Raw genomic sequence first — 113,531 nt, 5'->3', positions numbered from 1 at the left:
TCTCCTAGAGGTTTCCGCCGCCGGTGGCGTCGAGGGTGGTGCCGGTGATGAAGCTCGCTCCGGGCGAGGCGGCGAACGCGACCACGTCCGCGATCTCGCCGGGCTCGCCGATGCGGTTGAGCGCGTGCCTGCTCGCCGCGTACGCGCGGGCCTCGGGGTCGCTCAGCCAGCCCGCGTTGACGTCGGTGTCGATGATGCCGGGCGCGACGTTGTTGACCGTGATGCCGCGCGGCCCCAGCTCCTTGGCCAGGGCCAGCGTGAACACCTGCACCGCGCCCTTGGTCATCGCGTACGCGATGCCCTCGGGGAAGGCGATGCGGGTCGCGCCGGAGGTGATGTTCACGATGCGGCCGCCGTCGGGGATCAGCGGCAGCACCCGCCGGGTGAGGAAGAACAGGCCCTTGACGTTGACCGCGAACATCCGGTCGTAGCTCTCCTCCGTCTCCTGCGCGAGGGGCTTGGACAGGCCGATGCCGGCGTTGTTGACCAGCACGTCGAGCACGTCGGTCTCCTCGGCCACCCGGCGGGCGAGCCGCTCCACCTCCTCGGGCACGCCCAGGTCGGCCCGCACGGCCACGGCGTTCGCGCCGATCAGCCCGACGACCTCCTCGGCCGCGGCGGCGTCTCCGGCGTAGTTCACGATCACGCGGAACCCGTCCTTAGCCAGGCGCAGCGCGATGGCCCGGCCGATGCCTCTCCCGCCGCCGGTCACCAGGGCAGTCCTCATCGCTCGAATCCTTTCTGTAGCGATCGATACAGAAACCATAACATAGCGATCGCTATAGAATGGGCGCATGGCAAGGCAGCGGGCATTCGACAGGGACGCGGCGCTGGAGAGCGCGCTGCGCGCGTTCTGGGAGCACGGCTACGAGGCGACCTCGATCGCGGCGCTGACCGCCGCGATGGGCATCAGGCCCCCCAGCCTGTACGCGGCCTTCGGCGACAAACGGCGGCTGTTCGAGGAGGCGGTGCGCCGCTACCAGCTCACCCACGGCGCGTTCACCACCAGGGCGCTCGCCGAGGAGCCCACCGGCCGGCGGGCCGTCGAACGCGTGCTGCGCGAGTCGGCCGCCGAGTACACGAACGCGGACCACCCGCCCGGCTGCCTGATCATCACCGCCGCGGTCAACTGCGGGCCGGAGTCCGCCGACGTGGAGGAGTTGTTGCGCGGGTTCAGGGAGGCGGCGAAGGCGGCGATCAGGAAGCGCGTGGACGACGACGTGGCGGCCGGCCGACTGGCCCCCGGCACCGACACGGAAGCCCTGGCCACCTTCTTCGCGTCGGTGATCCAGGGCATGTCCACGCAGTCACGCGACGGCGCCTCCTACGCCGGCCTGCTGAGCGTCGCCGAACTCGCCATGGCGGCCTACCCGCCCCCGCCCTGACGACCGCGCGAAAGCCGCGCGGCCGTCCGGCTCGCGAAAGCCTCGGCCCGCGGCTCATGGAGGCTTCGGCCGCGCGGCCGTCCGGCCTCATTGCGACATGACGCCCGCGTCCTCCGGGGGCAGTTCGGGGGCGAGGCGCGCAGCCAGCGGCAGCCGTGCGGTCCCAGCGCGAGTTTGGCCGTGCCGTCGGCCGACACCTTGATCGTGCCGTCCACCAGCAGGTCCGTGAGGTCGCAGTTCTCCAGGCCGTCCAGCCGCAGGTCGACGTCCTTGGCCGTGTCGCACAGGTTGTGGGCGACCACGACCGTCGCGCCGTCGGCGTCGCAGCGGTGCGAGAAGATCGCGTCGTCGCCGGTGTCCAGCACCGTGTACTGCCCCCACGCCAGCTCAGGACACTCGCGGTACCGCTCGATGAGGAGCTGGAACCAGCGCAGCAGCGAGTCGGTGTCGCGTTTCTGGTCGGCCACGTTGACCCGGTCGGGCGCGAAGGAGCCCTCGGGGATCTCGCGGACCGTCTTCTCCTGCTGGCTGAAGCCGCCGTCCTCGGACCACTGCATGGGGATGCGGACGGCCATCCGCCCTTCCTCGTCCAGGTTCTCCCCCATGCCGATCTCCTCGCCGTAGAAGATCACGGGGGTCCCCGGAAGGGAGAACAGCAGGCTGTAGGCCATCTTGATGCGCCGCAGGTCGCCGCCGAACATCGTGGGCAGCCGCCGGCGCAGCCCGCGGCCGAAGATCTGCATGTCCTTCTCGGGGCCGAACGCCTCGAAGATCTCCTGGCGTTCCTCGTCGGTGAGCTTGTCGAGGGTCAGTTCGTCATGGTTGCGGAGGAACATCGCCCATTGACAGTCCTTGGGGGCCCGGGGGCGTTCCTGCAGGGCGTCCATCAGGGGGCGGGCGTTGTTACGGGCGAAGGAGAGCCAGCTGTTCTGCATGCCGATGAAGTCGAAGCACATGGTGATCTGGTCACCGAGCCCTTCACCGAAGTACCGCAGTAACTCCTTGTAGGGCAGGTTGACCTCGCCCAGCAGGATCGAGCCGCCCTTGCGCCTGGTCATGAAGGCCCGCAGATCGGCCAGGAACTCGTGCGGGTCGGCCAGCTTGGGGTTGACGTTCTCGATGAGGAACGGCACCGCGTCCACGCGGAAGCCCGACAGCCCGAGCTCCATCCAGAAGCCGAGGATGCGGGTGATCTCGTCCCTGACCTCGGGGTTGCCGACGTTCAGATCAGGCTGGTGACGGTAGAAGCTGTGCAGGTAGTACTGGCCGCTGCCCTTGTCGTACTGCCAGATGGAGTCCTCCTTGTCGGGGAAGACCACCTGTTTCGGATCGTCGGGTTCGGGGGTGTCGGACCAGACGTACCAGTCGCGCATCGGCGAGTCCTTGCTCTTGCGCGACTCCTTGAACCAGGGGTGCTGGTCCGAGGTGTGGTTGACGACCAGGTCCGCGATCACCCGCAGGCCCCGGTCGTTGGCGGTCCGCATGAACTCCACGAAGTCGCCCAAGGTCCCCAGCCGGGGATCGATGCTGTAGAAGTCGGTGATGTCGTAACCGTCGTCCCGGTTGGGGGTGGGGAAGAACGGCATCAACCAGAGGCAGGTCACGCCGAGACCCGCAAGGTAGTCGATCTGCTGGGTCAAGCCGCGGAAGTCGCCCACACCGTCGCCGTTACCGTCCTTGAACGTCTCCACGTCCAGGCAGTACACGACGGCGTTCTTCCACCAGACGTCGGAGGTGTACGTCAGTCGCATGGCGGCCCTGCTACCCACCCGCGCAGAAGAAATGTCCTTTTGGGGGTTTGCGTCCGGTTCTAATCCCGTGACCTCGGGCTACGAGGGCATCGCCGAACCCGAGCAGCCGTCCGCGGCCATTAGTTCGGTAGCCGAACTGATGTTAGGCTGATCTCATGGCCAAGCCCGAGGAGCAGCTGGGAGTCGTCTCCGCGCTGGTGCGCTCGACCTTCCTGGTCAACGCCGTCTACGCCGAGTCCGCCCGCGCGTACGGGCTGACCTCCCAGCAGGGTCAGCTCCTGTGCGTGCTGATGGCCCAGCCGTACGGGATGAGCGAGCTGGGCGCGATGTTGCGCCTGGCCAAGTCCAGCCTCACCGAGCTGGTCGACCGCACCGCGCAGCGCGGCATGGTCCGCCGCGAGCCCAACCCCGCCGACCGGCGCGCCGTCCAGGTCACGCTGACCGACGAGGGCGCCAAGCTCGCCGACGAGTTCTACACCGAGGCGTGCCGGCGCATCGACGACCTTCCGTCCGGGCTCGACGAGGCCGAGCGCGCCACGCTCGCCGACCTGCTCTCCCGCCTGGTGCGGGACAACAACGCCCCGACGGTCTTCATCGAGCGCGCCGACACCCCCTGACCGCCGCCCGCGATCACACCCCGGCCGGCGCCGGCTCGGCGGCGAGCCCGAACAGCTCCGCGAACCGTCCGGTGAACAGGTCCCTGCCCTTGTAGTCGGCCACCGACTCGGCCGGCAGCACGATCGGCCCGTCGGGCGAGGGCAGCTGGCCGACGCCTCCTCCGGCCCCCAGCGGCAGCAGCACGAACGGCAGCGGCGAGGGCCGGTACACCGACGAGGGCCGCTCGCCACGCAGTTGGGCGATGATGTTCGCCGCCACGACCTCGGCGTGCTGCATCGCGTTCCCGGCCATCTTGGCCTCCGCCAGGTCGGTGATGTCGCCGATCGCGTAGACGCGCTCGTGCCCCTCGACGTTGAGCCGTTCGGTCACCCGTACGTGGCCGCGGGGCGTGCGCGCGTCGCCGAGGTCACCGCCGAGGTAGCCGGTCTCGACGCGCACGCCGTACGCGCGGAACCAGATGTCGGCCGACAGCTCCCCGGCCGTGGACCCGACGGTGAACGGCCCGGCCCGCCCCGGCTCGGCGGGCGGCTCGGCGTCCAGAGCGGTGCCGAGCAGCAGCTCCACCCCCAGCTCGGCGAGCTGCCTGCGCAGATCGGCGCGCACCTGCGGCTCGAACCCCGGCAGCAGCTCCGTGCCGTGATCGACGATCGTGACCCGCTTGTCCGGCCACACCGCCTTGATCTCCCCGGCCAGCTCCAGCCCGACCGGCCCGGCCCCGGCGATCAGCACCCGCCCGGCCCCCGCCAGCTCCCCGTGGACGGCGTGGATGCGCTCGCGCGCCTGCCCGGCCAGGTCGTCCTCGAACTTGAACGGGAAGGGGTACCCCGACCCGGTGGCCAGCACGAGGTAGTCGGCCTCCACCCGTTCCCCGGACGCCAGCAGCACACCCCGCGAATCCACTGAGACCGCCCGCTCCCGGACGATCCGGCCACGCTGCATCAACCTGTCATAGGGGAAGAACATCTTCCCGGCCCATTCCGGCTGGGCGAGGGCCCGCATGGAGGCGGCGTTCTGGACGAAGGCGTCCTTGGGCTCGATGAGCACGACGTCCGCGTGCTCGTCCAGCGCCTTGGCGGCCGCCGCGCCGCCGTAACCACCACCGATGATCGCCACAGTACGGCTCATGGTGCACATCTCCTGTCGGGACAACAGCTTGTTCGTATTACGAACCATAATAGTTCGTAACCCGAACCGCAACTGCTCGAAAGTTCTCCGCCCCGGCGCGATGAGTTCCGGCGGCCCCGCCGGTACGTATCCGTGAACCTGTCACCAGCGATGAGGAGACAACAGCCATGACCGAGACCCGAGAGCACGACGTGGCCGCCATCAAGAGCGTGCTTGAGCGCCTCTACCAGGCATGGGCCGACGGCGACGCCGACGCCTTCGTCACCGACTACACCGAGGACGCCACCGCGATCATGCCCGGCAGCGTGCGCCGGTCGAAGGAGGAGGTGCGCAGGAAGATGGCCGAGGGCTTCGCGTCCTACCTGAAGGGCAGCACGACGGCCGACAAGCTGGAGAGCATCCGTTTCCTGGGCGAGAGCGCCGCGATCGCGGTGAGCGAGACCGGTGTCAGGTTCCCCGGCGAGACCGAGGTGCCCGCCGAGCGTATGGTGTACGCGACCTGGGTGCTGGAGAAGCGGGACGGCGCCTGGCTGCTCGCGGCCTACCACAACAGTCCGGCCGTCGTGGCAGGCTGACGTACCCGTAGGCCGGCGGAAGGCAGGAAAAGGGCGTGGACGCGGTGACGCCGGGAGAAGAGGGCTTCGATCGCCGGATCGAGCCGTTCCGCAAGGAGCTGCTGGCGTACTGCTACCGGATGCTCGGCTCGCCCCACGACGCCGAGGACCTGGTCCAGGACACGTACCTGCGGGCGTGGCGGGCGCGGGAGCAGTACGACGGGACACGCAGTTCCCTGCGCACCTGGCTCTACCGGATCGCGACCAACGCCTGCCTGACGGCCTTGGAGGTCCGGGGGCGCCGGCCGCTGCCGTCGGGGCTGGTGGCCGCGTCCGACCCGCTGGCGCCGCTCGTCCAGGGGGAGAACCTGGCCTGGCTCCAGCCCCTGCCGGACTCGATGCTGGACGCCGGCGACCCGGCCGGCACCGTGGTCGAGCGCAGCGGCCTGCGCCTGGCGTTCGCCGCCGCCCTGCAACACCTGTCGGCGCGCCAGCGCGGCGCGCTGATCCTGCGGGACGTGCTGAGCTTCTCCGCGTCGGAGTCGGCGGAGATCCTCGGCACCACCGTCGTGTCGGTGAACAGCTCCCTGCAGCGGGCGCGCGCCCGGGTGAAGGAGGCCAGCGTCCGGCGGGAACCGCTCGGCGAGCCGCCGCCGGCCGAACAGCGCGCCTGGGTCGACCGCTACATGCGGGCCTTCGAGCACGCCGACGTCGAGGAGCTCAAACGGCTGCTCACCGAGGACGTCGTCATGGAGATGCCGCCGATGCTCAACTGGTTCGCCGGTCGCGGCAACTACGGCCTGTTCATGGACTGGGTCTTCGAGGCGGCCGGCACCGACTGGCGGCTGGAGGCGGTCACGGCCAACGGCCAGCCGGGGTTCGGCGCCTTCCGGCGCGCCGGCGACCGGTACGAGCCCCACACGCTCCAGATCTTCACCGTCACCGCCGAGGGCATCAGCCGGAACTCGGTGTTCCAGGGGCCGGAGGTCTTCGCGTCCTTCGGCCTGGCGGCCGGATTCGACGCGACCCGGTGACCCCACCGGGCCTGCAAGTTTCTTCAAGACCGGGCAGGGGCGGACGGCCGATGCTGAGCGGGTGATTTCTCCCGTTTCTCCCCTGGTGACGGGCGTGCGCCGTGGCCCGATGCTCGCCGTGCTGCTCACCGGTCAGGTCATGGCCTCCATGGACGGCTCGATCGTGTCGGTCGCCGCGCAGACCATCCGCCAGGACCTCGACGCCGGCGGCACGGCGATCCAGCTCGTCGTGTCGGGCTACCTCCTGACCGTCGGCGTGCTCCTGGTCACCTGCGCGCGGATCGGCGACCTCGTCGGGCAGCGGCGCGCGTTCCTGCTCGGGCTCGGCTGGTTCACCGGCGCCTCGCTGCTGTGCGGGCTGGCCCCCGACGTCGGCGTGCTGGTGCTCGCGCGGATCGCGCAGGCCGTCGGGGCGGCGCTGCTCACCCCGCAGATCTTCGCGCTCATCCAGACGCACTGGGCGGGCGACGCCCGCCGCCGGGCGATCGGCCTGTACAGCATGGTGCTCGCCCTGGGCGTCGCGCTGGGGCAGGTCGTCGGCGGGCTGGTCGTCAGCGCCGACCTCCTGGGCCTGTCCTGGCGGCCGGTGTTCCTGATCAACATCCCGATCGGCGTGATCTCGCTGGCCCTGGGGCCGCGCCTGCTGCCGCCCTCGCCCGTGACCGCGCGGACGCGCCTGGACCCGGGCGGCGTGGCGATCCTGACCGCGGCCATGGCCGCGATCACCGTCCCGCTGATCTTCGGCCGCGACCTCGGCCGGCCGCTCTGGGTGTGGATCTCGCTGGCCTGCGGCGCCGCGCTGTCGGTGGTGTTCGTCCGGCACGAGACCAGGGCCCGGCACCCGCTGCTGGACCTGGCGTCGGTACGGCCGCGCGGGGTGAAACCGGGGCTGGCGGCGTGCTGGATCGTCATGGGCTGCTACACCGTCTTCCTGCTCACCCTCACGCTGCACCTCCAGACCGCGCTGGGGTACTCGCCGCTGTGGGCGGGGCTGGCCTTCGTCCCGTACGCGCTGGGATTCGGCGCGCTCAGCCTGAGCTGGACCCGGTATCCGCCGGGACTGCAGCGGGTTCTGCCGGTCGCGGGGCCGGTCGCCTTCGCGGCCGGCGCCGGCCTGTTGGTGCTGCTGTGCCGGGACGAGTGGCGGCCGGACGTGGCCGTCCCGCTGCTGCTCCTGGCCGGGGCCGGGCACGCCGCCGGGTACAGCCCGCTGATCGCGCGCGTCACCACGCTGGTCGAGCCGCGGCTGGCGTCGGCGATCTCGGCGCTGAACGCCACCGGGCCGGTGCTGGCCGGGGTGACCGCCGTCGCCGGGCTCGGCAGCGTCTACTTCGCCGCGCCGTCCTCGGCCGACGGGCTCCTGCGGGTCGTCGCCGCGGTCGCCGTCCTGCTCGTGGGCGCGGCCCTGTGCGCCACCCGGGCGACGCTGTTGGGCGGCGGCCCGGCGCTCACAGGAGGGTCCCGCCGGACACGTCGAACCTGACCAGCGCCTCGTGGATCCTGTGCAGGGTGTCCGGGTGCAGGGTGAGGTCGGCGGCGGCCAGGTTCTCCTCGATGTGGGCGGGGGTGCGGCTGCCCGGGATCGCCACCACGTGCTCGTCCTGGTGCAGCAGCCAGGACAGGGCCAGCTGGGCGGGGGTGATGCCGAGGTTGGTGGCCAGGGTGCGGATGGGGGCGTACCTGTCGTTGTTGCCGGCCAGGTTCTCCGCCGAGAACCGGGGCGCGTTGTGGCGGAAGTCGCCTTCCTCCAGCCGCTGGACCGTGCCGGTCAGGAAGCCGTTGCCCAGCGGGCTCCAGGCCACCAGGCCGACGCCGAGCTCGCGGGCCGTGGCCAGCAGGTCCGGCTCCACCGGCCGCCACATCGACCACTCGTTCTGCACGGCCGTCACCGGATGGACGGCGTGCGCGGCCCTGAGCTGGGCCGCCGTCACGTTCGACAGGCCGATGTGCCTGATCAGGCCGTCGCGCACCAGGTCCGCCATCGCGCCGACCGTCTCCTCCACCGGGACGCCGGGGTCCGGGTAGTGCAGGTAGTACAGGTCGATCGTGTCGGTGTCCAGGTTGCGCAGGCTGCGCTCGGCGTAGCGGCGGACCAGGCGCGGGTCGGCGTTCACGCGCAGTTCGTTGAACGCGTACCCGACCGGGTACGGGCGGCTGGGCTCGCCGTCCGGGATCGCCAGGCCGAACTTGGTGGCCACCACGACCTCGTCCCGGGGGCGCCCCTTGAGCGCGCGGCCGACCAGGCGCTCGTTGTGGCCGTCCACCCCGTAGGCGTCGCTGGTGTCGATGTGGCCGGCGCCGCCGTCCAGGGCCGCCCGCAACGCCTTCTCGGCACGGGCGTCGTCGATGTCGCCGTACACACCGGGCGAGAGCACCATCGCGCCGAAACCGAGCGCGGGGACCTGCAGTGTTCCGAGTTCGCGTGTCTTCATGACGATGATCGTGCCGCCGGGGGCGCCCGGCGTCCAAGACCCTTTGCTATAACCATCGGTTATGGACGTGCACCTGCGGGAGCTCCGCTACTTCGTCGCGGTGGCCGAGGAGCTGAACGTGACGCGCGCCGCCGAGCGGCTCTTCGTCTCGCAGCCGGCCCTGTCCAAGCAGCTCAGGGTGCTGGAGCGGCACCTCGGGTTCGCGCTGCTGGAACGGGTGCACGGCGGCGTGACGCTGACCCGGCAGGGCGCGGCGCTGCTGCCGGTGGCCCGCGAACTGCTCGGACGCTGGGCCGCCGGGGTGGAGACGGCACGCGCCGCCGCCCCCGCCGGGACGCTGGTCATCGGGATGCAGACGGCCGTCGGCCGGGGGTTGCAGCAGGAGGCGCTGCGGCTGTTCCGGCAGGCCCGGCCGGGGTGGGAGGTGTCGCTCCGGCTCGTGGGCTGGGACGACCCGAGCGGCGGCCTCGCCGACGGCTCCTCCGACGTGGCGTTCATCTGGCTGCCGGTGCCGCCGGGGCTGGAGACGTACGTGCTGGTCACCGAGGAGCGGGGGGTGGCGATGCCGGCCGGTCACCGGCTGGCCGGCATGGCCGAGGTCCCGTTCGCCGAGCTGCGGGACGAGCCGTTCATCGCGCTGCCCGCCGCGGCCGGCCCGCTGCGCGACTTCTGGCTCGCCCGCGACGCCCGGGACGACGACCCGGTCGTCGGCGTCACGGCGAACACGCCGGAGGAGGTGTTCGAGGCCGTGATCAGCGGTCTGGGCGTCGTCCTGGTGGCCGAGGGGAACGCGGCGCTCTACAAGCGTCCTGGCATGGTCTACCGCCCGGTGACGGGTCTCCAGCCGGGCCGGCTCGCCATCGCCTGGCGCCGCGCGGACGCCCGCCCCCACGTCACCGCCTTCGTCGAGGCCCTGAAACAGGCCGCCGCCACGGTCTGACACGGCGGCGGAGGCGGTCAATCCGGGAAAGGCCGCATTTCCGGCGAGCCGCCCGAATTCATCGGCACGTTTCGGGAAGTCGCCACTAAGGTCTGACCCGACGCACCGGTAACACAGGAAAGGCACCCCCTATGAGCGACCACGCCATCACCTTCGACCTCATCGACGTCGACAAGGACGGCCGCATCTCCGCCGTCGAACTCGTCCGCCTGATGGAGATCCTCGGCCAGCCCATCACGCTGGACGCCGCCCAGGAAGGCGTGCGGAAACTGGACAAGGACGGCGACGGCCTGATTGACGTGGACGAGTTCGGCGCATTCCTGCAGAAATGACAGAAACAAGCTCTTGCTAGGCAAACTCTTGTCGCCTGAGCCACAATGGCGACAGGAGGGACGATGGCCATCAAGAGTGACATCAGCGAAACCCGGCTCCCCGCGGACATCGTGAGAACGCTCAAGGCGGGCATCGGAAGGGTCTCCGCCGAGGTGATCGAGGAGATCCAGACCCGGATCCCCGAGTACGCCAGACCGGCCGACGAGATCTACATCAAAGTCGTGAAGATGGCGGTCGAGGAGGCCATCGACGGCTTCCTCGACCGCATCGAGAACCCGGGCGCCCCCTTCGACCCCGAGCCGTTCCGCATGATCGGCAAGGGCGAGGCGGCCGAGGGCCGCAACCTGGAGCCGCTGCAGACGGCCATGCGGCTCGGCGCCCGCGTCTGCTGGCGGCGGCTGACGGAGATCGCCGACCCGCTCGGCCTGACCTCGCAGACCCTGTACGACCTGGGCGAGGCCATCTTCGTCTGCCTCGACCAGCTCGCCGACGCCGCCGCCGCGGGCTACGACGAGGCCAGGGCACACGCCGCCGGCGAGCTCGAACGCCGCCGCAACCGCCTGCTCGACCTGCTGCTCAGCCGGCCGCCCGCCGCCCCCGAGGCCATCGCCGACCTGGCCAGGGCCGCCGGGTGGCGGCTGCCGAGGACCGTGGCGGGCGTGGCGCTCGACGACCGGCACGGGACGTACCGGGCGCCCGCGCTGCCGCCCGACGTGCTCGGCGGGCTGGAGCGGCCCGCGCCGTGCCTGCTGGTGCCCGATCCGGACGGGCCGGGGCAGGCGCAGCTGCTCGACCACGCGCTGCGCGGCCACCGTGCCGCGATCGGCCCGGCGGTGCCGCTGGCCGCGGCGGCGACGTCCCTGAGGTGGGCGCGCGAGGCGCTGGAGCTGTCCCGGCGCGGCGTGCTGCCGCGCGGCCTCCTGCGCTGCGCCGACCACATGGCCACGCTCGTGGTCTTCAAGGACGAGGAGCTGGTCGGCGCCATGGCGCAGGCCCGCCTCGCGCCGCTGGCCCACCTGCGGCCCGCCCAGCAGGACCGGCTGGCCGAGACGCTGCTCGCCTGGTTGCGGCACGGCCGGGGCGCCGGCGAGGTGGCCGCCCGGCTGCACGTGCATCCGCAGACCGTGCGCTACCGGTTGCGGCAGCTCGAAGAGCTCTACGGCGACCAGCTCGCCGACCCCGACATCCGGTTCGAGCTGGAGATCGCGCTCAGGGCCCGCCAGGCCCTCATCGCCGCCCGGTCGTGACCGGCCCGCCGCACCCGGCGGGGACCGGCCGGGACCGGGCGGCTCCCGTCAGGCGGTGTGCAGGTAGACCTGGCCGAAGACCTCGGACAGGTTCTTGATGTCCGTGGCGACGTCGGCCTCGGGGCTGCTGTAGTCGTAGACGGTGGCCAGCCTCGGGCGCACGGTGCCGAGCTTCTTGAGCTGGTCCCAGGTGGCGTTGGCCGCCCACTTCTCGCCGTACACCCGGTTGACCTGGCCCTGCGCGTCCTGCCAGCGGCTCCACAGGACGACGGTCTCGGCGGCGTCGGCCTGGAGCGGGGCGGCGATGCGGTCGGTGATGGCCTGGGTGGCCTGCTCGGCGGTGAGCTTGGAGGTGCCGGCGGCGGTGAACCCGGCGTCCTCGGCGGCGATCTGGGCGTAGGCGTCCCAGGCGCGGGCGCGGACCTGGATCCACTGGTTGCGCTGGGCCTCGGCGGCGTCGATCTTCCAGGTGGCGTACTCGGTGGCCAGGTGGCCGGTGTCCAGGGTCAGCTGGTCGATCTGGCCGCCGGAGAGCCAGGCGCCGATGCGGGCGGGGTCGAGCAGCGGGTACTTCTTGGTCATCTCGGCCTTGCAGGCGTCGTTGGCGCCGCAGCCGAACAGCGGGACCACCGTGTGCGCCGCCAGCTTCTTGCCCGGCACGAGGTTGCGCAGCGCGGTCGTGGCCTCGGTGACGAACTTGTCCAGTTCCTCGGCCGTGGCGAAGGTCTGGTTGTAGCCGAGCTGCGAGGTGAACCTGATCCCGGCGACCCCCGGCTGCGCGGCCAGGGCGGCGACCTTCTTGGCGGCCTCGGCCAGCTTGCCCGCCTTGTAGTCGTCGGCCAGCTCGGTCTCGATCCAGGTCCGCAGGCCGGCCTCGACCGCGCTCTTCACGGCCTGGCCCGCCGGGCTCTCGGCGGCGGCCGTCTTGGCGGCGGCGGAGATCTCGTCGGGGTCGACGTGGCACTTCTGGCCGTCCGGGCACTGGTCGGGGGTGCCGCCGTCCTCGGCGCCGTCGACGTCCGGGGAGTCGACGTCGTGCATCTCGCCGTCGCCCTCGGAGTCGGTCGCGCACTCGTTGCCCGGCTCGGAGCAGTCGACCACGATCTCGCGCATCGGGCCGGAGTCGATCATGTTCTTGCCGTCGTTGTCCAGCCAGAACCGGGCGATGTCGGCGGCCTCCTCGGGAGTGGCCAGCCAGCGGCAGACGACGTACGCCGGGGTGTCGGCGGACATCAGGTCGTTGCAGCCCCGTGGATCGTCCTGCGACCAGGCGGGAACTCCGACGCCGAGCAACGACAGGGTCAGTCCGATGACGAAGATCTTCCGCAGTCGCATGACGCCTTTACTCCCATGGGGGGCGATCGTGGGCAAATAGCACAATATCTGGACGATCAACAACCTTCAATGAGATCCACGGCGGTCCTCACGCGGTTCTCGACGGGCAGTAGGCATCACAGTCGAGCCCTGGCGAGGCAGCGGCGGGGTGATCATCCGTCTTCTTCCGCCCAGTGCCACCCCGAGCCGTCCGGGTTCTCCCGCACCACCCTCGTACGTCCCCGCACCACCCTGACCCACCCGGTGCGCGCCGCTTCCTCCCGCGCCCCCTCGGGCCCGCCCTCGGCCCGCCGGGGCGTGCGATCGACCTGCGCGTCAGGCATGCCTGGAAACTACGCGAGAACCGGGCGCGGTTCTTGCCTGACGCCCGCACTTTTCGCGGCCGGCCCTGTCACCTCCGTGACAAATATTGGGACGACAACGCGCCGACAGAAACGGCAGACTGGGACGGATTTGACCGTTTTCGAGGGGACCGGCCCAGTGCACAGCTACCTCCGCGACCTCGGGCTGCTCCGCGACCGCAAGTTCGCCCTGTTGTTGTCCGCGCGAACCATCTCCATGCTCGGCAGCGCCTTCGCGCCCGTGGCGCTCGCCTTCGGCATCCTCGACCTGCCGGGCGCCGACGCCACGACGTTGTCGGTGGTGCTCACCGCCGAGTCGCTGCCCATGATCGTGTTCATGCTGATCGGCGGGGTGATCGCGGACCGGTTGCCGCGGCAGCGGGTGATGATGGCCGGCGAGCTGCTCATGGCGCTGGGCTACTTCGCGCTGGCGGCGATGATGCTGACCGGCTGGGCGCCGCTGCCCGTGATGAGCGTCGCGGCGGCGGCCTGCGGCGTGGGCATGGCGATCATGTTCCCGGCGCTGACCGGTATCATCCCCGAGGTCGTGCCCGCCGACCGGCTGCAGGCCGGCAACGCGCTGCTCGGCCTCGGCGCGAACGCCTCGCGCGTGGCCGGGGTGGTGCTGAGCGGCGGCACGGTGCTGTTGTTCGGCGGCGGCTGGGCCCTGCTGGTCAGCGGCGCGATGTTCGCGCTGGCCGGCGTGCTGATCGCGCTGCTGCGCCCGACCCTCGCCGAGCGCGCGGCGGCCGAGCGGCACTCGGTGCTGGCCGACCTGCGCCACGGGTGGCGCGAGTTCAGCTCGCGGCAGTGGATCTGGGTGGTGGTCGCCCAGTTCTCGGTGCTGGTGATGGCGATCCAGGCCGGGCACGGCGTGCTCGGGCCGCTGCTGGCCAAGGAGACGCTGGGCGGGCCGGCGGCCTGGTCGGCGTTCCTGGCGGGCGAGGCCGTCGGGACGATCGCCGGGGTGCTGGTGTCGTTGCGGCTGCGCCCGCGCCGGCCGATCCTGCTCGGCACGCTGCTGTGCCTGCCGACCGCGCTGCCGTACGTGCTGCTCGGGCTGGACGCGCCGCTGTGGGCGATCGTGGCGGGGGCGTTCGTGCTGGGCGTGTGCTTCGACGTCTTCGGCGTGTTGTGGCAGACGACGATGCAGCGCGAGATCCCGGCGGAGTCGTTGTCGCGGGTCAGCTCGTACGACGCGCTCGGGTCACTGATGTTCGGGCCGATCGGGCTGATGCTGGCCGCGCCGGCGGCGGTGGCCTTCGGCACCGAGGGGGCGCTGCTCGGCTGCGCCGCCCTCGTCGTGCTGTCCACGCTGGCCGCGCTGGCCGCGCCGGGGGTGCGCAACCTGCGCGCCCCCGAGCCGGAGCCCGAGCCGGTCTCACTCTGAGCGGAACCAGGCGTTGGCCCTCGGCTGGAACATCAGCGTGACGGCCCCGAGCACGGCCGTCACGTGCAGTACCCGGCTGATCGTGAAGAGCCAGGTCACCATGTCGGCCCCGGCGGCCGCCTCGGCGATCGAGCCACCGTGCAGCAGCCACTGGATCGGCCCCACGACCAGCGACAACGTGCCGAACACGCCGAGCCCGACGGCCAGCGTGAGCCTGGCCCAGTTCTGCCCCGCGCGCATCCGCAGCGCCAGGAAGACCGCCGCGGCGAAGACGGCCACCCGCAGACCGGCGCCGGGCAGCAGGTCCAGGACGCCCGAGGTGCCCTCGTAGAGCTCCCTGCCGACGGCCAGGACGGTCTCGAACGCCCCCGCCGCGACGGCGGACATCCACAGCAGCGCGGCGGCGTGCACGACGGGCGGCGGCTGGGGGGTACGGGGCTCGGCGGTCTGCGAGGCGAGGGCGGTGGTCATGGCGGGCTCCCTGTCGTGTCGGTTACAGGGAAAGTCTGATCCGCACGCCCGCGCCGATCATGCCCGTCGTCCCCCGAGTTCCGGTGAGGCGGGCCCTACCCCGAGGTCTCCGCTCGTGCGCAGGCCGCGGGCGACCGCGCGCTCGTGGCCGAGCCCGAAGCGCGGCTCGGGGACGCGCTCGCCGTCCAGGATCGCGGCCACGTACGCGGCCAGGGCCGGTGCGTGCTTGAACCCGTGGCCCGAGTCGCCGCCGAGCAGCCACACGCCGGGCGCGTCCTCGGCGATGATCCACTCGGCGTCGGGGGTGAGCGCGTACTGGCAGACCTGGCTGAACAGCACCGGCGCGGCGGCCAGCGAGGGGAACCTGCGCCGCAGGTAGTCGCGGGCCTGCCCGACCGCGGACGGATCCACCACCCGGCTGCCCTCCTCCGGCTCGTACGGCTCCCCTTCGGCGTCGGAGGTGGCCTTCATGCCGACCCCGTCCACGTCGCCGTGCCCGTAGGCCGAGGAGCCGTAGTCCACCCAGGCGGGCGTCTCGGGGGACGACCACGCGGCGGGCGCGGCGAAGTGCACCGTGTCCTGCCTGGTCACCGTGACCGGCACGGCGAACAGGCCGGGCAGCCAGGCGCCGCACGCCCACACGACGCGGTCGGCCCGCCGCACCTCGCCGTCCACCTCGACCGCGCTCAGCCCCGGCACGGGCGCCGCCCGTCCCCTGACCAGCCGGACGCCGGCCGCCAGGGCCAGCCCGGCGGTCACCTGCGTCGCCCGCCGCGCCCTGAGCACGCCCGCGTGCGGCTCCCGGAGCAGGAAGCTCAGGTCGTCGCCGCGGTAGTCGGGGAAGAACCGCCGCCCGTCCGCCGGGTCGAGCACCTCAACCGGGATATCCAGATTTTTCAGTACTTGGGCGCTGGCGTGCTCCCACCCGTCCGGCCGGGCCGCGAACCACACCATGCCCGACTCCAGGAACAGTTCCTCGCCGGCCCGCTCACCCAGCCGCCGCCAGCCCTCCCGCGCCTCCCAGGCCAGCCGCGCGTACCAGTCGTCGGCGCCGTGCGCGCAGCGCAGGAGCCGCGTCTCCCCCGCGCTGGCCTGCCGGACGTGTCCGGGCTTGTGCTGTTCGACCAGGGTCACCAGCCAGCCGGTTTCGGCCAGCCGCAACGCCAGTGACGACCCCCATATACCGGCTCCGACCACAATGACCGATTTCATGGAACCACCGTGACCGCAGGACCCGCACCCGCGCAAGGGCTCAGACGATGATCAACCGGACCACGACGCCCGCGCAGTTGCCCGCCACGCAGACGCGCACCGGGACCTCGGAGATGCCGGCCGCCTGGGGCACCCCGCCCACGTGCCCGTCGGGGCCGATCGTCACGCCCGCGGGCAGCTTGGCGTGGTCGGTCACGCTGAAGGTGGGGATGACGCCCTGGGGGCCGCCGTTGATGCCGATCTCGCCGGCGAGCGGGACGCCGGCCCGGCCGGGGAAGGTCAGCTCGCGCGGCTCCCATGGAACGTTCCCGAGCACGACGAGGGTGATGAGCTGCTCCTCGCACGAGTCCCCCGTGCAGAGCCGGACCGGGGCGATGAACGTGCCCACGCGCGAGGGCGTGCCGGACAACCGCCCGCCCGCGTCGACGTTGACCCCCACGGCGACGTAGCCGGCGCGGAAGGTCACGCCCTTGGCGACCGGCAGCAGCCACTGGCTCACCGTGATGCCCTGGGTGAGGTAGAAGGTGTTCTCGACCAGCCGGTCGCCCCCGGGCGCGGCGGCGGGTCGATCAGGGTCTCCCTCGCCATGTACGCGATCGGCGTCGTGAGCGACGGCACGGCCGGCGGCAGGGCGCAGAGAGCCAGCCCGGCGACCAGGAACAGCCACCTCTGCCGCATCTCCACCCCCCGACGCCTTCTCGTCCCTACGTACCCCTTCACCGTGCTCTTTCACTGGTCGGCCGCCACTCCATAATCGAAGTCATGGCCGCCGAATCCGCCCAGACGCTCGAACGCGGGCTGCGCCTGCTGCGACTTCTCGCCGACGGGAAGGGCGGGCGCACCCCGACCGAGCTGAGCACCGAGCTGTCGCTGAGCCGGCCGGTGGTCTACCGGCTGCTCACGACGCTGCTGAACGAGGGGTTCGTCCGCCGCGACGCCGAAGGGCGGGTGCATCTCGGGTTCGGGGTGCTGGTGCTGGCCCAGGCCGTGCAGCCGCTGCTGCGGGCGGCGGCGGTGCCGACGCTGCGGCGGCTGGCCGAGCAGGTGGGCGCGACCGCCCACCTGACCGTGGCCGAGGGCGACGACGGGCTGGCGGTGGCGGTGGTGGAGCCGTCCTGGACCGACCTGCACGTGGCCTACCGGGAGGGGTCGCGCCATCCGCTGGCGAAAGGCGCGGCGGGCCGGGCGATCCTGGCCCTGCGCGAGGGGCGCGACGAATACCTCGTGACGGAGGGGCAGTTGCAGGTGGGGGCGCGGGGCATCGCCGCGCCCGTGACCGGACTGCCGTGGCTGGAGGCTTCGGTGGGGGTGGTGACGTTCGGCCCGCTGGAGGAGGAGACGGGGCCGCGCGTGGTGGCGGCGGCCGCCGAGCTGGCCGCCGCGCTGGGTTGACATCTCCACACCGATGGCGGACGGTAGTCACACATAGAGGACACATGCGTCCGGTAAGCGGACAACATGGAGGGCGGATGCCGTACTACCGCGTCGTTGGGGAAGTGCCGCGCAAGCGGCACACGCAGTTCAGGCGGCCGGACGGCGGCCTCTACGCCGAGGAGCTGATGGGCGAGGAGGGCTTCTCGTCCGACTCCTCGCTGCTCTACCACCGCCACCTGCCCACCGCGATCATCAAGGCCGAGGCGGTCACGCCCACGTCCGCGACGACGCGGCTGGAGCCCAACCTGCCGCTCTCCCCGCGCCATTTCCGCACCCAGGAGCTGTCGAGCGCGGGTGACCTGGTCAACGGCCGCATCCTGCTCGCCGGCAACGCCGACGTCCGGTTGTCGTACGCCACCAGCGACCGCCCCAGCGAGCTGTACCGCAACTCCATGGGCGACGAGTGTGTCTACGTGCAGCGCGGCTCGGTCCGCTTCGAGTCCACGTACGGCGTCATTGAGGCCGGCGAGGGCGACTACGTCGTCATCCCGACCGGCACGATCCACCGCTGGGTGCCCGACGGGCAGGTCAACGTGCTGGCCATCGAGGCGTCCGGGCACATCAGGCCGCCCAAGCGCTACCTGTCGCAGTACGGGCAGTTCCTGGAGCACGCGCCGTACTGCGAGCGCGACCTGCGCGCCCCTTCGCAGACCCTGCTCGTCGAGGGCGAGGAGGTGCCCGTCCTGGTCCGCACGCGAGGCGGCCTGACCAGGCTCGTCTACCGCAACCACCCCTTCGACGTGGTCGGCTGGGACGGCTACCTCTATCCGTACGCCTTCAACATCGACGACTTCGAGCCGATCGTGAAGAAGACGCACGCGCCGCCGCCGGTGCACCAGACCTTCGAGGGGCCCGGGTTCGTGGTCTGCTCGTTCTGCCCGCGGCCGCTCGACTACCACCCCGAGGCCATCCCGATCCCGTACAACCACCACAACGTGGACTCCGACGAGTTCATGTTCTACGTGGGCGGCGACTACACCGCGCGCAAGGGCTCGGGCATCGACGTCGGCTCGGTCTCGCTGCACCCGGCCGGGTTCACGCACGGCCCGCAGCCCGGCGCGGTCGAGGCGGTGATCGACGCGGTCGCCCGCGGCGTCACCACCACGAGCGAGATGGCCGTGATGGTCGACACCTTCCGCCCGCTCGACCTCGGGCCGGGCGCGCTGTCCTGTGAGGATCCCGGCTACGCATGGACCTGGGCACGATGACTCTCTTCGCCGAACTGGTCGACGACGCGGGCCTGTTCCCGCCGACGTCGCTGCACATGGACGAGGCGCTGGCCCGCAACCAGCGCGACCTGGAGCACGGCAACGGCGTGCTCACCCACCGCTTCCTCTGCCCGGCCAGCCGGCTCGACCGGCTGCGCGGGCACGCCTACCGGCCGCGGCGCATCGGGCTGATCGTGGACACGCCCGAGCTGCCCGAGTTCGGCGACCTGCCGGTGGACTTCGTCGAGATCCGGCTCGGCGCCGACGAGTCCGTCGCCGAGCTGGCCCGGCGCCTCGGCCTGCCCGCGCACGTGCGGCTGTTCGTCGAGGTCCCGCCGGACAGGAAGGTCGCCGGCGTGCCCGACGGGGTGGGCCTGAAGGTGCGCTGCGGCGGGCTCAAGGCCGAGGCGTTCCCCTCGGTGGAGCACCTCGCGGCGTTCGTCCGGGCCTGCGTCGAGGCCGACGTCCCGTTCAAGGCCACGGCCGGGCTGCACCACGCGGTGCGGCACTTCGACCCGAGCCTCGGCGTCGACCGGCACGGCTTCCTCAACCTGCTGCTGTCGGTCTGCGAGGCCGTGGAAGGCCGCGACCCCGCGCCCGTGCTGCGCACCACCGACGTCGGACATCTCGTACGGCTGGCCGGAGCCGTGACGGAGGAGACCGCGAAGCGGGCGCGGCGGCTGCTGGTCAGCTACGGCTCCTGCAGCACCGGCACGCCCATCGAGGACCTGCAGACGCTAGGAGTGATTCAGTGAGCTGGGGAGTGGACAACCTGCCCTACGGCGTGTTCTCCCGTCAGGGCGAATCGCCCAGAGTGGGCGTCAGGTACGGCGACAAGGTGCTCGACCTGGCCGCCGCGCTGCACGACGAGGTGTTCGCCGCCCCCTCGCTCAACCCGTTCATGGCGAGGGGCCGATCGGCCTGGCACGACACCAGGACCCTCATCCAGAACAAGCTGACCGGCGACTCCTCGGTCACCGAGAGCCACCTGATCCCGCTCGACCAGGTGCGGCTGCACATGCCGTTCGAGGTGGCCGACTACGTCGACTTCTACTGCTCGCTCGACCACGCGAGCAACATCGGCCGCATCTTCCGTCCCGACGCCGAGCCGCTGCTGCCCAACTGGCGTCACCTGCCCGTCGGCTACCACGGCAGGTCGGGCACGGTCGTCGTGTCCGGCACGCCGGTCCGGCGCCCGCACGGCCAGCTCAGGGCCGGGGTCTACGGGCCGTGCGCCAAGCTCGACATCGAGGCCGAGCTGGGGTTCGTGGTCGGCGTGCCGTCGGAGCTGGGCTCGCCGGCCGGGGCGTTCGAGGACCACGTGTTCGGGGTGACGCTGGTCAACGACTGGAGCGCGCGCGACATCCAGGCGTGGGAGTACGTGCCGCTCGGGCCGTTCCTGGGCAAGTCGTTCGCGACCTCGGTCTCGCCGTGGGTCACGCCGCTGGAGGCGCTGCCCAGGGTCCCGGGCCGCCCGCAGGACCCCGAGCCGCTCGACTACCTGCGCAGGCAGGGCGACTGGGGCCTGGACATCGCCGTCGAGGTCGTGCTCAACGGCGACGTGATCTCGCGCCCGCCGTACCCGAGCATGTACTGGACGCCCGACCAGATGCTCGCCCACATGACCGTGAACGGCGCCTCCCTGCGTACCGGAGACCTGTTCGCCAGCGGCACGATCTCCGGCCCCGAACGCGACGAGCGCGGCTCGCTCATCGAGCTGACCTGGAACGGCGCCGAACCGATCAAGCTGTCCGGCGGCGACACCCGCACCTTCCTCCAGGACGGCGACACGGTGACGATCCGGGCCACCGCGGGTGGCCTGACATTGGGCGAGGTGTCCGGAACCATCGGATAAGTAACTCAAGGTGCTTCGACCGTCACTCGCCGCTAACCTGGGAACTCCCCTTCCCTCGGAAAGCCCTCGGAGAGTGACGTGCGGCGTGCCGCGATCCTGTGTGTCGCCTTCCTCCTGGCCTGCTGCGGCTGCGGTCCCGTCGGCGACTCCCCGGCCGCACCCGCGGTCGTGCACGTCTTCCCCGCCTTCGACGCCAAGCGGGCCCGTCCCGACAAGGGGCTGGTCATCACCGCTCAGGGCGGCCGGCTGACCCAGGTCCTGGTCTACGAGGGAGGCGAGCACGTCCCGGGCCGGCTCGACGCCTCGCACACCAGGTGGCGCTCCGACTGGACGCTCAAACCCGCGACCGAGTACACCGTGACCGCCACGGCCGCGGGCGAGAACGGCCCGTCCACGGTCTCCATGGGCCGCTTCCGCACCCGCGCCGCCGAGCACACGTTCGGGGTGGCCGCCACCGCGCCGCTGCCCGGCGAGACCGTCGGCGTGGGCATGCCGGTCGTCATCGACTTCGACACCCCGATCCAGGACAAGGCGGCCGTCGAGCGGTCGCTGGAGGTCACCACGAAGACCCCGGCCGAGGGCGCCTGGCGCTGGACCAGCGACACGCAGGTGGTCTACCGCACCCACCGGTTCTGGGCCTCGGGGCAGCAGGTGATGGTCAGCGCCCACCTGGCCGGGGTGCGCCCCGCCCCGGGCGTCTACGGCACCCTCGACTCCACCTTCGCCTTCACCGTGGGCCGCAGGCAGACCAGCACGGTCGACGCCCGCACCCACCAGATGGTCGTGCGCCGCGACGGCAGGGTGGCGCAGCAGATGGCCATCAGCGCCGGCATGGCCACCACGCGCGAATACACCACCACCAGCGGCATGCACCTGACCATGGACAAGGGAAACCCGGTCCGCATGATCTCCCCAGGCCGCGCCAAGGGCGACCCCGGCTACTACGACCTGCTGATCGAGCACGCCGTGCGCATCTCCAACAGCGGCGAGTACGTGCACGCGAAGGACAACGTCTGGGCCCAGGGAAGGGAAAACGTCAGCCACGGCTGCATCAACGCCCGCCCCGACCAGGCGGCCTGGTTCTACGCCGGGTCGCTGCGCGGCGACCCCGTGCTGATCACGGGCACCGCCCGCCAGCTGGAATGGGACAACGGGTGGGGTTTCTGGCAACTTCCGTGGGAGAAGTGGGTCCTGGGAAGCGCCCTGGCCGCCCCGCCGGCCGGCCGGTGACGGGTGCCCTGCGGACGAATGGGGGATTACGGTGGTAAGGGGGAACCAGTCACACACACAGGCCCGTTATAGGTTCAGGAGGGCCGGAGCATGGATGAATGGGTCATCTGGATAATCCTCGCAGTCGTCCTCGGTGTGGCCGAACTGTTCACTCTCACGGCGGCCCTCGGCCTCCTGGGCGTGGCCGCTCTCCTGACCGCCGTGACGGCCGCCGTAGGGCTGCCCGTCCCCTTGCAGATCCTCGTGTTCGCCCTGTCGTCCGCGGCGGGGATGGTGGTCATCCGGCCGCTCGCCGTCCGCCATCTGCAGCAGCCGCCGTTGCAGCGTTTCGGCGTGGAGGCGCTGGTCGGCAAGCCCGCGTACGTGGTCTCCGAGGTCACGGGCCGCGACGGGCGGGTCCGCATCGGGGGTGAGGAGTGGTCCGCACGCGCTTATGACGAGACCCTGGTGATCCCCACCGGGGCAACCGTCGACATCATCGAGATCGAGGGCGCCACGGCCCTCGTGTATCCACGGGAGTGACCACATGGACCCGTTGCTGATAGCCGGACTGCTGATCATCCTTTTCGCCGCGTTCACCGTGCTCAAGGCCGTGCGGATCGTGCCCCAGGCGCGGGCCCGCAACGTGGAGCGGCTCGGCCGCTACCACCGCACGCTCAAGCCGGGTCTCAATTTCGTCATCCCCTACGTCGACCGCGTCTATCCGATGATCGACCTGCGCGAGCAGGTGGTGACCTTCCGCCCCCAGCCGGTCATCACCGAGGACAACCTGGTCGTCGAGATCGACAACGTCCTGTACTTCCAGGTCACCGACCCCCGGGCGGCGGCGTACGAGATCGCCAACTACATCCAGGCGATAGAGCAACTCACCGTCACGACCATGCGTAACGTGATCGGCTCGATGGACCTGGAGAAGACGCTCACCTCGCGCGACACCATCAACAGCCAGCTGCGCGGCGTGCTCGACGAGGCCACCGGCAAGTGGGGCATCCGGGTCAACCGCGTCGAGGTCAAGGCCATCGACCCGCCCAAGACCATCAAGGACGCGATGGAGAAGCAGATGCGGGCCGAGCGCGACAAGCGGGCCGCGATCCTCAACGCCGAGGGCCAGCGCCAGTCGCAGATCCTCACGGCCGAGGGTGACAAGCAGAGCCGCATCCTGCGGGCCGAGGGCCAGCGCTCGGCCGCCATCCTGGAGGCCGAGGGCCAGTCGCGCGCCATCGACCAGGTCTTCCAGGCCGTCCACCGCAACGACCCCGACCCCAAGCTGCTGGCCTACCAGTACCTTCAGGTGCTGCCGCAGCTCGCCCAGGGCAGCGGCAACACGTTCTGGGTCATCCCGAGCGAGGTCACCTCGGCGTTGCAGGGCGTCTCGAAGGCGTTCACCGAGGCGCTGCCGAAGTCGGCCGCCACCCGCGAGGAGGAGCCCCGGCCGTCGGAGGAGCTGGACAGGGAGATCGCGGCGGCCTCGGAGGCCGCGGCCGAGGCGGTCGCCGACGCGCAGGAGGCCGAGAGCCCCAAGGGCCCCCGCCAGATCACCCAGGCCGTCAACGAGCCGTCCCCGTTCCCCGACCTGGAGCGCGAGCGCGACCCCAAGGACGCCGGCCGCTGACGTCCGCCGGGGCCGCGCGGGTCCCCCGCCCGGCCCCGGCGCCGCTCAGCGCTGGCCGTTGTCGAAGTACGCGGCCAGCTCCGGGTCCAGCGACGGCACGTCGTACGGCATGCCGCCGTCGCGCAGCGACATCGTGGCCATGTACCCGGCGGCGACGCTCATCCTGGCCGCCACGGGTGAGGTGTCGGTCGCCCCGCCCTCCCTGACGAACCGGCAGAACTCGGCCATGATCTGCGTGTCGGCCCCGCCGTGCGAGCCCTGCGCGGCCGGCACCTGGTAGGCGATGTCGCAGTCGTCCCGGTAGGAGGTGGGGCCGGTGTTCCACACCTTGACCGTGTCCCCCGGGCCGTCGCCGAAGTTCTCCAGCCGGCCCTCGGTCCCGATGACCGTGTAGTTGCGCACGTAGTCGGGGCTGAAGTGGCACTGCTGGTAGGCGGCGATGACGCCGTTGTCCAGGCGCATGTTCATGACCGAGACGTCCTCGACGTCGATCACGTGGTGCAGGTCGCGTCGCTGCGTGGGCGGCCACTCGAACTCCCGCAGCCAGCCCTCCGGCCGGGGCGTCCCGGGCTCGCGGCGCGGCAGGTCGCCGTAGACCATCAGGTCGCCGAGGGCGTTCACGCGGGTGGTGTAGCCGCCGGCCAGCCAGTGGATCACGTCGAGGTCGTGCGCCGCCTTCTGCAGCAGCAGGCCCGTCGTACGGGTGCGGTCGGCGTGCCAGTCCTTGAAGTAGTAGTCGCCGCCGTAGGACACGAAGTGGCGTACCCACACGGTCTTGGGCTCACCGATCACACCCTTGCGGATGATGTCGCGCATCAGGCGGACCACGCCCATGTGGCGCATGTTGTGCCCCACGTACAGGCGGCTGCCCGTCTCGCGGGCGGCCCGCAGGATGTTGTCGCAGCCTTCGACGGTGATGGCCATCGGCTTCTCCAGGTAGACGGCCTTGCCGGCCTGGAGAGCGTCGATGGCGATGCGCTCGTGCGTGTCGTCGGGGGTGTTGACGACGATCGCGTCGAGATCCGGCCGGTCGAGCAGCTCGCGGTACTCCCCGGTCAGGAACTCCGCCTCGAACCGCTCCGACTGCTTCTTGAGCGCTGCCGGGTCGGAGTCGCACAGCGCGGCCACGACCGAGCCCTCGCCCGGCCGGTGGGCGGCCAGGGCGAGACTCGTCCGCAGGCCGAGCCCGATGACTCCGATGCGCAGGTCTTCCACAAGTGTCCTTTCAAACGGTAGAACGATCAGCCCTTGGCGATGGAGGCCTCGTACTCGGCACGCATCGCCTCGCCGCCCCTGCCCAGCCACTTCTTGACGAAGGCCGGCCAGTCCGACATCGACTTACGCCCGGTCACGATGTCCACGACCATGTCCGAGGCCATGGTGCTCAGCTCACCGTTCTTCTGGGTGTAGGTGTCGGAGAAGTGGCCGGTGGTGACGCGCTCCTGAAGCATAGAAGCGATCTTGGTCTCGAAGTCGTGGATGAGCTTGGTGCGCTCGGGCTGGCCGGGCAGGAACAGCGCGGACGGCGACCCGATCACGAACGAGAGCGGCTGCTGCGTGGTGGGCACCTCGGCCGTGCCCTTGTCGGTGAAGGCGAGGTCGCCGTCCTTCTTGGTGAAGTGGGTGCCCTCGACGCCGAAGTTGACGCGCTCGTACTCCTCCGTGCCGAACGGGGCGGCCAGGTAGTTGAGCACCCCGAGCAGGGTCTCGATGCGCTTGGCGTCCACCTTCTTGCTGATCGAGGTGAAGCCCACCGAGCCGAGCCCGGCGTTGTAGACCGGCTTGGACGACGGCGTGGCCGCGAACGGCACGATCGCGCCCAGGTTGTACTTCTGGGTCTTGGCGTCGTTGAGGAAGCCGGGGAACGACTCGACGTACGCGCCGATCTGGCCGTTGGCGACCTTGTCCTTGATGGTGGCCAGGGCGGGGTCGGGCCAGAACAGGTTGGCCTTGAAGCACTTGACCGCGAGCTCCAGCGCCGCCTGGTACTCGGGCGTCTCGAACTGGTGGGTCAGCTTGCCGCCGGCCAGCTTCCAGGTGTTGGGGGCGCCGTACCAGTGGCTGAACATGTGCACGTGGTTGTAGTAGCTCGGCTCGAGCGGGTACTTGTTCTTCTTCACGTCGAGCAGCTGCTTGGCCTTGGCCAGGAAGTCGTCGGCGCTGGTGAACTCGGTGCCGCCGACCGGCTGCCAGTAGTCCTGGTTGACCAGGAACACCTGGCCGAAGCGGCTGTAGGCCACCGCGACGCCGTACAGCTTCCCGTCGGTGACCGCGGACTTCCAGGTCACGTCGCCCAGGTTGGCCAGGTTCGGGTACTTCTTGATCGCGTCGCCGCTCAGGTACGACGTCAGGTCGTGGAACTTGGCCGCCAGCAGCTCGGGCACCCGCTGCAGGCCCTGGTTCGGCGGGAACCAGACCAGGTCGGGCAGGTCGTCGCTGGCGATGATGGCGTTGAACTTGTCGGGGTAGCCGTCGCCCACGACGATGTTCATGCTCCACTCGGAGCCCAGGGCCTTGCTCAGCTCCTGCAGGTAGGTGTTCTGGCCGGGGGCGGGCGGCGCGACGTCCCACGTCTGGGTGAGCGAGGTGATCTTCTTGCCGTCGCCCGGCGCGGTGGCGACCGACTTGACCAGCTCGCTCGGGTACTTCAGGTACGCGGGGTCCTGGCCGGCGTCGATCGGCAGGTCGGGTGTGGGGATCTTGGCGGCGGTGTACGTCGGCAGCGTCAGCTTCTTGGACAGATCCGCGCCGCCCTTCTTCACGCCTGCGGGGCCGCTCTCGCCGCCGCAGGCCGCGAGCCCGGCGACCGTGGCGCCGGCGAGCGCGAGTCCGAGGAATCCACGACGGGACATGATGGATGACATGGTTGCTCCCGGGTTCTCAGCCCTTGATGGCGCCGGTGAGGACGCCCTTGGTGAAGTACTTCTGGAGGAAGGGGTAGGCGAGCAGGATCGGCACGAGCGCGATGATGAGCACCGCCATCTGCACCGACGAGGCGGGCAGGTCACGCACGATGGCGACGTCGGAGCCCGTGGCCGAGGTGCCGCGGAAGATGAACTGCCGCAGCACGACCTGGATGGGGTGCTTGGTCTGGTCGTTGATGTAGAGGATGGCGTTGAAGAACGTGTTCCAGTACGAGACCGCGTAGAACAGGCCGACGACGGCGATCACCGCCTTGGACAGCGGGATCGCGATCCGCCACATCATCCGGAACTCGCCGCACCCGTCCATGCGGGCCGCCTCGAACAGCTCCTCGGGCAGGTTCTGGAAGAACGACCTGACCACGACCACGTTGAACGCGTTGACCAGCACCGGCACGATGAGCGACTGGTAGGTGTCGATCATGCCGAGTTCCTTGACCATGAGGTAGCTCGGGATCATGCCGGGCGTGAACAGGAACGTGGCCAGCACCATGAGCAGGATCGGCTTGCCGCCGAGCATGCCGCGCCGCGACAGCGCGTAGCCGAGGAAGACCGTGCAGATCAGGCTGAGCGCGGTGCCGGTGAGCGTGATGCCGATGCTGATCAGTACCGACCGGGTGACCGCGCCGCCGGACAGGATCAGCGAGTACGCCTCGAAGGTCGGGTGCGAGGGCCAGAGCACGTAGCTGCCGCCGTTGGCGATGCTCTCGGCGCGGCCCATCAGGCTCGTGCCGACGGCCAGCCCGAACGGGTACAGCACGGCCACGGTGATCGCGGTCAGCACGACGAACTTGAGCGTGCGCCCGGCGATGGTCGGGCGTTCCATCCACGGCGGCCTCATCGATAGATCCCCTGCTCTCCGAAGCGGTGCGCGAGCTTGTTGGCCGCGTAGATGAGCGCCGCGCCGATGAGGCCCTTCATGAGGCCGGCGGCGGTGCTCATGCCCCAGTCGCCGTCACGGATGCCGTGGTAGTAGACGTAGGTGTCGATGACCTCGGCCGCTCCGGCGCCCACGGCCTCCCGTTGCAGGACCATCTGCTCGAAGCCGACGGACAGGATGTCGCCCAGGCGCAGGATGAGCATCATGAGGATGACCGAGCGGATGCCGGGCAGCGTGACGTGCCACAGGCGGCGCTTCCAGTCGGCGCCGTCGATGGCGGCGGCCTCGTACTGGCTCATGTCGATCGCGGTGATCGCGGCCAGGAAGATGATCGTGCCCCAGCCGCAGTCCTTCCAGATGACCTGGGCCGTCACGAGCAGCTTGAACGTGTCCGCGTTCGACATCAGGTTGCCGATGGTGATGCCGTGCGAGTTCAGGAACGAGCTCACCGTGCCGGCGCCACCGATGACCTGCTGGAACATCGCCACCACGACCACCCACGACAGGAAGTGCGGCAGGTAGACGACGGTCTGGATGAACCGCTTGACGCGGTGGCCGATCAGGGAGTTCAGCAGGAGCGCGAGCGCGATCGGGGCCGGGAAGTAGAGGACGAGCTGGAGCGCCGTGATCTGCAGGGTGTTGCCGACCGCGCTCCAGAACTCCGGCTCCTCCAGCAGCATCACGAAGTTGTCCAGGCCCACCCAGGGGCTGCCCGCGATGCCGAGGAACGGCGCGTAGTCCTTGAAGGCGATGACGTTGCCGAGCAGCGGCACGTAGAAGAAGGCCACGAAGTACAGGACGCCGGGCAGGCACAGGGCCAGCAGCGTCCAGTCGCGCTTCAGCCGCTCAAGCAGGGTGACAGCGGCCACACGCTCACCTCCAGTCGGGTCGGGATGGCTGGAGGCTAGTACCGATTTATGCAAATAACTAGGTTAAAGCGATCAGATCTGAGCATGCTTGCTGGATCGATGTCGCTCAGCGACATGTCCGTGACAGAACGGTTATCTAATTAACCAAGATGGCTACGTAAAGAGCAGGCGATCCGCCTGATCGAGGGCGAACCGGACGGCGCCCACCGTGATGCACTCGCTGCCCAGCCCCGACGCCACCACCTCCGGCGGGTAGAGGCAGTACTCCTCGAACAGCTCGCGTACCGGCTCGACCAGCAGGTCTCCGGCCGAGGACAGGCTGCCGCCGATGACCACCATGTCCGGGTCGAGCGGGTTGACCACCGTGACGAGCCCGGCGGCCAGGCCGCGCGCGAACTCCCTGACCGCCTGGCCCGCCCGCTCGTCGCCGGCGCGGGCCCTGGCGATCGCGAACTCGGCGCACTGCCGGCTGGAGCGCAGCTCGCCCGGCTCGACGGCCATCGCGTAGTCGAGGACGTACCGGAAGGCGGTCCAGTTGTTGTTCGGCTGGGCCCCGATCTCGCCCCCCGCCGCGTGCGCCCCCGGTACGGCCGGCCGCCGATGAGCAGGCCCATGCCGATGCGGTCGCCGGTGAACAGGTAGACGACGTCGTCGCGCCCCTGGGCGGCGCCCCGCCAGTGCTCGGCCAGGACGGCCAGGCGCATGTCGTTCTCGACGAGCACCGGCGCGGGGATCCGGGCCGACAGCTCGCCCTGCAGGTCGAGGCCGGTCCAGTCGGACAGGGCGACGCTCTTCACGACACGCCCGGAGCCGTCGACCGTGCCGGTGGTGCCCACGCCGACGACGGTGACGTCCGCCAGCGCCAGCCCGGCCTGGGCGGCGGTCTCCGTGGCGAGCCCGACGATCTGGTCGAGCCGCTCGGCCGCGGGCATGTCGCGGTGGTTGGGCGCGCGGCGGGTGACGGTGATCGTGCCGTTCAGGTCGGCCAGCATGGCGCGCAGGCTGGAGCCGCCGATGCCGACGCCCAGCACGTGCCCCGCCGAGGCGCGGAACCTGAAGCGTTTGGCCGGTCGCCCACGCTGGCGGTCGCCGGCCTCCTCCTCGCACTCCTCCGCCCAGCCCTCGGTGACCAGGTCGTCGACGATGACCTCGGCCGTCGGCCTGGACACCCGGGCGGACCTGGCCAGCTCCGACAGCGTGGCCACGTCGGCCTCGCGCAACCCGCGCAGGATGGCCGCCGAGTTGAGCTTGCGCAGAAGCGAGGCGTCGCCGCTCTGCTGTCGCACCGATACCTCCGAGTCGCCGGGCAGGTCATCTTCAAGCTTATTTCGTAATTGTGCCTGGTCCCACGGCCGCGTGAAGCTGAGCTGTGGGGGCACTTAAGAATCCCTCGATGGACATGTTCCGAGGGGAGCGGGCACAGTGCGTTAGGTTCGGAACAGGGGGAAGTGAAGCGATGAAAGCGCTGGTCAAGCAGAAGGCCGAGCCCGGCCTTTGGCTGGTGGACGTGCCGGAGCCCGAGGTCAGGCCGGGCGAGGTGAAGATCCGGGTGCTGCGTACCGGCATCTGTGGCACCGACCTGCACATCCGCAAATATGACGACTGGGCGCGGCACACGCTGAAGCTCCCGCTCGTCGTCGGGCACGAGTTCTCCGGCCACGTGGTCGAGGTCGCGCCCGGCGTGGAGGACATCGCCGTCGGCGACCTGGTGAGCGGCGAGGGCCACATCGTCTGCGGCAAGTGCCGCAACTGCATGGCCGGACGCCGTCACCTGTGCCGCAACACGGTCGGCCTCGGCGTCAACAGGGACGGCGCGTTCGCCGAATTCGTCACGCTGCCCGCCTCGAACGTATGGGTGCACCGGGTTCCCGTTCATCCCGACGTGGCGGCCATCTTCGACCCGTTCGGCAACGCCGTGCACACCGCGCTGTCCTTCCCCCTGGTCGGTGAGGACGTGCTGATCACCGGCGCCGGCCCGATCGGGCTGATGGCGGCGGCCGTGGCCACGCACGTCGGCGCGCGCAACGTGATGATCACCGACGTCAGCGACGAGCGCCTCGACCTGGCCGGCAAGCTCGGCGTCACGCTCGCGCTCAACGTCTCCAGGGCCACGATCGACGAAGGCATGCGCCAGCTCCACATGCGGGAGGGCTTCGACGTCGGGCTTGAGATGTCCGGTAACCCTGGGGCCATGCGTGACATGATCGCGAACATGACGCACGGAGGGAAGATCGCGATGCTCGGTCTTCCCGCCGAGGAGTTCGCCGTCGACTGGGCCACCGTGGTGACCTCGATGCTCACCATCAAGGGCGTTTACGGCCGGGAGATGTTCGAGACCTGGTACAACATGTCAGTCCTGCTGGAAAAGGGTCTCGACCTCTCCCCCGTGATCACTGATCGGTTCCCGTACCACGACTTCGACGCCGCCTTCGACACGGCCGCGAGCGGCCGTACGGGCAAGGTCATCCTCGATTGGAGCGCTTGATGTTCACGAACGTGCGCGAGCAGCTGCGTGCGACGCTCGACGAGATCACCGAGGCCGGGCTGCTCAAGCCCGAGCGGGTGATCACCACCCCGCAGAGCTCCCAGGTCGGTGTGGCCGGGCGCGAGGTGCTGAACTTCTGCGCCAACAACTACCTGGGCCTGGCCGACCACCCCGAGGTGGTCGAGGCGGCCAAGCAGGCGCTCGACCGCTGGGGCTTCGGCATGGCCTCCGTACGGTTCATCTGCGGCACCCAGGAGGTGCACAAGGAGCTCGAATCCCGCCTGTCGGACTTCCTGGGCATGGAGGACACCGTCCTCTACAGCTCGTGCTTCGACGCCAACGGCGGCGTGTTCGAGACCCTGCTCGACGCCCAGGACGCGGTCATCTCCGACGCCCTCAACCACGCGAGCATCATCGACGGCATCCGCCTGTCCAAGGCCCAGCGCTTCCGCTACGCCAACCGCGACATGGCCGAGCTGGAGGCCAGGCTCAAGGAGGCGTCCGACGCCCGGCGGCGGCTGATCGTCACCGACGGCGTCTTCTCCATGGACGGCTACCTCGCCCCGCTGCGCGAGATCTGCGACCTGGCCGACCGGTACGACGCCATGGTCATGGTGGACGACTCCCACGCCGTCGGCTTCGTCGGCCCCACCGGCCGCGGCACGCCCGAGCTGCACGGCGTCACCGACCGGGTCGACATCATCACCGGCACCCTGGGCAAGGCGCTCGGCGGGGCCAGCGGCGGCTACGTCTCGGCCCGCAAGGAGGTCTGCGAGCTGCTGCGCCAGCGGTCGCGGCCGTACCTGTTCTCCAACTCCCTGGCCCCCGTCATCGCCTCGGCCTCGCTGCGCATCCTCGACCTGCTGGAGACCTCCGGCGAGGCCCGCGAGCAGCTGCGTTCGAACACCGCGCGCTTCCGCAGCGAGATGACCAGGGCCGGGTTCGACATCCTGCCGGGCGAGCACCCCATCGTGCCCGTGATGATCGGCGACGCCGCCGAGGCAGGCGCCATGGCCGAACGCCTCCTCGACCTGGGCGTCTACGTGATCGGCTTCTCCTACCCGGTCGTGCCGCACGGCCAGGCCAGGATCCGGGTGCAGCTCTCGGCCGCCCACTCCACCGAGGACGTCGACCGGGCCGTGGCGGCTTTCGTCCAAGCACGCCAGGGTTGAGTATCCTCGCTGCGTGATTGACACGCGGCGGCTGCGCACACTGCGGGCGGTGGCCGACCACGGCACGGTCACCGCCGCCGCGGCGGCGCTCCACCTGACCCCGTCGGCGGTCTCCCAGCAGCTCGTGGCGCTGGAGCACGAGGTGGGCCACCGGCTGTTCACGCGTGACGGCCGGGGCGTGCACCTCACCGCCGTGGGCAAGATCATGCTGGGGCACGCCAACGAGGTCCTGGCCCAGCTCGAACGCGCCGAGGCCGAGGTGGCCGCGTACACCACGGGCGAGGCCGGCGAGGTGACCGTGGCCTGCTTCGCCACCGCGATCAGCGCCGTGCTCTCCCCCGCCATCGCCGCCCTGCGCACCACCGCGCCCGGCCTGCAGGTCCGGGTGCTCGACGCCGAGGGCGACCACAGCCTGGCCATGCTGCTCGACGGCGGGGCCGACCTGGCGGTGACGGTCGAGTACCGGGGCGGCCCCGACGCCGCCGACCGCCGGCTGTCGCGCATCCCCCTGTACGCCGAGCCGTTCGACCTGGTCCTGCCCGAGGGGCATCCGGAGGCGGGGTCGGCCACGCTGGTGTCGCTCGCCGCCGACACGTGGATCGGTCCTTATCCGGGCAATCCCGTGCACGACGTCATCACGTTCGCGTGCCAGCAGGTGGGGTTCACGCCCAACGTCGTCCACTGCTCCGACGACTTCCGGGCCGTGGTGGCGCTGGTGGGGGCGGGCGCGGGGGTGGCGCTCGTGCCGCGGCTCGCGCTGCGGGACATGGCGCTGTCCGGGGTCGTGGTGCGCCAGACGCCGGGGCCCGATCGCCGCGTCTTCGCCGCGATCCGCCGCGGGGCCGACGCGCATCCCCTGCTCCGGCCGCTGTTGTCGACCCTGCGCACGGTCGCCGCCTCCCTCACCTCCGACTGACCGCCCCTTCCGGACCCGGCGGAGGGCCGTGGCTTTCCGACCCACCCCATGGCGATGGGGGGCACCGCTGTCACCTCGCCGGAGGGCGGGATTCGGCGATCTTGCGGGTTAGCGTGGGCGTATGGGAAGGGGCATGCCGTATCGGGACCTGCTGGGGCTGCCCGGCGTGGGGGCTCAGGCCGTGTGCGGTTTCCTCTCCCAGCTCACCCAGCAGGTCGCGCCCGTGGGGATGGTGCTGGTCGTGCAGGACGCGACCGGGTCACTGGCGCTCGCGGGCACGTGCGCGGCGGCGTTCTCGGTGGGCGCGGGCATGGGCAGGCCCGTCCAGGGGCGGCTCATGGACCGGCGCGGGCCTCGGGTGGTGCTCGCGGCGACGGCGGGTGTCCGACGGCGCTCGCACGGCCGTCTACAGCCTGGTCTACCTGGTGCAGGAGCTGGCCATGCTGATCGGGCCGCTGCTGTTCGGGCTGGTGATCGCGGTGGCCTCGTCCTCGCTGGCGCTGGGGGTGGTGGCGGTGGCGGCGGGGGCGGGCACGCTGGCGTTCTCGCGGGCGTTGCGGGCGGGTGGGGCGGCGTCCGTACGGGAGGGCGGGCGGGTCTTCGAGGACCGCCGGATGCTGGTGCTGCTGGCCGTGGTGCTGCTGCTCGGCGGCACCATGGGGGCGTTGCAGGTGGGGGTGCCCGCGCTGTCGGCCGCCCGTGGCGTGCCCGCCGCCACCGGGGTGCTGGTGGCGGCGCTCTCGCTGGGCGGCATCGCGGGGGCGGCCGGGTACGGGGCCCGTACGTGGGCGTCCTCGCCGGCGGCGCGGCTGGTGGGGGCGATGCTGGCGCTCGGGGTCGTACTGGCGCCGCTGGCGGTGGTGGGGGCGTTGCCGGTGTTCTGGGTGGTGCTGTTCGCCGGGGGGATGGTGCTGAATCCGGCGTTGACGACGTCGTCGCTGCTGGTGGACCGGTTCGCGCCGGGGGCCCAGGGGGAGGCGTTCGGGTGGTTGTCCACGGCCTTGGGGATGGGGGCCGCGGCCGGGTCGGGGGTGGCGGGGGTGGCCGGGCAGTGGTTCGGGGCGCCGGCGCCGTTCCTGGTGGGCGCGGCGTCCACCCTGCTGGGCGCACTCCTCGCGGTCCCTCTGCTCGGACGGAGGCGCGGGTGACGGCGGTCCTGCTCACGGGGACCCGGGTGACGCGGGTGACGGCGGTCAGGAGCGGGCCACGGTGACGGCCTCGGTGAAGCGGGTGTAGCGGTCGAGCTCGGCCGTCACGGGCTCCAGCACGTAGTCCTCGGCGACCTCGCCGATGGCGGCGCGCAGGGCGCGTGCCGTACGTCGGGCCCGGCGCCGCCCGCCCGCCCACGCGGCCAGCCTGGACAACACCGCGATCACCACCCCGGCCAGCGCGCCGCCCGCCAGCAGCACGGTCGGCCACGGCACCGCGCCCACGGTCGGGAGCGGCGGCTGCGGCAGGCGCAGGTAGTCCATCCCGAACAGCACCCCCAGCCACAGCGCGCCCGCCACCATCACGGCGAAGACCAGCCACTGCAGCACGTTCACCATCCGCCACCACCGCGGCCTGCGGGTCGTGCCGGCGGTGGTGCGGCCCACGGCCCGGTCCACCGCGTCGGCCAGCTCCGGGGAGCGCGAGCGCGCGGCCTGCCGCACCGCCGCCGCCCACGGGCCGGGCAGGTCCGCGGCGGCCCCCTCGCCGACGTCCCTGATCGCCGTCTCGACCTGCGCCCGCTGTACGGCCGACGCCGCCGGCACCGACGTACGCCCGACGATCTCCTTGCCGGGCTTCCCCACCCCGATCCTGAGCCTGCGCAACGGGTCGGGCCGGAACCTGCGCAACCAGCGGGTGACCGGCCAGCCGGTGGCGACCACGGCCCGGTGCCGGTGCCCCTTGGCCACGGCCTCCAGGACCAGCGGCACCCCGGCCGCCTGGGAGAGCGCGCCCGTGAGCCGCCGGTCCAGCCCGGCCGCCCGCCGGCCGCCGGGGTCCGGCCGCGCGCCGTCCGCGGCCAGGTGACCGGCGGCGGCGGTGACGTCGGCGGCCAGGCGGGCGGCCCACGACTCGCGCTCGGCGACCCGGTCGGCGAGGATCGAGCGCAGTTCCGGCAGGCCCGTCCCGGTCCTGGCGGAGACCGGCAGCACCGGCACGCCCGCCAGCCCGTCCTCCTCCAGGAGGCGGCTCAGGTCGGCCACGCAGCGGTCCACAGCCTGTGGAGGCAGGCGGTCCACCTGGTTGAGCACCACCAGCATCACGTCGCGGTGGCCGGCCAGCGGGCGCAGGTAACGTTCGTGCAGCGCGGCGTCGGCGTACTTCTGCGGGTCCACGACCCAGACGAGCAGGTCCACCAGCGCCACCAGGCGGTCCACCTCAAGGCGGTGGGAGAGCCGGATGGAGTCGTGGTCCGGAAGGTCGAGGAGCACGAGACCCGACATCCCGGGCGCCTCGGCGGCGGAGTGGCGGCGCGGGACGTCCAGCCAGTCCAGCAGCGGGCCGGCCCCCTCGCCGTCCCACAGGGCGGCCTGGGCGGTGGACGTCGTCGGCCTGGTGACGCCCACGGCGGCCAGGTCCTCGCCGGTCAGGGCGTTGTAGAGCGAGGACTTGCCGCTGCCGGTCGCGCCGGCGAGCGCGGCCACCGTGTGGTCCACGGAGAGGCTGCGGCGGGCGCCGGCCCGTTCGGCGACGGACCGCGCGGCGGACACGTCCTGCTCGGGGAGGCGCCCCTCGGCGAGCTCGGCGGCCTCCAGCAGGGCGGCCAGCCGGGAGTCGAGCGAGGGCCCCTCCTTGCGGCGCAGCAGCTTCACGGCCCCTCCGTGCGGTCGCCAGCGGGCGGCCGGGGCACGCCGGGAGCGGGAAGCTCGACCGTGGGAGCGGGAAGCTCGGCTGTGGGGGCGGCGGCGGTGGGGAGTTCGGCGCGGTGGTCGTGGACCGCGCGGGCCGCCGCGCGCAGGGCGTCGGCCGTGCCCCTGGGCGGTTCGACGGTCTCCAGCCGGGCGGTGAAGCGGGCGGCCTCCTCCGCCAGCAGCACCCGCACCCGTTCCCGCAGGTCCTCGCGGGCCCGCGTGGTCAGCGAGCGCACGGCCTGGTCGCCGAAGACGGCCTCCAGCAGCTTCTGCGACAACACGCTCGTGCCGCCCGCGATGCCGACCTCGATCCCGGTGAGCCCGCCGGTCGAGGCGAACACGGCCAGCATGAGCAGCAGCCCCGCCCCGTTGACCCCGAACGAGGCCAGCCGGGCGGTGGTGCGTTTCTCCGCCCCCTCCTCGCGTACGAGGTCGAGGACGAACTCCTGCCAGCCGCGCACCGCCGCCTCGGCGCGTGCGGCCAGGTCGGGAGAGGCCCGGCCGAGCCGCGCGGACTCCATGGCGCCGAGCCGGTCGAGCAGCCCGCCCCCGCCCGGCGCGGCCGACCACCCTTCGAGCGCGCGTTCTGCGGCGCCGTCGGCCGCGCCTCTGATCAGCGACTCGACGCCGCTCTCCAGGGCGTCCTTGAGCTCGACGGCGGGGGCGCGGCCGGTGAAGAAGCCGACGATCCGGTCACGCAGCCACCCCACCCGGCTCTCCAGGGAACGCATGAGGTCGCCGGTGCCGATGAAGTCCTGCCAGCGGGCCAGCACCTCGCCGCGCAGCAGGGACCCGTCGCGCATGCCCTCGTCGAAGTCGGCCATGCCGCCCGCGTACGCGCCGGTCACGATCGTCCGCAGCCCGTCGAAGGCGGCCTGCTGGCGTTCGACGGCCGTGGCCAGCGCGGGGACCCGGGTGTCCAGGCTGTCCAGGGCGCCCGACAACGTCTGGCGGACGACCCGGGACCGCTCGGCGGCGTCGGCGGCCAGCCCCGTGAGCCAGGAGACGATGGGCCGCACCGACTCCTCCGGCAGCCGCGCCTTCTCGTCGGGCAGCGCGGCCTCGGGCACGGTGAACAGCCGGGTGCCCGACAGGCCGTTCTCCGCCAGGAGCCGGTCGAGGTCGCGCGAGACGGGCTCGACGGCCTCGGGCGCGATCCGGTCGAGGACGACGGCGAGGGCCGTGCTGCGTTCGCGGGCCGAGCGCAGGAAGCTCCAGGGCACCTCGTCGGCGTACCGGGCGGCGGTGGTGACGAACAGCCACAGGTCGGCGGCGGCGAGGAGCTGCGCGGCCAGCTCCCGGTTGGAGGTGACCACGGAGTCGATGTCGGGGGCGTCGAGCAGCGCCAGCCCGGCGCCGAGCGCGTCGGAGGCGACCACGCGCAGCGCGCCCGCGCCGCCGCCGCCGGAGTCACCGGTGGCGCGGGACAGGCCGGGCAGCACGTTCTGGCCCGTGAACCAGTCGCGGTCGGCCGGGTTGACGACGAGCGTGGGCACCAGCGTGGTGGGCCGCAGCACGCCGGGCTCGGCCACGTCGGCCCCCACCAGCGAGTTGACCAGCGTGGACTTGCCCGCCCCGGTGGACCCGCCGACGACGGCGAGCAGCGGCGCGTCGATCGCCCGCAGCCGCGGCAGCAGGTAGTCGTCGAGCTGCCCGGCCAGCTCGCGCAGGGCACGCCGGTCCGCCGCGGCCTCGCCGATCGCCAGCGGGAACAGCTCGCGATCGAGCGGGCGGCGCAACGACTCCAACGCCCCCAGCAGATCCATAGGTGCCAACCCCGCTTCCCGCGGTACGCCGCTCGACACCTCACGCCCGCAGGTCCACGCTACGGTGAGCGCCCGGGACGGTCCACCGGGCGGGGCCGCGCGGTGGGATCAACCGGCGGGCGGCGGCTCCCTGAGCACGTACCCGACGCTGCGCAGCGTGTGGATCAGGCGGGGCTCGACGTCGTCCACCTTGCGCCGCAGGTAGGAGACGTACGACTCGACGACGCCGGCGTCGCCGCCGAAGTCGTAGTTCCACACGTGGTCGAGGATCTGCGCCTTCGACAACACGCGGCCGGCGTTGACCATGAAGTAGTGCAGCAGCTTGAACTCCGTCGGGGACAGCCGTACCTGGCGGCCGGCCCGCCAGACCTCGCGGGCGTCCTCGTCCAGCTCCAGGTCGGCCACCTTCAGCCGGCTGGCCGGCGCCCCCTCCGTCCTGGTACGGCGCAGCACCGCCCGGATCCTGGCCTGCACCTCCTCCAGGCTGAACGGCTTGGTGACGTAGTCGTCGCCCACCCGGAGGCCGGCGATCTTGTCCTCGGTGGCGTCCCTGGCGGTGAGGAACAACACGGGCGCGTCGATCCGCCTGGCCACCTCGAACCCGTCCAGGTCGGGCAGCATGACGTCGAGCACCACCAGGTCGGGCGCGGCGCGTTCGGCGACCTCGACGGCCTCCTGCCCGTCGGCGGCGGTCAGCACCTCGAACCCGGAGAAGCGCAGGCTGGCGGAGAGGAGGTCCCTGATGCTGGGCTCGTCGTCCACCACCATGATCAACGCCTCGCGGACCTCGCGGAGCTCGGGTTTTGTCACGATTCCAGGGTGACCCAGGCACCTGAGGGTTAGCTGAAGGCTCACTCCAAGGCGAGTGGGAGTTCGACCCGGAAGGTGGAGCCCTCCGCGGGCGAGCTGGTCAGCGTCACGGTCCCGCCATGGGCCTGGACGAGCGCCTGCACGATGGCCAGGCCGAGCCCGCTGCCGCGGTCCTCGGAGGAACGGCGGCGGCTGCGCGCGGAGTCGGCGCGGTAGAAGCGTTCGAAGACCCGCTCGACCTGCTCGGGCGGCAGGCCGGGGCCGCTGTCGGCGACCTCGGTGAAGACCGTGTCGTCGGTCGCCCCGGCCCGGACGACGATGGGGGTGCCCGGCTCGGTGTGCACGATGGCGTTGGTCATGAGGTTGCTGATGACCTGCCGCAGGCGCACCTCGTCGCCGGAGACGATGAGCGCCGCGCCGCCGACCACGTCCAGCTTCACCGTACGGTCGGGGGCGAGGATCCTGGCGTCGTGCACGGCGTCGGCGACCAGGGCCAGCATGTCCACCGGGCGCATCTGGAGCGGGCGCTGCTGGTCCACCCTGGCCAGCAGCAGCAGGTCGTCCACCAGCAGGCTCATGCGCCCGGCGGCCTTCTCCACGCGCTGCATCAGCTCGGCGGGGTCGGCGCCGGGGTTCTGGCGGGCGTACTCGGCGAAGCCGCGGATGGAGGTGAGCGGGGTGCGCAGCTCGTGGGAGGCGTCGCCGACGAACTGGCGCATGCGGTCCTCGGAGCGGCGGGCCGCCGCCTCGGACGCCGAGCGCGCGGCGAAGGCGGTCTCGATCTGCGCGAGCATGCCGTTGAGCGACCTGGCCAGGCGGCCCACCTCGGTACGGGGGTCGGCGTCCGGCACCCGGCGGCCGAGCTCGCCGCCCGCGATGGCCTCGGCCGTGCGCTCGATCTGGCCGAGCGGACGCATGCTGCGGCGCACGATCGTGACGCCCGCGACCGCCAGGATGAGCAGGATGCCGCCGCCGCCGAGCAGCTCGATCAGCACGAGCCGCCGGGTGATGGCGTCCACCTCCTCCAGGTCCACCGCGACGACCAGCGTGCGCCGCTGGATCACGCTCTGCAGCACCCGCCACTCGCCGTCGCCGCCGGCGGCGGGCGCGGTGTAGGCGTCGTCGCCGGGCGACTCGCGCAGGACGGGCTTGGGCTTGGCGTCCACGTCGCGGTCGCGCAGCATCGGGACGAACGCCTCGCCCGGCTCCTTGACCAGCGCGATCGCGTCGGACTCGATGAGGATCGGGCGGTCGGGGGTCTCCCTGTCCCGGCGCCAGTCGCTGACGACCTTCTTGTGCATGCGCACGCTGAGCAGGTTGAGCTGGCTGTCCACCCGGTCCATGAGGTAACCGTGCAGGACCGAGACGCTGACCAGGCCGACGAAGGTCATGCCGCAGCCGAGCAGGGCCAGCATCGCAGCGATCAGCTTGACCCTCAGCGGCAGGGCTCTCATCAGGGGCTCGGCGGCAGGCGCAGCACGTATCCGACGCCCCGCAGGGTGTGGATGAGCCGGGGGCTACGGTTGTCGATCTTCCTGCGCAGGACGGACACGTACGACTCCACGATGCCCACCTCGCCCCTGAAGTCGTAGTCCCAGACGTGGTCGAGGATCTGGGGCTTGGACAGCACGCGGCCGGCGTTGGTCATGAAGTAGCGCAGCAGCTTGAACTCGGTCGGCGAGAGCGAGACGGCGTTGCCGCCGCGCCAGACCTCGTGGCTCTCCTCGTCCAGCTCGATGTCGGCGAAGGTCAGCCTGGGCGGTGCGGCCTGCGCGTCCCCGCTGGTACGTCGGAGCACCGCGTGGATCCTGGCCACGACCTCCTCCAGGCTGAACGGCTTGGTGACGTAGTCGTCGCCGCCGATCGTGAGCCCGCGGATCTTGTCCTCGGTCTCGTCGCGGGCGGTCAGGAACACCACGGGCGTGTGCAGCCCGCCGCTCCGCATCCGCCGGACGATCTCGAACCCGTCCAGGTCGGGCAGCATGACGTCGAGCACGACGAGGTCGGGCCGGTGCCGTTGCACGGCGTTGACGGCGTCGAGGCCGCTCTTGGCCGTGGTCACGTCGAAGCCCGCGAACCTCAGGCTCGCGGCGAGGAGTTCGAGGATGTTGGGGTCGTCCTCGACTATCAGCAGGCGTGATTCCATCACATCCAAGGATGCCCTCATCGGGAGAGTGCTGGAACAATTCCGGCGATATGCCGGGCAATTGCCAGGCTTGACGTCGCCGCCGGCGAGGGCGCGTTGCGGACCAGGACCACGCTCCCGTGGACGTCGACCACGAAGTCGTCCACCAGCCGGCCGTCCCTGGCGACGGCCTGGGCGCGTACGCCGCCGCCGGTCCTGACGAGGTCGGCGGCGGTGAGCTCGGGCACGTACCGCCGGGCGGCCCGGACGAAGGCGCTCTTGACGAGCGAGCCGTAGACCTCCTTGATCCCGGTACGCCAGTGGGTGCGAGCCATGCGAAGTGTCCCCGGCCAACGCATAATTTGACCGAAATTTCGTACATCTCGCCATCTGTAGCCTTCGTAGGCCAGGGCCAGCACCGCGTTCGGCCCCACCAGGACCTCGTCGTCGATGTGCCTGGTCAGATGCACGCCCAGGAACGGGTACCGCGGGTCGGGCACCGGGTAGATCAGCCCGCGCACCAGCTCCCTGGCCGCCCCGGCCAGCGCGTAGTACTCGCCCCGGAACGGCACGATCCGCACGTCCCCCGGCGCCCCGGCCATCCTGGCGACCGCGTCCGTGCCGAGGCCGCCGCAGACCACCAGCCGGTCGAAGGTGAACCGCCGCCCCCGGCCAGCACCTCGACGCCCCTCGACGTCTCGCGGATCGCCCGGACGGGGTGGGACAGGCGTACCGAGCCGCCCGTCCTGGCCACGTCGAGGGCGAGCGAGCGGGCGACGGCGGGGAAGTCGGCGATGGCGGTGTGCGGCGAGTGGATCGCGGCGACCCCGACCGCGTGCGGCTCGATCTCGCGCAGGCCGAGGCCGTCCAGCTCGGCGACGCCCGGCACGCCGTTGGCCCGCGCCCGCTCGGCCAGCGCGCGCAGCGGCGCGCGCTCGGCCCGCGTGCTCGCCACGACCAGCTTGCCGACCTCCCGGTAGGGCAGCCGGTGCTCGGCGCAGTACGCCTTGAGCAGCGCCACGCCCTCCCGGCACAGCCTGGCCTTGAGCGAACCCGGCGGGTAGTAGATCCCGGCGTGCACGACGCCGCTGTTGTGCCCGGTCTGGTGGGCGCCGACGCGCGGCTCCTTGTCCAGCACGGTCACCTCGGCGCCGCGGGTAGCGGCCAGCTCGCGCGCCACGGCCAGTCCGACGATCCCGGCGCCGACGACACCGATCTTTTCCGTCACACACCTGATTTTCCTGGTAAAGGCCGCCCTGCCGCCATACCTGGGCGAATCGAACATGAGTACGATGGCCTTCATGTACGTCCCGCCAGAGTGGCCCGCCGAGGTCCGCCCGCCCAGCGTCCCCGACTGGGAGACCTCGGCGGTGGCCTGGCTGCTCGACGCGGTGCCGCCCGACTACCGGGCCTACGAAGTGCTGAGGCGGCACCCGGTGGCCCTGGCCAGCATGGCCAGGCATCACGTCCGGTCGGCGGTCGAGGCCGCCCGCGCGGGCTATCGCGGCGCGGCCGTCGATCTCAAGGGCCACCTGCCGCCGCACGCCATCGAGGCCGTGCTCGACACCTACCGCGAGGAGGGGCCGCGGCTGGTGCGCCTGTCGCGCTCGATCGAGGTGGTCGAGCGCGCGCTGCGCGGCGACATGTTCACCGCGACCATGCGCAACCCCTGACGGCTCACCGGGTGCGGCGCGCGATGAAGGTGATCACCCCGGTCGCGCCCGCGGCCGCGGCCAGCCAGATCAGCACGTCTTTGGCGGTCAGGCCGCTCGGCTCGGTGGTGTCGGACGGCCGCGCGCTCTCCTGGGCGGCGACGGGCTTCGGTGTGGGGGTGCGCGTGGCCTGGGCACGCTCGGGCAGCGGCACCCGGTAGACCGGGCTGTTCGGGCCCTCCGAGCCGACCAGCAGGGCCTTGCCGTCGGCGGTGTAGGCGATCGACTCGGCCTGCCGCAGCTCCGGCATGGTGACCCTGGCCAGGGTCTCGCCCGAGGGGCGGTAGAGGGTCGCCGAGAAGTACGTGCGGATGACGTAGGAGGAGCCGTCGGGGGCGTAGGCGGCGTCCGTGGCCATGATCGGGGCCGCGGCTACCCTGCGCAGCACGTTGACCTTGTCGGAGCGCAGCCGCTTCGGCGCGGCGTAGACGGACCCGGAGAACTCCTTGGACACGACGTAGAGGCGGCCGGTGCGCGGGTTGATCATGATGCCTTCGGCGTTGCGGCCGCCGCCGGCGTAGCGGAAGCGGTAGCGGGTGGCCGGCAGCGTGGCGTCCCGGAGCGTGCGCGGCTCGGCGACCTTGTAGATCGACACGTCGGGCCAGGCGCCGTCGAGGTTGTCGCCGATGTCGGCGAACCAGAGCGTGCCCTGCCCGGTGGCCGGGTCTCTGGTCGCGGCCATGGCCTCCCAGTCCCTGGCCTGGGCGCCGCGCAGGTGGAAGGTGGCCTTCGTCCGCCCGTCGGCGCCGACCGCGTAGAAGACGGGGGCGGCGGAGCTGTCGTTGTGGGTGTAGAAGACGTTGTCGTGCGTGGGCGACACGGCCAGGCCGCTCGACTCGGTGATGGTGCGGTCCTTGAACGTGAACAGCTTCTCCGGCCCGTCGTCGTCGGCCCACGCCGGAGCCGCCGACAGCGCGAACGTCGCCGCCACGGCGGCCAGGACCCGGAACACGACATCCCCCACCTCGCCATCATGCCCCACGGCTGCGCCCGGGACGCTCAGGCCACCGCCTCGGCCGCGCCCACGCGGGCGCTGTGCCGGCGGAACCCGGCCCCCTGGAGCACCAGGAGCAGGACGTTGGCCGCCGCCATGGCCACCCAGAGCCCGGTGATGCCCCACGTCCGCGCCACCGGCACCGCGGCCGCCAGGAGCGCGCCGTAGCCGAGGACGAAGTAGGCCAGGCTGGCGCCGGACCTCTTGAGCGCGGTCAGCCCCATGCCGTGCACGGCCTGCGCGGCGTCGGCCAGCGACGACACCAACATCAGCGGCAGCAGCGCGAGGGCCCGCTCGCGTACGGCCGCGTCACCGGTGAACAGCCCGAGCACCCGCTCGCCGAGCAGGAGCAGCGCCAGGGCCGCGGCCAGCGTCCCGGCGACGGCGAGCAGCGCGGCGGCGCGGTTGGCCCGCCGCGCCGCGGCCGGGTCTCCGGCGCGGGCCACCTCGGGCACCGACGCCTGGGCGACGGAGAGCGAGGCCAGCATGAGGAGACCGGTGAGCGTGGTCAGCACCGCGTGCGCCGCGGTGTCGCGGGCGCCGGTCGTGCCCGCGGCGAACGTGACCACGCCGAGCACCCCGAACTTGATCAGCACGGTCGCCGCCAGCGGCACGCTGACCCTGGCCAGCCGGACTATCTCCGTCATCCTGGGCCGCCCCTGCCCGATCGGCCGCCCGAGCGCCCGGCGCAGCAGGAGGCTCGCCACGACCGCGGCCACCACCCCGGCGACCAGCCAGGCCACGCCCACGCCGTCGAGACCGATCCGCGGCGCCAGCACCACGGTCAGCACGCTCAGCACCAGACCGAAGGTCAGGCTGGGCCACAACACGTCGCGGCTGCGCCCGAGCGCCACCAGGATCGTGCTCGCGCCGCCGGTCGAGGCGAAGACCAGCAGGTAGCCGGCCAGATACCAGGGCAGCAGACCCAACTCGCCGACCACCTCGGCGGGCACCCCGCTCACCCGCGCGAGCACGGGCACGCAGATCACGGCGAGCGCCCCCAGCGTGCCCGTGGCCAGGCTGAGCCAGCGCGCGTCCCGTACGACGGGCACCGCCGCGCCCGGATCGTCCCGGTACGGCGCCACGAACGGCCCGAGCCCCCGCAGCGCGCCCTGCACGGCGGCGGTGGCGGGCGTGAGCACCGCGGTCATCACCGCGAAGGCGGCCAGCGCGACCGTCTCGTGGTTGCCGAGCACGGACGTGATCACCAGCGTGCCCACCATGCCGGTGACCATCGCCAGGAAGATCGGCAACGCGGCGCGGAGCAGGACGATCACGACGACCCCGCGCAGATCATGAACTCACCCTATGGCCTGGAGCGCACTCCAGGTATTTAGTGTGGACCCCATGGACTATGTCAACCTCGGACGCAGCGGCCTCCAGGTGAGCCCGCTCTGCCTCGGCACGATGAACTTCGGCCCGCTGACCTCGGAGGAAGACTCCTTCGCGATCATGGACAAGGCCCACGACCTGGGCATCAACTTCTTCGACACCGCGAACGTCTACGGCTGGAAGAAGGGCGAGGGCATCACGGAGAACATCCTGGGCCGCTGGTTCGCCCAGGGCGGCGGCCGTCGCGAGCGCACGGTCATCGCGACCAAGCTCTACGGCGACATGGGCGACTGGCCCAACGAGCGCCGCCTGTCGGCGCTGAACATCCGCCGGGCCTGCGACGCCTCGCTGAAGCGCATGCAGACCGACTACATCGACATCTACCAGGCCCACCACGTCGACCGGAACACGCCTTTCGAGGAGTTCTGGGAGGCCATGGAGGTCCTGCGGCAGCAGGGCAAGGTCATCTACGTGGGCTCGTCCAACTTCGCGGGCTGGCACATCGCCAAGGCCCAGGAGACGGCGGCGCGGCGCGGCACGTTCGGGCTGACCAGCGAGCAGAGCCACTACAACCTGCTCACCCGGACGGTGGAGCTGGAGGTGCTGCCCGCCTGCGAGGACTACGGCATCGGCGTGATCCCGTGGAGCCCGCTGGCCGGCGGGCTGCTCGGCGGCGTCCTGCGCAAGATCGACAAGGGCCGGTCCGCCTCCGACACCATGGTCCGGGAGCTGGACAAGCACCGGGACAAGATCGAGGCGTACGAGAAGCTCTGCGACGAGCTGGGCGAGGACCCGGCGTACGTGGCGCTGGCCTGGCTGCTGCGGCAGCGCGCGGTCACCGCCCCGATCATCGGCCCGCGCACGCTGGAGCAGCTCGAAGGCAGCATGCGCACGCTGGAGATTGAGCTGGACGAGGCCACCCTGGCCCGCCTCGACGAGATCTTCCCCGGTCACCGCACCGCCCCGGAGGACTACGCCTGGTGACGGCGTGACCGCCGGGCCCGGCACGACCACGGGCCCGGCCGCTCGGGACGGCTCAGGTCAGCAGGGCGCCGAGAAGAACGATCAGGAACAGCAGGCCGAGCACGAGGGGCAGCAGCCAGGGGCGAGGACGGTCCACGCCCTGGAGCCTAGCCCCGCTTCACCGGTGCGAGCGCCCAATCGCCGAGTGACTCGTACCTCACCGCAGGCCCGGTGTGGCTGCGGAACAGGTGCAGGCGCTCGGCCCGCCACGGCGTCCCGGCGAACCCGGCCAGCGACTCCACCAGCTCTCTGAGGTCGGTGTCCGTCCGGGCCCTGGCCAGGGTGAGGTGCGCGTGGAACCGTTTCTCGTCGGTCTGCACGGCCCCCGCGCGGCGACCGGCCGCGCGGGCCGAGTCGGCCAGCCGGGTCATGGAGTCGCCCGCGATCCCGGCCCAGAGCACCCTGGCCCGCCGCGCCGAGGAGAACGCCCCGGCCCCGGCGAGGGCCAGGTCGAGCACCGTGTGCCGATGGGCGGCCCGCTCCAGGCGTACCCGCAGGTCGGGCAGCGCCCGTTCGGGCACCTCGCCGTAGAAGGCCAGCGTGACGTGCCATGTGGGGCGGCCGGCCCAGCGCAGCCCCGGCACCTGCCCGACGTACGGCGCCACGGCCCGCTCGACCTCGTCGAGCGCCTCCTCAGGCGGAACCACGGCCGCGAAGAGCCTCATGTCATGCGATTGTCCCCGGACGGGGACGGATCACGCCATCGTCATGCCATCGCCAGCGCGGGCCTGGCCATCCGGTTGCCGATCAGCTTGGTCACCAGCACCGCGAGCCCGGTGCCCACCAGGACGAGCACGCCCGACAGCAGCACACCCGTACGCGGCCCGCCCAGCTCCGACAGCCACCCGATCAGCGGCGCCCCGACGGGCGCTCCCCCGGTGAAGACCAGCATGTAGATGCCCATGACCCGGCCCCGCATCTCGGGGGACGTGGCGATCTGCACACTCGCGTTCGCGGCCGTGTTGATGGTGATCAACGCGATGCCGGTCGGGACGAGTAGCAGCAGATAGACGGGGTAGAAGGGGGCCAGCCCGGTCAGCACCTGGAACAACCCGAACCCGATCGCCCCGGAGAAGAGCACCTTGCGCGAGAGTCTGGCCCGCCGCGCCGCCAGCAGCGCGCCGCCCAGCGCGCCCACCGCGAACATGCTGGAGGCCAGCCCGAACGACGACGCCCCGGCGCCGAACACCTCGCGGGCCATCAGCGCGATCGACATCGAGAACGACTGCGAGAACATCGACACGAAGGCGATCAGCAGTATCGGCATGAGGAGCTCCTCGCGCCGCAGCACGTACCGCAGGCCCTCCCTTAGCTGGCCCTTGGCCCTGGGCACCGGCTCGGACAGGTTGAGCTCGGACTTCCGCATGAAGACCAGGCTGGAGATCACCGCGCCGAAGGTGAGCGCGTTGATCAGGAAGATCGGTCCGGTGCCGCCCAGCACGGAGATCAGGATGCCGGCCAGCGCGGGGCCCACCACGCGGGCGAGGTTGAAGATGGAGCTGTTCAGGGCGATGGCGTTGGGCAGGTCCTGCCGTCCGACCATCTCGACCACGAACGCCTGCCTGGTCGGCACCTCGACGCAGGAGATCAGGCCGAGCAGGAACGCCATCACGAACACGTGCCAGACCTGCGCGGTGCCGGTCATGGTCAGCACGCCGATGGTGAGCGCGAGCACCGCCATCATCGACTGGGCGGCGATGAGGATGGGCCGCTTGGGGTATCGGTCGGCGAGCACGCCGCCGAAGAGCCCGAACAGCAACATCGGCAGGAACTGCAGGGCGGTCGCCAGGCCGAGGGCCGCCGCGCTGCCTCCCACGCCGTGCGGGCCCTTGGTCAGGTCGAGCACCAGCCAGTCCTGGGCGGTGCGCTGCAGCCAGGTGCCGACGTTGGAGACGGCGCCACCTGCCGCGAACATGCGATAGTTGCGAACCTTGAGCGACCGGAACATCCCGGTCTTGGGTTGCTCAGGCTCTATATCTTGCTGAGCTTCTCCAGGATCGGCGCCGCCTGCCGCAGGATCGACCGCTCCTCCGGCGAGAGCTCCTTCAGCCGCTGTGTCAGCCACGCCTCCTTGCGGCGGCGTTCCTCCTTCAGCAGCGTCTGGGCGGCCTCGGTCACGGTCACGGTCACCTGACGCCGGTCGGTCGGGTGCGGGGTGCGTGCGACCAGGCCGCGTTCCTCTAGCGCGGCGATCACGCGCGTCATCGAGGGCGGTTGCACCTTCTCTAGCTCGGCCAATTCGCCGGGGGTTATCCCGGAATGCCGTTCCACGGCGGCGAGCGTCGCGAACTGGGTGGGCGTCAGCGAGTGCGCCGCCGCCTGACGCCGGAGTCGCCTGGTCAGCCTTGCCATCGACACGCGCAGGGCTGAGGCCAGGCCCGCGTCGCTGCGCAGGTCCATCTTGGGCTGGTTGTTCATTAGCACGTCTCATTACCTTTGCTAACTATATGCGAAGGCAAGATATTTCCCTAGGTCAGGTTCGTCTCACTCCTTGATACCCCGAAGCCGCCCCACATGTGCGGGGCGGCTCCTGGACATCGAGGTCAGAGACCGATCGCGGCCCGGATCGGGCCGATCGCGAAGTAGAGGACGAACAGCGCGGTGACGCCCCACATCAGCGGGTGGATCTCGCGCGCCTTGCCCCGTACGACCTTGACCAGCACGTAGCTGATGAAGCCGGCGCCGATGCCGTTCGAGATGGAGTAGGTGAACGGCATGACGACGATGGTGAGGAAGGCCGGGATGGCGATCTCGTAGTCGTCCCAGTCGATGTCGCGGATGGCGGTCATCATGAGGAAGCCGACGACGACCAGCGCGGGCGTGGCGGCCTCGTAGGGCACGACGGCGACCAACGGCGCGAAGAAGATGGCGACCAGGAACAGCACACCGGTGACCACGCTGGCCAGACCGGTCCGCGCGCCCTCCCCGACGCCGGCGGCCGACTCGATGTAGGTGGTGTTCGACGAGACCGAGCCGGCGCCGCCCGCCGCCGCCGCGATCGAGTCGACGAGCAGGATCTCCTTGGTCCGCGGCAGCGTGCCGTCGGCCTGGACCAGGCCCGCCTGGCGGCCGACGCCGACGATCGTGCCCATCGTGTCGAAGAAGTCGGTGATGAGCAGGGTGAACACGAACAGCACGGCCAGCAGCACGGAGATCCGGCTGAAGGCGCCGATCGGGTCGAACTCCGTGAACAGCGTCAGCGGGTTGTGGAAGCCGAAGATCTTGTCGGCGGCGGGGATGGCGGGGACGTTGAGCTGCCAGCCGCCGGCGTTCTTGGGCGAGGCCGCGCCCACCTTGGTGACCGCCTGGACGACCATCGCCAGGACGGTCGAGCCGACGATGCCGATCAGGATCGCGCCCTTGACCTTCCGCGCCACCATGGCGGCGGTGGCCAGCAGGCCCACGATGAACACGAACACCGGCCAGGAGGTGAGCTGGCCGCCGATGCCCAGCTCCAGCGGCGTGCCCGCGGCCTTGCGCACGAAACCGGCGTCCACGAAGCCGATCAGCGCGATGAACAGGCCGATGCCGACGCTGATGGCGGTCTTGAGCTGGGCCGGGATGGCGTGGAACACCGCCGTCCGCAGGCCGGTCAGCACCAGGATCGCGATGATGACGCCTTCGAGGAAGACCAGGCCCATGGCCTCCTCCCAGGTCATCACCGTGGCGATGTTGAAGGTCACGAAGGCGTTGAGCCCGAGCCCGGCGGCCATCGCGAACGGCACCCGGCCGACCACGCCCATGATGATCGTCAGGATGCCCGCCACGAACGCCGTGCCCGCGGCGACCAGCGCCACCTGCGGGGTCGTGCCATCGCCGATGACCTGGCCGTCGATGTCCTTGCCGTAGGCGAGGATGATCGGGTTCAGCACCACGATGTAGGCCATCGTGAAGAACGTGGCCAGGCCGCCACGTACCTCACGGGAGATCGTGGAGTCTCGTGCAGAGATTGCGAAGAAACGGTCTATTGCATTACGCATGTCACTCACGGGGCGAAGAGTGACAGTAGTGGTGAGCTGGGAAAAGTGTCCGCAATCGGATCGAGACCCGATTGGAAGCTAGGCTGGACACGTGAAGCAGCAGTGGCACCCTGATCCCGAGCCGATCAAGACCAACGACACGGCCGCCGTCGGTGCCGGCACCGCCCTGTGGGCCGTCGCCCTGATCGTCCTGCTGATCTTCCGCCCGGCCCCCGAGAACACGTGGTGGATCTGGACCTGCGTCACCGGGGTCGGCTTCGGCCTCTTCGGCATGTGGTTCGTCCGCCGTCCGCGCCGGGGTTGACATTCATCATCTTCCGGACATCTCCGAAGTCATCAGGAAGCCATGTCTTCCTCCACTACCTGGGCGGACACCGTCCCGGCAGGCTGGTCAGCATGAAGAAGGCGATGTTGACGATCCTGCTGGGCGCCGCCGTCCTCGCCGGTTGCGGCACCACAGGTGAGCCCGCGAAGCAGGCCGGGCCCGGCAAGGGCACCGTCGCCTGGAGCCCGTGCACCGGGCTGACCGGGCCCGACGGCAAGCCGCTGCCCAAGGACGAGGCCGTCCAGTGCGGGGCCGTCCAGGTGCCGCTCGACTACGGCGACCCCGGCGGCCAGAAGATCGACCTGGCGCTGATCCGGATCAAGGCCACCGGCGACCCCCTCGGCTCGCTGGTCCTCAACTTCGGCGGGCCCGGCGGGTCCGGCGTCGACACGCTGGCCCAGGCCGCGAAGGCGTTCGGCAGCCTGGGCACCCGCTACGACCTCGTCAGCTTCGACCCCCGCGGCGTCGACCGCAGCGCGGGCGTCAAATGCGGCGGCGAGCTCGACGCCCTCCTCGCCGCGCCCGCCGGGGCCGACGGCGAGGCGATGTCGAAGAAGTTCGCCGCCGCCTGCGAGAAGGACTCGGGCAAGATCCTGCCCCACGTGGGCACCGTGAACGCCGCCCAGGACCTCGACCGCATCAGGGCCGCGCTCGGCGACCGGCGGCTCAACTACTTCGGCTTCTCCTACGGCACCCACCTCGGCGCCGTCTACGCCACCCGCTTCCCCGCGAACGTCGGCCGCTTCGTCCTCGACGGCGCCTTCGACCCCACGGTCACCTTCGAGCAGCGCGCCGTCACCCAGGCCACCGGCTTCGCCCACGCCTTCGAGGCGTTCGCCGAAGACTGCGTGGCCCAGACCTGCGACCTCGGCCAGGACCCGGCCGCCGTGCGGAGCGCCGTCGAGAAGCTGCTCGACGGGCTCAGGAGCAAGCCGCTCAAGGTCGGCGACCGGCAGCTCACCTACGGCCTGGCCCAGCTCGCCGTCATCACCCCGCTGTACGCCAAGTCCGCCTGGCCGGTGCTGGAGCAGGCCGCCGCGGCCGGCATCAAGGGCGACGGCGCCACCCTGCTCGCCCTGGCCGACGCCTACACCGGACGGCGGCCCGACGGCACCTACTCCACCATGATGACCAGCCTTCAGGCCATCACCTGCGCCGACACCACCGAACGCCCGACCGCCGCCGACATGGCCCGGGTGGACGACAGGATCAAGAAGATCTTCCCCATCCTGTCGGCGGACGGCACCGCCACCGCCTGCGGCCACTGGCCCACCCCCGGCGACGACGCGGCCAAGCGCATCGACGCCACCGGCTCGGCGCCCATCGTGGTCATCGGCGGCAAGGGCGACCCGGCCACGCCGTACGAGTGGGCCACCGCGCTCAACGCCAAGCTGAGGACCGGCGTGCTCATGACGTACGAGGGCGAGGGCCACGGCGCCTACCTGAGCGGCGACGGGTGCGTGACGCGCGCGGTGGACGCGTACCTGCTGAACGGGAAGGTGCCGGCGGCGGGCACCACCTGCGCGGCCTGACCGCGGCGGGCCGCCCCCGAACGGGGAGGCGGCCCGCCGGTCTCAGGACAGGTCGGCCTCGGCCAGCAGCAGCGGCACCGCCTCCGGGTCGCGCAGCAGCGCGGCCACGGCCAGCCGGTCGTTCCACTGGCCCGTGGCCCAGGCCAGCCCGCGGGCCAGCCCGTCGACGCCGGTGCAGTGGACCGCGCCCTCGAAGAAGCGCCACGTGCAGGCGACGCCGTCGACCAGCAGCTTCTCGTGCTCGACGTACGTCTCGGGCGCCGTCGGCAGCAGCGAGCGCACCTGCGGCGGCACCGCGCGCACCTCGCCCTGCGAGGTCACCTCGCCGGTGGCCAGCTCGCCGGCCAGCGGCAGGTCGAGCAGCTCCGACAGCGCCTCGGCCAGGTCGTAGGAGGCCAGCACCAGCGGCCGGTCGGTGACGAGCTGCAGCAGGTCGGGGGCCTCGACCACCACGGCGTCCTCGGCGGCGGCCACCACGATGTCGCCGCCGAGCACCGCGCGCACCCGCGAGGGCGGCTCGACCCGGGACGGATCGACGGCGGCCAGCGCGATCCACAACGCCCGCAGCTGCGCCCGATCGACCTCGATCGCCGGGTCGGCCATCAGCTCCAGCAGCTCCTCGGGGCCGCCGTGGGCGGCCAGCAGCTCGGCGAGCGTGGTGCGCACGCCGAGCATCGACAGCGCCGCCTCGTCGAGCCCGGCCGGCGCGTCGGCGTAGAGGCCCTGCAGGAGCGGGTCGGCGCCGGGCAGCCGCAGCTCAAGCGGCTTGCGACCGCCGAGCACCGGATGGTTGGCCAGCCACCACGCCGTGTAGGAGGGCACCTCCACGCCCTCGACGCGCAGCGGGTGCAGCGCGGCCCGCAGCGGCGGGCGGGTCAGCAGCGGCAGCGCGGCCGCCCAGTCGGCCACCAGCTCAAGGTCGCGCACCGCCGCGAACTCGGCCACCACCGGCGGCACCGCGAGGTCGGGCAGCAGGTCGAGCACGTGGTCGAGCCATTCGTCCTCGCCGTCGAGGTCGTGGTCGCAGTCGTCGTGGTCGAGCAGCACGTCGGAGTCGTGGGCGACGGCGAACCCGTCGAGCACGCCCGCCGCCGCCAGCACCCGCGCCCCGTAGGTCTCCTCCAGCTCGGGTGCGGCCACGCCGAGGTGGCTGTCGGCGGCCAGCAGCCCGGCCAGGGCCCCGTCGGCGAGCATCAGCTCACCGGCCGCGTAGAGCTCGCCGTCGGCGCCGCGCAGCGCCAGCTCGGCCAGCCACGGCGCCTCGCCCGGAACCAGCCCGGACGCCGCCACCAGCGACAACACGGCCCGCGCGACCGGCTCGGGGTCGGCGCTGTCGAGCGACTGCGCGACGGCGGCCTTGGTCAGCGGGTCTTCGAGCACCGTGCGCGGGGTGGCCTCGGCGGCGCCCAGCCGCAGCAGCGCCGGATGGGCCGCCTCCGGATGCACGATGCGCAGCCCGAGCGGGGTGAGGTCGAGGTCGGCGCCGCCGTCGGTCAGGATCAGCGTGCCGCGCGGGCCGCGCACCACACGGCCGTCGGTCAGCGGCACCGGCAGCGCGCCCAGCGACTCGGGATCGTCGGCGGGCAGCACCGCGTACAGGGAGCGCCACCAGGACGGCTCACGCGCCTCCACGGCCTCCCCGGACAGCAGGTCGACCACGTCGGCCAGCTCCACCCGGCGCACGCCCAGGGCGACCATGGCCGGATGCCTGGCCGGCCACCCGGCGGGCAGCAGCCCCGGCACGAAGGCGGCCACGGTGTCGAGCAGCTCGGCGGTGGCCCCGGCCACGACGGCCGCCTCCCGGCCCGCGACCACCCAGCCGTCGCCCTCGGGCTCTCGCGCCGGATGCTCGACCCGCCACTCGGCGTCGGGCTCGTAGACCTCGGCCTCGGCGAAGGAGGGGGTCTGGACCGCGGGCGCGGGCGCCGACAACGCGGGCAGCAGCGGCGCGGACGGCAGGCGTTCGAGCACGGCCCGCCGGACACGCGCGTCGAGCTCGCCCTTGCCCATGAGGGACGGCACCAGGTCGAGCAGCCTGGACGTGCGAGGCAGCTCGCCCAGCAGCCGGACGTAGGCGTCGGCCACCCGCTCGACCAGGAAGTCGGTGAGCGGCCCCTTGGCGACGTGCCGCCGGTCGGTGGCCATCGGGAAGGACGCGATCAGCAGCGCGGGCAGGTCGACGGGCTCGTCGCTCGGCGTCGGGGCGTGCACGACGGGCGGCACGGCGGCGGGCAGCGGGCCGGGCTCGCCGGTGCCGGTGACGGGCACCGCCCAGCGCAGCGACCAGAAGGGCCGCGCCCGCTCCTCGGTGGGCCGGTCGGCGAACAGTCTGGCGACCTCGTCGGGGGTGAACTCGCCGGAGTCCGACACGACGTGCCAGCCGTCGGCCACGACCGTGCGGGTGGCGCCGTCGAGGTCGATCTCGATGGCCTCCAGCGCGGGCAGGCCGAGCAGCAGCGCCGGGCTGGTCTCGGCCAGCATGACCCGGACGGCGTCGACCGCCGCGGCGTCGCGCAGCGGCAGCCGGACGAGCGTGTCGAACCCGTCGGGCACCTCCAGCGGCGGCGCGTCGAACGGCAGCCTGAGCAGCGGCACGTGGCCCGCCCGGTCGGCCAGCTCACCCGCCAGCACGGGAATGCCCGCGACCAGCTCGGACGTGCCGGCCCGCGACCAGCGCACCGAGCCGCCGCCGCGCGAGCCGATGGCCGGCTCGTCGCAGACGGAGACGACGGCCGCGAAGCCCACGCCGAACCTGCCGGCCGCGCCGATCTCGTCGCGCTTGCCCGACACGCGCAACGTGGACAAACCCTCCACGCCGGTCGCGTCGAGCGGGGCGCCGGTGTTGGCGGCCGTCAGCACGTCGCCGCGCAACGTCAGCCGCAACACCCCTGGCACCCCCGCGCGCAGCGCCGCGTCGGCGGCGTTCTGGGCGAGCTCGACGATCAGCCGGTCGCGGTAGCCGCCGAGCGCGAAGTCCTCCTCGGCGTTGGCGTCCTCGCGGAACCGGGCGGGCGAGGCCGTCCAGGCGGAGAGGACGGCGGCTCGCATCCGGTCAGTGCCAAAGGTGTCGGTCATCGATCACGATCCTGGTCGAGTGAAGAGGGGCCAGGGTAGGTTAGCCCCCTGACCGACGAAACCGCCGTGCTCGTGCTCCGGTCAGGAGTGGCCGAGCTCCTCGGTGGCGGATCCGTCCACCGAGCCCTCTTCCTCCTCGATCAGGTCGTAACCCAGGTCGTCGAGGATGGGGATGGCCTGCTCGACCGGCGGGGGCAGCACGGCCGCCTCCGAGTGGGCGCCGCAGCCGTGGTCGGCGGCGACGACCTTGCCGTCGTCGGGGGCGTACTCGTTGGTGCAGACGCCGAACGACAGCCGCAGCTCACCGGAGAGCAGCCAGTAGAACCCGCAGGTGGAACACTGCGCGGGCGCGGCGTGTGCGATCGGAGTGTGTGGCCCGTGCTCGCCCGCGTGCCAGCGTCTGGCAGCCCGGTCTCTGCCGATGGCCGAGAGCACACGGGCTCGGCCCAGGCCGTACTCGAAAACCATCTGGCGATCGGCGTCTTCGTCGAGCTCGGTGAAACCGGGCGCCAGCCTGTCGTCGTCGTCGGGGGTCGGCAGCAGGTCGCCGACGCCCAGGTCGCCCGGCCGCAGCCGCTCGCTCCACGGCAGCCACTCGGGGGCGAGCAGCGCCCCGGAGCCGGGCAGCAGCACGGCCTCGCTGACCGTGACCTTCTTCGCGCGCGAGGCGCGGGTGACCGTGACGGCCCACCGCCAGCCGCGATAGGCCCGGTCGAGGCAGGCGAAGTAGTGGGTGACGATCCGGTCGCCCTCGCTCTCGAAGCCGAGGTGCTCGCCGGCCTCGCCCGGGTGCGCCAGCTCCTGCGCCGCGGCGCGCGCCAGATCGACTGCGGCGACGCAGGCCTGGTCGGGAGCGGGGACGCGGGCCCGGGTGCGGCTCATCGGGCCGCCTCCGCCTGAAGGTGCTGTTCGCTCACACTTCATTCTCACCCATAGGCGGACCTGGCAGACCCACAACCGCCGATCCGAAGCTGAGAAGAGGGGTGAATCGGGTAAGACTGGTAGGCGTGGGGGGTGGCTGGGAGCAGGCTCGGGACATCTCGCGGCGGATGGGGCATGCCATCGGCGGCGCGGGACGCGCCGGCGTGCGCGCGGGCCGGGCCACCGCGAGCGGCACCGTCCGGGCCGGCCGCGCCACCGCCGCGGGCGCGCGCAAGGCGGGCAGGGCGACCAGGAAGCTGACGTACGCGGGCGGCGCGGGCCGTACGGGGCTCGGCCGGCTGATCGAGCTGTCGGCCGGCAACAGCGCCGCCGACGCCCTGGTCACGGTGGCCCTGGCCAGCACGGTGTTCTTCGGCGTGCCGGTCGGCGAGGCGCGCGGGTCGGTCGCGCTCTACCTGGTCATCACGATGTTGCCGTTCGGGCTGCTCGCGCCGTTCGTGGGGCCGATCCTCGACCGGTTCAGGTCGGGGCGCCGCTACGTGATGGCCGGCACGCTGTTCGGCCGCGGGCTGCTCTGCTTCGCCATGGCCGCCGCGGTGGGGGCGGGCGACCTGCCGACGCTGTTCATCGGCGCGCTGGGCGTGCTGGTGTTGTCGAAGGCGTACAACGTGTCCAGGGCGGCGATCATGCCGAGCGTGCTGCCCGCCGACATCACCCTGGTCTCGGCCAACGCGCGGGTGGCGCTGTTCACGCTGGTCGCGGCGGGGGTGGCGGTGCCGGTCGGCGCGGGCCTGACCGCGTGGCTGGGCAGCGCCGTGGTGCTGCGCATTGCCATGCCGGCCTTCCTGCTGCTCGGCGTCGCCGCCGTACGCCTGCCGCGGCACGTCGACTCGCCCGACCAGGAGGAGGAGGGCGTGGCGCCGCGCTGGCGCACCCTGCTCAAGGTGGGCCCGGCCGTGGCCGAGGCGGTCTGGGCCAACGTGGCGCTCCGGATCTTCTCCGGTTTCCTGGTGTTCTTCCTGCTCTTCCTGGTCCAGGACAAGGCGGTGCCGTGGCTGGCCGCGCCGGCGGCGGCCGGCTCGTTCCTCGACGTGCCCAAGACGATCGCGCTGCTCGCGCTGGCCGCCGGGCTGGGCGGCCTGGCCGGCGCCGCGGTCGCCAACTGGACGCGCAACCACGCTCCCCAGGTGATCGTGCTGGTCACGCTGGCGGTGACGGCCGCGACCACGATCGCCACGGCCGTCCTGTTCGGCCTGTGGACCGCGCTGGCGGTCTCGCTGGTCACCGCGTTCGCCCAGGAGCTGGGCAAGCTCGCGCTCGACGCGATCGTGCAGCGGGAGATCGGCGAGGAGGTGCGCTCGTCCACGTTCGGGGTGGTGGAGGCGGTGCTGCAGTTCGCCTGGGTGTTCGGCGGCCTGCTCGGGCTGGTGTTGTCGCTGACCCGCAGCTCCATGGCCGGCTTCGTCGCGCCGGCCGTCGTGCTGACCGGCGCGCTCGGCTGGCTGCTGGTCACCAGGCGCGGACGGGTGCGGGCGGCCGAGGCCAAGCTGGCCGGGCAGCGGGCCGAGGCCCCCGATCAGCAACGGACCGAGACCCTCGACCACACCAAACCCCTGACGAACCCGGGCGGTTAGGCGTCGAGGTCGTCCGCGACGGCCCTGAGCACCTGGGCGATCTTCTTGGCGTGCGCCGCCTCGGGGTGCTTGCCCCGCTGGTAGGAGGTGGAGACGCCGTCGAGCAGCTTGATCAGGTCTTCGACGATGACGACCATCTCGTCGGGCGTCTTCCGCTTGCCCTTGGGCTTCGTCTTGGCCAGGGTCGGCGGCTGGTCCAGGATCCTGACCGACAACGCCTGCTGGCCCCGGCGTCCCTCGGCCACGCCGAACTCCACCTTCTGGCCTGGCTTGAGCGGGCCGGCGTTTGTGGGAAGCGCGGAGGAATGCACGAAGACCTCACCGCCGTCGTCACGGGTGAGGAAGCCGAAACCCTTGTCGGCGTCGTACCACTTGACCTTGCCACTCGGCACAGGAGGACCTCGTTCAAACAGTCGAAAAGGATGAATGGATGTAGGTTATGCCCCGAAGCGCGCGGAGGCGACCGGGAAAATGCCGGGCAATTACCGTAGTTCGGCGCGCGCACGCCATCCGGCGAACCAGTCGGCGAATTCGGTCAGGTCGGCGAGCGCCACATCGGCTCCGTGCTCACGCAGCTCTCCCACCGTGTAAGGGCCCGTCGCGACGGTCACGCTCATGGCGCCGCCCGCGCGTGCCGCCTCGATGTCGGCGACATGGTCACCAACATAAGCCGCCGCGCCGAAGCGCGCGAGTGCCGTTCCCTTGGCGGCCCCGAACACCGATCCGACCACTTCGTCCACGGCCAGCCCGAGCAGTTCGACGGTGCCGGCGGCGTCGCGCGGGTTCTTGCCCGTCACCACGATCACCCGGCCGCCGCGGGCCCGTACGGCGGCGATGGCCTCGTACGCGCCCGCCATCGCGGTGTGCACCGGAACGCCCACCGCGGGATAGATCTCCCGGAACAGCTCGGCGGCCGCGGGAATGGCCGCCGCCGGCATCCAGTTGGCCAGCTCGTACTCGAGCGGCGGCCCCAGCCGGGTGACGATCTCACCGCTGTCGATGTGCACGCCCAAACGGCTTGACAGCTCGTCGTAAACGGCCGCGATGCCTGATCGCGTGTCGGCCAATGTCATGTCCAGGTCGAAACCCACTGAGGTAGTCACCCGTGCAGGATGCCAAACGCCGCATCGACGCCGGTAACGGCCCTTGTTGTGGGACTCTGGGAATGGGCAGAAAGGAATTACTTATCGGAGAGGAGTGACCGTGTCAGAGACCCCCCGCACGACCGGCACGGGAGACCGGCTCGTCGCCGCCGCCGCTCCCCGTCCCCACCGGCCCGCCCGGCCGCGCGGCACGCCGGTGACGGCCTGGCGGCGCGTCGTGGCGTCGGTGGCGTACGCGGTGCGGCTGGCGTCCAGGCTGGCGGCGCTCTCCCTGGCGCTGCACGCCGTCTTCACGGTGTTCCGGGCCAACCCGGCCAACGGCTGGTACCAGCTCGTCGAGTCGCTGGCCGCGGGGCTCTCGCTGGGCCTGGCCAACCTGTTCCAGCTCGCCGACCCGCGCTGGACCACGCTCGTCAACGACGGGCTGGCCGCACTGGTGTGGCTCGTGGCCGGTTCGGCGCTGGCGGGCCTGGTCAGGCGCGCTGCGCCCTAACGACTACTCTCGTTGCGGAGGTATCTGCACAGACATGACCAGATCGACCCGTGAGCGGATCATCGACGAGGCCCTGCGGCTGTTCGCCGAGCGTGGCTACGCCGCCACCTCCGTGGCCGAGATCGAGGCCGCCTCAGGGCTCTCCCCCGGCGCGGGCGGGCTCTACAGGCACTTCAAGTCCAAGTACGAGGTGCTCGCGGCCGCGATCAACGAGCACGCCGCCCGCACCAGGAGCCAGGTCGCCGAGAGCCTTGCCGAGCTGAGCACCATGGAGGCCGCCGCCGGTCTGGAGGACCGCCTGTCGCTGCTGTGCCGGGCGGGCCTGGCCAAGGTGCGGGAGGAGTCGGAGCTCACCCGGGTGTTCTTCCGGGACCTGAGCCAGTTCCCCGAGCTGGTCGCGGTGGTCCGCGAGGGGCTGCTGCAGCCCATGTTCGACGCGATCACCACCTGGTTCCGCGCCCAGCCCGAGTACGCCGACGCCAAGGTCGACTGGACGGGCATCGCCGCGGTGCTCGGCGGCTCGGTGGTCCACTACCGGCTGTTCCAGGAGACCGTGGGCGAGATGCCGGGCCACGCGGAGAAGGACCAGTTCGTCGCCGCCTGGGTACGCCTGGCCGTCGGCCTGCTCCCCAGCCCCGCGCCGGTCAGCTGACGTCGAGCAGCCGGTAGGCCAGCCAGACGACGCCCAGAGCCGTACCGATCATGAACATGACCCCGCTGACCTCGAAGAACCGGGCGACGAACGCCTCCAGCCCCGGCTCGGCCACCTGGAGCCCCCCGACGAGCACGCCGCCGACCGTGTAGCCGAACAGCGGCGCCCCGGCCCCGGCCAGCTTGTCGCCCAGCGTCCACGTGTCGCTGAACAGCACGGCCACCGCCCCCGCCGCCCACACCAGCACCGGCACCTGGAAGATCGCCACGGCCGGCAGCCCCACCGGCACCAGCAGCGCGGCCAGCGCCAGCACCACGACGGCGGCGACGTCGCGCGGCCGCCCCCTGAGCACACTGCCGGCGGGGTCCGCTGGTGGGTGGGCCAGGCGGCGGGCCTCGCGTTCCACCAGGGCCGCCGGGTCGCCGAAGCGCGTCAGCACCTTCGCGACGTCCCGGGCGTCCTGGCTGCCCCGCCGCTCCGCCTCGATCCTGGCCCGCAGCCGCCGTGCGAAGTCGAGCCGCTGGTCGGGCCTGAGCACGCCGTGCGCCGCGTCGGCCGCCCTGCTGACGTAGTTCAGGACCATTTGGTCCGCGCGCTCTATCACGTCTGGCAATGCTGCCCCGATCAGGGGGGACATACCATGGCAACGATGGAGTTCACGGAGTGGATCAGGGGGCGCACCGACGAACAGCTTCGGGCGCTCGTCTCCGCGCGGCCTGAGTTGATCACTCCGGTGCCCGCGCATCTGGAAGGGCTGGCCGCGCGGGCCGCCAGCCCTTCGGCGATCGGCAGGGTGCTCGACCGGCTCGACCGGTTCACGCTGGCCGTCGTCGAGACGCTGGCCGTACAGGACGGGCCGGTGACGAAGGCGGCGCTGCGCGGCCTGGTCGGGCGGGCGCTGGCGGCGGGCAGGCCCGAGCCCGCGCTGAGCGCGGCCCTCGACCGGCTGCGTGACCTGGCGCTGGTCTTCGGCCCCGACAACGCGCTCGACCTCGGGCCGGGCGTGCGCAAGGTCCTGGAGGAGCCCGCCGGGCTCGGCCCCAGGGTCGTCGACGTGTTCCGGCACCACCCGCCCGAGCAGCTCGACGAGATGGCCGACGACGTCGCCCCCGGCACCGACGGGTCCGGCAAGGAGCGGCTGGCCGCCGCGCTGGCCACCCCCGAGACCCTGGTGGCGGCGGTCTCGGCCGAGGCCAGGGGCGCGCTCGACCAGCTCGTGTGGGGGCCGCCGACCGGGCGGGTGCCCAACGCCAGGCGCGAGGTGCGCGTGTCCTCGGCCCGTTCGCCCATCGAGGAGCTGCTGGCGCGCGGGCTGCTGGCGGCCACCGGCGAGGAGAGCGTGACGCTGCCCCGCGAAGTGGGCCTGCACCTGCGCGGCGGGCGCGTCCACCGCGACCTGCTCGCCGTGCCGCCCGCGCTCGGCGGGGCCGCGCGCGACCGCGAGCTGGCCGACCGTACGGCGGCGGGCCAGGCGTTCTCGTTCGTCAGATCCGTGGAGGAGCTGTGCGAGCGGTGGAGCATCGATCCGCCGGGGGTGCTGCGCACCGGCGGGCTCGGCGTACGCGACATGAAGCGCACCGCGACCGACCTCGACCTGCCCGAATGGGCGGCGGCGCTGGTCGTCGAGGTGGCGCACGCGGCGGGGCTGGTCGCCGCGGGCGGCGGCGTCGACGGCGAGTGGCTGCCGACCTCCGGCTACGACCTGTGGCGGGTCAGGGCCACCGCCGACCGCTGGGTGACGCTCGCCGCGGCCTGGCTGCACATGGACCGGGTGCCCGGCCTGGTCGGCGAGCGGGACGACCGCGACCGGCCGCTCAACGCCCTGCACACCGACCTGCGCCGGGCCTCCGCGCCGGGGGTGCGCACGGCCGCGCTCGGCGTGCTGGCCGCCGCGCCGGGCCTGGCGCCCGACCGCGACTCGGTGCTCGAACGCCTGGCCTGGGAGCAGCCGCGCCGGCGCGGGCCGCTGCGCGAGCAGCTGACCGAGTTCGCGCTGCGCGAGGCCGAGCAGATCGGCGTGACCGGGCTCGGCACGCTGTCCGGCCACGGGCGGGCGCTGCTCGACGGCGGCGACGCGGCCGGCCTGCTCGCGCCGCTGCTGCCCGAGCCGGTCGACCACGTCCTGCTGCAGGCCGACCTCACCGCCGTCGCCCCCGGGCCGCTGACCAGCGAGCTCAACCGCTGGATGACGCTCACCGCCGACGTCGAGTCCAAGGGCGGGGCGACCGTCTACCGGTTCGGCGAGGGCTCGATCCGGCGGGCGCTCGACGCCGGGCACGGCGGCGAGGAGCTGCTGGCGATGCTTGCCCGCCATTCGGCCACGCCGGTGCCGCAGGCCCTGTCGTACCTGGTGACGGACGTGGCCCGGCGGCACGGGCGGATCCGGGTGGGCACGGCGAGCGCCTACGTCCGGTGCGACGATCCGGCGCTGCTCGACCAGATCACCGCCGACCGCCGTGCCGCCGCGCTGCGCCTGCGCCGGCTGGCCCCCACGGTGATCGCCTCGCGCTCGTCCAGGGCGGCGCTGGTGGACTCGCTGCGGGCCATGGGGTACGCGCCGGTCGCCGAGTCGCTCGACGGCGACGTGATCATCTCCCAGCTCGACAGCAGGCGTACCGAGGGGGTGGCGCCCGTACGCGCCGTGGCCTCGGCCGGCGGGCTCGATCCCGAGGTGGCCTCGGCGGCCGTACGCGCGCTGCGCGCGGGCGACGCGGCTCACCTGGCGCGGCGCGAGCCGGTCGACGCCCCGGGCGGCGCGGTGCCCCGCGGGCCCGCCACGGCCACGATCTCGGCCCTCCAGGACGCCATCAAGCAGGGCGTACGGGTGTGGATCGGTTACCTCGACTCGCAGGGCAACGCCACTTCGCGCATCCTGGAGCCGGCCCGGATGGAGGGCGGCTACCTGACCGCGTACGACGAGACCAGGGCGGCCGTCCACCGCTTCGCCCTCCACCGCATCACCGGCGTCGCCGGCCTCTGACCCGCCTTCCAGGCCCGCGTCCTGGTCAGGGATGGGTGAGCGCGTGGGCCGCGAGCCGGGCCGCTGGGCCGTCCCCGGCGGCCGGGCGGCGCAGGTGGGCCGCCGCGTCGGCCGGGTAGCGCAGCGACAGGCCGCCGCACAGTCCGGCGACCGCCGCGACCGCCCGCGGGTCGGCCGGGTCGCGTGCCCAGGTGAGCGCGAGCCGCAGCGCCTCGGGGGCGAGGGCGTCGTCGGCGCACATGTACGACAGCGCACCGCCCGCCGTCAGCCGTTCGCCCGCCCGCCCCCGGGCCCACACCTCCAGGAACTCCTGCCGCGCCTCCCTGAACGACCAGGCGGCCAGCAACGCCACCCCCTCGGCCGCCCGCGCGCGCACGTCGTCCCCCTGCAGGGCCAGCGAGCGCGCCCACTCGCGCAGCGGCTGCCACAGCCAGTAGCCGTACCGGGCGACCAGCTCGCCGAGCACCTGGGCGCGGTGGTGCGGGAGGCGGAAGACGACGAGACCGTCGTGCACGGCGATCAGCGGATGCGGCGCGCCGGTCGGCCCCGGCCCCGCCTCGTGGGCCTCCCGGACCGGCTCGAACGCGGCGAGCCGGCGGGCGAACTCCGGCTCGGGCAGCCCGTGCGCGAACGCGAGCGCCGCCACCGCCCGCACCTCGTGCATCGGCGGCTTGGTGTCGAACCAGGCGGCCACCTCCTCGCCCACGGGCTCGTCCCGCACCAGGCGCGTGGCCAGGCGGACGACCTCGGCGGGCGTGGGCAGCGCCAGCGCGCGGACCCGGGCGGTGGCGGCCCCGGCCGGTACGCTCCGGCCGCCGAACGCGCTCAGGTACAGGTCGAACAGGTCGCCGGAGTCGGGCGCGCACCACGGCTGCTCCACCTCGACCGCCTGCGACGGGACGCCGTTCCGGGTGATCACCAGGTACGACCCCAGCTCGGCGAGCTTGCGGGCCAGGTCGAGCAGCTCGCTCCGGTCGGTGCTCCCGGCGATCCAGTCGTGCAGCAGGTACGCCCGCCCGGGCCCGTACTCCGTCCTGGAGAGCAGGTCGGCGGCGCTGCCGGCGGGCGAGAGCACGGTGATCCTGCCCTCGGCCAGCGACATGCGCGACAGCAGGGCGATGGCGCCGAGCCGCTTGCCCATGTCCGCCTCCCCCACCAGGACGAGCAGGTGGCGCATGGACAGCCGGCGCACCGCGTCGGCGAAGCCGGCGGGCTCCAGGTAGGAGCGCAGCAGGGTGTCGGCCGCGCGCCGGTCGAGGTCGCGGGCCACCGGGCCGACCAGAGGCCGGAGCTGCTCGTTGATGGCGGTGACGCGCTCGATGAGCGTTTTGTCGTCGAGATCGCTCTCGCCCTGTTCAAGCGTGTCGCTCACGAAGTCACCTCGGGCCTGACTGGAAAGTTGTCTACGGAAAATGTCTTTCGTGAAAGTTTTTGTCCGGCTACTTGTTTCCGCGGCTTATGGATTGGCCGTGCGCCGCCCGGCAGCCACCGTTCCGACCAGGCATTACTCGCGAAGCTCGCGGCCACGGCCGCCGGCGCGCGCATGTCGATCATGTCCTCCATTGCTCTGGGCGACGGGCCGGTGACAAGAACCGCAGCAGGCCATCTGGTAGCACGGAACCCTAGTTATCCCACCAATACACGATCTAGCGCCACTCGAAAACTCGAATGATCCTCTAGGCCGATATTGGACATTTACTCGGCATGAGAGCATCGTCCACAATCGTCAGTCAAGGGCGGACGTGCGAACGTTCAGGGTTGACTGCGCGCGGCGCCTCCGATCAGGTTGTGCATGTGACCGAGCAAACGCTGGGCCAGCTGGCCGAGGAGTCATGGAACCGCTTCGACGACCACGACTCGGTGTTCTACGAAGGGGTCTGGCACCGCAGCCACGCGCTGGCCGAACGCGCGCGCCGGATGTGCGGCGGGTTCGTCGAGGCCGGGATCGGGCCGGGCGACCGGGTGGTCGTGATGATGGCCACCTCCCCCGAGGTGCCGATCGTCTACCAGGCGTTGTGGGCGGCGGGCGCGGTGGTCACGCCCGTGGTCTTCCTGGTGGGGGCCGAGGAGCTGCGGCACATCCTGCTCGACAGCGGCGCGTCCGCCGTCGTCACCTCGCCCGAGCTCGTGGAGACCGTACGGGCCGCCGCGGTGGACGTCCCGATATATGTGGACACGGCCGAGCTGGAGAGCGCCACCGAGCACGAACGGGTGCGCAGGGACCCCGGTGACCTGGCCGCGCTCATGTACACCGGCGGCACCACGGGCGTCGCCAAGGGGGTCATGCTGAGCCATCGCGGGCTCTGGCAGGTCGCCAAGGACGCGTACGAAATATCCCATCAAGAGGGGAAAAATCGTGCGATCGTGCCTGTGCCGCTCTCGCACGCGTACGGGTTGATCATCACCGTGGCCGGCCTGCACGCGACCGAGCCCCAGCAGGCCGTGCTCATGCGCTGGTTCGAGCCGGAGGCGTTCCTGAGACTGGCCGCCGAGCAGCACGTCCAGTACGGCACCGTCGTGCCCGCCATGATCCACATGCTTCTGGCCCAGCCGCTGGAGTCGCACCCGCTCCCCGACCTGGCCTACCTCACCTGCGGCGCGGCGCCGCTGGGCCGGGAGGCGCTGCAGGAGTTCGAGCGCCGGATGCCGGGCACGCAGATCCTGGAGGGCTACGGCCTGACCGAGACCAGCGCCGTCACCACCTTCAACCCGCCGGGCAGGCGCCGGGCCGGCAGCGTCGGGCTGCCGCTGGCCGGCTACACGATCACCATCCGCGACTCCGCGGGCGAGGCGGTGGAGTGCGGCGACGTCGGCGAGATCTGCGTCAGCGGCGACTCCCTGATGCTCGGCTACTGGGGCGAGCACGAACCCGACCCCGAGGGCACCGCGCTGGTCGGCGACGAGCTGCGCACCGGCGACGTCGGCTGCGTGGACGACGACGGCTACCTCTACATCGTCGACCGCAAGAAGGACCTGATCATCCGCGGCGGCTTCAACGTCTTCCCGCGCGACGTCGAGGACGCGCTCAACCAGCATCCCGACGTGGTCATGTCGGGCGTCGTCGGCCGTCCCGACCCGCGGCTGGGCGAGGAGGTCGTGGCGTTCGTGCAGCTCAGGCCGGGGGCCGAGGAGAGCGCCGAGGAGCTGATCGAGTGGGCGCGCGACCGGGTCGGACGGGTGAAGTACCCGCGCGAGGTGCGTTTCGTCGAGTCGATCCCGGTCACCAGTGTGCTCAAGCTCGACAGGAAGGCCCTGCGCCGCCTGTTGTGACCGTGCGCGCACACCAGGTCGGGCGCGTCCGTATTCCGTGATAAACGTTGACCTGTCTGGAGGTGAACGTGAGTCAAGAAGATCCGTCCGGCTACCCGCACCTGCCTTACGGGGCGCCCTACGGCGAGCAGCCGCCTCCGCAGTACGGCTACGGCTACGGTGTGCCGCCGCGGCGCGACGAGGGCCCGCAGGCCGCCGCCATCGTCGCCGTCGTGCTCAACTTCCTGTCCCTCGCCTCCTGCCTCAACGTGCTCGGCCTGCCCGGCGGCATCCTGGCCGCCGTGGCGCTGACGCGGGCCCGCGAGCAGCCCGGAAGCGCCCGTTCGCTGCTGGTCTGGAGCTGGGTGTTGTTCGGCGCCGGTTTCGTGCTGAACGTCGGGCTCTTCCTCTTCCTGGGCCTCACCGGCCGCCTGGACGACTGATCGATTACCCGTTCCGGGACTGTTCCTGCCGTCGTGTGTGTTGGATAAGGGTCAACCGTAGGAAGGGATGTCCGTGAACGACGGCCCGCTCATCGTCCAGTCGGACAAAACGCTGCTGCTCGAGGTCGACCACGAGAAGGCCGACGCGTGCCGCAAGGCGATCGCGCCGTTCGCCGAGCTCGAACGAGCGCCTGAACACGTCCACACCTACCGCGTCACGCCACTCGCCCTGTGGAACGCGCGTGCCGCCGGCCACGACGCCGAGCAGGTCGTCGACGCGCTGATCGGCTTCAGCCGCTACCCGGTGCCGCACGCGCTGCTCGTCGACATCGCCGAGACCATGGCCCGCTACGGCCGCCTGCGCCTGGAGAAGGACCCGGTCAACGGGCTGGTCCTGACCTCGACCGACCGCGCGGTGCTCGAAGAGGTGCTGCGCTCGAAGAAGATCCAGCCGATGCTGGGCGAGCGCCTCGGCGCCGACTCGGTCATCGTGCACCCGAGCGACCGCGGCAACGTCAAGCAGGCGCTGCTCAAGCTGGGCTGGCCCGCCGAAGACCTGGCCGGCTACGTCGACGGCGAGCACCACCCCATCAAGCTGCTCCAGGACGGCTGGGAGCTGCGCAACTACCAGCGCGAGGCGGCCGACGCCTTCTGGCACGGCGGCTCCGGCGTGGTCGTGCTGCCCTGCGGCGCGGGCAAGACCATCGTGGGCGCGGCGGCCATGGCCCACGCCCAGGCCACCACGCTGATCATGGTGACCAACACGGTCAGCGCCCACCAGTGGAAGACCGAGCTGCTCAAGCGCACCTCGCTGACCGAGGACGAGATCGGCGAGTACTCCGGCAACAAGAAGGAGATCCGCCCGGTCACCATCGCCACGTACCAGGTGATGACCACCAGGCGGAAGGGCGTCTACAGCCACCTGGAGCTGTTCGACGCGCGCGACTGGGGACTGATCGTCTACGACGAGGTCCACCTGCTGCCCGCGCCGATCTTCCGGATGACCGCCGACCTCCAGGCCCGCCGGCGGGTGGGCCTGACCGCGACGCTCGTGCGCGAGGACGGCCGCGAGGGCGACGTGTTCTCCCTCATCGGCCCCAAGCGCTACGACGCGCCGTGGAAGGAGATGGAGAACCAGGGCTGGATCGCGCCGGCCGACTGCGTCGAGGTGCGGGTCACGCTGACCGACGAGGAGCGGCTGGCGTACGCGATGGCCGAGGCCGAGGAGCGTTACCGCTTCTGCGCCACCACGCCGTCCAAGACGTACGTGACCGAGGCGCTGGTCCGGCGGCATCTGGGCGAGCAGGTGCTGGTCATCGGCCAGTACATCGACCAGCTCGACGAGCTCGGCGAGCACCTCAACGCGCCGGTCATCAAGGGCGAGACCAGGGTCAAGGAGCGCGAGCGTCTCTACCAGGCGTTCCGCGACAAGGAGATCCAGGTCCTGGTGGTGTCGAAGGTGGCGAACTTCTCCATCGACCTGCCCGAGGCGGCCATCGCGATCCAGGTGTCGGGCACGTTCGGGTCGCGGCAGGAGGAGGCCCAGCGGCTCGGACGGGTGCTGCGGCCCAAGGCCGACGGCGGTGGCGCCCGGTTCTACACGGTGGTCAGCAGGGACACCGTCGACCAGGAGTTCGCCGCCCACCGGCAGCGCTTCCTGGCCGAGCAGGGATACGCCTACCAGATCATCGACGCCGACGACGTGCACGGCGGCGTGTGACGGGTTGAATGCCCGGCCGCTCGTTGCCTGAGCGGCCAGGCACGGCGTTTATGTCACGTCCACGAGACTCCACGGGTCGTCGACATCGAACCACCCCCCTCACCTGCGTACTATCACGCCGCCTGCGACATACCCCCATGATCCGACAATCGCACCTGAAATGCCCGACTTTTTCGGTATTCCCACGTTCACTCAGAGATACGGTCTTTGCCGGGTTCGCTAGCCGGCCAGCAGGCCGCCGAGGAACAGCACCGCTCCGGCGACGATCCACGCGGCGACCCCCGTCCCCATGAGGCGGCCGAACGTGCGCGGGTCCTGCCGGAACGCCGGGACCAGCCAGGCGGCCAGCGTGGCACAGGCGGCCGGCACGGCGAACAACCCCGAGGCCGTGGAGACCGCGCCGAGCCGCCGGGAGCACGCCGACGGAGGCTCGCCCCCGCGCAGAACGCCTCCAGCCCCCAGCCGGCGAAGACCGACATCCCCCAGAGCGCCGCCAGCAGGAAGCTCGCGACCGTGGGGATCATCGGCGAGAGAACCAGGCGAAGCCGCGCCACCTTCCCTCTTTACCCCGCCGCGCGCCGGTAAATGCTTTGGAGGCACCGGACGGCCGCCGTTAAACTAGTCGATTCGCTGCCTTGACCACCTCCGTTTTCGACCCTGGGAGGCGCTTTCGCATGCCCACACATCAACTGGCTCCCGACATACCCTCCGACGTGCTCGCCGCCGAGCAGGCCCACCTGGCCGAGTCCAGGGCCGCGCTCAAGGCGATGCGGGCCCACGCCCAGTCGTTGTCGGCCGACGCGGCCGGCGACTGGGTCTCGCAGCAGATCCTCCAGTCGCTGCTGGACCAGCGCGTGGCCGCCCTGGCCGACCATCCGGACACCCCGCTGTTCTTCGGCCGGCTCGACCGCGAGGGCGGCGACGACCTGCCGGGCACCATCTACGTCGGCCGCCGCCACGTGCACGACGGCACCAGCCGGCCGCTGGTCATCGACTGGCGCGCGCCGGTGTCCCGCGCGTTCTACCAGGCCAGCCCGGCCGACCCCATGGGCGTCGTCCGCCGCCGCCGCTTCGGCTACCACGGCGGCGCGCTGACCGCGTTCGAGGACGAGCCGCTCGGCGACGGCGGCGAGGTCGGCCCCTCGAAGATCCTCACCGAGGAGATCGAACGCCCGCGCACCGGCCCGATGCGCGACATCGTGGCCACCATCCAGCCCGACCAGGACGAGATCGTCCGCGCGACGCTGGCCCAGACCGTGTGCGTCCAGGGCGCCCCCGGCACCGGGAAGACCGCCGTGGGCCTCCACCGGGCCGCGTACCTGCTGTTCACCCACCGCGAGCGGCTGGCCCGGTCAGGCGTGATGATCGTGGGCCCGAACCGGGCGTTCCTGTCCTACATCTCCTCCGTCCTGCCCGCGCTGGGCGAGGTCAAGGTCGACCAGACCACCGTGGCCGGACTGCTCGGCGAGCACGCCGCCGAGGAGGACCCGATGGTCTCCGCGGTCAAGGGCGACGCCAGAATGGCCGCGGTGCTCGAACGGGCGCTCTGGATGCACATCGTCAAGCCCGAGGACGGCCTGGTGTTCAGCAAGGGCGCCTACCGCTACCGGGTCGCCGACCACGAGGTGCGCGAAATGGTGGCCTCCCTGCGCGGCACCACCCGCTACCTGCCGGGGCGGGCCGCGCTGGCCCAGCGCCTGGCCCACCAGGTGCTGGTACGGATGGAGCAGCGCGGCGAGTCGCCCGACGACCGGGTCCAGGACGCGGTGGCCAGGTCGAGGCCGGTCAAGCAGCTCGTCGACGCGGTGTGGCCGAAACTGACGCCGGAACAGGTTCTGCACCGCCTGTTGTCCGACCCAGAATTCCTCACAAAGGCCGCCAAAACTGATTTGTCGCCTGACGAGCAGGAAATGCTGCTTTGGCGGAAGCCTCATCGGAGCTGGAAGTCCGCCAAATGGTCGGCCGCCGACGCCGCGCTCCTCGACGAGCTGCGCGACCTCATGGAGCGCACCCCGTCCCTCGGCCACCTCGTCGTGGACGAGGCCCAGGACCTGTCCGAGATGCAGCTGCGGGCGCTCGGCCGGCGCTGCCGCAACGGCTCGGCCACCGTGCTCGGCGACCTGGCCCAGGGCACCACGCCGTGGTCCACCAGCTCGTGGGAGACCGTGCTGAAGCACCTCGGCCAGGACGAGGGCGAGGTGACCGAGCTGACGCTCGGCTTCCGCGTGCCGCGCGAGGTGCTCGACTACGCGGCCCGCCTGCTGCCCTCGATCGCCCCCGCGCTGGCCGCCCCGCGGTCGCTGCGTCCTGGCGCGGGCTCGCTCAAGGTCCGGCCGGGCGGCACGGTCGCCGAGGCGGCCCGGGAGGTGCTGGCCAGGGAGGGCTCGATCGGGGTCATCGTCCCCGACGCGATGGTGGCGGCGGTCTCCGAGTCGCTGTCCGGCCTGCCGCACGCGGTGCTCGACCCCGACGCGACGCAGGAGCACCGCCTGCTGATCGTGCCCGCCACGCTGGCCAAGGGCCTGGAGTACGACCACGTGATCGTCGTGGAGCCCGCCGACATCGTCGAGGCCGAGCCCCGCGGCCTGGCCCGCCTGTACGTGGTCCTGACCCGCGCGGTCACCTCGCTCACCGTGCTGCACGACAGGCCGCTCCCGGCGCAGCTCGGTACCTGACGGAGGGCGGGCACGGCCGCTTCTAGGATGGCCTGAAGGACTGTCGACCTAGGAGGATGCCGTGCCCGCACCGCTTCCGCATGAACACCTGCCCCCGGTCCCCGCGCTCGTGGTGGAGAGCGACGACATCCGCGACGGCGAGCGGCTGAACGACCTCCACGTCTTCGACGACTGGGGGATGACCGGCGGGAACGTCTCGCCCCAGCTGCGCTGGTCGGGCGCCCCCGAGGGCACCCGCGGCTACGCCGTCACCTGCCACGACCCCGACGCCCCCACCGGCAGCGGCTTCTGGCACTGGGTGCTGTTCGACCTGCCCGGCGACACCGCGGAGCTGCCCAGGGGCGCGGGCACCGGCCCCGACTTCAAGGGCCTGCCCGCCGGCGCGGTGCACGCCCGCAACGACTACGGCACCAAAGAGTACGGCGGCGCCGCTCCCCGCCCGGCGCCCCCCACCGCTACGTCTTCACGGTGCACGCGCTGGGTGTCGACGAGCTGGGCGTCGGCGGCGGCGCGAGCCCGGCGGTGGTCGGCTTCAACATCACCGCCAACACGCTGGCCCGCGGTCACATCGTCGCGCACTTCGGCGTCTGAGACCGGCACAACACCGCGGCGAAGGCGCCCCGTTCACGTACGGGGCGCCTTCGCCGTGGTGCCGCGTCGGGTTCGTACGCCCGGCGTCACCAGACGGGGTTCAGTCGCCCTGCACCAGTTCGTCGGCGAACGTGATGTCCCCGGGCGCGTTGGACGACAGGTCCTCGCTCTCGCCGGCCAACTGGCCCTCGAAGGCGTCCGAGGCGTCCTCGCGCTCACCTGACAGGTCCGTGCCTTCGTCCGAGGTGTCCTGGCGCTCGCCCGACGTGTCCGTGCCCTCCTCCGAGGCGTCCTGGCGCTCGCCGGACCTGTCGTCGGCCTCCTCCGACGACCCGTCCTCGCCTTCCTCCGACGACCTGTCCTCGCCCTCCTCCGACATCTCCCCGCGCTCGTCCGACGACGTCCACCTCGACGGCGAGGCGCAGTAGTCGCGGTCGTACAGTTCCAGGTAGCCCGCGCAGTAGGGTACGTCGACGTACTCCAGGGCCTCGTCCAGGTAACCGTGGTCGTCTGCCTGGGCGGGCATCGTCATGGCGGCCGCGGCGGCCATCATGACGGCTCCGAGCCCGAGAACGCGCGCGGTGCGGGAATTCATGTAACTACTCCTTTGTGCGGTGAATCGTCACTTCGTTTCGTTACTGTCCGTAGTCAATAACTACTAAACGTGACGCGACCGGACACAACAAAAGGCGGCCGGATCCTTGGAGATCCGAACCGCCTTCTGATGCGTCAGCGACCAGGCGAAGCCTAGAAGTCCATGTCGCCGCCGCCGGGCATGCCGGCCGGAGCAGCAGGGGTCTTCTCGGGCTTCTCGGCGATGACGGCCTCGGTGGTGAGGAAGAGCGCCGCGATGGAGGCGGCGTTCTGCAGCGCGGAGCGCGTCACCTTGGCCGGGTCGATGATCCCGGAGTCGAACATGTTGACGTACTCGCCGGAAGCGGCGTTGAGGCCCTCGCCCGGGGTCAGGTTGCGCACCTTCTCCACGACGACGCCGCCCTCGAGGCCCGCGTTGACCGCGATCTGCTTGAGGGGCTCCTCAAGAGCCTTCTTCACGATCGCCGCGCCGGTGGCCTCGTCGCCGTTGAGCTCGAGCTTGTCGAACGCCTTGGCGCCGGCCTGCAGCAGCGCCACGCCACCGCCGGGGACGATGCCCTCCTCGACGGCCGCCTTGGCGTTGCGCACGGCGTCCTCGATGCGGTGCTTGCGCTCCTTGAGCTCGACCTCGGTCGCCGCGCCGGCCTTGATGACCGCCACGCCACCGGCCAGCTTGGCCAGGCGCTCCTGCAGCTTCTCGCGGTCGTAGTCGGAGTCGGTGCGCTCGATCTCGGCGCGGATCTCGTTGACCCGGCCGGAGATCGCCTCGGCGTCACCGGCGCCGTCGACGATGGTGGTCTCGTCCTTGGTCACCACGACCTTGCGGGCGCGGCCGAGCAGGTCGAGGGTGGCGGTCTCGAGCTTGAGGCCGACCTCCTCGGCGATGACCTGACCGCCGGTCAGGATCGCGATGTCGCCCAGCATGGCCTTGCGGCGGTCGCCGAAGCCCGGGGCCTTGACGGCCACGGAGCGGAACAGGCCGCGGATCTTGTTGACCACCAGGGTCGCCAGGGCCTCGCCGTCGACGTCCTCGGCGATGATCAGCAGCGGCTTGCCGGACTGCACGACCTTGTCGAGCAGCGGCAGCAGGTCCTTGTTGGCCGAGACCTTGCTGTTGACGATCAGGATGTACGGGTCTTCGAGAACGGCCTCCATGCGGTCGGAGTCGGTCACGAAGTACATCGACGTCATGCCCTTGTCGAAGCGCATGCCCTCGGTGAGCTCGAGCTCGAGACCGAAGGTGTTGCTCTCCTCGACGGTGATGACGCCTTCCTTGCCGACCTTGTCCATCGCCTCGGCGATGAGCGAGCCGATCTCGGGGTCGGCGGCGGAGATGGAGGCGGTGGAGGCGATCTGCTCCTTGGTCTCCACGTCCTTGGCCAGCTTGGAGAGCTCCTCGCTGACCCGCTCGACGGCGGCCTCGATGCCCTTCTTCAGGGCCATCGGGTTGGCGCCGGCGGCGACGTTGCGCAGACCTTCGCGCACCAGAGCCTGGGCGAGCACGGTGGCCGTGGTGGTGCCGTCGCCGGCGACGTCGTCAGTCTTCTTGGCGACTTCCTTGACCAGCTCGGCGCCGATCTTCTCCCACGGGTCCTCGAGCTCGATCTCCTTGGCGATGGAGACACCGTCGTTGGTGATCGTGGGAGCGCCCCACTTCTTCTCCAGCACGACGTTGCGCCCCTTGGGGCCCAAGGTCACCTTGACGGCGTCGGCGAGCTGGTTCATACCGCGCTCGAGACCGCGCCGGGCGTCCTCGTCAAACGCGATCATCTTGGCTGCCATAAGGCTAGACCTCCCAGATGCAGGGTGGCGTGTCCTGGACCGAGCCGACGCCCGCGACGGCATAGGCCTGCATCTCCGTTCGGCAGACCCCATCGTCTCGATCCGAGTTGTTGGCACTCTGCCACACAGAGTGCCAACGAACTGTTTAGCACTCTACCCTGCCGAGTGCAAGCCACGGGCACCCCACCCCAGCTCATCGGGCAGGTCATCGGGTGCGCCGGTTCGTACGGCGAGCCGCCCCGGAGGTGCGACCCGCCGTGCGAAGCCGACGGAGGAAACAGTGGCGAGCCGTACGGACTGCGCTGCCGCACGTCCCACCTGGTGCATACCAGCGAGGGTGAATCAGACCGTGCGGACGGACTCCGCCTGCGGCCCCTTCTGGCCCTGCGTGATCTCGAACTCGACACGCTGTCCCTGTTCGAGAGAGCGGTACCCGTCCATCATGATCGCTGAGTAATGGACGAATACATCCTTACCACCGTCTACCGCGATGAAGCCGTAGCCCTTGTCCGCGTTGAACCACTTGACGGTGCCCTGCGCCACTTCCGACTCCTCTTACTGGGCTCGCAGATCTCGCCCATTCCTTCGCGAGACCCGTAATCGCATGACTTTTGGGAAAATCAGCCAGACGATCGCCCTCGACCATACCTGTGGCACGGGGTTTGGCAACAGAGTCAACCGACAAAACGCTAATTTCATCGAAGGCTGAGTCGTTCGAGGTTGAATTTGGTTCTAAAACAAGAAGGCGCCCACAAGGGGCGCCTTCAAGAGTCGGTGGTCCGGCGGTCAGCCGCCCGCGACGGCAGGGATGATGGAGATCTGAGCGCCTTCAGGGGCGGGAGTGTCCAAGCCCTCGGCGAAACGGACATCCTCTTCACCAACGTATACGTTGACAAAACGACGAATCTTGCCCGATTCATCCAGAATTCTCGCGCCGATCCCCGGGTAGTCGGAGTCGAGCTTGGCGAGAACGTCACGAAGAGTCGCCCCTTCGCCACTCACCTCGGCGTTACCCCCGGTGTAAGTGCGCAGAATGGTGGGAATCCGCACAGAAACGCTCATGGTTTTTGTTGCCTTTCCTGGATTGTCAGACAGTCGCGCGGAACGCGTCGAGAGAGGGCCGGATCACGGCGGTGGGCCGCGCGTCGTCGCTGATCGCGTCGAGCGTCTTGAGGCCGTCGCCGGTGTTCAGCACCACGGTCTCGGCCTCGGGGTCGAGCCTGCCCGTCTCGACGAGCTTCTTCAGCACGCCCACCGTGACGCCGCCCGCGGTCTCGGCGAAGATGCCCTCGGTGGAGGCCAGGAGCTTGATGGCGGCGACGATCTCGGGGTCGGTGACGTCCTCGACGCCCCCGCCCGTGCGCCGGGCGATGTCCAGCACGTACGGCCCGTCGGCGGGGTTGCCGATGGCCAGCGACTTGGCGATCGTGTCCGGCTTGACCGGCTGGACCACGTCGTGCCCCGCCTTGTACGCCGTCGAGACCGGCGAGCACCCGGCCGCCTGGGCCCCGAACACCTTGTACGGGGTGTCCTCGACCAGCCCGAGCGCGATCAGCTCCTTGAACCCCTTGTCGATCTTCGTGAGCTGGGAGCCGGAGGCGATGGGGATGACGATCTGCTCGGGCAGCCGCCAGCCGAGCTGCTCGGCGATCTCGTACGCGAGCGTCTTGGACCCCTCGGCGTAGTAGGGCCGCAGGTTGACGTTGACGAACCCCCACTGCTCGCCCAGCGGGTCGCCGATCAGCTCGGAACAGAACCGGTTGACCTCGTCGTACGTGCCGTCGATGCCGATCAGCCGGCCGCCGAACACCCGGGCCATGGCGATCTTGGCCGCTTCGAGGTCGGCCGGGATGAACACGCACGCGTCGAGACCGGCCCGCGCGGCGGCGGCGGTGACCGCGCCGGCGAGGTTGCCCGTGGAGGAGCAGGAGAGCGTGTGGAAACCGAAGTTCCTGGCCGCCTCGACGGCGATGGCGACCACCCGGTCCTTGAAGGAGTGGGTGGGGTTGCCCGAGTCGTCCTTCACGTGCAGGGACCGGATGCCGAGCGCCTTGCCGAGATTGCCGGCCTTGACCAGCTTCGTCCAGCCCGGGTTCATGTTGGGCTTGCTCGCCACGTCGGCGGGGACCGGGAGCAGGGAGCGGTAGCGCCAGATGTTGGCGGGGCCGGACTCGATGTCCGCGCGCGTCACCTGGCCGAAGGAGTAGGCCGCTTCGAGCGGCCCGAAACACTCCAGGCAGGCGAAGCTGGGGCCCAGGGGGTAGCGCGTGCCGCACTCGCGGCAGGACAGAGCGACGGCAGGACCAAAGTCGAGCGACATGAAGCGAGGCCTTCCCTCATCTTCGCCCGCGGCCACCTTGACCGCGAACCGGAATTGGCACCTTGTCCCGGTCGGCCTCGCCAGGTCGCGAGTACAAGCCGGGAGGGTTGCCGGGGCTTCGCAGGGCCGGTCCCTCCACCCCTCTGGATGAGCAATATTCAGTTGTCGAAAAGGACTCTACCTTCTCAAGTGGCGGAAACAACCGCCCGTCTCACGATTTGAGAGGACACGTCTCACCGATAGTCCTCCCCGAGGACTCCCTGCACGTACTTGCGGGCCTGGTGGATGCGGGACTTGGCCGTGCCGAGCGGGATGTTGAGCTGCTCGGCCACCTCGTTGTAGTCGAGCTGGACGATGTCGCGCAGCACCAGCGCCTGGGCCAGGTCGGGCTTGTCGGCCTCCAGCGCCTCCATCGCGTCGAGCAGGTCGAGCCGCGAGCCGGCGATCACGCTGACCCGCCGCGCGTCCGGCTTCTGCATCGGCAGCTCCTCCGACGTCTGCTCGGCGGCCCTGCGCTTCAGCGAGCGATACGTGGTGCGCGCGCAGTTGGCGGTCACGATGTGCAGCCAGGTGCTGAACCTGGCCCGCCCCTCGAACCGGCCGATGTTGCGCGCCACGGCCAGCAGAGTGTCCTGCGAGGCTTCTTCCGCGTCCTGGTGATAGGGCAGGATCCGGGCGCAGTGGCGCATCACGTCAGGCTCGATCCTGGCCAGGAGCTCGCCGAGCGCGCGATGGTCTCCGGCCGCGGCCGAGCGGGCGAGTTCCTCGGTTAGCTCATCTAGCGCCATAGCTGGGATCCTATGGGCGAAGGGAGCCCAAATGAACAGCGTTCTCGTGGCGTCCAACCGCGGGCCGGTCTCCTTCACCGTCGACGACGACGGTGAGCTGACCATGAAACGCGGTGGTGGCGGCCTCGTCTCGGGCCTGTCGGGGGTGGCCAAGGAGCACGGCGTGCTGTGGGTGTGCGCCGCGCTGTCCGACGGCGACCGCAGCGCCGTGCGCCTGGCCCCGGGGGCCGGCTCGACCGCGGCGGCTACGACACGGGCGCCCTGCGGATGCTCGACATCCCCGCGGCCACCTTCCACCGCGCCTACAACGCCGTGGCCAACTCGACCCTCTGGTTCGTCAACCACCTGCTGTACGACATCCCCAACTCCCCCAGTTTCGGCACCAAGTTCCGGCGTGAGTGGGAGTCCTACCGCGACTACAACGGCGCGTTCGCGCTGGCGCTGGCCGAGGAGGCCGGGCACGGGGCGCGCGTGATGGTCCAGGACTACCACCTGACGCTCACCCCGGCGATGCTCCGCGCCGAGCGGCCCGACCTGCGCATCGCCCACTTCAGCCACACGCCGTGGGCGCCTCCCGAGTACTTCTCGCTGCTGCCGGACGCGGTGACCAGGGAGGTGCTCGACGGCATCCTGGGGGCCGACCACGCGGGCTTCCTCACCGCCCGGTGGGCGGGGGCGTTCATGGACTGCTGCGAGGCGCTGCTGGGCGCGCGGGTGGACCGCGCGGCCGGCACGGTCACCCACGAGGGCAGGACGACCCGCGTCGGCGTGCACAGCCTGGGCGTGGACGGCGCGGCGCTGTGGGCGCGGGCCTGCGAGCCCGACGTCGAGTCGCACATGGCCGCGCTGGCCGAGCAGGTGGCCGGCCGCCGGCTGATCGTCCGCATCGACCGCACCGAGCTGTCCAAGAACATCGTGCGCGGGCTGCTGGCCTACCGGGAGTTCCTGGCCGCCCATCCGGAGTGGCACGGCAAGGTGGTCCACCTGGCCTTCGCCTACCCCAGCCGGCACGACCTGCCCGAATACCGCGAGTACACCGCGTCGGTGCAGCGCTGCGCGCGCGAGATCGAGGACGAGTACGCCACCGAGGACTGGGATCCGGTCATCCTCAACGTCAACGACGACTACCCGCGCTCGCTGGCCGCCTACCGGCTGGCGGACGTGCTGCTGGTCAACCCCATCCGCGACGGCATGAACCTGGTCGCCAAGGAGGGGCCGGTCCTGTCGCCACGCTGCGCCCTGGTGCTCTCGCGCGAGGCGGGGGCGGCGGCCGAGCTGGGGCCGTACGCGCTGGTGGTCAACCCCTACGACGTGAGCGGCACGGCGGACGCGCTGCACGAGGCGCTGGTGATGCCCGAGGACGAACGCAGGCGGCGCCGCGACCGGCTGCACGAGGCGGCCACCGCGCTGCCGCCGCACAAGTGGCTGGAGTCCCAACTCGACGCCCTGCTTTAACATGAGAAGTCGGGTTCACTGCCAATGACGGAGGCTGCCGGGTGTCGACGGTCTCAGTGCCCATCAGACTCGTCCGGGACCGTCCGACCTGGCTCATCTACTTCCTGCTCGGCACGTTCGCCACGTTCGTGTACGGCCTGAGCGCCGCCCTCCCGCTCCTGCGCGCCGACCAGCGCACCACGGCCACCGTCGCCGGGCTGCACGGCACCGCCATGGCGGTCGGGACGATCGGCGCCGGGCTCGCGCTCCCCCTGCTCACCCGGCTGCTCGGCCGGCGCTCGACGTGCTGGTTCGGCCTGGCCGGGATGAACGCCGGCGTGCTGCTGGTCATGGCCACCTCCGCGCTGCCCCTGACGCTGCTCGGCTACGGCGTGGCCGGCGGCTTCGGCTCGGTCATGCTCTACGCGGCGATGGCCGAGCTCAGCGACCACCACGGGCCCGCCGGACCGGCCGCGCTCAGCGAGGCCAACGCCGTGGGCGTGCTGGTGGGGATGGTGGCGACGTTCGTGCTGAGCCAGGTGGCGCAGAGCGCGCTCGGCTGGCGGTCCGCCCTGCTGGTCACCCCGGCCGTCAGCGCCCTGCTCGCGCTGGCGCTGGGCCGCTCCTGGCCCGCGCCCCGAAGGGCCGCCGGAGGGCAGGGCGACGTGGTCACCGGGGAGGCCGTCCCGGCGCGGGAGGGCGGCGGGTGGCGCTTCCATCTGGCCGGGGGCGTGCTGTTCTGCTGCGTGGCGCTGGAGTTCTCGTTCAACCTGTGGGCCGCCGACCTGTTCGCCCTCAGGACGGGCGTGACGGCGGCCGTCGCGGCGACCGGGCTGACGGCGTTCGTCAGCGGCATGGCGGCGGGCCGGTTCGCGGGCGCGCAGCTCGCGCTGCGGCTGCCGGCCACGCCGCTGCTGGCCGGCGCTCTGGGGCTGATGGCCTTCGGCTGGGTGCTGTTCTGGGCGAGCACCGCGCCGATCCTGTCGTACGTGGGGCTGGCGCTGAGCGGGCTGGGCGCGTCGCTGCAGTTCCCGCTCGCGCTGAGCACGCTGATCAGCGCCTCCGGCGACCGGGCGGACCGGGCGGCGGCCGCCTCGCCCGTGTGGGCGGGCGCCGCCATGGCGATCGGCCCGCTGCTGCTCGGCGCGCTGGCCGACGGCTACGGCACCGGGAACGCGTTCCTGCTGGTGCCCGTGGTCATCGGCCTGGCGGTCGCCGGGGTGCTCATCTCCAGTCGGCGTACTTGAGCGTGTCGGCCAGGCCGGGCGTGTCCCACTGGTCGACGACGAGGATCCGGCTCTTCGGCAGGTACCACTCGCGCTGCGTGAAGCGGGCCTTGACGCCGCCGCCCGAGTAGCTGACGCACGTGGCCTGCCAGGCGTTGTAGGCGGCCTTGTGCCCGGCCCCCATCTGCCGGTAGCCCCTGGTGACCTTGGGCCCGATCACCTCGCCCCACTTGCGGTTGAGCGGGCAGGGCTGCACGTCGCTGGCCGGATAGTACGGGTGCTTGCCCGTGTAGGGCCCGAACCCCTCGGCGCCCCGCTTGATCGCGCCGGGACCGAGGATGTAGAACGCGTCGCACTCCGGCGAGCCCCAGCCCTGCGGCTTGGCGCACCGGCCGGTGACCACCTGGACGACGTCGCCGCCCTTACGGTGGACCACCCACTCGATCGGGATGTAGAGCGTCAGGCCGCCGCGCAGCTTGAGCTGCTGGGCGGGGGCGGCGGAGGCGGCGCCGGGGGCGGCGAGCACGGCCGCCAGGGTCGCCAGGGCCGCGGCCGAGGCGGCGGCGAGAGATCGTCGTGACATGCGCACCACCGTAGGATCCGCCACTTGCAGCCCAATCACGAACGGCTGAAAGCCGCGAGCCGGCCCAAACGGCGCAAGGCCGCGAGCCGGCTCACGAACGGCTGCGCTCAGGGGCGGGTGAAGGCCGTCGTCAGCTCGCGCAGCAGCGCCACCACGCCGTCGGGCCCGTCGACCACGATGTCGGCCCGCTCGGCCAGCGCGGTCACCTCGGCCGAGCCGCTGCACACGGTCACGCCGGGCAGCCCCGAGGCGCGTACGGCGTCGAAGGCGGCCAGGTCGCCGAGGTCGTCGCCGACGAACATGACGGACCTGGCGTCCCGCTCGGCCAGGAACAGCCCGAGCGCGTGGCCCTTGTCCATGCCGGGCGGGCGCAGCTCCAGGACCATGCGGCCGGGCTCGATCACCAGGCCGTGTTTCGCGGCCAGCTCGGCCAGCGGCTCGCGCAGCACGGCGAGCGCGCCCTCGGGGTCGGGGGCGCGCCTGGTGTGCACGGCCACCGCCCTGCCCTTGTCCTCGATCACCACGCCGTGCAGGCCGAGCGCGTCGAGCAGCAGGGGCAGCTCGGCCCGGACGCGCGGCACGCCGGGTGGCGGCGGCGGCGCCGAGACACGTCCGTGCTCCCACCGTTCGAAGCCGTAGTGGCCGAGCACCACGAGGCCGGGCACGTCGGCCAGGCCGGGCCCGAGTTCGAGCGCGGTGGCCGCCGGCCTGCCGGTCACGATGGCCACGGCGCCGACGTGCGCGCCCAGTTCGGCGAGCACGGCGGGGGCCTCGGGGTGGATCTTGGCGGAGGCGGGATCGGGCACGATCGGCGACAGGGTTCCGTCGAAGTCGAGCCCGATCACGGCGCCGGACGGATCTTTAAGGATCGCTTCCATACCAGGGATGTTCCTCACGCGGCTGCCGTACCCAGCCGGTCAGGGACGCATGCCGAGCCGTCTCGCCGCACGGTCGCGCTGACGGGTGGAGCGCAACCTTCGCAACCGTTTGACCAGCATCGGGTCCTGCTCCAGCGCCTCCGGTCTGTCGATCAGCTCGCCGAGCAACTGGTAGTAGCGGGTGGCCGAGAACCCGAAGGTCTCCTTGATGGCCTGCTCCTTGGCGCCCGCGTGCCGCCACCATTGGCGTTCGAAGGCGAGGAGTTCGAGATCACGGTCGGTGAGGGGTGGCTGGGACGGTTCCTGGGCAGCACTGTCACCGCTGAGCGGTGCTCCCATGGTGTCCTCCTCGGGAAGGGGCGTGCGACGATCACATCGCACGCTTCGCGGCCCGTGGCCAATCGTAATGTGCGATCTGCGGCTGTTCACGGCGGATTGCCGGACGTACAGTCACCAAATGTGACCCCAGTCATCACGCTCCTCACGGACTACGGGCTCGAAGACGGCTATGTGGCCGCCTGCCACGGAGTGATCGCCGGGATCGCGCCCCAGGCGCGGGTGATCGACGTGTGCCACCTCGTCCCGTCCGGCGACGTACGGCGGGGCGCGGCGATCCTCGCCCAGACCATCCCCTACCTGCCGGAGGGCGTCCACGTCGGCGCGGTCGACCCCGGCGTCGGCGGCGCGCGGCGGTCGGTGGCGGTCGAGGCGGGCGGCCGGGTGTTCGTCGGCCCCGACAACGGCCTGCTGTCCTGGGCGGTGCACGCCAGCGGCGGCGCGCGGGCCGCGTACGCGCTCAGCAACGAGGAGCACTTCCTGCGGCCGGTGTCGCCGACCTTCCACGGCCGGGACGTCTTCTCGCCGGTCGCCGGGCGGCTGGCCGGTGGCCTGGACCCGGCCGAGCTGGGCCCCCGGGTGCCGGTCGAGCGGCTGGTCACGCTGCCCGCGCCGACCTCGCTGCTGCGGGAGGGCTCGGTCGAGGGCGAGGTCCTCTCGGTCGACCGCTTCGGCAACACGCAGCTGTCGATCGCGGCCGGCGACCTGCAGGCGCTGGGTGTCCAGGTGGGCGACACGCTGGGGGTGTGGCTCGGGCGGCGGCAGCTCGCGATGCCCTTCCGGGCGACGTTCGCGGCGGTGCCGCCGGGCGAGCTGGTGGCGTTCACGGACTCGGCGGGGCTGATCGCCATCGCGGTCAACTCCGGCGACGCGGCGCAGCGGCTGGGGCTCCCACCTGGGGCGCATGTCCGACTTTCGCCGACACCCTAGGGCGAATAGCCGCATAACATCAATTACTCCGCGTATCGGGCTGTTTACCGAAGCGTCGGAACGAATCATCGGCCGCGTGCCAGAATGCACGGCAGATCGGGCGTCCCTCCCCTCCCGTTCGAGGTTGACGTGTACCAACTGTCCGTCGTGCTGCTCTCCATCCTGTCCGTGTTCTGGCCGCAGGCCGACGCGCCCGTGCCGGAGCGCTGGCACGCCTGGCCGGTGACGCGGATCTTCCCCCTGGTCGTGCCGGGCCTCAGCCCGTCGGGGGCCAGGGTGACGTACGTGCTGGCGGGCGTGGCTCCCGAGGCGCCGTGCCGGGTGGCGTTCCAGCCCGCCGCGGTGCGGCCCGGCTGCCTGACCGCCCTGCGGGCCACGTACGCCGACAGCACCCAGACGTACGTGGCCACCGTCGGGATCGCCGTGCTCGGCGTGCCGGGCGCCGGGACGTACCGCGGGGCGCGCCCGCCCACCGTGCGGCCCGTCGCCTTCCCCGGCGGGCCGGCCGAGCGGTTCGGCCGACGGCAGTACTTCACCGGGGCGCTGGCCGGGTCGGGCGACCCCTACCTCGTGGCGACGGCCGCGGGATACGCCGACGGGCGGGCGTACCGGCCGGGCGACCGCGCCGCGCCGCGGCTGCGCGGGGTCGCCCGGCAGCTCGCCGAGACGTTGTACCGGGCGCTGACCCGATGAGGGTGCTCGCGTCCCTGCTGCCGGCTCTGATCCTGGCGGCCGGGGTCGCGGGCGTGGCGTCCAGCGCCACCGACGACGTGCGGACGGCGGCCTCGCCGAGCGTCCCCGGCGGCGTCGGCGCCGCCGCGCGGGCCCGGCAGTGGCAGCTCGGAGCGCTGCGCGCGCCCCGGGCGTGGCGGGAGAGCCGGGGCGCGGGCGTGCTGGTGGCCGTGCTGGACACCGGCGTGAACGGCCGCCACCCCGACCTGCGCGGGGCCGTCACCCAGGGCCCCGACCTGACCGGCGCGCCCCCGCGGCTCTGGGGGCACCACGGCACCGCCATGGCCGGCCTGATCGCCGGCCGCGGGCACGGCGAGGGTCGCGCGGAGGGCGTGGTCGGCGTGGCCCCCGCGGCGCGGGTGTTGTCGATCAGGGTCACGCTGGAGAACACCGACCCGCTGCGCGCCGAGCAGCGCGCCGGCCGCCGCGACGCCCTGGCCGCCGGCATCAGGTACGCGGTCGACCACGGCGCGGACGTGATCAGCATGTCGCTGGGCGGCGGCAGCGGCGCGTGGGAGGGCTCGGCGGCCGAGGAGGAGGCCGTGCAGTACGCGCTCGCCCGCGGCGCTGTCCTGGTGGCCTCGGCGGGCAACGACGGCGACACGGCCAACAGGAAGAACTTCCCCGCCGCCTACCCGGGCGTGATCGCCGTGGGCGCGGTGGACCGGCGGCTCAGGGTGGCCCCCTTCTCCAACCGCCAGGACTACCTGTCGGTGGTCGCGCCGGGCACGGACGTCGTCACGGCCGACGGCGGCGACGGGTACGTGGTGGGCGACGGCACCAGCTCGGCGGCGGCCATGGTCGCGGGCGTGGCGGCCCTGGTGCGGTCGGCACAGCCGGAGCTGTCGCCGTACCAGGTGCGCACGGCCATCGAGCGCGGCACCAGGAGACGGCCGGCGCGCGGCCACAGCCCCGCCTACGGGCACGGGGTGGCCGACGCGCCGCTCGCCCTGCGGGAGGCCCGGCGGCTGGCCCACGGAAGGGTTTCGCCGGCCGCCCGGCCCGGCCCGTACTTCGGGCGGGGGCCGGCCCGGCCGCCCGCCTCCAGGGCGCCGGTCGTGGCCGGGATGGTGGTGCTGGCCGCGGCCATGTCGGCGCGGGTGGTCGCGACCCGGCGGAGGCGCCGGAGGGATTCACCCTAGCAAGCGCTTGTGTGATACTCCTGGCTATGACCTTAGCGATCGACGGCTGGTTCGCCATCGACGGTGACGGCGCCACCCACCTCATCGGCACCACCTGCCTGACCTGCGGGACCGTCGCCTTCCCGCCGCAGCCCGGCCTGTGCCGCAACCCGCGCTGCGAGGGCGAGGAGACGGCCGAGGCCCGGCTGCCGCGGCGCGGGCGGGTCTGGTCCTACACCGAGGCCTGCTACCCGCCGCCGGAGCCGTACGTGGCGGAGCGGCCGTACCGGCCTGTCACGCTGGCCGCCGTCGAGCTCGACGGCGGCGGGCTGGTGGTGCTCGGCCAGGTCAAGGACCTCACGGCCGGCGACCTGGAGGTGGGCATGGAGCTGGAGCTCGTGCACGGGCCGCTGGCCGACGGCCCGCTGGTGTGGATGTGGGGGCGGGCCTCGTGAGCGCGGTGGTGGTGCTCGGCGCGGGCATGCACCCGTGGGGCAAGTGGGGACGTCCCTTCGCCGAGTACGGCGTCGCCGCCGCCCGCGCCGCCCTCCGCGACGCCGGCGTGGCCTGGACCGATGTCCAGTACGTGGTGGGGGCCGACACGATCAGGAACGGCTACCCCGGCTTCGTCGCCGGCGCCACCTACGCCCAGGCGCTCGGCTGGACGGGCGCCAGGATCGCCTCCTGCTACGCGGCCTGCGCGTCGGGGGCCCAGGCCGTGGACATCGCGCGGACCAGGATCATGGCCGGGCTGTGCGACGTGGCGCTGGTGGTGGGCGCGGACTCCACCCCCAAGGGCTTCTTCAAGCCGGTCGGCGGCGACCGGCACGACGACCCCGACTGGCTGCGCTTCCGCCTGCTCGGCGCGACCAACCCCGCCTACTTCGGCCTGTACGCCCGCAGGCGCATGGCCCTGTACGGCTCCACCAGCGAGGACTTCGCCGCCGTCAAGGTCAAGAACGCGCGCGCCGGCTCGCTCAACCCCATGGCCCGCTACCGCCGCCCGGTCACGGCGGATGAGGTGCTCGCCTCCCCCATGGTGGCCGACCCGCTGCGCCTGATGGACATCTGCGCCACCTCCGACGGCGGCGCCGCGGTCGTGCTGGCCTCGGAGGCGTACGCCAGGCGACTCGGCGCGACGGCCCCGGTGCGCCTGGCCGCCGTCTCCACGGTGACCCCGACCTTCCCCAACGCGCTCCTGGAGCTGCCGAACTTCGCCACCGAGTCCTGCGCCGCCGTCCCCGCGCCCGAGAGGCCCTTCAGGGCCGCGATCGCGCACGCGGCCTACGAGGAGGCCGGTCTGGGCCCCGAGGACGTCTCCTTCGCCGAGGTGTACGACCTGTCCACCGCCCTGGAGCTGGACTGGGTCGAGGACGTCGGCCTGTGCCCGCCGGGCGAGGCGGACAAGCTGCTGCGGGCGGGCGAGACCGCGCTCGGCGGCCGGGTGCCGGTCAACCCGTCGGGCGGCCTGGCCTCCTTCGGCGAGGCGATCCCGGCCCAGGCGATCGCGCAGCTGTGCGAGCTGACGTACCAGCTGCGCGGCGCGGCGGGCGGGCGGCAGGTGCCGGGCGCGCGCGTCGGCCTGGCGGTCAACCAGGGGCTGTTCGGCCACGGCTCGGCGATCGTGGCCACCACATGAGAAGGCCCTCCGGGAAGTTCTCCCGGAGGGCCCCATGGTCCGGCGCGGTCAGCCCGCGTGCACCACGTCGTGCGTCTCGGCGAAGTGACAGGCGCTCTCGTGCCCGGTCCCCGTCCGGATCTGCAGCAGCGGCTCCTCCTCCGCGCAGATCTCCTGCGCCTTCCAGCAGCGGGTGCGGAAGCGGCAACCCGACGGCGGGTTGGCGGGCGAGGGCGGGTCGCCCTGCAGGATGATCCGCTCGCGCTGCTCCCGGCCCTCGGGGTCGGGAACCGGCACCGCCGACAGCAGCGCCTGCGTGTACGGATGGGCCGGCTTGTCGTAGATCTCGACGTCCTTGCCGAGCTCCACGAACTTGCCCAGGTACATCACGCCCACCCGGTCGGAGATGTGGCGGACCACCGACAGGTCGTGGGCGATGAAGATGTAGGCCAGGTTGAACTCGTTCTGCAGCCGCTCCAGCAGGTTGATCACCTGGGCCTGGATCGACACGTCCAGCGCCGAGACGGGCTCGTCACAGACGATGATCTCCGGCTGCAGCGCCAGGCCGCGGGCGATGCCGATGCGCTGCCGCTGGCCGCCCGAGAACTGGTGCGGGTAGCGGTTGATGTGGTCGGGGTTGAGCCCGACGACCTCCAGCAGCTCCTGCACCTTGCGGCGGCGGTCGCCCTTGGGCGCCACCTCCGTGTGGATCTCGTACGGCTCGCCGATGATGTCGCCGACGGTCATCCGGGGGTTCAGCGAGGTGTAAGGGTCCTGCATCACCATCTGGATGTTGCGGCGCATGCGCTTGAGGTCGCCGCCCCTGGCCTTGGCGATGTCCTTGCCGTTGATCTTCACCGAGCCCGAGGTCGGCCGCTCCAGCGCCATCAGCACCTTGGCCAGCGTGGACTTGCCACAGCCCGACTCGCCCACGATGCCCAGCGTCTCGCCCCTGTTCAGGTCGAACGAGACGCCGTCCACGGCCTTGATCGCGCCGATCTGCTTCTTGAGGACGATGCCCTGGGTCAGGGGGAAGTGCTTGACCAGGTCGCGAACCTCAAGGATGCGCTCACTGCCGTTCGCCATCGAGGACCTCCCTCCAGTAGTGGCAGGCGCTGCCACGCGTGCCGCTGATCTCGTAGAGCTGGGGGGCGGCGGTCACGCAGTTGTCCTGCCGGTACGGGCACCGGGGATTGAACGCGCACCCGCTCGGCAGGTCGAGCAGGTTGGGCGGCAGGCCCTTGATCGCGTACAGCTCCTGGCCCTTGAGGTCCACCCGGGGGATGGACTCCAGCAGGCCCTTCGTGTACGGGTGCGCCGGCGCCCGGTAGATGTCGTGCACCGGGGCGTTCTCCACGATCCGGCCGGCGTACATGACCGAGATCTTGTCGGCCACGTCCGCCACGACGCCCAGGTCGTGGGTGATCAGGATCATGCCCATCTGGCTCTCGCGCTGCAGCTCGGCCAGCAGTTCCATGATCTGCGCCTGGACGGTCACGTCCAGGGCGGTGGTCGGCTCGTCGGCGATCAGCACCTCGGGGTCGAGTGCGATCGACATCGCGATCATGATGCGCTGCCGCATGCCGCCCGAGAACTGGTGCGGATAGTCGTTGACGCGCTGCCGGGCGGCCGGGATGCGGACCTTGTCCATCAGCTCGACGGCCTTGTTCATGCCGTCGCGCTTGGACATGCCGCGGTGGACCCGGAACATCTCGCTGATCTGCCAGCCCACGGTGAACACCGGGTTGAGCGCCGAGAGGGCGTCCTGGAAGACCATCGCGATGCGCTGGCCGCGCACCTGGGTGCGGGCGTCCTCCGAGAGCTTGAGCAGGTCGGTGCCCTTGAAGCGGATCTCGCCCTTGGGGATGACGGCCGGCGGCATGTCCAGGATGCCCATGATCGCCTGAGCGGTCACGGACTTGCCCGAACCCGACTCGCCGAGCACCGCCAGCGTCTCACCGGGGTTGACCGTGTAGCTCACGCCGTTCACCGCGCGCACGATGCCCTGGCGCGTACGGAACTCCACGTGCAGGTCGTCCACCGCGAGCAGCGGTTCGTTGCCCAGCCCTCCCTCGGCGGGCAACACGTCTGTCGACGTCTTCTTCACTTGATCCCCCCTTCTACCTGAGCTTCGGATCGAGAGCGTCACGCACGGCGTCGCCCAGCATGATGAACGCGAGCACCGTGATGCTCAGGAACAGGGCCGGGAAGAACAGCGGCAGGGACGCGTCGAGGAACCGCGGCCGGGCGTCGGCGATCATGAGGCCCCACGAGATGTCCGGCGACTGCACGCCGACCCCGAGGAACGACAGCGCCGCCTCCGCCGCGATGTAGCCGCCGAGGTTGATCGTGCTGACCACGATCACCGGCGCCAGCGAGTTCGGCAGCAGGTGCTTGAACATGATGCGCCACTGGCCCGCGCCCACCGACCGCGCGGCGACCACGAAGTCCTGGCTCTTGGCCGTGATCACCGAGGCCCGCATGATGCGGAACACCATCGGCCAGCCGAGCACCGCCAGGGCCGCGATGACCAGCATGATGCTGTTGATGCCGCTGTCGCGGAAGGTGGCGGCGATCAGCAGGGCGCCCAGGATCGGCGGGATGGCGAAGAAGATCTCGGTGACCCGGGAGGAGACCGAGTCGATCAGACCGCTGCGGAAGCCGGCGAACAGGCCGAGCAGGCCGCCCACGATCATGGTGATGATCGTGGTGGTCACGCCGATCACGATCGAGTTGCGGGCGCCGTAGATCGTCCTGGCGAACACGTCACAACCCTGGCTGTCCTTGCCGAACGGGTGCCCCACGCTGGGGAGCTGCCGGGCGGTGGACAGGTCGCAGGTCTGGGCGTTGGTCGGGTCGATCGAGGTGAACAACGACGGCCAGAACGCCATGACCAGCAGGATCGCGATCAGCACCGCGGAGATGATGAACATCGGCCGGCGACGCAGGTCGTACCAGGCGTCGGTCCACAGGCTGGCGGGCTTGTCCTGCTTCTGCTTGCCGCGCCTGCCCTGCTTGTCGGGGGACGGTGGCGCCGGGGCCTCCGTGACCAGCGACTTCGCTTCCGGCAGCATGGGCCCGACGTTTGCTTCGTTACTCATAGCGGATCCTCGGGTCGAGCACTGCGTACAACATGTCGACGACCAGGTTGGCCAGGATGTAGATCAGCACCAGCACGGTCACGATGCCCACGACGACCGGCTGTTCTCGCAGCAGGATCGAGTTGAACAGCTGGTTGCCGATGCCCGGCAGGTTGAAGATCGTCTCCGTGATGACCGCGCCGCCCATCAGGTTCCCGAGGTCGGCACCGAGGTAGGTGACCAGCGGGATCAGGGCGTTGCGGAGCCCGTGCCTGCCGATGACGCGGCGTTTGGCCAGGCCCTTGGCCGTGGCCGTGCGGATGTAGTCCGCGCGCAGCGTCTCCACCAGGCTCGTCCGAGTCAGCCTGGTGAGATAGGCGATCGACGTGCCGGCGAGCACGAAACCGGGCAGCAGGTAGCTGCGGAACCCGGCCGAGATGCCGGCCACGGGGAAGATGTCGCTCCCCGTCCACAGCTTGAGCTTGACCCCGAGCACCAGCTGCAGCACGAAGCCCGTCACCAGCGTGGGGACGGAGATCAGCAGCAGCGTCGAGGCGAGGATGGCGGTGTCGGAGGCCCTGCCGCGGCGCAGCGCCGCCCACAGGCCGAGGCCGACGCCGATGATGGCCTCCATGACGAGCGCGGTCAGCGCGAGGTTCAGCGTGACCTGGAACTTGCCGGCCATGAGCTGCGAGACCGGGATCCTGGAGAAGGTGGTCCCGAAGTCCCCGTGGAAGAGCACGCCGCTGAGGTAGTACCAGTACTGCAGCAGCAGCGGGTCATTCAGGTGGTATTGGTCGCGCAGGACCTCGGCCACCGCCGGGTCCAGGCGCTTCTCGCCCGCCAGTGCCTGGATGGGGTCGCCGGGCAGGGCGAAGACGATCGCGAAGATGAGTAGCGTGGCGCCGAGCAGGACGGGTATCGCCTGCAGCAGTCGCCTGATGACATAACGGCCCATTCAAGCCCTCCGGTACATGCGTGGAGGCAGTCACCCTCGTAGCCGCGGTTTACCCGGCCCCAAAGTGACTGCCTCCAAGCTCAGTCCTCCGATGGGCGGACGGCAGGAGCCGTCCGCCCGGCGAATGACGTCAGGCCTTCTCGACGTCAGACCACTGAACCTGGTTGAGCAGGTTCAGCTTGACGCCCTTGACCTTGGGGGAGTGGCCGAAGTTGCTCCGGTAGAAGTAGACCGGGATGTACGGCATGTCCTTGATCAGGATGTCGTCGGCCTGCTGGTAGAGCTTGAGGCCCTCGGCGGCGTCGGCGGCCTGGTCACCCTTGGCGACGATGTCGTCGAATTCCTTGTTCTCGTAACCGCCGTAGTTCGAGCCGGTCGAGATGGCCTGGGTGCCGAAGATCGGCGTCAGGTAGTTCTCGGCCGACGGGTAGTCGATCGACCAGCCCATGCGGAACAGGCCCTTGTACTTCTTGGCGTCCAGGTCGTCCAGGATGGCCTTGAAGTTCTCGAACGGCTTCGGCGTGACCTCGATGCCCAGGTTGGCGCGGAGGTTGTTGGCGACGGCCTCGATCCACTCCTTGTGGCCGCCGTCGCCGTTGTAGCCGAGCTCGAGCTTGGCCGGGCCCTTGGCGTCGGCGTAGAGCTTCTTCGCCTCGGCCGGGTTGTACGTGCAGGCCGTGCAGGCGCCCTGACGGTAACCGGGGATGGCCGGGTTGATGAAGTCGTCGGCCGGTGCGCGGGTGCCCGCGAAGACCGTCTCGGTGATGGTCTTGCGGTCGATGGCCATGGAGATGGCCTTGCGCACGTCCGGGTTCTTGAACTCGGGGTTGTACTTCAGCGGGACGCCGATGTAACCGACAGAGGCGTCGGGCTCGTCGAAGTAGCGGTCGCCGAGGACGGACTTGGCGGTCGCGATCGCCGAGGCGGGCAGCGAGTCGTCCACGTCCAGGTTCTCGGCCTGGAGGTCCTGGAAGGCGGTCTCGGCCGAGCTGTAGATCTTGAACTGCAGCTTGGTCCAGTTCTTCGGCTTGGTGCCGGGGAACTTGTCGTAGACCGTCATGTCGATGGTCTGCGCGCCGCCCTTCTTGTAGGGCTTGTCGACCTTGAAGAGGCCCTGGCCGATCGGCTGCTCGCCGTAGGCCTGGGTCACCTTGCCGTCGGCGCCGAGCGCGGAGGCCGGCAGCGGGTAGAAGGCGGTGTACCCGAGCATCGTCTTGAACTGCGAGAACGGTGCGGACAGCGTCACCTCAAGGGTGCTGTCGTCGACAGCCTTGAGGCCCTTCATCTCCTTGGCCGTCGGCGTCTTGCCCTCGCCCGGGTGGACGTCGGCGAAGCCGTCGATGCGGGAGAAGAAGGCGGAGGAGCTCATGGCGTTGTCCTGGTTGGCGCCATAGTTCCAGGCCCGCGCGTAGTCGGCGGCGGTGACCGGCTTGCCGTCGTGCCAGGTGTAACCGGCCTTGAGCTTGATCGTCCAGACCTTGCTGTCCTGGGTGGTGATCGACTCAGCGGCCTCTTCAACCGGCTGCTTGTTCTCGTCGTACTTGACGAGCGGCGAGAACACCGCGGCGAGGACTTCGGAGCCCTCGGTCTCGGTGGTGTTCAGCGGGTTGAGGAGCTCCTGAGGCTCACCGATCTCCATGCGGACCGGCGTTTCGCCGCCGCCCGCGGCAGTGCCGCCGTCCGAGGCACCGCCGCCACACGCGGCAACCGCGAGGGCGAGCAGCGCGGTACCGGCGACGATCTGTGCGCCCTTAGTAACACGCATGGTGAAAAAAATCCTCCCTCTACAGGTGGGCGACAGCGCTGAGCTGCGGTGATGGTAAGCAGCCTGACGGGGGGTTCCTGGTATCCCCCGGATTTGGCTGACATGGTCAAACCAGCCGACGCCCTGCCAGTCGATCGCGACTATCCCTTACTACTTGCCACCAGCGAGTCTCTGGCGCGTTGCAGTTCGGTCACACGTGCGCCAATCCAGCGTCACAGACATTCTTCCTATAAGACTACAAACACCCCAGGGATGCTCAAACAGGTCAAGCCTCGACGTGAACGGCGGATGAAAATTACCCCCTACAGGACCGTGGTCGCGCCCTTCCCGCCATGGCCCCCCTCGCTGGGCTACGGTTGAGCGAGTCTTGACGGCACCTTGGAACCTGGCGCCCCAAGACTCCGTCCAAGCATCTGCCGCGTCCCTCGCGGCAGGCACCCCACCGACCTGGATCCAATAGAGTCCTAGCCATGAGCCAGCCGGAATCCGCTGTCGCGGACGCCCAGGCGGGCGGCCGAAGCGGGCAGGAGCCGCTGGCCAAGCTCGCCGAGAGATACGGACTTCGCCGTGCCATCGCGCGGCCGAGGTTCCCTGTCTATCTGCGCCAGCTCTGGGAGCGGCGACACTTCATCCTGACGTACGCGACGTCCCGCAACGTCTCGAAGTACTCCAGCTCGGCCCTGGGCCAGCTGTGGCAGGTGCTGACCCCCTCCTCAACGCCGGCATCTACTACGTGATGTTCGGCGTCATCCTGGGCGGCCGGGGCGGCATCGAGAACTACCCGGCCTTCCTGCTGACCGGAATGTTCGTCTTCACCTACACCCAGCGCGTGGTGACGGCGGGCGCCAAGTCGATCTCCGGCAACCTGTCGATGATCCGGGCCCTGCACTTCCCGCGCGCCTCGCTCCCGCTGGCGTACACGATCCAGGAGCTGCAGCAGCTCGCCATCTCCATGGGCGTGCTCCTCGTCATCGTGACGGCCACCGGCGAGTGGCCCACCTGGTTCTGGCTCATGATCCCGGTGGTGCTGGCGCTCCAGACGATGTTCAACATCGGGGCCAGCCTGGTGATCGCGCGGCTGGGCGCCCAGATGCGCGACCTCAACCAGTTGCTGCCGTTCATCACCCGCACCTGGCTCTACGCCTCGGGCGTCTTCTTCTCGATCCAGGACAAGGTGGTCGGGTCCGCGAAGCTGCCGCAGTGGGTGGCCGACGTGATGTACCTCAACCCGACGGCCTCCTACATCGAGTGGATGCGCGACATCCTCATCAAGAGCTACCACCCGCAGAACGGACACTATCCCCCGACTATGGTGTGGGTGTCTTGCGTATTCTGGGCAGTGTTCTCACTCGGCTTCGGCTTCTGGTACTTCTGGCGGTCCGAGGAGAGGTACGGGCGTGGCTGAACTGACCGAGGAGCTGTCACAGGTGAAGGGCGAGGAGCCCGCCGTCCCCAGCAAGGACGTGAGGGTGCACCCCAACCCGGAGCCCCGGGGCAAGAGTCCGCTCGACGTTCCGACGGGCACCCCGACCGTCATCGTCGACGACCTGCACATCGTCTACCGCGTCTACGGCACGGCCACCGACAACGAGAAGGGCAACGCGGTCAACGCCCTCACGCGCCTGCTGAAGCGCCAGGGCCGGCCGCAGATGAAGGAGGTCCACGCCGTCAAGGGCGTGACCTTCGTGGCCTACCACGGCGACGCCATCGGCATCGTGGGCCGCAACGGGTCGGGCAAGTCCACGTTGCTGCGCGCCATCGCCGGCCTCCTCCCGCCGCACGAGGGCGCCGTCTACACCGACGGCCAGCCCTCGCTGCTCGGCGTCAACGCCGCGCTCATGCGCGAGCTGACCGGTGAGCGCAACATCGTCCTCGGCTGTTACGCCATGGGCATGACGCCGACGGAGGTCAAGGAGAAGTACCAGGAGATCGTCGACTTCTCCGGCATCGACGAGTTCGTCCAGCTGCCCATGTCCACGTACTCGTCGGGCATGGGCGCGCGGCTGCGCTTCGCCATCTCCTCGGCCAAGACCCACGATGTCCTGCTCATCGACGAGGCCCTGGCCACGGGCGACCGCGAGTTCCGCAAGAAGAGCGAGGCCCGCATCCGGCAGATCCGCGAGTCCGCCGGCACGGTCTTCCTGGTCGCCCACGACCTCAAGGTCATCGAGGAGACCTGCAACCGGGTCATCTGGCTGCACAAGGGCAAGATCCGGATGGACGGCGACCCCAAGGAAGTCATCGCCGCCTACAACAAGGGCTGACCCACCCGCTTTTCGATCACCTGCGCGAAACGTGGGTGACTCGCGCGCCGAAACACTGACAGCGTGACTGCCGTTCCGATAGTATTCGAACGCGAATTCGATCCAAGGAACGCTGATGGAGTGGGGGCGCGCGATGGGAGAGCTTTCGGCCGCGATCGACCACCTGGCCATCGAAGACGTGGCCGAGATCCCCAGGATGCAGCTCGCCGAGCAGCTGCTGGAGCTTCACTGGCAGATGGCCCGGCTGCAGGCCCAGATAGCCCGGCGCACCGGCGTCCGGCTGCCCTAGCGGCCCGCGCCGTACAAGGGGGAAAACGAGAAGGCCGCCGACCCCTTGGCGGGGCCGGCGGCGGGCTCGGCGCGGCGCCGCTGCCCTGCAGTCAGCGGCGGCACGCATGTGCGAACCCCCGGGCTGGAGCGCATCCGCCCAGACCCGTGGCGGGCCCGTCCGCCCGAGCGGCGGACCCGCGACCGACGCGCGGCAGTGCCGTCGGGGCGCTCGGCACCTTGTGAGCGCACCCCATCGGCCTGTCCTGTCGGTGCGACGGCGCCCCCGTCGTTCCACGGGCGTCCACCGACGCCGGGGAGAGCGGGAACCCGCCGTCGCGGGAACAACCTGGCACCCTGAACGCGGGCCACCTCACGGCCGTCACGTCCGGTTCGCGAGCGTCGGCACCTGGGACGCCGGCGAACCGTCGCACGGCCCTCGGCGGGGCCGCGTCCGCGCGTCGTCACGTCATGTCCGGGACGCGCCCGCGCGGGTCACGTCCGCGACACGTCCGGGACGCGCCGTGCTCGCCTCAGTCGCGAACCCAGGAGCCCCGCACCGAGCTCGTCAGCGCGTCGGTGCTCCAGCCGAGGGCGGAGATCATGTCGCTGTAGGAGCCGGCGGCCTTGGAGCCGTTGGCCGAGACGAGGCCCGCGCTGTCCTGCATGAGCGGGGTGATCTCGTCGACGGAAGCGGTCCGGGTGGTGCCCGGCAGCGCCTCGACGACCGGCGCGGCCTCGACGGGGGCGACCTGCCCGACCATCGGGGACAGCTCGCCGCCGGACGCGTGCGGCAGGGCCATCCTGGCGGCGCGGGTGAGCCCGCCCATCCCGGACTCCGTGGACAGGTCGCGCAGGCCCTTGGTGGCGCCCGTCATGCTCGTGGTGGCGGTGCCGGCCGCGCCGGAGCCCGTGCCGGGCAGCAGCGCGCCGCCGCCCACCTTGCCCATCGCGCCGCCGACCGAGGCGCCGGCCAGGGCGGTCATCGTGTCCATGGCGCCGCGCAGCGGGGCGCTGGTGCCGGTGAGCCCGCCGTTGCTCTGGGGCGCGCCCTTGACCAGCGGCTGCGCCATGCGGGCGCCGCCGAGCAGCGGCAGCGACTTGGCCAGGCCCCGGCCGCCGCCGCCGATCGCGCCGCTGCTGAGGATGGGCGACAGCTCGGGCAGCGGACCGCTCTGGCGGGTGACGTCCTCGGCCGCGTTCGGCGTCATCGCCAGGCTGGCGCGCCGGTTCTCGTCGGCGATGTCGCGTGCCCTGGCCTCGCCGGCGGCGTCCGCCGCCTTGGACTTGTTGGCCCCGGTCAGGCCGCCGAGGCCGCCGCCCAGGCTGCTGAGCAGCCCGCCGCCGAGCAGCCCGCCGAGCAGGTCGAGCGGGCCTCCGCTGGTGCCCCCGCCCAGGCCGTCCAGCGGGACGATCTTGGCGGTGTGGGTGAATTGAACTTCTGCTTGAGCTGGCACGGCCAAAGCCGCCGCCAAGCCGAATGCTGTGACGGCAACGGCCGCCTTGACTACTCGATTCATGATTGCCTTCCCGGCTCGTGATCGATCGCTCTCGAATGCGGTGGAAATGCGAATCGATAACCCCCGAATGCCGTGGCGTACACGCTATGGGCACCACACGAAGCGTGCTGTCACGGCTGAGCTACGGAAGCAGTTGTATCACTGACGGTGACCCCCCGCAGGCGGCCGGAAAGCCCATGTAGCAGGGTTTGCAGCCCGGTTACCGAGTAAAGGGGGAGCGTTGAGCGGAGAGACAAAACGGGAAATACCCCGGTTTTGATTTCGATTCTGCGCGGACCCGATCACCGTCGGACCCGCGACACCGACGTGCGCCCGCACGGCCCGCGAACAAGTGGTCGCATTAACAAATGTCGCGGGCCGGGGGCGCACAATTCAGTGGTGGTGGTGCGAGAACGCGACCACTCAGATGGGCAGCAAGGCGTCGGCCGGCTCGAACGGAAAACGATCGGCGAACGCCGGCCGCAGATCCGTCAGCCAGACCGCCGACGGGTCGTACCGGGCGAAGAACGGCCGCCCGACCAGCTCGGGGTCGCGGGCCTGGATCAGGTGGAGCACGAAGACGCGCTCACCGGCGATCTCGGTCACGCCGTCCACGCACACCTTGCCCGGCGTGGCCGACATGGACGGCCCCCGGACCGTACGGCAGAGCCCGGAGACGGTCGAGTAGGCGTCCCTGAAGATCTCGTACGCACGGGCCAGCGGGACCGCGAAGTAGTCCTGCGGCCCGGTGTCGCGCTCGACGAACATGTAGTAGGGAATCAGCCCCATCCGCAGCTGTCGCCGCCACATCGACGACCACACGGCGGGATCGTCGTTGATGGACCTGATCAGCGGCGCCTGGGTCCTGATCGTGGCCCCGCTGCCGAGAATGCGTTCCACCGCCGACTCCACCAGCGGCGACTCCAGCTCCCGCGGATGCGAGAAGTGGGCCATGAACGCCAGGTTCTTGCCGGCCTTCACCACCTCCTGGAACAGGCCGAGCGTGGCGTCGGCGTCGGGATCGGTGGTGAAGCGCTGCGGCCAGTAGGCCAGCGCCTTGGTGCCGATACGGATCGATTCGAGCTGGTCGAGGCCGAGCAGCGGCTCGATGTAGCGCCGGATGACCGGCTCACCCATGATCATGGCGTCGCCGCCGGTGATCAGGACGCTGGTGACCTCGGGGTGCTGGCGGATGTAGGACACCATCCGGTCGACGTCGTCGGAGGCGAACTTCAGGTCCGCGTCCCCGATGAACTGCGCCCACCGGAAGCAGTAGGTGCAGTAGGCATGACAGGTCTGCCCCTGTTTAGGGAAGATGAGCACTGTCTCTGGATATTTGTGCTGCATGCCGGGCACCGGCTCGTCGCCCATCCTCGGGACGTTGAGCTCCTTCTGACCGGCGGGATGCGGGTTGAGCTGCGCGCGTACGCGGTTGGCCTCGGCCTGGACCTCGCTGTTGGGCGCCTCGGCCTTGAGCAGATCGGCCAGCCTGGCCACGTCCGCGGCGGGAAGCATGTCCTCCTGCGGGAAGACGAGGCGGTAGATGGGATCGTCGGGCGCCGCCGACCAATCTATGAGTTCATCCACGACATAGGCGTTCGTCCGGAAGGGCAGCACCGTGGCCACGGCGCGGACCCGCAGCCGCTCGTCGTCGTCCAGCCCTGCCCGTCGCAGGAGCTCGTCGAGATGCTTGGACGTGTACGCCTTGAAGCGTCGGGTACCTGCCTGGTTCAAGATCACTAGGCCTTTCCCATCTTTTTTGTTCGCTCGCGTGTAAACCTCACGACCCAGTCGCGCGTCTACGGTTCTTAATATCCGGACGCGACGCGCCGCGTCCCCGGTTCCACTGGGCTCCAAGTTTCCTTGCAGGTTTGACACTCGCGACATATCGCGATTCGACATACACTGATTCATCGTGACCGAGGATCTCGACCTGCGCGCCTCCGACGCCGACCGCGACCGCGTCGCGGCCCTGCTGGGCGACGCGCTCGCCACCGGAAGACTGACCAGCGTCGAGCATGCCGACCGTCTGGAGATCGCCTACACGGCGAAGACGATCGGCGAGCTCGTCCCCCTCACCCGGGACCTGCCCCAGGTGTCCGCCCCGTCCGCGCTGCCCGAGGCCATCGAGCACCAGGTGATCAGCTCGAAGTTCAGCAAGATCGTGCGCAAGGGGCGCTGGGTCGCGTCCCGGCGCACCAAGCTGTCGGCCCGCTTCGGCGCCCTCGTCATCGACCTGTCCGACGCCGTGCTCCCCGGCCGGGAGATCACCATCGAGACCGACGCGAAGTTCAGCAAGATGATCGTCCGGGTGCCGGAGAACGCCCACGTGATCGACGAGGGCAGCTCGGTCTTCGGCAAGCGGAACGTGAGCGGCGGCTCGGCGGGCGACGGCCCGCTGATCCGGCTCACCGGTTCGTCCAAGTTCTCCAAGGTCGTCGTGACCCGCGGCCTCGACGACTGGAACCTCCGCTGACGGGCCCCGGCGACTGGAACCGCCGCGCCGGGGAAGCGGGGAGGTCCACCCGCCGGTCGACCTGACATCCGGCCTGCCTACGATGCGGACATACACGAGCCCGCGTACCGGCCCGGCCGGGCGACGGCGGGCTCGTCTGTCCCACGAGGTGACCATGTCCGACAGCAGGCCCGTCGCGCTCGACGCCATGGGCGGCGACCACGCCCCCCACGAGATCGTGGCCGGCGCGGTCCACGCCGTACGGGAGCGCAAGCTGCCCATCGTGCTCGTCGGCTCACCCCGCATCCTGTACGAGGCCCTGGCCGACCACGACGCCACCAAAGAGGTCCCCATCGTCAGGGCGGAGGAGGCCCTGGCCATGGACGAAGGCGCCCTGGCCAGCCTGCGCCGCCCGCGGTCCAGCATCGCCATCGCCTGCCACCTCGTCCGCCGCGGCGACGCCTCGGCCGTGGTGTCGGCCGGCTCGACCGCGGGCATCGTCGCCACCGGCCGGCTCCGGCTCAAGGCCCAGCAGGGCGTCCTGCGACCGGCCATCGCCGTGGCGCTCCCGACGCTCCCCACCCCCACCCTCCTGGTGGACGCCGGCGCCAACGCCGACGTCAAGCCGGAGATGCTGGTGCAGTTCGCGCACCTCGGCGCGGCCTACGCCGAGCTGGCCTACGACATCCCCGAGCCCAGGATCGGCCTGCTCACCATCGGCAGCGAGGCGGAGAAGGGCAACAAGCTCGTCAAACGCGCCCACGAACTGCTGCAGTCCTCCCCCGGCATCCACTTCACCGGCAACGTCGAGGGCCACGACCTTCTCACCGGCAAGGTCGACGTGATCACCACTGACGGCTTCACCGGCAACGTCGCGCTCAAGACCATGGAAGGCGCGGTCCGGTACGCGTTCGGCGAGCTGGCCGAGACCATCGGCGAGAGCAGGATCGCCAAGTTCGGCGCGCTCATGCAACGCGGCCGCCTGCGCGAGCTGCGCAGACGTCTCGACGCCGAGGCCCACGGCGGCGCCGTCCTGCTCGGCCTGAACGGGACGGTGGTGATCGCCCACGGCTCCTCCAGGGCGCCGGCGATCAGCGCCGCCTGCCAGGTCGCCGCCGACCTCTCCGCGGGCGGCATCGTCGCCAGGATCGGCGACCGGATCGCCGCCACGCATCGCTCACACAGACTCTGGTGACGCCGTAGTGTGTGAGACCGATCCACAGGAACGGGGGAAATGTGGACGGCCTCACCTCAGCACAGGTCGCGGGGGCGAAGACCAACGAGGTGCCGCGGCGGTCGAGCAGATCGCTCAGCGCGATCATCAGGGCGAACGTGTTCACCCTGTTCAACCTGGTCATCGGCGTGCTCTGGGCGCTGATCCTGATCTTCGGCGAGTGGCAGGACGGCCTGTTCGGCCTGGTGATCGTGGCCAACGCGCTGATCGGCATCGTCCAGGAGCTGCGCGCCAAGCGCACCCTCGACAAGCTCGCCGTGATCAACGAGGCCCCGGTCCGCGTCCGCCGCGACGGCCGTGAGCAGCAGGTCGAGCCGCACCGGGTCGTCCTCGGCGACCTGGTCCTGCTCGGCTCCGGCGACCGCCTCCTGGTCGATGGCGAGGTCGTCGGCTCCGACGGCCTGGAGGTCGACGAGTCGCTGCTGACCGGCGAGGCCGACCCGGTGCACAAGAAGCCCGGCGACCAGGTGTTGTCGGGCAGCTTCGCGGTCGCCGGCTCCGGCGCGTACGTCGCCACCCGCGTCGGCACCGACGCCTACGCCGTGCGGCTGGCGGAGGAGGCGAGCAAGTTCCACCTCGCCCACTCCGAGCTGCGCGAGGGCGTGGCGAACTTCATCAAGTACATCACCTGGCTGGTCGTGCCGATCGGCGCCCTGCTGATCTACAGCCAGCTGCACAACTCCGCCGACTTCCGCACCGCCATCACCGGCGCGGTCGCCGGCATCGTCACCATGATCCCCGAGGGCCTGGTGCTGATGACCTCGATCGCGTTCGCCGTCGGCGTCATCCGCCTCGGCCGGCGCAAGTGCCTGGTCCAGGAGCTGCCCGCGATCGAGGGGCTGGCCAGGGTCGATGTGCTCTGCCTGGACAAGACCGGCACCCTCACCGCCGGCGGCATGGACCTCGACCAGGTGCTCCCGCTGCGCGACGGCCACCCGGTCGAGCCCGCGCTGGCCGCCCTGGCCCACCTCGACGCCCGCCCCAACGCCACCGCCCAGGCCATCCGGGCCCGCTACCCCGCCCCCGCCGACGGCTGGTCGGCGGGCTCGTCCGTGCCCTTCTCCTCGGCCCGCAAGTGGAGCGGCGCCGACTTCGGCGGGCAAGGCGCCTGGCTGCTGGGCGCCCCCGACGTGCTGCTGCACGACGGCGACGGCTACGACAAGGCCGCCGAGCTGGCCGCCACCGGCACCCGCGTGCTCGTCCTGTGCCGCACGGACGACCTGCGGGCCGCCCAGGACGGCGGGCCCGTCGAGCCCGTCGCGCTGATCACCCTCAGGCAGCGGATCAGGCCCGACGCCCTCAAGACCCTCGGCTACTTCGCCAAGCAGGGCGTCACGGTCAAGGTGATCTCCGGCGACAACCCGGAGGCGGTCTCCGCCATCGCCATGAGCCTGAAGATCCCCGGCGGCGACCGTTCCATCGACGCCCGGACGCTCCCCCACGACGACCCCGTCAAGCTCGGCGAGCTGCTCGACTCCCACACCGTGTTCGGCCGGGTCAGCCCGCAACAGAAGCGGCAGTTCGTCGGCGCGCTGCAGGCCCGCGGGCACACCGTGGCCATGACCGGCGACGGCGTCAACGACGTCCTCGCGCTCAAGGACGCCGACCTCGGCATCGCCATGGGCGCGGGCAGCCCGGCCACCAAGGCGGTGGCTCAGGTGGTGCTGCTGGACAACAAGTTCGCCACGCTGCCGCACGTCGTCGGCGAGGGCCGCCGGGTGCTGGCCAACATCGAACGCGTCTCCAACCTCTTCCTCACCAAGACCTTCTACGCCATCGTGTTGTCGCTGGCCGTCGGCGTGGCCGGGGTGATGTTCCCGTTCGCGCCCCGCCACTCCACCCTCACCAATGCGCTGACCATCGGCATCCCGGCGTTCTTCCTGGCGCTCGCGCCCACGTTCGAACGGGCGCGGCCGGGGTTCGTCCGGCGGGTGCTGCGCTTCGCCGTGCCGGCGGGGGTGTTGTGCGCGGGCGCGGTGCTGCTGTCGTTCTGGACGGCGCACAGCGGCACCTCCACCCTGACCGAGGACCAGACGTCCGCGGTGATCACCCTCTTCCTCACCACGTGGTGGGTGCTCGTGCTGATCACCAGGCCGCTCAACTGGTGGCGGATCACGCTGCTGGCGTCCATGGCGGGGCTCTTCGCGCTCGCCCTGTCGCTGCCGCCCGTCAGGCGCTTCTTCGCCCTCGCGCCCGGCGACCTCAGCAACGACCTGACGGCCGTCGGCATCTCCCTGGTGGCCGCTGCCGCGATCAGCATCGCGGTCAAGGTCGCCGGTACCCTTAGAACATGACCGACCCGCAGCTAGTGCTCACCGAGCGCGTCCAGCAGGCGCTGGCCAACGCGTTCGGCGCCGAGCACGCCGACGCAGACCCGCTGATCCGGCCTTCCCAGTTCGCCGACTTCCAGGCGAACGTCGCGATGAGCCTGGCCAAGCGCCTGCGACGGTCCCCGCGGGAGGTCGCCGAGGCGATCAAGGCCCAGCTGTCCGACTTCCCCGGCACGGTCGAGGTCAGCGGCCCCGGCTTCCTCAACATCACGCTCGCCGACTCCTGGATCGAGTCCCAGGCCGCGGGCATGCGCGACGACCAGCGCCTCGGCGTCGGCACGAGCACACCCGCGCAGACCGTCGTGATCGACTACTCCGCGCCCAACGCGGCCAAGGAGATGCACGTCGGCCACCTGCGCACCACCATCGTCGGCGACTCCCTCGCCCGCCTGCACGAACACCTCGGCAACAAGGTGATCAGGCAGAACCACCTCGGCGACTGGGGCACCCCGTTCGGCATGCTCATCGAGCACCTGCTCGACATCGGCGAGCCGGCCGCGGTCGACCAGCTCGAAGCGGGCATGGGCACCGAGTTCTACCAGGCGGCGCGGGCCAAGTTCGACGCCGACGAGGGCTTCAAGCAGCGCGCCCGGGTCCGGGTCACCACCCTCCAGTCGGGCGACCCCGCCACCATGCGCCTGTGGCACGTCTTCATGGACGCCACCGTCCGCTACTTCAACAAGGTCTACTCCCTGCTCGGCGTCACGCTGACCGACGCCGACCTCGCGGGCGAGAGCATGTACAACCCCATGCTGGAGAAGACCTGCGCCGACCTCGAGTCGTCGGGCGTCGCGGTCCACAGCGAGGGCGCGCTCTGCCTGTTCCCGCCCGGCTTCACCGGCTCCGACGACAAGCCCCTGCCGCTCATCATCAGGAAGAGCGACGGCGGCTACGGCTACGCCTCCACCGACATGGCGGCGATCCGCTACCGCGTCCACGACCTGAAGGCCGACCGCATCCTCTACGTGGTGGGCGCCGACCAGGCGCTGCACTTCCGCATGGTGTTCGCCTCCGCGCAGATGGCCGGCTGGCTGCCCGACACCGTCTCGGCCGAACACGTCCAGATCGGCATGATGCTCGGCAAGGACGGCCGCCGCTTCAAGACCAGGTCGGGCGAGTCCATCAAGCTGATGGACCTGCTCCAGGAGGGCGTCGACCGGGCCTCGGCGGCCATCGCCGAACGCGACTACGACGAGGCCACCCGCAACGAGATCGCCCTGGCCGTCGGCATGGGCGCGGTGAAGTACGCCGACCTGTCGGTCAGCCACGACAGCGAATACGTCTTCGACTACGACCGCATGCTGGGCTTCACCGGCAACACCGGCCCCTACATGCAGTACGCCACCGCCCGCATCCGGTCCATCTTCCGCAAGGCGGACATGGAACCGGCGGCCGCCACGTCCCCGATCCTCCTGGCCGAGCCCGCCGAGCGCGCCCTGGCCCTGCACCTGCTCGGCTTCGGCACGCTCATCGAAGAGGTCACCGCCCGCTCCGAGCCCCACCGGCTGTGCAACTTCCTCTTCGAGACGTCGAGCCTGTTCAGCACGTTCTACGAGCAGTGCCCGGTGCTGCGGTCCGACGTCGAGCCCGACACCCGCGCCTCGCGGCTGGCCCTGTGCGCGCTGACCCTGCGCGTGCTCGAAACCGGCCTCGACCTTCTGGGCGTCCCCGTCCCCGACCGCATGTAACAGGCAGTTGGCTCAAAGTCTCCCGTTCCGTCATGGGCGCGCCTCCACCGGGTTGGCGCGCCCTAACGGCTAGGCTTTACGCGGTCATGAACTGAGGCCGAAATGGGGGAGTTCTCTGCCTTGAGCACGGACCTGACTGCGAGCCCCCAAGCAGCGACGGAGTTGCAACGCTACGCCGAGGCGCTGCTGGCGCACCTCGCCGCCAATGGCACCGCTCCTCCCGCCGCTCCGGGCTTTCGCGACATACCCGGCCACTGGCTGCCCCCTGCCGTCGAAGCACTGGTTGCCATCCTCGCCGGCGACGACCCGCTCGAACCGCTGAGCAGGGCCGCCGGCCGTGACCAGCAGCAGACCGCGCTCTTCCTGTGCCTGGCCCTGGCGGTGTCCGGGCAGGGCAGCCGCATCCACGCCTCCTGGCTCGGCACGGCCTTCGGCGAGCTGTCGCTCGACCGTCCCGTCACCCACGGCCAGCGCTCGCTCTGGCTGGCCGCCGCCCGCGGCGCCTACGGCCCGGCCGGCAAGATCTTCGTGCTGCGCAAGCTCGACGCGCTGGCCGTGCAGGAGCACGCCGACGTCGAGGAGTGGGTGCAGGCGCTGGTGCCCGGCGAGCCCGCGGTCGTCGTGCCGCCGTCGCTGGCCGACTTCCCGGAGATGGCCGAAATCCCCGACCTGGCCCGTCCGGCGGTCGCGGCCGCCCGCCTGTCCAGGCTGCGCGGCCGCTGCGCCGAGATCACCTCGGCCCGGCAGGCCGACCACGACTCCGCCGCCCCGCTCAGCAACAGCTCGGCCAGCCCGGCCGCGTCCTGGGCCGAGGACGAGCCCCTGGCGGTCCTGCGCGCCCAGATCGGGCAGGGCGGCCCGGCCGGCCCGATGGCCTCGCTGATCTCCCACCTGCTCGACGACCTGCGTCCCGGCGCCGACCCGCACCTGGCCGCCATCGCCCTGCACGTCGCCGCGCCCATCCTGCGCGGCCTGGCCGAGGAGCTCGAAGCCGACAGCCGGCTGACGCCGCCCGCCACGCTGACCGTCCCGCTGCTCGGCCACCGCATCCACCTGCGACCCGAAGGCCCCGACGAGACCTCGATCGCCACGGCGGAGCACGCCATCCTCACCGAGGGCGTCGTGCCCCGCGGCCGGCCGTGGGCCGCATTCGTGCTGATCGTGGCGGGCGTCGCGTGCCTGGCTGGAGCGGCGTTCAGCGCCTCGCTCCTGCTGGCCGCCGCCGGCGTGGCCATGCTCGGGCTGGGCGGCTGGCAGCTCTGGCAGCGCCACAAGACGGTCGTCGCCGACGCCCGTTACGTGGCCGCCCAGGTCAACGAGCTGAAGGAGCTGGCCGAGGGCGCCATCTGGGCCCTGCACGCCTACGCCAGAGAAGCGGACGCACGCGCGAAACAGGCCGCTGACGATGCAGCCGAGCTCACCCGGCTGATTCGTCGCGGCCCGCGCGCTGCTTAGACCCGATCAGGTCGTCTCGATCTCCACGTGCGCCGGCGCGAGCAGGAACACGCGATCGGCGATGCGCTCGATCCGACCCTCGCAACCGAACGCGAGCCCGGCGGCGAAGTCGACCATCCTCGTCGCCTCGGGCATCGCCATGCCCGTGACGTCCATGATCACCGTCTGCCCGTCACGGAAGTGCTGACCGATCAACGGTGCGTCGTTGTACTTGAGCGGCTGGACCATCACGATGCGCGACGCGTCGACGTTCGCGCGCCACCGCCGGGCGGCCCGCTCCGTCGCCGGAACGTACTCGTCCTCGTAGTGCTCGTCGTCGTCATAGCCGTCGTCGTAGTGATCGACCCCGCTCAGGCCAAGGTAGTTCACCACCTTGCGCACTGCCCCCATCGGCTTGTCCTTTCCTCAGGAACTCACCGTAATCGGCACGTCCCTACACATTGGACGGTAACCGACGATTCCGCATTCGCCACGCGACACGCCCAGCCCTAATTCCATTTTGTACGGCTTGCAACCCGCTTGCATCTGGATATCCGTCCCCCCCGTATAGCATCGGCCACATGCGCCTGTTCACTGTAGACGCCTTCACCGACACAGCTTTCAAGGGTAATCCCGCAGGTGTCTGCCTGCTGGACTCTCCGGTTACTGATGGGTGGATGCAGAGCGTAGCCGCCGAGATGAACCTCTCCGAGACCGCCTTCCTGCTCGGCGATTCCCTGCGGTGGTTCACCCCTGTGGTCGAGGTCACTCTCTGCGGTCATGCCACGCTGGCGACCGCTCACGTTCTGTATTCGACCGGAGCCGCGACCGGCCCCGTCGAATTCCGCACGGCCGGCGGAACGCTAACCGTGAATCGCGCCGCCGGAGACCTCATCACGATGGATTTCCCGGCCAAGCAGGTGACGCCCGTCACGGTTCCCGACGGCCTGGAGAAAGCGCTCGGAGCCACCCCGGTTCGGGTCGGGAAAAGCGACCTGGACCTGCTGGTCGAGGTCGATTCAGAGGAGACGGTACGCACCCTGCGCCCCGACATCCCGGCCCTGTCGGCAGTGGAGGCGCGCGGCGTCATCGTCACCGCCCGCGGCACCGGCACGGATTTCGTCTCACGATTCTTCGCTCCCAAAGTGGGCGTCGCCGAGGATCCGGTGACGGGCTCGGCCCACTGCGCCCTGTCGCCGTACTGGTCCGCGCGGCTCGGCCGCACGGCTCTGACCGGTGCGCAGCTCTCCGCCAGAGGCGGCCTGGTCCACACCCGCCTCGACGGCGACCGCGTCCACCTCGCCGGCCATGCCGTGACGATCCTCACCGGCACACTCCTCACGCCCGGGTAAAAACTTCCTTACCTTCCTTGCTTCCCTCCACTCAGCTCTCTAACCTACAAATCGAGTTGGAGGTTAGCTACCACGACAGAAGCAGGAGGTTCGGAACCATGCTGCTGACTTCGATCGACCCGTTCTTCCAGGAGTTCGAGCGCCAGTTCAACCGGCTGGCCCGCCAGACCTTCGACAACGGCGGCACCGCCACGATGCCGATGGACGGCCTGCGCCGCGACGACGACGTCGTCCTGCGCTTCGACCTGCCCGGCATCGACCCGGACTCCATCGAGGTGACCGTCGACCGAGGCGTCCTCACCGTCAGCGCCCGCCGCGAGGACGAGCTCGCCGAGAACGAGCGCCTGTTCGTCCGCGAGCGCCCGATGGGCACGTTCACCAGGCGCGTCTACCTGTCGGAGCACCTCGACAGCGACCGCATCGACGCCGGCTACGCCAACGGCGTGCTCACCGTCCGCATCCCCGTCCTCGAACGCGCCAAGCCGCGCAAGGTGGAGATCCGGCGCAACGACACGAAGGCCATCCGGGCCTGACCCGGCACCGGGGGCGGGGCATCCCGGCCCCGTCCCCGAACCCCGAGGAGGCCACGATGCCCGAGCTGCCGTTCGACGACGAGCACGCCCCGCTCTACTCCCTGGGGCAGGTCGCCGAGATGCTCCAGGTCCGCCAGGCCTACCTCCGCCGCCTGGACGAACACGACGTCATCAGCCCGAGCCGCTCATCCGGCGGCCAACGCCGCTACTCCCGCAGCGACATCCTGATCGTCCAGCACGTGACCGACCTCGCCGACCAGGGCATGACCCTGATCGCCATCCGCCGTATCCTGGAACTCGAACGCGAACTCGCCGACGTCCGCCGGCAACTCAGAGAAGCCCACACCCGCCTCGGCGACCCCACCTAACATACGGCCGGGCTGGGCGAGGCGGGCCTTCCTGCCCTCTCCCCCAACGAGGCCAGCCGACTCCTGGGGGATCGCGACGACGAGCAACAGCCCTCCAGAGCTCGCCCAGACCGTCGGCGCCGAACTGCCCGCCCCCGCCCTCCCAACCGCCTGCCGCGTCACCGCAAGGTCATCGCCCCCCCGATCCCCACCCACCGGCTACCACTCACCGGCCGCCGTCCTCCGGCTATCGGCTATCGGCCATCGGCTCAAGCATCGCCCCCGGACCCCGCCACCGGCCGCCCAAGGCACAAACCGCCGCCCTGACCTGTCGGGCATAGGATGCGCCCTTGCCGCACTACCGCCAGCCCCGACAGGACTCGCCCACCATGAACCCCCACCACGAACACCTTCGCGCCCGGTTCCGAACCGCTCCGCTCCAACCCCCACCCGCGCCCTGGCGTCCCTTGCCACCAGTAGCGGTCGGCGGCTTGACCGGCATCGGCTTCGCCGTACACCCCGAATCCGGCGAAGACCTCATCCTCGTGACCTCTCACCAGGGACGCGGCGTCCTCAACTGCGTCACCGGCCGGCGCGTAGCCCGCGACCCCGACCCAGACCCCGCCTGGCCGGACGACTACACCCTCACCTGCCAAGGCATAGGACCTCTTACAGATACCGCCATCAAGATCTCCGGCCTCCTGGGCGGCGGACTGCACACGACCACCACGAACGGATGGTCCATCGATGTCGTCACACCCGACTGGCCAATCGCAAGCGTCCTGCTGTCCAGCAGCGGCGACCCCTACCGCGACGAACCCGGATCAACCTGGTGGCACATCCACCGCGAAGAAGCCTGCGAGCTCCGCACAGCCGGCTTCTCCCCAACGGGCCACACCCTGGCCATCGCCTCCAGCTGCACACTCACTCTCTTCACCCACCCATGACATCCGGCCAACTGCCATGGCATCAGAACAGCCAACCTGCAAAGCCTCGTCGGGGCCTCGATGTCGCCCAGCCCGGTGTCGAGGTACTCCTTGGTGTGCAGAGGTGAGTACGTCTGTACGTGCAGAGCGTTTCGTGCTGATCGGGACTGTCTAGATAACGGTGTATCTCGATCTTGAGTGATTATCGGGTGGTCGAGGTCAAGCGGCCTTCGAAGGTGATGGCGAAGGCGTTCAGAGCGGCCTTCCAGCGGGTGATCCAGCGTTTGCGGCCCTTGCCGGTCGGGTCCAGGCTCATGATGGCCATGTAGACGCACTTGAGCGCGGCTTGCTCGTTGGGGAAGTGGCCGCGGGCCTTGACCGCCCGCCGGATGCGGGCGTTGACCGACTCGATGGCGTTGGTCGAGCAGATCACCCGGCGGATCTCGGTGTCGAAGTTGAGGAAGGGGACGAACTCGGCCCAGGCGTCCTCCCACAGCTTCACGATCGCCGGATACCTGCCGCCCCACGTCTCGGCGAACTCCAGGAAACGCTCCAGCGCGGCGGCCTCGGTCGGCGCGGTGTAGACCGGCTTGAGCGCCTTGGCGATGGCATCCCAGTGCTGGCGAGCGGCATACCGGAACGAGGCGCGCAGCAAATGAACGACGCACGTCTGCACGACGGCCTGCGGCCAGACCTGTTCGATGGCCTGCGGCAGGCGCCTTGAGGCCGTCGCAGACCACCATCAGCGCATCGCCGACGCCGCGGTTCTTGATCTCGGTCAGCACATGCAGCCAGAACTTGGCCCCTTCGCCGCCGTCGCCGGCCCACAATCCGAGGATGTCGCGCTCACCGTCCACGGTGACGGCCATGGCCACGTAGATGGGCCGGTTGGCGACCTGGCCGTCGCGCAGCTTCACGTGGATGGCGTCGATGAAGATCACCGGGTAGACGGGGTCGAGCGGCCGGTTCTGCCATTCGGCCATCCCGTCCAGCACCTTGTCGGTGATGGTGGAGATGGTCTGCTTGGACACCTCGGCGCCGTAGACCTCGGCCAGGTGGGCGGAGATCTCCCCGGTGGTCAAGCCCTTGGCGGCCAGCGAGATGACCATCTCATCGACCCCGGACAGGCGCCGCTGCCGCTTGCGTACGATCTTCGGCTCGAAACTACCGTCCCGGTCCCGCGGCACGGTGATCTCCACGGGCCCGACGTCGGTGATGACGGTCTTGGATCGGCTGCCGTTGCGGGTGTTACCGGTCTCGTTGCCAGAGCGTTCGTGCTTGTCGTGGCCGAGATGGTCGGTGATCTCACCTTCTAGAGCAGACTCCAGCACCAGCTTGGTCAGCCTGCCCAGCAGCCCGTTCTCACCGACCAGCTCCACGCCCTCGGCACGGGCCTGGTCGACCAGCCGGGCCACCAGCTCTCGATCCGACTCTTTGGCCTTGACGTCCTTCGGCTGCTTGCGCGCCACGGCGCCGTCCTCCAGGTCGATCTCCGTCGATGCCTGGATCACAGTACTCATCAGGGGTGTCCTCCGTGATCAGGAGTTACACCGTTGTTTTTACAGTCCCTGCTGATCAATCGTCGGCGGCCACGATCAGGGCGAGGGTGTTGTTGGTGCGGTTGATGGTGATGACTTCGTGGAAGTCTTGGTGAACGCGACCATAGTCGTGATAGCAGTCCTCACCCAGGTCTTTGAGCTGGTAGCGGGCGGTCGCTTGGCGAATCCGGTCGAAGATCTCCGTTTCCAGGATGTTCTGTAGTGGTTGCGGGACATCGCCGTACTGGTGGGCCCAGCTGGCTATTGTTGCGATCACGGTGGGGATCCCGACGGGTTCGTATGCCTGGGTTGTGATGTGCTGCAGCCAGTAGTGGCCGTGTCGGGTTCCTGCAGGATCGACGCCTCCGCCGGCGTAGTCGTCGCGGAATTGGTCATGTTGGATGACGGCGTGCACGAGGTCGGCGTCGCTGGCGGTCGGGTTGAGCAGGTCAAAGTGTTTCAGGTTGATCCAGCGGAAGCCGTGGTCGAGTGACTCAGCGAAGGGGTAGTCGCGGAAGTTGAAGAAATCCGTAGCGCAGTAGGCCACAAGCTGGCCGGAAGCTGTCATCCGGTGGCCGCGACTTCGGTTGTGACGGCGGCCAGGCGGTTCTTCAGTCGGTAGCTGGGGCCATTGATGGCGAGGACCTCGCAGTGGTGCAGGAGCCGGTCCAAGATGGCGGTGGCCAGGACTTCGTCCCCGAAGACCTGGCCCCATTCGCTGAAGGCTTTGTTGGAGGTCAAAATGATCGACCCCTTCTCGTATCGCTTGGAGATCATCCGGAAGACCAGGTTGGCCTCCTCGCGGTCGAGCGGCAGATATCCCACCTCATCCACCACGAACACGTGCGGGCGTAGATAGGCGCGCAGTTTGCCGGCCAGGCGGCCGATCGCGTCAGCGGCTTTGAGCTGGCGAACCATTGACGGCGGTGGCGCGGATACGGGTGGTGACCAGCTCCTCACGAACAGGACTCCCTACAGAAGGTGGTGGGTGTGGTGGTGAACGGGCCGGTGCCGTGACCTCGTCCTGCCTCTGTCCAACCACACTTGCCCCGCCTGGCCAAGCTCATCCGCAGGCAGCGAGCTGGATGCCGTTGCCGATGGCGACGGATATCCCGGCTGCCGGTTCTGGCCAACCTACGCAACAGCGACACCTGAAGTCTGTCTGCGGGCGCGGGATTGGCGCCACCGTGCGCAGGCGCGGAGTGAGTGTCGACATTCAGCGGAGACGTAGGGCCGGCCCAAGGACGAGCCCACAGAAGCATCAGCCCAGGATCCGGATACGAACCCTCAGTCTCCCCGGAGGCCGGGCCAGGCCCCTCCGTCTCCTCGCAGGCGGGCCGGATACGGCCCCTCAGCCTCTTCGAAGTGGGCCCAGCTCGGACTGACTAGAGGTGGAACCGATTGGGATCCGCCGAAGCGGTGCCTGCGCCTTGCTTGCTGCAGCGCGCCCCGCGGCCTGGTCCACCGTCCGGTTGACCGGGCGATCCACCGGCCGATACACGGGCCCCGGTCCACCGCGGTCCACCAGCCACTCCTCAATGCCGGTCCACGGGCCGCTCCACGGGGCCGGCGCCACCACCCTCAGCCCTCAGCCCGCAGCCCCGCAGACCCCGCGACAGCACCCGGACAATGAAAAACCCCGGACATGCAGAAAGGGGCCCCGACCGAAGCCGAAACCCCAACCCGGAACCCTCCCCCGGAACGCGAAGAAGCCCCACACGAACCGTGTGGGGCCTCTTCGAAAGATTGTCCGGCGGTGACCTACTCTCCCACACCCTCCCGAGTGCAGTACCATCGGCGCAGAGAAGCTTAACTTCCGGGTTCGGAATGTAACCGGGTGTTTCCTTCCCGCCATAACCGCCGTAACCCTATGAAACAAACAAACAGAACTGTTTGCTGTCTCAGAATTGCCTAGTGGACGCGAGCAAAAGCTTTGAGGTCAAGTCCTCGGCCTATTAGTACCGGTCAGCTCCACACATTACTGTGCTTCCACCTCCGGCCTATCAACCCGGTCGTCTACCGGGAGCCTTACCCACAAACGTGGTGGGAGACCTCATCTCAAGGCGAGCTTCCCGCTTAGATGCTTTCAGCGGTTATCCCTTCCGAACGTAGCCAACCAGCCGTGCACCTGGCGGTACAACTGGCACACCAGAGGTTCGTCCGTCCCGGTCCTCTCGTACTAGGGACAGCTCCTTTCAAGTCTCCTGCGCGCGCAGCGGATAGGGACCGAACTGTCTCGCGACGTTCTAAACCCAGCTCGCGTACCGCTTTAATGGGCGAACAGCCCAACCCTTGGGACCTACTCCAGCCCCAGGATGCGACGAGCCGACATCGAGGTGCCAAACCATCCCGTCGATATGGACTCTTGGGGAAGATCAGCCTGTTATCCCCGGGGTACCTTTTAGCCGTTGAGCGACACCGCTTCCACACGCCGATGCCGGATCACTAGTCCCAGCTTTCGCTCCTGCTCGACCCGTCAGTCTCACAGTCAAGCTCCCTTGTGCACTTACACTCAACACCTGATTGCCAACCAGGCTGAGGGAACCTTTGGGCGCCTCCGTTACCTTTTAGGAGGCAACCGCCCCAGTTAAACTACCCACCAGACACTGTCCTCGATCCGGATCACGGACCAGAGTTAGACGTTCAAAACGACCAGAGTGGTATTTCACCAATGACTCCACCCGAACTAGCGTCCGAGCTTCCCAGTCTCCCACCTATCCTACACAAGACGCTCCAAACGCCAATGTCAAGCTGTAGTGAAGGTCCCGGGGTCTTTCCGTCCTGCTGCGCGTAACGAGCATCTTTACTCGTAGTGCAATTTCGCCGGGTCTGCGGTTGAGACAGCGGGGAAGTCGTTACGCCATTCGTGCAGGTCGGAACTTACCCGACAAGGAATTTCGCTACCTTAGGATGGTTATAGTTACCACCGCCGTTTACCGGCGCTTAAGTTCTCACCTTCGCTGTGTCACCACAACTAAGCGGTCCCCTTAACGTTCCGGCACCGGGCAGGCGTCAGTCCGTATACATCGTCTTACGACTTCGCACGGACCTGTGTTTTTAGTAAACAGTCGCTTCCCCCTGGCCACTGCGACCCCCACCAGCTCCGAGTGCAAGACTCATCACCAGCAGAGGTCCCCCTTCTCCCGAAGTTACGGGGGCAATTTGCCGAGTTCCTTAACCACAGTTCACCCGATCGCCTTAGTATTCTCTACCTGACCACCTGAGTCGGTTTAGGGTACGGGCCGCCACAACACTCGCTAGAGGCTTTTCTCGGCAGCATAGGATCATCCACTTCACCACAATCGGCTCGGCATCACATCTCAGGCTATATGGAACGCGGATTTGCCTACGTTCCGCCCTACATGCTTACCCCAGGACAACCATCGCCTGGGCTGGACTACCTTCCTGCGTCACCCCATCGCTTACCTACTACCCGATCGGATCGAGCGTTCACTCTGACCCCAAGCCCGAAGGCTTTAGGCGAGTTAAGGACTCTTAGCATCACGAGGTTCGATATGGGCGCGTTAAAGCGGGTACGGGAATATCAACCCGTTGTCCATCGACTACGCCTGTCGGCCTCGCCTTAGGTCCCGACTTACCCTGGGCGGATTAGCCTGCCCCAGGAACCCTTGGTCATCCGGCGCGAGGGTTTCTCACCCTCGATTCGCTACTCATGCCTGCATTCTCACTCGCACAGCCTCCACAACTAGATCACTCTGCTGCTTCGCCGGCTGCACGACGCTCCCCTACCCATCCAGCACACAAGGCGCTGAATGCCACGACTTCGGCGGTGTGCTTGAGCCCCGCTACATTGTCGGCGCAGAATCACTTGACCAGTGAGCTATTACGCACTCTTTCAAGGGTGGCTGCTTCTAAGCCAACCTCCTGGTTGTCTCTGCGACTCCACATCCTTTCCCACTTAGCACACGCTTAGGGGCCTTAGTCGGTGATCTGGGCTGTTTCCCTCTCGACTACGAACCTTATCGCCCGCAGTCTCACTGCCACGCTCTCACTTACCGGCATTCGGAGTTTGGCTGACGTCAGTAACCTTGTCGGGCCCATCGGCCATCCAGTAGCTCTACCTCCGGCAAGAAACACGCGACGCTGCACCTAAATGCATTTCGGGGAGAACCAGCTATCACGGAGTTTGATTGGCCTTTCACCCCTACACACAGGTCATCCCCCAGGTTTTCAACCCTGGTGGGTTCGGTCCTCCACCCAGTCTTACCTGAGCTTCAACCTGCCCATGCGTAGATCACTCCGCTTCGGGTCTACAGCATGCGACTCAAACGCCCTATTCAGACTCGCTTTCGCTACGGCTCCCCCACACGGGTTAACCTCGCCACACACCATAACTCGCAGGCTCATTCTTCAAAAGGCACGCAGTCACATCACACAGAAGACAAGCTCCTGTAAGCTCCTACGGCTTGTAGGCACACGGTTTCAGGTACTATTTCACGACCCCTCACCGGGGCACTTTTCACCTTTCCCTCACGGTACTCGTGCACTATCGGTCATCAGGGAGTATTTAGGCTTACCAGGTGGTCCTGGCAGATTCACACAGGATTTCTCGGGCCCCGTGCTACTTGGGATCCCCTCAAGAAGCCTTCAAGATTTCGCCTACCCGGCTCTCACGGTCTACGGCAGCCCTTCCCAGAGCTTTCGACTACCTCAAAGGTTTATCACTTCTTGTGGCTTCGGCAGAAACCACCAGAGGGTCCCACGACCCCGGACATGCAACGCCTGCCGGCTATCACACACGCCCGGTTTAGCCTCATCCGCTTTCGCTCACCACTACTCACGGAATCACTGTTGTTTTCTCTTCCTACGGGT

Annotated in this window: 104 protein-coding genes, 2 rRNA genes, 5 pseudogenes and 1 riboswitch (1 of these 112 cut by a window edge); of the genes and pseudogenes, 53 read left to right on the top strand and 58 right to left on the bottom strand. The window is 70.6% G+C overall.

Annotated elements, in window-relative coordinates; genetic code table 11:
- Nucleotides 1-4: 4 nt before the first annotated feature.
- The gene (locus tag ACNF49_RS08370; protein WP_482943294.1) at nt 5-727 is read right to left on the bottom strand and encodes an SDR family NAD(P)-dependent oxidoreductase; all 723 of its coding nucleotides are present in this window, start codon (nt 725-727) and stop codon (nt 5-7) included.
- 67 nt (nt 728-794) lie between these two features.
- On the opposite strand from ACNF49_RS08370, the gene ACNF49_RS08365 reads away from it, so the two are divergent.
- A complete protein-coding gene (locus ACNF49_RS08365; protein WP_357976313.1) occupies nt 795-1,385 on the top strand; it encodes a TetR/AcrR family transcriptional regulator in 591 nt (196 codons plus the stop codon).
- Here the strand turns inward: ACNF49_RS08365 and ACNF49_RS08360 are convergent.
- A complete protein-coding gene (locus ACNF49_RS08360) occupies nt 1,367-3,136 on the bottom strand; it encodes an alpha-amylase family protein (RefSeq protein WP_482943293.1) in 1,770 nt (589 codons plus the stop codon). The genes ACNF49_RS08365 and ACNF49_RS08360 overlap by 19 nt on opposite strands.
- Before the next feature lie 155 nt (nt 3,137-3,291).
- On the opposite strand from ACNF49_RS08360, the gene ACNF49_RS08355 reads away from it, so the two are divergent.
- Nucleotides 3,292-3,753: a MarR family winged helix-turn-helix transcriptional regulator gene (locus tag ACNF49_RS08355; RefSeq protein WP_482943292.1), complete on the top strand. Its 462-nt coding sequence runs from the start codon at nt 3,292-3,294 to the stop codon at nt 3,751-3,753.
- Between the two features lie 13 nt (nt 3,754-3,766).
- Here the strand turns inward: ACNF49_RS08355 and ACNF49_RS08350 are convergent, their stop codons facing one another.
- On the bottom strand, nt 3,767-4,879 hold the full coding sequence (locus ACNF49_RS08350; RefSeq protein ID WP_482943291.1) for an NAD(P)/FAD-dependent oxidoreductase: 1,113 nt from the start codon (nt 4,877-4,879) through the stop codon (nt 3,767-3,769).
- A 167-nt stretch (nt 4,880-5,046) separates the two neighbouring features.
- Between ACNF49_RS08350 and ACNF49_RS08345 the strand changes: the two genes are divergently transcribed.
- The 3 genes from ACNF49_RS08345 to ACNF49_RS08335 all read left to right on the top strand — a co-directional run bounded on the left by ACNF49_RS08345 (nt 5,047) and on the right by ACNF49_RS08335 (nt 7,950).
- Nucleotides 5,047-5,454 (top strand): SgcJ/EcaC family oxidoreductase, encoded by a 408-nt coding sequence (locus tag ACNF49_RS08345; RefSeq protein WP_357976301.1) that lies wholly within the window; start codon nt 5,047-5,049, stop codon nt 5,452-5,454.
- Between the two features lie 35 nt (nt 5,455-5,489).
- On the top strand, nt 5,490-6,467 hold the full coding sequence (locus ACNF49_RS08340) for a sigma-70 family RNA polymerase sigma factor (RefSeq protein ID WP_482943290.1): 978 nt from the start codon (nt 5,490-5,492) through the stop codon (nt 6,465-6,467).
- Between the two features lie 94 nt (nt 6,468-6,561).
- Entirely contained in the window at nt 6,562-7,950 is a 1,389-nt protein-coding gene (locus tag ACNF49_RS08335; protein ID WP_482943289.1) for an MFS transporter, read from the top strand.
- Here the strand turns inward: ACNF49_RS08335 and ACNF49_RS08330 are convergent.
- Complete coding sequence (locus tag ACNF49_RS08330; RefSeq protein ID WP_482943288.1) at nt 7,916-8,899, bottom strand: aldo/keto reductase; 984 nt, start codon at nt 8,897-8,899, stop codon at nt 7,916-7,918. The two genes, ACNF49_RS08335 and ACNF49_RS08330, sit on opposite strands and share 35 nt — an antisense overlap.
- A gap of 61 nt (nt 8,900-8,960) precedes the next feature.
- Here ACNF49_RS08330 and ACNF49_RS08325 point away from each other — a divergent pair, with 61 nt between their 5' ends.
- The 3 genes from ACNF49_RS08325 (at nt 8,961) to ACNF49_RS08315 (ending at nt 11,419) form a co-directional block, all read left to right on the top strand.
- On the top strand, nt 8,961-9,839 hold the full coding sequence (locus ACNF49_RS08325) for a LysR family transcriptional regulator (RefSeq protein ID WP_482943287.1): 879 nt from the start codon (nt 8,961-8,963) through the stop codon (nt 9,837-9,839).
- 131 nt (nt 9,840-9,970) lie between these two features.
- Nucleotides 9,971-10,171 carry an EF-hand domain-containing protein gene (locus ACNF49_RS08320; protein ID WP_352324961.1) on the top strand — a complete coding sequence of 67 codons (201 nt, stop codon included), beginning with the start codon at nt 9,971-9,973 and terminating at the stop codon, nt 10,169-10,171.
- Nucleotides 10,172-10,234: 63 nt separating this feature from the next.
- Nucleotides 10,235-11,419 carry a PucR family transcriptional regulator gene (locus ACNF49_RS08315; RefSeq protein WP_482943286.1) on the top strand — a complete coding sequence of 395 codons (1,185 nt, stop codon included), beginning with the start codon at nt 10,235-10,237 and terminating at the stop codon, nt 11,417-11,419.
- 48 nt (nt 11,420-11,467) lie between these two features.
- On the opposite strand, the gene ACNF49_RS08310 is transcribed toward ACNF49_RS08315, so the two are convergent.
- A complete protein-coding gene (locus ACNF49_RS08310) occupies nt 11,468-12,754 on the bottom strand; it encodes a hypothetical protein (RefSeq protein WP_357976283.1) in 1,287 nt (428 codons plus the stop codon).
- 152 nt (nt 12,755-12,906) lie between these two features.
- Nucleotides 12,907-13,077, bottom strand: a complete 171-nt coding sequence (locus ACNF49_RS08305; protein ID WP_357976280.1) for a hypothetical protein — start codon at nt 13,075-13,077, stop codon at nt 12,907-12,909.
- Nucleotides 13,078-13,234: 157 nt separating this feature from the next.
- Here ACNF49_RS08305 and ACNF49_RS08300 point away from each other — a divergent pair, with 157 nt between their 5' ends.
- Nucleotides 13,235-14,485, top strand: coding sequence for an MFS transporter (locus tag ACNF49_RS08300; protein WP_357976277.1), 1,251 nt, complete (start codon nt 13,235-13,237; stop codon nt 14,483-14,485).
- Here ACNF49_RS08300 and ACNF49_RS08295 read toward each other — a convergent pair.
- From ACNF49_RS08295 to ACNF49_RS08280, 4 genes are read right to left on the bottom strand one after another with little or no spacing between them, the layout of a single operon-like run.
- On the bottom strand, nt 14,477-14,956 hold the full coding sequence (locus tag ACNF49_RS08295) for a hypothetical protein (RefSeq protein ID WP_482943285.1): 480 nt from the start codon (nt 14,954-14,956) through the stop codon (nt 14,477-14,479). The two genes, ACNF49_RS08300 and ACNF49_RS08295, sit on opposite strands and share 9 nt — an antisense overlap.
- Nucleotides 14,957-15,013: 57 nt before the next feature.
- Entirely contained in the window at nt 15,014-16,168 is a 1,155-nt protein-coding gene (locus ACNF49_RS08290) for an FAD-dependent oxidoreductase (protein WP_357976271.1), read from the bottom strand.
- 40 nt (nt 16,169-16,208) lie between these two features.
- Nucleotides 16,209-16,667: a hypothetical protein gene (locus ACNF49_RS08285; RefSeq protein ID WP_482943283.1), complete on the bottom strand. Its 459-nt coding sequence runs from the start codon at nt 16,665-16,667 to the stop codon at nt 16,209-16,211.
- A complete protein-coding gene (locus ACNF49_RS08280; RefSeq protein WP_482943282.1) occupies nt 16,664-16,852 on the bottom strand; it encodes a hypothetical protein in 189 nt (62 codons plus the stop codon). The genes ACNF49_RS08285 and ACNF49_RS08280 overlap by 4 nt, the downstream gene beginning before the upstream one ends.
- Nucleotides 16,853-16,930: 78 nt before the next feature.
- Here ACNF49_RS08280 and ACNF49_RS08275 point away from each other — a divergent pair, with 78 nt between their 5' ends.
- From ACNF49_RS08275 to ACNF49_RS08245, 7 genes are all read left to right on the top strand, one after another.
- Complete coding sequence (locus tag ACNF49_RS08275) at nt 16,931-17,560, top strand: helix-turn-helix domain-containing protein (protein ID WP_352361631.1); 630 nt, start codon at nt 16,931-16,933, stop codon at nt 17,558-17,560.
- 77 nt (nt 17,561-17,637) lie between these two features.
- The gene (locus tag ACNF49_RS08270; RefSeq protein WP_357976265.1) at nt 17,638-18,810 is read left to right on the top strand and encodes a homogentisate 1,2-dioxygenase; all 1,173 of its coding nucleotides are present in this window, start codon (nt 17,638-17,640) and stop codon (nt 18,808-18,810) included.
- Complete coding sequence (locus ACNF49_RS08265) at nt 18,792-19,565, top strand: hypothetical protein (protein WP_357976262.1); 774 nt, start codon at nt 18,792-18,794, stop codon at nt 19,563-19,565. Before ACNF49_RS08270 ends, ACNF49_RS08265 begins: the two co-directional genes overlap by 19 nt.
- The gene (gene fahA / locus ACNF49_RS08260) at nt 19,562-20,665 is read left to right on the top strand and encodes a fumarylacetoacetase (protein WP_357976260.1); all 1,104 of its coding nucleotides are present in this window, start codon (nt 19,562-19,564) and stop codon (nt 20,663-20,665) included. The genes ACNF49_RS08265 and fahA overlap by 4 nt, the downstream gene beginning before the upstream one ends.
- 78 nt (nt 20,666-20,743) lie before the next feature.
- On the top strand, nt 20,744-21,895 hold the full coding sequence (locus ACNF49_RS08255; protein WP_357976257.1) for a L,D-transpeptidase: 1,152 nt from the start codon (nt 20,744-20,746) through the stop codon (nt 21,893-21,895).
- 90 nt (nt 21,896-21,985) lie between these two features.
- Nucleotides 21,986-22,417 carry an NfeD family protein gene (locus tag ACNF49_RS08250; RefSeq protein WP_352324976.1) on the top strand — a complete coding sequence of 144 codons (432 nt, stop codon included), beginning with the start codon at nt 21,986-21,988 and terminating at the stop codon, nt 22,415-22,417.
- 4 nt (nt 22,418-22,421) lie between these two features.
- Nucleotides 22,422-23,507, top strand: coding sequence for an SPFH domain-containing protein (locus ACNF49_RS08245; RefSeq protein WP_357976253.1), 1,086 nt, complete (start codon nt 22,422-22,424; stop codon nt 23,505-23,507).
- A 45-nt stretch (nt 23,508-23,552) separates the two neighbouring features.
- Here the strand turns inward: ACNF49_RS08245 and ACNF49_RS08240 are convergent, their stop codons facing one another.
- The 6 genes and pseudogenes from ACNF49_RS08240 to ACNF49_RS08215 form a co-directional block, all read right to left on the bottom strand.
- Nucleotides 23,553-24,722, bottom strand: coding sequence for a Gfo/Idh/MocA family protein (locus tag ACNF49_RS08240; protein ID WP_357976250.1), 1,170 nt, complete (start codon nt 24,720-24,722; stop codon nt 23,553-23,555).
- A gap of 26 nt (nt 24,723-24,748) precedes the next feature.
- Nucleotides 24,749-26,371 carry a type 2 periplasmic-binding domain-containing protein gene (locus tag ACNF49_RS08235; protein WP_482943281.1) on the bottom strand — a complete coding sequence of 541 codons (1,623 nt, stop codon included), beginning with the start codon at nt 26,369-26,371 and terminating at the stop codon, nt 24,749-24,751.
- A gap of 16 nt (nt 26,372-26,387) precedes the next feature.
- Nucleotides 26,388-27,254, bottom strand: a complete 867-nt coding sequence (locus ACNF49_RS08230; protein ID WP_357976246.1) for a carbohydrate ABC transporter permease — start codon at nt 27,252-27,254, stop codon at nt 26,388-26,390.
- 11 nt (nt 27,255-27,265) lie between these two features.
- On the bottom strand, nt 27,266-28,177 hold the full coding sequence (locus ACNF49_RS08225) for an ABC transporter permease (protein ID WP_357976243.1): 912 nt from the start codon (nt 28,175-28,177) through the stop codon (nt 27,266-27,268).
- Nucleotides 28,178-28,330: 153 nt separating this feature from the next.
- Entirely contained in the window at nt 28,331-28,678 is a 348-nt protein-coding gene (locus tag ACNF49_RS08220; RefSeq protein ID WP_482943280.1) for an ROK family protein, read from the bottom strand.
- 134 nt (nt 28,679-28,812) lie between these two features.
- Nucleotides 28,813-29,169 (bottom strand): annotated as a pseudogene (locus ACNF49_RS08215) (ROK family protein); the annotation flags it as partial.
- 464 nt (nt 29,170-29,633) lie between these two features.
- Between ACNF49_RS08215 and tdh the strand changes: the two are divergent.
- From tdh to ACNF49_RS08200, 3 genes are read left to right on the top strand one after another with little or no spacing between them, the layout of a single operon-like run.
- Nucleotides 29,634-30,662, top strand: a complete 1,029-nt coding sequence (gene tdh / locus ACNF49_RS08210) for an L-threonine 3-dehydrogenase (protein ID WP_357976237.1) — start codon at nt 29,634-29,636, stop codon at nt 30,660-30,662.
- Nucleotides 30,662-31,834 (top strand): glycine C-acetyltransferase, encoded by a 1,173-nt coding sequence (locus ACNF49_RS08205; protein ID WP_357976235.1) that lies wholly within the window; start codon nt 30,662-30,664, stop codon nt 31,832-31,834. Before tdh ends, ACNF49_RS08205 begins: the two co-directional genes overlap by 1 nt.
- 13 nt (nt 31,835-31,847) lie before the next feature.
- The gene (locus tag ACNF49_RS08200) at nt 31,848-32,750 is read left to right on the top strand and encodes a LysR family transcriptional regulator (protein WP_357976232.1); all 903 of its coding nucleotides are present in this window, start codon (nt 31,848-31,850) and stop codon (nt 32,748-32,750) included.
- A gap of 174 nt (nt 32,751-32,924) precedes the next feature.
- On the opposite strand, the gene ACNF49_RS08195 is transcribed toward ACNF49_RS08200, so the two are convergent.
- Nucleotides 32,925-33,089: a hypothetical protein gene (locus tag ACNF49_RS08195; protein WP_482943279.1), complete on the bottom strand. Its 165-nt coding sequence runs from the start codon at nt 33,087-33,089 to the stop codon at nt 32,925-32,927.
- A gap of 41 nt (nt 33,090-33,130) precedes the next feature.
- On the opposite strand from ACNF49_RS08195, the gene ACNF49_RS08190 reads away from it, so the two are divergent.
- A complete protein-coding gene (locus ACNF49_RS08190; RefSeq protein ID WP_482943278.1) occupies nt 33,131-33,898 on the top strand; it encodes a hypothetical protein in 768 nt (255 codons plus the stop codon).
- A gap of 45 nt (nt 33,899-33,943) precedes the next feature.
- Here the strand turns inward: ACNF49_RS08190 and ACNF49_RS08185 are convergent, their stop codons facing one another.
- The 6 genes and pseudogenes from ACNF49_RS08185 to lhgO all read right to left on the bottom strand — a co-directional run bounded on the left by ACNF49_RS08185 (nt 33,944) and on the right by lhgO (nt 41,576).
- Nucleotides 33,944-35,551 (bottom strand): GTPase family protein, encoded by a 1,608-nt coding sequence (locus ACNF49_RS08185; protein WP_482943277.1) that lies wholly within the window; start codon nt 35,549-35,551, stop codon nt 33,944-33,946.
- Nucleotides 35,548-37,356, bottom strand: a complete 1,809-nt coding sequence (locus ACNF49_RS08180; protein ID WP_482943276.1) for a GTPase family protein — start codon at nt 37,354-37,356, stop codon at nt 35,548-35,550. Before ACNF49_RS08180 ends, ACNF49_RS08185 begins: the two co-directional genes overlap by 4 nt.
- Before the next feature lie 108 nt (nt 37,357-37,464).
- Nucleotides 37,465-38,124 (bottom strand): response regulator transcription factor, encoded by a 660-nt coding sequence (locus ACNF49_RS08175; protein WP_352361783.1) that lies wholly within the window; start codon nt 38,122-38,124, stop codon nt 37,465-37,467.
- A gap of 83 nt (nt 38,125-38,207) precedes the next feature.
- Nucleotides 38,208-39,620, bottom strand: a complete 1,413-nt coding sequence (locus ACNF49_RS08170) for a sensor histidine kinase (protein ID WP_357976220.1) — start codon at nt 39,618-39,620, stop codon at nt 38,208-38,210.
- Complete coding sequence (locus ACNF49_RS08165; protein WP_352361663.1) at nt 39,620-40,312, bottom strand: response regulator transcription factor; 693 nt, start codon at nt 40,310-40,312, stop codon at nt 39,620-39,622. The genes ACNF49_RS08170 and ACNF49_RS08165 overlap by 1 nt, the downstream gene beginning before the upstream one ends.
- 17 nt (nt 40,313-40,329) lie before the next feature.
- Nucleotides 40,330-41,576: pseudogene (lhgO, locus tag ACNF49_RS08160) on the bottom strand (L-2-hydroxyglutarate oxidase).
- Between the two features lie 16 nt (nt 41,577-41,592).
- Here lhgO and ACNF49_RS08155 point away from each other — a divergent pair.
- On the top strand, nt 41,593-41,964 hold the full coding sequence (locus ACNF49_RS08155; protein ID WP_352361667.1) for a hypothetical protein: 372 nt from the start codon (nt 41,593-41,595) through the stop codon (nt 41,962-41,964).
- Between the two features lie 4 nt (nt 41,965-41,968).
- On the opposite strand, the gene ACNF49_RS08150 is transcribed toward ACNF49_RS08155, so the two are convergent.
- On the bottom strand, nt 41,969-42,967 hold the full coding sequence (locus tag ACNF49_RS08150) for a hypothetical protein (RefSeq protein WP_357976215.1): 999 nt from the start codon (nt 42,965-42,967) through the stop codon (nt 41,969-41,971).
- 35 nt (nt 42,968-43,002) lie between these two features.
- A complete protein-coding gene (locus ACNF49_RS08145; protein ID WP_482943275.1) occupies nt 43,003-44,274 on the bottom strand; it encodes an MATE family efflux transporter in 1,272 nt (423 codons plus the stop codon).
- A gap of 70 nt (nt 44,275-44,344) precedes the next feature.
- Here ACNF49_RS08145 and ACNF49_RS08140 point away from each other — a divergent pair, with 70 nt between their 5' ends.
- Nucleotides 44,345-45,313: an aldo/keto reductase gene (locus ACNF49_RS08140; RefSeq protein WP_357976209.1), complete on the top strand. Its 969-nt coding sequence runs from the start codon at nt 44,345-44,347 to the stop codon at nt 45,311-45,313.
- Nucleotides 45,314-45,459: 146 nt separating this feature from the next.
- Here ACNF49_RS08140 and thpR read toward each other — a convergent pair whose 3' ends face one another.
- The 4 genes from thpR to ACNF49_RS08120 form a co-directional block, all read right to left on the bottom strand.
- Nucleotides 45,460-46,017, bottom strand: a complete 558-nt coding sequence (thpR, locus tag ACNF49_RS08135; protein WP_482943274.1) for an RNA 2',3'-cyclic phosphodiesterase — start codon at nt 46,015-46,017, stop codon at nt 45,460-45,462.
- A 41-nt stretch (nt 46,018-46,058) separates the two neighbouring features.
- Complete coding sequence (locus tag ACNF49_RS08130; protein WP_357976203.1) at nt 46,059-47,300, bottom strand: MFS transporter; 1,242 nt, start codon at nt 47,298-47,300, stop codon at nt 46,059-46,061.
- Between the two features lie 23 nt (nt 47,301-47,323).
- Nucleotides 47,324-47,770 carry a MarR family winged helix-turn-helix transcriptional regulator gene (locus ACNF49_RS08125; protein ID WP_357696577.1) on the bottom strand — a complete coding sequence of 149 codons (447 nt, stop codon included), beginning with the start codon at nt 47,768-47,770 and terminating at the stop codon, nt 47,324-47,326.
- A gap of 125 nt (nt 47,771-47,895) precedes the next feature.
- Nucleotides 47,896-49,332 (bottom strand): NCS2 family permease, encoded by a 1,437-nt coding sequence (locus ACNF49_RS08120; RefSeq protein ID WP_357976200.1) that lies wholly within the window; start codon nt 49,330-49,332, stop codon nt 47,896-47,898.
- A gap of 91 nt (nt 49,333-49,423) precedes the next feature.
- Between ACNF49_RS08120 and ACNF49_RS08115 the strand changes: the two genes are divergently transcribed.
- Nucleotides 49,424-49,636, top strand: coding sequence for a DUF2530 domain-containing protein (locus ACNF49_RS08115; RefSeq protein ID WP_357976197.1), 213 nt, complete (start codon nt 49,424-49,426; stop codon nt 49,634-49,636).
- Between the two features lie 92 nt (nt 49,637-49,728).
- The gene (locus ACNF49_RS08110; protein ID WP_482943271.1) at nt 49,729-51,189 is read left to right on the top strand and encodes an alpha/beta hydrolase; all 1,461 of its coding nucleotides are present in this window, start codon (nt 49,729-49,731) and stop codon (nt 51,187-51,189) included.
- 42 nt (nt 51,190-51,231) lie between these two features.
- On the opposite strand, the gene ACNF49_RS08105 is transcribed toward ACNF49_RS08110, so the two are convergent.
- Together ACNF49_RS08105 and ACNF49_RS08100 are read right to left on the bottom strand one after the other, a co-directional pair.
- On the bottom strand, nt 51,232-54,264 hold the full coding sequence (locus tag ACNF49_RS08105) for a sacsin N-terminal ATP-binding-like domain-containing protein (protein WP_482943270.1): 3,033 nt from the start codon (nt 54,262-54,264) through the stop codon (nt 51,232-51,234).
- A gap of 81 nt (nt 54,265-54,345) precedes the next feature.
- Entirely contained in the window at nt 54,346-55,146 is an 801-nt protein-coding gene (locus tag ACNF49_RS08100) for a DUF3027 domain-containing protein (protein WP_357976190.1), read from the bottom strand.
- Nucleotides 55,147-55,313: 167 nt separating this feature from the next.
- On the opposite strand from ACNF49_RS08100, the gene ACNF49_RS08095 reads away from it, so the two are divergent.
- Nucleotides 55,314-56,780, top strand: a complete 1,467-nt coding sequence (locus tag ACNF49_RS08095; protein WP_357976187.1) for an MFS transporter — start codon at nt 55,314-55,316, stop codon at nt 56,778-56,780.
- Here the strand turns inward: ACNF49_RS08095 and ACNF49_RS08090 are convergent.
- Nucleotides 56,777-57,172, bottom strand: coding sequence for a cold-shock protein (locus ACNF49_RS08090; protein ID WP_352320910.1), 396 nt, complete (start codon nt 57,170-57,172; stop codon nt 56,777-56,779). The two genes, ACNF49_RS08095 and ACNF49_RS08090, sit on opposite strands and share 4 nt — an antisense overlap.
- Nucleotides 57,173-57,262: 90 nt before the next feature.
- Complete coding sequence (locus ACNF49_RS08085; RefSeq protein ID WP_357976184.1) at nt 57,263-57,871, bottom strand: HAD family hydrolase; 609 nt, start codon at nt 57,869-57,871, stop codon at nt 57,263-57,265.
- Between the two features lie 112 nt (nt 57,872-57,983).
- On the opposite strand from ACNF49_RS08085, the gene ACNF49_RS08080 reads away from it, so the two are divergent.
- A complete protein-coding gene (locus ACNF49_RS08080; protein ID WP_482943269.1) occupies nt 57,984-58,376 on the top strand; it encodes a hypothetical protein in 393 nt (130 codons plus the stop codon).
- A gap of 34 nt (nt 58,377-58,410) precedes the next feature.
- Nucleotides 58,411-59,028, top strand: coding sequence for a TetR/AcrR family transcriptional regulator (locus tag ACNF49_RS08075; RefSeq protein ID WP_357976178.1), 618 nt, complete (start codon nt 58,411-58,413; stop codon nt 59,026-59,028).
- Here the strand turns inward: ACNF49_RS08075 and ACNF49_RS08070 are convergent.
- A complete protein-coding gene (locus tag ACNF49_RS08070) occupies nt 59,021-59,632 on the bottom strand; it encodes a hypothetical protein (RefSeq protein WP_498702265.1) in 612 nt (203 codons plus the stop codon). The genes ACNF49_RS08075 and ACNF49_RS08070 overlap by 8 nt on opposite strands.
- A gap of 45 nt (nt 59,633-59,677) precedes the next feature.
- On the opposite strand from ACNF49_RS08070, the gene ACNF49_RS08065 reads away from it, so the two are divergent.
- The gene (locus ACNF49_RS08065) at nt 59,678-62,008 is read left to right on the top strand and encodes a helicase-associated domain-containing protein (protein WP_357976175.1); all 2,331 of its coding nucleotides are present in this window, start codon (nt 59,678-59,680) and stop codon (nt 62,006-62,008) included.
- A gap of 25 nt (nt 62,009-62,033) precedes the next feature.
- On the opposite strand, the gene ACNF49_RS08060 is transcribed toward ACNF49_RS08065, so the two are convergent.
- Nucleotides 62,034-63,380, bottom strand: a complete 1,347-nt coding sequence (locus ACNF49_RS08060) for a hypothetical protein (RefSeq protein WP_482943267.1) — start codon at nt 63,378-63,380, stop codon at nt 62,034-62,036.
- A gap of 422 nt (nt 63,381-63,802) precedes the next feature.
- On the opposite strand from ACNF49_RS08060, the gene ACNF49_RS08055 reads away from it, so the two are divergent.
- The 3 genes from ACNF49_RS08055 to ACNF49_RS08045 all read left to right on the top strand — a co-directional run bounded on the left by ACNF49_RS08055 (nt 63,803) and on the right by ACNF49_RS08045 (nt 67,420).
- Complete coding sequence (locus ACNF49_RS08055) at nt 63,803-65,278, top strand: AMP-binding protein (RefSeq protein ID WP_357976169.1); 1,476 nt, start codon at nt 63,803-63,805, stop codon at nt 65,276-65,278.
- A gap of 68 nt (nt 65,279-65,346) precedes the next feature.
- Nucleotides 65,347-65,700: a hypothetical protein gene (locus ACNF49_RS08050; RefSeq protein WP_357976166.1), complete on the top strand. Its 354-nt coding sequence runs from the start codon at nt 65,347-65,349 to the stop codon at nt 65,698-65,700.
- A 67-nt stretch (nt 65,701-65,767) separates the two neighbouring features.
- Nucleotides 65,768-67,420 carry a DNA repair helicase XPB gene (locus ACNF49_RS08045; RefSeq protein WP_357976162.1) on the top strand — a complete coding sequence of 551 codons (1,653 nt, stop codon included), beginning with the start codon at nt 65,768-65,770 and terminating at the stop codon, nt 67,418-67,420.
- Between the two features lie 219 nt (nt 67,421-67,639).
- Here ACNF49_RS08045 and ACNF49_RS08040 read toward each other — a convergent pair whose 3' ends face one another.
- On the bottom strand, nt 67,640-67,798 hold the full coding sequence (locus ACNF49_RS08040; protein ID WP_482943266.1) for a hypothetical protein: 159 nt from the start codon (nt 67,796-67,798) through the stop codon (nt 67,640-67,642).
- A 296-nt stretch (nt 67,799-68,094) separates the two neighbouring features.
- On the opposite strand from ACNF49_RS08040, the gene ACNF49_RS08035 reads away from it, so the two are divergent.
- The gene (locus ACNF49_RS08035) at nt 68,095-70,095 is read left to right on the top strand and encodes a HelD family protein (protein WP_482943265.1); all 2,001 of its coding nucleotides are present in this window, start codon (nt 68,095-68,097) and stop codon (nt 70,093-70,095) included.
- A 61-nt stretch (nt 70,096-70,156) separates the two neighbouring features.
- Nucleotides 70,157-70,686, top strand: a pseudogene (locus ACNF49_RS08030) (YbhB/YbcL family Raf kinase inhibitor-like protein).
- 100 nt (nt 70,687-70,786) lie between these two features.
- Here the strand turns inward: ACNF49_RS08030 and ACNF49_RS08025 are convergent.
- From ACNF49_RS08025 to ACNF49_RS08000, 6 genes are all read right to left on the bottom strand, one after another.
- Nucleotides 70,787-71,281 (bottom strand): hypothetical protein, encoded by a 495-nt coding sequence (locus tag ACNF49_RS08025; protein WP_482943264.1) that lies wholly within the window; start codon nt 71,279-71,281, stop codon nt 70,787-70,789.
- 152 nt (nt 71,282-71,433) lie between these two features.
- Nucleotides 71,434-73,062: a chaperonin GroEL gene (groL, locus tag ACNF49_RS08020; protein ID WP_357976148.1), complete on the bottom strand. Its 1,629-nt coding sequence runs from the start codon at nt 73,060-73,062 to the stop codon at nt 71,434-71,436.
- A gap of 342 nt (nt 73,063-73,404) precedes the next feature.
- The gene (locus tag ACNF49_RS08015; RefSeq protein WP_106250594.1) at nt 73,405-73,605 is read right to left on the bottom strand and encodes a cold-shock protein; all 201 of its coding nucleotides are present in this window, start codon (nt 73,603-73,605) and stop codon (nt 73,405-73,407) included.
- Nucleotides 73,606-73,848: 243 nt separating this feature from the next.
- Entirely contained in the window at nt 73,849-74,124 is a 276-nt protein-coding gene (locus ACNF49_RS08010) for a MoaD/ThiS family protein (protein ID WP_352320882.1), read from the bottom strand.
- A gap of 25 nt (nt 74,125-74,149) precedes the next feature.
- Nucleotides 74,150-75,382: a threonine synthase gene (gene thrC / locus ACNF49_RS08005; protein ID WP_357976142.1), complete on the bottom strand. Its 1,233-nt coding sequence runs from the start codon at nt 75,380-75,382 to the stop codon at nt 74,150-74,152.
- A gap of 13 nt (nt 75,383-75,395) precedes the next feature.
- Nucleotides 75,396-75,536, bottom strand: a riboswitch (SAM riboswitch).
- Nucleotides 75,537-75,615: 79 nt separating this feature from the next.
- On the bottom strand, nt 75,616-76,170 hold the full coding sequence (locus ACNF49_RS08000; protein ID WP_189654051.1) for an RNA polymerase sigma factor: 555 nt from the start codon (nt 76,168-76,170) through the stop codon (nt 75,616-75,618).
- Nucleotides 76,171-76,201: 31 nt separating this feature from the next.
- On the opposite strand from ACNF49_RS08000, the pseudogene ACNF49_RS07995 reads away from it, so the two are divergent.
- Nucleotides 76,202-77,625 (top strand): annotated as a pseudogene (locus tag ACNF49_RS07995) (alpha,alpha-trehalose-phosphate synthase (UDP-forming)).
- A gap of 41 nt (nt 77,626-77,666) precedes the next feature.
- Entirely contained in the window at nt 77,667-78,851 is a 1,185-nt protein-coding gene (locus tag ACNF49_RS07990; RefSeq protein ID WP_357976136.1) for an MFS transporter, read from the top strand.
- Here ACNF49_RS07990 and ACNF49_RS07985 read toward each other — a convergent pair.
- The 3 genes from ACNF49_RS07985 to ACNF49_RS07975 all read right to left on the bottom strand — a co-directional run bounded on the left by ACNF49_RS07985 (nt 78,829) and on the right by ACNF49_RS07975 (nt 80,630).
- On the bottom strand, nt 78,829-79,413 hold the full coding sequence (locus tag ACNF49_RS07985) for a hypothetical protein (RefSeq protein ID WP_482943263.1): 585 nt from the start codon (nt 79,411-79,413) through the stop codon (nt 78,829-78,831). The two genes, ACNF49_RS07990 and ACNF49_RS07985, sit on opposite strands and share 23 nt — an antisense overlap.
- Before the next feature lie 107 nt (nt 79,414-79,520).
- On the bottom strand, nt 79,521-80,291 hold the full coding sequence (otsB, locus tag ACNF49_RS07980; RefSeq protein ID WP_352361731.1) for a trehalose-phosphatase: 771 nt from the start codon (nt 80,289-80,291) through the stop codon (nt 79,521-79,523).
- 39 nt (nt 80,292-80,330) lie between these two features.
- Nucleotides 80,331-80,630, bottom strand: coding sequence for a DUF3263 domain-containing protein (locus tag ACNF49_RS07975; RefSeq protein ID WP_357976129.1), 300 nt, complete (start codon nt 80,628-80,630; stop codon nt 80,331-80,333).
- A 120-nt stretch (nt 80,631-80,750) separates the two neighbouring features.
- On the opposite strand from ACNF49_RS07975, the gene ACNF49_RS07970 reads away from it, so the two are divergent.
- The 5 genes from ACNF49_RS07970 (at nt 80,751) to ACNF49_RS07950 (ending at nt 85,049) form a co-directional block, all read left to right on the top strand.
- Nucleotides 80,751-81,557: an SAM hydrolase/SAM-dependent halogenase family protein gene (locus ACNF49_RS07970; protein WP_357976126.1), complete on the top strand. Its 807-nt coding sequence runs from the start codon at nt 80,751-80,753 to the stop codon at nt 81,555-81,557.
- A gap of 129 nt (nt 81,558-81,686) precedes the next feature.
- Entirely contained in the window at nt 81,687-82,250 is a 564-nt protein-coding gene (locus ACNF49_RS07965) for a hypothetical protein (protein ID WP_357976123.1), read from the top strand.
- Nucleotides 82,247-83,431: a S8 family serine peptidase gene (locus ACNF49_RS07960; protein ID WP_357976120.1), complete on the top strand. Its 1,185-nt coding sequence runs from the start codon at nt 82,247-82,249 to the stop codon at nt 83,429-83,431. Before ACNF49_RS07965 ends, ACNF49_RS07960 begins: the two co-directional genes overlap by 4 nt.
- A 26-nt stretch (nt 83,432-83,457) precedes the next feature.
- Nucleotides 83,458-83,865, top strand: a complete 408-nt coding sequence (locus ACNF49_RS07955; RefSeq protein WP_482943262.1) for a Zn-ribbon domain-containing OB-fold protein — start codon at nt 83,458-83,460, stop codon at nt 83,863-83,865.
- The gene (locus ACNF49_RS07950) at nt 83,862-85,049 is read left to right on the top strand and encodes a lipid-transfer protein (protein ID WP_498702264.1); all 1,188 of its coding nucleotides are present in this window, start codon (nt 83,862-83,864) and stop codon (nt 85,047-85,049) included. The genes ACNF49_RS07955 and ACNF49_RS07950 overlap by 4 nt, the downstream gene beginning before the upstream one ends.
- A gap of 48 nt (nt 85,050-85,097) precedes the next feature.
- Here ACNF49_RS07950 and ACNF49_RS07945 read toward each other — a convergent pair whose 3' ends face one another.
- The 5 genes from ACNF49_RS07945 to ACNF49_RS07925 all read right to left on the bottom strand — a co-directional run bounded on the left by ACNF49_RS07945 (nt 85,098) and on the right by ACNF49_RS07925 (nt 90,831).
- Nucleotides 85,098-86,114, bottom strand: a complete 1,017-nt coding sequence (locus ACNF49_RS07945; protein WP_352320859.1) for an ABC transporter ATP-binding protein — start codon at nt 86,112-86,114, stop codon at nt 85,098-85,100.
- Nucleotides 86,098-87,135 (bottom strand): ABC transporter ATP-binding protein, encoded by a 1,038-nt coding sequence (locus ACNF49_RS07940; protein ID WP_357976111.1) that lies wholly within the window; start codon nt 87,133-87,135, stop codon nt 86,098-86,100. Before ACNF49_RS07940 ends, ACNF49_RS07945 begins: the two co-directional genes overlap by 17 nt.
- A gap of 13 nt (nt 87,136-87,148) precedes the next feature.
- Entirely contained in the window at nt 87,149-88,129 is a 981-nt protein-coding gene (locus ACNF49_RS07935; RefSeq protein ID WP_357976108.1) for an ABC transporter permease, read from the bottom strand.
- The gene (locus tag ACNF49_RS07930; protein ID WP_352320853.1) at nt 88,122-89,066 is read right to left on the bottom strand and encodes an ABC transporter permease; all 945 of its coding nucleotides are present in this window, start codon (nt 89,064-89,066) and stop codon (nt 88,122-88,124) included. The genes ACNF49_RS07935 and ACNF49_RS07930 overlap by 8 nt, the downstream gene beginning before the upstream one ends.
- Nucleotides 89,067-89,196: 130 nt before the next feature.
- Nucleotides 89,197-90,831, bottom strand: a complete 1,635-nt coding sequence (locus ACNF49_RS07925) for a peptide ABC transporter substrate-binding protein (RefSeq protein WP_498702263.1) — start codon at nt 90,829-90,831, stop codon at nt 89,197-89,199.
- Nucleotides 90,832-91,301: 470 nt separating this feature from the next.
- Between ACNF49_RS07925 and ACNF49_RS07920 the strand changes: the two genes are divergently transcribed.
- From ACNF49_RS07920 to ACNF49_RS07905, 4 genes are all read left to right on the top strand, one after another.
- Nucleotides 91,302-91,568 carry a hypothetical protein gene (locus ACNF49_RS07920; RefSeq protein ID WP_482943260.1) on the top strand — a complete coding sequence of 89 codons (267 nt, stop codon included), beginning with the start codon at nt 91,302-91,304 and terminating at the stop codon, nt 91,566-91,568.
- Nucleotides 91,523-92,236: an ABC transporter permease gene (locus ACNF49_RS07915; RefSeq protein ID WP_482943259.1), complete on the top strand. Its 714-nt coding sequence runs from the start codon at nt 91,523-91,525 to the stop codon at nt 92,234-92,236. Before ACNF49_RS07920 ends, ACNF49_RS07915 begins: the two co-directional genes overlap by 46 nt.
- On the top strand, nt 92,229-93,095 hold the full coding sequence (locus ACNF49_RS07910; RefSeq protein ID WP_357976098.1) for an ABC transporter ATP-binding protein: 867 nt from the start codon (nt 92,229-92,231) through the stop codon (nt 93,093-93,095). Before ACNF49_RS07915 ends, ACNF49_RS07910 begins: the two co-directional genes overlap by 8 nt.
- Nucleotides 93,096-93,228: 133 nt before the next feature.
- On the top strand, nt 93,229-93,384 hold the full coding sequence (locus ACNF49_RS07905) for a hypothetical protein (protein ID WP_185845322.1): 156 nt from the start codon (nt 93,229-93,231) through the stop codon (nt 93,382-93,384).
- 511 nt (nt 93,385-93,895) lie between these two features.
- Here ACNF49_RS07905 and ACNF49_RS07900 read toward each other — a convergent pair.
- Together ACNF49_RS07900 and ACNF49_RS07895 are read right to left on the bottom strand one after the other, a co-directional pair.
- Entirely contained in the window at nt 93,896-94,819 is a 924-nt protein-coding gene (locus tag ACNF49_RS07900) for a hypothetical protein (protein WP_482943258.1), read from the bottom strand.
- A gap of 465 nt (nt 94,820-95,284) precedes the next feature.
- Complete coding sequence (locus ACNF49_RS07895) at nt 95,285-96,601, bottom strand: KamA family radical SAM protein (RefSeq protein WP_357976092.1); 1,317 nt, start codon at nt 96,599-96,601, stop codon at nt 95,285-95,287.
- A gap of 175 nt (nt 96,602-96,776) precedes the next feature.
- Between ACNF49_RS07895 and ACNF49_RS07890 the strand changes: the two genes are divergently transcribed.
- The 5 genes from ACNF49_RS07890 to ACNF49_RS07870 all read left to right on the top strand — a co-directional run bounded on the left by ACNF49_RS07890 (nt 96,777) and on the right by ACNF49_RS07870 (nt 104,023).
- Nucleotides 96,777-97,337, top strand: a complete 561-nt coding sequence (locus ACNF49_RS07890; RefSeq protein ID WP_357976090.1) for a DUF1707 SHOCT-like domain-containing protein — start codon at nt 96,777-96,779, stop codon at nt 97,335-97,337.
- Nucleotides 97,338-97,491: 154 nt separating this feature from the next.
- On the top strand, nt 97,492-98,511 hold the full coding sequence (gene plsX / locus ACNF49_RS07885) for a phosphate acyltransferase PlsX (RefSeq protein WP_482943257.1): 1,020 nt from the start codon (nt 97,492-97,494) through the stop codon (nt 98,509-98,511).
- Nucleotides 98,512-98,552: 41 nt separating this feature from the next.
- Entirely contained in the window at nt 98,553-100,844 is a 2,292-nt protein-coding gene (locus ACNF49_RS07880; protein ID WP_482943256.1) for an HAD-IC family P-type ATPase, read from the top strand.
- On the top strand, nt 100,841-102,568 hold the full coding sequence (argS, locus tag ACNF49_RS07875; RefSeq protein ID WP_482943255.1) for an arginine--tRNA ligase: 1,728 nt from the start codon (nt 100,841-100,843) through the stop codon (nt 102,566-102,568). The genes ACNF49_RS07880 and argS overlap by 4 nt, the downstream gene beginning before the upstream one ends.
- 162 nt (nt 102,569-102,730) lie before the next feature.
- Nucleotides 102,731-104,023, top strand: a complete 1,293-nt coding sequence (locus ACNF49_RS07870; RefSeq protein ID WP_482943254.1) for a hypothetical protein — start codon at nt 102,731-102,733, stop codon at nt 104,021-104,023.
- A 6-nt stretch (nt 104,024-104,029) separates the two neighbouring features.
- Here ACNF49_RS07870 and ACNF49_RS07865 read toward each other — a convergent pair whose 3' ends face one another.
- Entirely contained in the window at nt 104,030-104,413 is a 384-nt protein-coding gene (locus ACNF49_RS07865; protein WP_352320833.1) for a cell division protein SepF, read from the bottom strand.
- 170 nt (nt 104,414-104,583) lie between these two features.
- Here ACNF49_RS07865 and ACNF49_RS07860 point away from each other — a divergent pair, with 170 nt between their 5' ends.
- From ACNF49_RS07860 to ACNF49_RS07845, 4 genes are all read left to right on the top strand, one after another.
- Nucleotides 104,584-105,354: a PhzF family phenazine biosynthesis protein gene (locus ACNF49_RS07860; RefSeq protein WP_357976077.1), complete on the top strand. Its 771-nt coding sequence runs from the start codon at nt 104,584-104,586 to the stop codon at nt 105,352-105,354.
- 98 nt (nt 105,355-105,452) lie between these two features.
- Nucleotides 105,453-105,887 carry an Hsp20/alpha crystallin family protein gene (locus ACNF49_RS07855; RefSeq protein WP_482943253.1) on the top strand — a complete coding sequence of 145 codons (435 nt, stop codon included), beginning with the start codon at nt 105,453-105,455 and terminating at the stop codon, nt 105,885-105,887.
- Nucleotides 105,888-105,943: 56 nt separating this feature from the next.
- Nucleotides 105,944-106,255, top strand: coding sequence for a MerR family transcriptional regulator (locus ACNF49_RS07850; RefSeq protein ID WP_357976071.1), 312 nt, complete (start codon nt 105,944-105,946; stop codon nt 106,253-106,255).
- 470 nt (nt 106,256-106,725) lie between these two features.
- A complete protein-coding gene (locus ACNF49_RS07845; RefSeq protein WP_482943252.1) occupies nt 106,726-107,181 on the top strand; it encodes a hypothetical protein in 456 nt (151 codons plus the stop codon).
- A gap of 181 nt (nt 107,182-107,362) precedes the next feature.
- Here the strand turns inward: ACNF49_RS07845 and ACNF49_RS07840 are convergent.
- From ACNF49_RS07840 to ACNF49_RS07820, 5 genes and pseudogenes are all read right to left on the bottom strand, one after another.
- Nucleotides 107,363-108,680: pseudogene (locus ACNF49_RS07840) on the bottom strand (IS256 family transposase).
- Nucleotides 108,681-108,735: 55 nt separating this feature from the next.
- A complete protein-coding gene (locus tag ACNF49_RS07835) occupies nt 108,736-109,266 on the bottom strand; it encodes a hypothetical protein (RefSeq protein ID WP_482943251.1) in 531 nt (176 codons plus the stop codon).
- Nucleotides 109,263-109,616 (bottom strand): ATP-binding protein, encoded by a 354-nt coding sequence (locus ACNF49_RS07830; protein ID WP_482945494.1) that lies wholly within the window; start codon nt 109,614-109,616, stop codon nt 109,263-109,265. Before ACNF49_RS07830 ends, ACNF49_RS07835 begins: the two co-directional genes overlap by 4 nt.
- Nucleotides 109,617-110,446: 830 nt before the next feature.
- Nucleotides 110,447-110,563: ribosomal RNA gene (rrf, locus tag ACNF49_RS07825) — 5S ribosomal RNA — on the bottom strand.
- 70 nt (nt 110,564-110,633) lie between these two features.
- Nucleotides 110,634-113,531: ribosomal RNA gene (locus tag ACNF49_RS07820) — 23S ribosomal RNA — on the bottom strand (it continues 209 nt past the right edge of the window).

It is taken from the genome of Actinomadura sp. ATCC 39365 (assembly GCF_054392275.1).
The sequence above is the reverse complement of the archived record's forward strand: the minus strand, read 5'-3'. Positions and strand labels throughout refer to the sequence as shown.

Coding starts and splice junctions, on each gene's coding strand:
- ACNF49_RS08370 (WP_482943294.1), bottom strand. CDS start 727: ATGAGGACTGCCCTGGTGACCGGCGGCGGGAGAGGCATCGGCCGGGCC.
- ACNF49_RS08365 (WP_357976313.1), top strand. CDS start 795: ATGGCAAGGCAGCGGGCATTCGACAGGGACGCGGCGCTGGAGAGCGCG.
- ACNF49_RS08360 (WP_482943293.1), bottom strand. CDS start 3,136: ATGCGACTGACGTACACCTCCGACGTCTGGTGGAAGAACGCCGTCGTG.
- ACNF49_RS08355 (WP_482943292.1), top strand. CDS start 3,292: ATGGCCAAGCCCGAGGAGCAGCTGGGAGTCGTCTCCGCGCTGGTGCGC.
- ACNF49_RS08350 (WP_482943291.1), bottom strand. CDS start 4,879: ATGAGCCGTACTGTGGCGATCATCGGTGGTGGTTACGGCGGCGCGGCG.
- ACNF49_RS08345 (WP_357976301.1), top strand. CDS start 5,047: ATGACCGAGACCCGAGAGCACGACGTGGCCGCCATCAAGAGCGTGCTT.
- ACNF49_RS08330 (WP_482943288.1), bottom strand. CDS start 8,899: ATGAAGACACGCGAACTCGGAACACTGCAGGTCCCCGCGCTCGGTTTC.
- ACNF49_RS08325 (WP_482943287.1), top strand. CDS start 8,961: ATGGACGTGCACCTGCGGGAGCTCCGCTACTTCGTCGCGGTGGCCGAG.
- ACNF49_RS08320 (WP_352324961.1), top strand. CDS start 9,971: ATGAGCGACCACGCCATCACCTTCGACCTCATCGACGTCGACAAGGAC.
- ACNF49_RS08315 (WP_482943286.1), top strand. CDS start 10,235: ATGGCCATCAAGAGTGACATCAGCGAAACCCGGCTCCCCGCGGACATC.
- ACNF49_RS08310 (WP_357976283.1), bottom strand. CDS start 12,754: ATGCGACTGCGGAAGATCTTCGTCATCGGACTGACCCTGTCGTTGCTC.
- ACNF49_RS08305 (WP_357976280.1), bottom strand. CDS start 13,077: ATGCCTGACGCGCAGGTCGATCGCACGCCCCGGCGGGCCGAGGGCGGG.
- ACNF49_RS08295 (WP_482943285.1), bottom strand. CDS start 14,956: ATGACCACCGCCCTCGCCTCGCAGACCGCCGAGCCCCGTACCCCCCAG.
- ACNF49_RS08290 (WP_357976271.1), bottom strand. CDS start 16,168: ATGAAATCGGTCATTGTGGTCGGAGCCGGTATATGGGGGTCGTCACTG.
- ACNF49_RS08275 (WP_352361631.1), top strand. CDS start 16,931: ATGGCCGCCGAATCCGCCCAGACGCTCGAACGCGGGCTGCGCCTGCTG.
- ACNF49_RS08270 (WP_357976265.1), top strand. CDS start 17,638: ATGCCGTACTACCGCGTCGTTGGGGAAGTGCCGCGCAAGCGGCACACG.
- ACNF49_RS08265 (WP_357976262.1), top strand. CDS start 18,792: ATGGACCTGGGCACGATGACTCTCTTCGCCGAACTGGTCGACGACGCG.
- ACNF49_RS08250 (WP_352324976.1), top strand. CDS start 21,986: ATGGATGAATGGGTCATCTGGATAATCCTCGCAGTCGTCCTCGGTGTG.
- ACNF49_RS08245 (WP_357976253.1), top strand. CDS start 22,422: ATGGACCCGTTGCTGATAGCCGGACTGCTGATCATCCTTTTCGCCGCG.
- ACNF49_RS08235 (WP_482943281.1), bottom strand. CDS start 26,371: ATGTCATCCATCATGTCCCGTCGTGGATTCCTCGGACTCGCGCTCGCC.
- ACNF49_RS08230 (WP_357976246.1), bottom strand. CDS start 27,254: ATGGAACGCCCGACCATCGCCGGGCGCACGCTCAAGTTCGTCGTGCTG.
- ACNF49_RS08220 (WP_482943280.1), bottom strand. CDS start 28,678: ATGGCCGTCGAGCCGGGCGAGCTGCGCTCCAGCCGGCAGTGCGCCGAG.
- tdh (WP_357976237.1), top strand. CDS start 29,634: ATGAAAGCGCTGGTCAAGCAGAAGGCCGAGCCCGGCCTTTGGCTGGTG.
- ACNF49_RS08205 (WP_357976235.1), top strand. CDS start 30,662: ATGTTCACGAACGTGCGCGAGCAGCTGCGTGCGACGCTCGACGAGATC.
- ACNF49_RS08195 (WP_482943279.1), bottom strand. CDS start 33,089: ATGAGCCGCCCCTGGACGGGCCTGCCCATGCCCGCGCCCACCGAGAAC.
- ACNF49_RS08180 (WP_482943276.1), bottom strand. CDS start 37,356: ATGGATCTGCTGGGGGCGTTGGAGTCGTTGCGCCGCCCGCTCGATCGC.
- ACNF49_RS08175 (WP_352361783.1), bottom strand. CDS start 38,124: ATGGTGGTGGACGACGAGCCCAGCATCAGGGACCTCCTCTCCGCCAGC.
- ACNF49_RS08170 (WP_357976220.1), bottom strand. CDS start 39,620: ATGAGAGCCCTGCCGCTGAGGGTCAAGCTGATCGCTGCGATGCTGGCC.
- ACNF49_RS08165 (WP_352361663.1), bottom strand. CDS start 40,312: ATGGAATCACGCCTGCTGATAGTCGAGGACGACCCCAACATCCTCGAA.
- ACNF49_RS08155 (WP_352361667.1), top strand. CDS start 41,593: ATGTACGTCCCGCCAGAGTGGCCCGCCGAGGTCCGCCCGCCCAGCGTC.
- ACNF49_RS08140 (WP_357976209.1), top strand. CDS start 44,345: ATGGACTATGTCAACCTCGGACGCAGCGGCCTCCAGGTGAGCCCGCTC.
- thpR (WP_482943274.1), bottom strand. CDS start 46,017: ATGAGGCTCTTCGCGGCCGTGGTTCCGCCTGAGGAGGCGCTCGACGAG.
- ACNF49_RS08130 (WP_357976203.1), bottom strand. CDS start 47,300: ATGTTCCGGTCGCTCAAGGTTCGCAACTATCGCATGTTCGCGGCAGGT.
- ACNF49_RS08125 (WP_357696577.1), bottom strand. CDS start 47,770: ATGAACAACCAGCCCAAGATGGACCTGCGCAGCGACGCGGGCCTGGCC.
- ACNF49_RS08120 (WP_357976200.1), bottom strand. CDS start 49,332: ATGCGTAATGCAATAGACCGTTTCTTCGCAATCTCTGCACGAGACTCC.
- ACNF49_RS08110 (WP_482943271.1), top strand. CDS start 49,729: ATGAAGAAGGCGATGTTGACGATCCTGCTGGGCGCCGCCGTCCTCGCC.
- ACNF49_RS08105 (WP_482943270.1), bottom strand. CDS start 54,264: ATGACCGACACCTTTGGCACTGACCGGATGCGAGCCGCCGTCCTCTCC.
- ACNF49_RS08100 (WP_357976190.1), bottom strand. CDS start 55,146: ATGAGCCGCACCCGGGCCCGCGTCCCCGCTCCCGACCAGGCCTGCGTC.
- ACNF49_RS08095 (WP_357976187.1), top strand. CDS start 55,314: ATGGGGCATGCCATCGGCGGCGCGGGACGCGCCGGCGTGCGCGCGGGC.
- ACNF49_RS08075 (WP_357976178.1), top strand. CDS start 58,411: ATGACCAGATCGACCCGTGAGCGGATCATCGACGAGGCCCTGCGGCTG.
- ACNF49_RS08065 (WP_357976175.1), top strand. CDS start 59,678: ATGGAGTTCACGGAGTGGATCAGGGGGCGCACCGACGAACAGCTTCGG.
- ACNF49_RS08045 (WP_357976162.1), top strand. CDS start 65,768: ATGTCCGTGAACGACGGCCCGCTCATCGTCCAGTCGGACAAAACGCTG.
- ACNF49_RS08035 (WP_482943265.1), top strand. CDS start 68,095: ATGCCCACACATCAACTGGCTCCCGACATACCCTCCGACGTGCTCGCC.
- ACNF49_RS08025 (WP_482943264.1), bottom strand. CDS start 71,281: ATGAATTCCCGCACCGCGCGCGTTCTCGGGCTCGGAGCCGTCATGATG.
- groL (WP_357976148.1), bottom strand. CDS start 73,062: ATGGCAGCCAAGATGATCGCGTTTGACGAGGACGCCCGGCGCGGTCTC.
- ACNF49_RS08010 (WP_352320882.1), bottom strand. CDS start 74,124: ATGAGCGTTTCTGTGCGGATTCCCACCATTCTGCGCACTTACACCGGG.
- thrC (WP_357976142.1), bottom strand. CDS start 75,382: ATGTCGCTCGACTTTGGTCCTGCCGTCGCTCTGTCCTGCCGCGAGTGC.
- ACNF49_RS08000 (WP_189654051.1), bottom strand. CDS start 76,170: ATGGCGCTAGATGAGCTAACCGAGGAACTCGCCCGCTCGGCCGCGGCC.
- ACNF49_RS07985 (WP_482943263.1), bottom strand. CDS start 79,413: ATGTCACGACGATCTCTCGCCGCCGCCTCGGCCGCGGCCCTGGCGACC.
- otsB (WP_352361731.1), bottom strand. CDS start 80,291: ATGGAAGCGATCCTTAAAGATCCGTCCGGCGCCGTGATCGGGCTCGAC.
- ACNF49_RS07975 (WP_357976129.1), bottom strand. CDS start 80,630: ATGGGAGCACCGCTCAGCGGTGACAGTGCTGCCCAGGAACCGTCCCAG.
- ACNF49_RS07960 (WP_357976120.1), top strand. CDS start 82,247: ATGAGGGTGCTCGCGTCCCTGCTGCCGGCTCTGATCCTGGCGGCCGGG.
- ACNF49_RS07955 (WP_482943262.1), top strand. CDS start 83,458: ATGACCTTAGCGATCGACGGCTGGTTCGCCATCGACGGTGACGGCGCC.
- ACNF49_RS07945 (WP_352320859.1), bottom strand. CDS start 86,114: ATGGCGAACGGCAGTGAGCGCATCCTTGAGGTTCGCGACCTGGTCAAG.
- ACNF49_RS07935 (WP_357976108.1), bottom strand. CDS start 88,129: ATGAGTAACGAAGCAAACGTCGGGCCCATGCTGCCGGAAGCGAAGTCG.
- ACNF49_RS07930 (WP_352320853.1), bottom strand. CDS start 89,066: ATGGGCCGTTATGTCATCAGGCGACTGCTGCAGGCGATACCCGTCCTG.
- ACNF49_RS07925 (WP_498702263.1), bottom strand. CDS start 90,831: ATGCGTGTTACTAAGGGCGCACAGATCGTCGCCGGTACCGCGCTGCTC.
- ACNF49_RS07920 (WP_482943260.1), top strand. CDS start 91,302: ATGAGCCAGCCGGAATCCGCTGTCGCGGACGCCCAGGCGGGCGGCCGA.
- ACNF49_RS07905 (WP_185845322.1), top strand. CDS start 93,229: ATGGGAGAGCTTTCGGCCGCGATCGACCACCTGGCCATCGAAGACGTG.
- plsX (WP_482943257.1), top strand. CDS start 97,492: ATGTCCGACAGCAGGCCCGTCGCGCTCGACGCCATGGGCGGCGACCAC.
- argS (WP_482943255.1), top strand. CDS start 100,841: ATGACCGACCCGCAGCTAGTGCTCACCGAGCGCGTCCAGCAGGCGCTG.
- ACNF49_RS07865 (WP_352320833.1), bottom strand. CDS start 104,413: ATGGGGGCAGTGCGCAAGGTGGTGAACTACCTTGGCCTGAGCGGGGTC.
- ACNF49_RS07860 (WP_357976077.1), top strand. CDS start 104,584: ATGCGCCTGTTCACTGTAGACGCCTTCACCGACACAGCTTTCAAGGGT.
- ACNF49_RS07855 (WP_482943253.1), top strand. CDS start 105,453: ATGCTGCTGACTTCGATCGACCCGTTCTTCCAGGAGTTCGAGCGCCAG.
- ACNF49_RS07850 (WP_357976071.1), top strand. CDS start 105,944: ATGCCCGAGCTGCCGTTCGACGACGAGCACGCCCCGCTCTACTCCCTG.
- ACNF49_RS07835 (WP_482943251.1), bottom strand. CDS start 109,266: ATGACAGCTTCCGGCCAGCTTGTGGCCTACTGCGCTACGGATTTCTTC.
- ACNF49_RS07830 (WP_482945494.1), bottom strand. CDS start 109,616: ATGGTTCGCCAGCTCAAAGCCGCTGACGCGATCGGCCGCCTGGCCGGC.